This is a genomic window from Streptomyces sp. NPDC048612, from assembly GCF_043199295.1.
In the GTDB taxonomy this organism is placed as follows: domain Bacteria; phylum Actinomycetota; class Actinomycetes; order Streptomycetales; family Streptomycetaceae; genus Streptomyces.
Window position 1 is genome coordinate 56,888 of record NZ_JBICVV010000004.1, and the last position, 111,856, is coordinate 168,743.

Annotated in this window: 103 protein-coding genes and 1 pseudogene (2 of these 104 cut by a window edge); 46 read left to right on the forward strand and 58 right to left on the reverse strand. The window is 71.6% G+C overall.

Going from position 1 to position 111,856, the window contains the following annotated elements:
* Positions 1–597: the 3' portion of a helix-turn-helix domain-containing protein gene (locus tag ACGFN2_RS08935; RefSeq protein ID WP_393358685.1), read on the forward strand. 279 nt of this gene lie to the left of the window's left edge; the window shows 597 of its 876 coding nt (coding positions 280–876); the start codon falls outside the window, past its left edge; its stop codon occupies positions 595–597.
* 65 nt (positions 598–662) lie between these two features.
* Here the strand turns inward: ACGFN2_RS08935 and ACGFN2_RS08940 are convergent, their stop codons facing one another.
* The 6 genes from ACGFN2_RS08940 to ACGFN2_RS08965 are packed head-to-tail and all read right to left on the reverse strand — an operon-like array spanning position 663 to position 6,319.
* Entirely contained in the window at positions 663–1,208 is a 546-nt protein-coding gene (locus ACGFN2_RS08940; protein ID WP_393358687.1) for a flavin reductase family protein, read from the reverse strand.
* 5 nt (positions 1,209–1,213) lie between these two features.
* Positions 1,214–2,398, reverse strand: a complete 1,185-nt coding sequence (locus ACGFN2_RS08945) for an acyl-CoA dehydrogenase family protein (RefSeq protein WP_393358689.1) — start codon at positions 2,396–2,398, stop codon at positions 1,214–1,216.
* Positions 2,399–2,413: 15 nt separating this feature from the next.
* On the reverse strand, positions 2,414–3,574 hold the full coding sequence (locus ACGFN2_RS08950) for an acyl-CoA dehydrogenase family protein (RefSeq protein ID WP_393358691.1): 1,161 nt from the start codon (positions 3,572–3,574) through the stop codon (positions 2,414–2,416).
* On the reverse strand, positions 3,571–3,834 hold the full coding sequence (locus ACGFN2_RS08955) for an acyl carrier protein (protein WP_393358693.1): 264 nt from the start codon (positions 3,832–3,834) through the stop codon (positions 3,571–3,573). The genes ACGFN2_RS08950 and ACGFN2_RS08955 overlap by 4 nt, the downstream gene beginning before the upstream one ends.
* Positions 3,831–5,534: an amino acid adenylation domain-containing protein gene (locus ACGFN2_RS08960; RefSeq protein ID WP_393358695.1), complete on the reverse strand. Its 1,704-nt coding sequence runs from the start codon at positions 5,532–5,534 to the stop codon at positions 3,831–3,833. The genes ACGFN2_RS08955 and ACGFN2_RS08960 overlap by 4 nt, the downstream gene beginning before the upstream one ends.
* Positions 5,531–6,319, reverse strand: coding sequence for an alpha/beta fold hydrolase (locus ACGFN2_RS08965; RefSeq protein WP_393358697.1), 789 nt, complete (start codon positions 6,317–6,319; stop codon positions 5,531–5,533). The genes ACGFN2_RS08960 and ACGFN2_RS08965 overlap by 4 nt, the downstream gene beginning before the upstream one ends.
* Positions 6,320–6,679: 360 nt before the next feature.
* On the opposite strand from ACGFN2_RS08965, the gene ACGFN2_RS08970 reads away from it, so the two are divergent.
* A complete protein-coding gene (locus tag ACGFN2_RS08970; protein ID WP_393358699.1) occupies positions 6,680–7,552 on the forward strand; it encodes a LysR family transcriptional regulator in 873 nt (290 codons plus the stop codon).
* A 497-nt stretch (positions 7,553–8,049) separates the two neighbouring features.
* Here the strand turns inward: ACGFN2_RS08970 and ACGFN2_RS08975 are convergent, their stop codons facing one another.
* The 4 genes from ACGFN2_RS08975 to ACGFN2_RS08990 all read right to left on the reverse strand — a co-directional run bounded on the left by ACGFN2_RS08975 (position 8,050) and on the right by ACGFN2_RS08990 (position 11,036).
* A complete protein-coding gene (locus ACGFN2_RS08975; RefSeq protein ID WP_393358701.1) occupies positions 8,050–8,316 on the reverse strand; it encodes a hypothetical protein in 267 nt (88 codons plus the stop codon).
* 20 nt (positions 8,317–8,336) lie between these two features.
* Positions 8,337–9,506 (reverse strand): hypothetical protein, encoded by a 1,170-nt coding sequence (locus ACGFN2_RS08980; protein WP_393358703.1) that lies wholly within the window; start codon positions 9,504–9,506, stop codon positions 8,337–8,339.
* 87 nt (positions 9,507–9,593) lie between these two features.
* On the reverse strand, positions 9,594–9,998 hold the full coding sequence (locus ACGFN2_RS08985; protein WP_393358705.1) for a hypothetical protein: 405 nt from the start codon (positions 9,996–9,998) through the stop codon (positions 9,594–9,596).
* 879 nt (positions 9,999–10,877) lie between these two features.
* Complete coding sequence (locus tag ACGFN2_RS08990; RefSeq protein ID WP_393358707.1) at positions 10,878–11,036, reverse strand: DUF255 domain-containing protein; 159 nt, start codon at positions 11,034–11,036, stop codon at positions 10,878–10,880.
* Between the two features lie 146 nt (positions 11,037–11,182).
* On the opposite strand from ACGFN2_RS08990, the gene ACGFN2_RS08995 reads away from it, so the two are divergent.
* Positions 11,183–14,464, forward strand: coding sequence for a tetratricopeptide repeat protein (locus ACGFN2_RS08995; protein ID WP_393358709.1), 3,282 nt, complete (start codon positions 11,183–11,185; stop codon positions 14,462–14,464).
* A 649-nt stretch (positions 14,465–15,113) separates the two neighbouring features.
* Here ACGFN2_RS08995 and ACGFN2_RS09000 read toward each other — a convergent pair.
* Both ACGFN2_RS09000 and mca read right to left on the reverse strand, forming a co-directional pair.
* Positions 15,114–15,362, reverse strand: coding sequence for a hypothetical protein (locus tag ACGFN2_RS09000; RefSeq protein WP_362609596.1), 249 nt, complete (start codon positions 15,360–15,362; stop codon positions 15,114–15,116).
* Between the two features lie 4 nt (positions 15,363–15,366).
* Positions 15,367–16,239 carry a mycothiol conjugate amidase Mca gene (mca, locus tag ACGFN2_RS09005; RefSeq protein WP_393358711.1) on the reverse strand — a complete coding sequence of 291 codons (873 nt, stop codon included), beginning with the start codon at positions 16,237–16,239 and terminating at the stop codon, positions 15,367–15,369.
* 132 nt (positions 16,240–16,371) lie between these two features.
* Between mca and ACGFN2_RS09010 the strand changes: the two genes are divergently transcribed.
* Positions 16,372–16,776: a DUF4307 domain-containing protein gene (locus tag ACGFN2_RS09010; protein ID WP_362609600.1), complete on the forward strand. Its 405-nt coding sequence runs from the start codon at positions 16,372–16,374 to the stop codon at positions 16,774–16,776.
* Between the two features lie 306 nt (positions 16,777–17,082).
* The gene (gene greA, locus ACGFN2_RS09015; RefSeq protein ID WP_362609601.1) at positions 17,083–17,580 is read left to right on the forward strand and encodes a transcription elongation factor GreA; all 498 of its coding nucleotides are present in this window, start codon (positions 17,083–17,085) and stop codon (positions 17,578–17,580) included.
* A gap of 136 nt (positions 17,581–17,716) precedes the next feature.
* Here the strand turns inward: greA and ACGFN2_RS09020 are convergent, their stop codons facing one another.
* The 3 genes from ACGFN2_RS09020 to ilvA all read right to left on the reverse strand — a co-directional run bounded on the left by ACGFN2_RS09020 (position 17,717) and on the right by ilvA (position 21,220).
* Positions 17,717–18,595 carry an ABC transporter permease gene (locus ACGFN2_RS09020; protein WP_362609604.1) on the reverse strand — a complete coding sequence of 293 codons (879 nt, stop codon included), beginning with the start codon at positions 18,593–18,595 and terminating at the stop codon, positions 17,717–17,719.
* Positions 18,592–19,680 carry an ATP-binding cassette domain-containing protein gene (locus ACGFN2_RS09025; protein ID WP_362609607.1) on the reverse strand — a complete coding sequence of 363 codons (1,089 nt, stop codon included), beginning with the start codon at positions 19,678–19,680 and terminating at the stop codon, positions 18,592–18,594. Before ACGFN2_RS09025 ends, ACGFN2_RS09020 begins: the two co-directional genes overlap by 4 nt.
* 274 nt (positions 19,681–19,954) lie before the next feature.
* The gene (gene ilvA / locus ACGFN2_RS09030) at positions 19,955–21,220 is read right to left on the reverse strand and encodes a threonine ammonia-lyase (protein ID WP_393358714.1); all 1,266 of its coding nucleotides are present in this window, start codon (positions 21,218–21,220) and stop codon (positions 19,955–19,957) included.
* Between the two features lie 194 nt (positions 21,221–21,414).
* Between ilvA and ACGFN2_RS09035 the strand changes: the two genes are divergently transcribed.
* Complete coding sequence (locus tag ACGFN2_RS09035; protein WP_362609609.1) at positions 21,415–21,915, forward strand: MarR family transcriptional regulator; 501 nt, start codon at positions 21,415–21,417, stop codon at positions 21,913–21,915.
* Positions 21,916–22,012: 97 nt separating this feature from the next.
* Here ACGFN2_RS09035 and ACGFN2_RS09040 read toward each other — a convergent pair whose 3' ends face one another.
* Positions 22,013–23,173: a cystathionine gamma-synthase gene (locus ACGFN2_RS09040; RefSeq protein WP_393358716.1), complete on the reverse strand. Its 1,161-nt coding sequence runs from the start codon at positions 23,171–23,173 to the stop codon at positions 22,013–22,015.
* A gap of 189 nt (positions 23,174–23,362) precedes the next feature.
* Between ACGFN2_RS09040 and ACGFN2_RS09045 the strand changes: the two genes are divergently transcribed.
* From ACGFN2_RS09045 to ACGFN2_RS09055, 3 genes are all read left to right on the forward strand, one after another.
* Entirely contained in the window at positions 23,363–24,523 is a 1,161-nt protein-coding gene (locus tag ACGFN2_RS09045; protein ID WP_393358718.1) for a hypothetical protein, read from the forward strand.
* Between the two features lie 141 nt (positions 24,524–24,664).
* On the forward strand, positions 24,665–25,378 hold the full coding sequence (msrA, locus tag ACGFN2_RS09050; protein ID WP_393358720.1) for a peptide-methionine (S)-S-oxide reductase MsrA: 714 nt from the start codon (positions 24,665–24,667) through the stop codon (positions 25,376–25,378).
* Positions 25,379–25,468: 90 nt separating this feature from the next.
* A complete protein-coding gene (locus ACGFN2_RS09055) occupies positions 25,469–26,572 on the forward strand; it encodes a hypothetical protein (protein WP_362609654.1) in 1,104 nt (367 codons plus the stop codon).
* Between the two features lie 204 nt (positions 26,573–26,776).
* On the opposite strand, the gene ACGFN2_RS09060 is transcribed toward ACGFN2_RS09055, so the two are convergent.
* Together ACGFN2_RS09060 and ACGFN2_RS09065 are read right to left on the reverse strand one after the other, a co-directional pair.
* Positions 26,777–27,247, reverse strand: a complete 471-nt coding sequence (locus tag ACGFN2_RS09060) for an NUDIX domain-containing protein (protein WP_362609659.1) — start codon at positions 27,245–27,247, stop codon at positions 26,777–26,779.
* A gap of 3 nt (positions 27,248–27,250) precedes the next feature.
* Positions 27,251–27,993: pseudogene (locus tag ACGFN2_RS09065) on the reverse strand (XRE family transcriptional regulator).
* Between the two features lie 858 nt (positions 27,994–28,851).
* Here ACGFN2_RS09065 and ACGFN2_RS09070 point away from each other — a divergent pair.
* A complete protein-coding gene (locus ACGFN2_RS09070) occupies positions 28,852–29,133 on the forward strand; it encodes a hypothetical protein (protein ID WP_362609655.1) in 282 nt (93 codons plus the stop codon).
* An 8-nt stretch (positions 29,134–29,141) separates the two neighbouring features.
* Here the strand turns inward: ACGFN2_RS09070 and ACGFN2_RS09075 are convergent.
* Positions 29,142–29,950 (reverse strand): IS5 family transposase gene (locus ACGFN2_RS09075; RefSeq protein WP_393359026.1). Its coding sequence is split into 2 segments (ribosomal slippage): positions 29,142–29,600 and positions 29,603–29,950, totalling 807 coding nucleotides; the frame shifts between segments, so codons are not numbered across the junction.
* Between the two features lie 7 nt (positions 29,951–29,957).
* Positions 29,958–30,179 (reverse strand): DUF5958 family protein, encoded by a 222-nt coding sequence (locus tag ACGFN2_RS09080; protein WP_393358723.1) that lies wholly within the window; start codon positions 30,177–30,179, stop codon positions 29,958–29,960.
* Between the two features lie 176 nt (positions 30,180–30,355).
* Between ACGFN2_RS09080 and ACGFN2_RS09085 the strand changes: the two genes are divergently transcribed.
* Positions 30,356–30,715, forward strand: a complete 360-nt coding sequence (locus tag ACGFN2_RS09085) for a hypothetical protein (protein WP_393358725.1) — start codon at positions 30,356–30,358, stop codon at positions 30,713–30,715.
* Positions 30,716–30,854: 139 nt separating this feature from the next.
* Here the strand turns inward: ACGFN2_RS09085 and ACGFN2_RS09090 are convergent, their stop codons facing one another.
* The gene (locus tag ACGFN2_RS09090; protein ID WP_362612584.1) at positions 30,855–31,169 is read right to left on the reverse strand and encodes a hypothetical protein; all 315 of its coding nucleotides are present in this window, start codon (positions 31,167–31,169) and stop codon (positions 30,855–30,857) included.
* A 1,337-nt stretch (positions 31,170–32,506) separates the two neighbouring features.
* Between ACGFN2_RS09090 and mgt the strand changes: the two genes are divergently transcribed.
* Positions 32,507–33,718 carry a macrolide-inactivating glycosyltransferase gene (gene mgt / locus ACGFN2_RS09095; RefSeq protein WP_393358727.1) on the forward strand — a complete coding sequence of 404 codons (1,212 nt, stop codon included), beginning with the start codon at positions 32,507–32,509 and terminating at the stop codon, positions 33,716–33,718.
* A gap of 22 nt (positions 33,719–33,740) precedes the next feature.
* Here the strand turns inward: mgt and ACGFN2_RS09100 are convergent, their stop codons facing one another.
* Positions 33,741–34,553 carry a helix-turn-helix transcriptional regulator gene (locus ACGFN2_RS09100; protein ID WP_393358729.1) on the reverse strand — a complete coding sequence of 271 codons (813 nt, stop codon included), beginning with the start codon at positions 34,551–34,553 and terminating at the stop codon, positions 33,741–33,743.
* A gap of 250 nt (positions 34,554–34,803) precedes the next feature.
* Here ACGFN2_RS09100 and ACGFN2_RS09105 point away from each other — a divergent pair, with 250 nt between their 5' ends.
* Together ACGFN2_RS09105 and ACGFN2_RS09110 are read left to right on the forward strand one after the other, a co-directional pair.
* Positions 34,804–35,541 (forward strand): SDR family oxidoreductase, encoded by a 738-nt coding sequence (locus ACGFN2_RS09105; RefSeq protein WP_362612592.1) that lies wholly within the window; start codon positions 34,804–34,806, stop codon positions 35,539–35,541.
* A 266-nt stretch (positions 35,542–35,807) separates the two neighbouring features.
* Positions 35,808–36,509 (forward strand): TetR/AcrR family transcriptional regulator, encoded by a 702-nt coding sequence (locus ACGFN2_RS09110; protein WP_393359028.1) that lies wholly within the window; start codon positions 35,808–35,810, stop codon positions 36,507–36,509.
* Between the two features lie 109 nt (positions 36,510–36,618).
* On the opposite strand, the gene ACGFN2_RS09115 is transcribed toward ACGFN2_RS09110, so the two are convergent.
* On the reverse strand, positions 36,619–38,589 hold the full coding sequence (locus ACGFN2_RS09115; RefSeq protein ID WP_393358731.1) for a sulfatase: 1,971 nt from the start codon (positions 38,587–38,589) through the stop codon (positions 36,619–36,621).
* Positions 38,590–38,745: 156 nt separating this feature from the next.
* Between ACGFN2_RS09115 and ACGFN2_RS09120 the strand changes: the two genes are divergently transcribed.
* Positions 38,746–39,648: a phosphorothioated DNA-binding restriction endonuclease gene (locus ACGFN2_RS09120; RefSeq protein WP_393358733.1), complete on the forward strand. Its 903-nt coding sequence runs from the start codon at positions 38,746–38,748 to the stop codon at positions 39,646–39,648.
* A gap of 46 nt (positions 39,649–39,694) precedes the next feature.
* Here ACGFN2_RS09120 and ACGFN2_RS09125 read toward each other — a convergent pair whose 3' ends face one another.
* Positions 39,695–40,249, reverse strand: a complete 555-nt coding sequence (locus ACGFN2_RS09125) for a hypothetical protein (protein WP_362612598.1) — start codon at positions 40,247–40,249, stop codon at positions 39,695–39,697.
* Between the two features lie 262 nt (positions 40,250–40,511).
* Between ACGFN2_RS09125 and ACGFN2_RS09130 the strand changes: the two genes are divergently transcribed.
* Together ACGFN2_RS09130 and ACGFN2_RS09135 are read left to right on the forward strand one after the other, a co-directional pair.
* Positions 40,512–41,915 carry a sensor histidine kinase gene (locus tag ACGFN2_RS09130; RefSeq protein ID WP_393358736.1) on the forward strand — a complete coding sequence of 468 codons (1,404 nt, stop codon included), beginning with the start codon at positions 40,512–40,514 and terminating at the stop codon, positions 41,913–41,915.
* Entirely contained in the window at positions 41,912–42,553 is a 642-nt protein-coding gene (locus tag ACGFN2_RS09135; RefSeq protein ID WP_362612602.1) for a response regulator transcription factor, read from the forward strand. The genes ACGFN2_RS09130 and ACGFN2_RS09135 overlap by 4 nt, the downstream gene beginning before the upstream one ends.
* 32 nt (positions 42,554–42,585) lie before the next feature.
* On the opposite strand, the gene ACGFN2_RS09140 is transcribed toward ACGFN2_RS09135, so the two are convergent.
* Positions 42,586–43,158 (reverse strand): class I SAM-dependent methyltransferase, encoded by a 573-nt coding sequence (locus tag ACGFN2_RS09140; RefSeq protein WP_362612603.1) that lies wholly within the window; start codon positions 43,156–43,158, stop codon positions 42,586–42,588.
* A 25-nt stretch (positions 43,159–43,183) separates the two neighbouring features.
* Here ACGFN2_RS09140 and ACGFN2_RS09145 point away from each other — a divergent pair, with 25 nt between their 5' ends.
* Entirely contained in the window at positions 43,184–44,026 is an 843-nt protein-coding gene (locus tag ACGFN2_RS09145) for an AraC family transcriptional regulator (RefSeq protein WP_393358739.1), read from the forward strand.
* Between the two features lie 40 nt (positions 44,027–44,066).
* On the opposite strand, the gene ACGFN2_RS09150 is transcribed toward ACGFN2_RS09145, so the two are convergent.
* From ACGFN2_RS09150 to ACGFN2_RS09160, 3 genes are all read right to left on the reverse strand, one after another.
* On the reverse strand, positions 44,067–45,296 hold the full coding sequence (locus tag ACGFN2_RS09150; RefSeq protein WP_393359030.1) for a DUF2786 domain-containing protein: 1,230 nt from the start codon (positions 45,294–45,296) through the stop codon (positions 44,067–44,069).
* 111 nt (positions 45,297–45,407) lie between these two features.
* Positions 45,408–46,673 (reverse strand): Ig-like domain-containing protein, encoded by a 1,266-nt coding sequence (locus ACGFN2_RS09155; RefSeq protein ID WP_362612609.1) that lies wholly within the window; start codon positions 46,671–46,673, stop codon positions 45,408–45,410.
* Positions 46,674–46,983: 310 nt separating this feature from the next.
* Positions 46,984–47,271, reverse strand: coding sequence for a hypothetical protein (locus ACGFN2_RS09160; protein ID WP_362612612.1), 288 nt, complete (start codon positions 47,269–47,271; stop codon positions 46,984–46,986).
* Positions 47,272–47,431: 160 nt separating this feature from the next.
* Here ACGFN2_RS09160 and ACGFN2_RS09165 point away from each other — a divergent pair, with 160 nt between their 5' ends.
* On the forward strand, positions 47,432–47,812 hold the full coding sequence (locus tag ACGFN2_RS09165; protein WP_393358742.1) for a hypothetical protein: 381 nt from the start codon (positions 47,432–47,434) through the stop codon (positions 47,810–47,812).
* Positions 47,813–47,839: 27 nt separating this feature from the next.
* Here ACGFN2_RS09165 and hutH read toward each other — a convergent pair whose 3' ends face one another.
* The 5 genes from hutH to ACGFN2_RS09190 form a co-directional block, all read right to left on the reverse strand.
* The gene (gene hutH, locus ACGFN2_RS09170; protein WP_393358744.1) at positions 47,840–49,384 is read right to left on the reverse strand and encodes a histidine ammonia-lyase; all 1,545 of its coding nucleotides are present in this window, start codon (positions 49,382–49,384) and stop codon (positions 47,840–47,842) included.
* A 107-nt stretch (positions 49,385–49,491) separates the two neighbouring features.
* On the reverse strand, positions 49,492–50,688 hold the full coding sequence (locus ACGFN2_RS09175; RefSeq protein ID WP_362612619.1) for a diguanylate cyclase domain-containing protein: 1,197 nt from the start codon (positions 50,686–50,688) through the stop codon (positions 49,492–49,494).
* Positions 50,689–50,847: 159 nt separating this feature from the next.
* The gene (locus ACGFN2_RS09180) at positions 50,848–51,654 is read right to left on the reverse strand and encodes an enoyl-CoA hydratase-related protein (protein ID WP_362612621.1); all 807 of its coding nucleotides are present in this window, start codon (positions 51,652–51,654) and stop codon (positions 50,848–50,850) included.
* 119 nt (positions 51,655–51,773) lie between these two features.
* Entirely contained in the window at positions 51,774–52,928 is a 1,155-nt protein-coding gene (locus ACGFN2_RS09185) for an adenylate/guanylate cyclase domain-containing protein (RefSeq protein ID WP_393358747.1), read from the reverse strand.
* A gap of 222 nt (positions 52,929–53,150) precedes the next feature.
* On the reverse strand, positions 53,151–54,080 hold the full coding sequence (locus ACGFN2_RS09190) for a biotin--[acetyl-CoA-carboxylase] ligase (RefSeq protein ID WP_393358749.1): 930 nt from the start codon (positions 54,078–54,080) through the stop codon (positions 53,151–53,153).
* 131 nt (positions 54,081–54,211) lie between these two features.
* On the opposite strand from ACGFN2_RS09190, the gene ACGFN2_RS09195 reads away from it, so the two are divergent.
* From ACGFN2_RS09195 to ACGFN2_RS09225, 7 genes are all read left to right on the forward strand, one after another.
* Positions 54,212–55,801: an acyl-CoA carboxylase subunit beta gene (locus tag ACGFN2_RS09195; protein WP_362612626.1), complete on the forward strand. Its 1,590-nt coding sequence runs from the start codon at positions 54,212–54,214 to the stop codon at positions 55,799–55,801.
* 48 nt (positions 55,802–55,849) lie between these two features.
* Positions 55,850–56,062: an acyl-CoA carboxylase epsilon subunit gene (locus ACGFN2_RS09200; RefSeq protein ID WP_362612628.1), complete on the forward strand. Its 213-nt coding sequence runs from the start codon at positions 55,850–55,852 to the stop codon at positions 56,060–56,062.
* Between the two features lie 128 nt (positions 56,063–56,190).
* The gene (mmpB, locus tag ACGFN2_RS09205; protein ID WP_362604327.1) at positions 56,191–56,319 is read left to right on the forward strand and encodes a morphogenic membrane protein MmpB; all 129 of its coding nucleotides are present in this window, start codon (positions 56,191–56,193) and stop codon (positions 56,317–56,319) included.
* 161 nt (positions 56,320–56,480) lie between these two features.
* On the forward strand, positions 56,481–57,965 hold the full coding sequence (locus tag ACGFN2_RS09210) for a penicillin-binding protein 2 (protein WP_362604329.1): 1,485 nt from the start codon (positions 56,481–56,483) through the stop codon (positions 57,963–57,965).
* Between the two features lie 44 nt (positions 57,966–58,009).
* Entirely contained in the window at positions 58,010–58,621 is a 612-nt protein-coding gene (locus ACGFN2_RS09215) for a nucleoside triphosphate pyrophosphatase (protein ID WP_362604331.1), read from the forward strand.
* An 88-nt stretch (positions 58,622–58,709) separates the two neighbouring features.
* Positions 58,710–59,540, forward strand: a complete 831-nt coding sequence (locus ACGFN2_RS09220) for an MOSC domain-containing protein (protein ID WP_393358753.1) — start codon at positions 58,710–58,712, stop codon at positions 59,538–59,540.
* A 51-nt stretch (positions 59,541–59,591) separates the two neighbouring features.
* Entirely contained in the window at positions 59,592–60,155 is a 564-nt protein-coding gene (locus tag ACGFN2_RS09225; protein ID WP_393358755.1) for a DJ-1/PfpI family protein, read from the forward strand.
* Between the two features lie 25 nt (positions 60,156–60,180).
* Here the strand turns inward: ACGFN2_RS09225 and ACGFN2_RS09230 are convergent, their stop codons facing one another.
* From ACGFN2_RS09230 to ACGFN2_RS09245, 4 genes are all read right to left on the reverse strand, one after another.
* A complete protein-coding gene (locus tag ACGFN2_RS09230; RefSeq protein ID WP_393358757.1) occupies positions 60,181–62,307 on the reverse strand; it encodes a PQQ-binding-like beta-propeller repeat protein in 2,127 nt (708 codons plus the stop codon).
* Positions 62,308–62,366: 59 nt separating this feature from the next.
* Positions 62,367–64,592: a protein kinase gene (locus tag ACGFN2_RS09235; protein WP_393358759.1), complete on the reverse strand. Its 2,226-nt coding sequence runs from the start codon at positions 64,590–64,592 to the stop codon at positions 62,367–62,369.
* 5 nt (positions 64,593–64,597) lie between these two features.
* Complete coding sequence (locus ACGFN2_RS09240) at positions 64,598–65,557, reverse strand: serine/threonine protein kinase (RefSeq protein ID WP_393358761.1); 960 nt, start codon at positions 65,555–65,557, stop codon at positions 64,598–64,600.
* A 249-nt stretch (positions 65,558–65,806) separates the two neighbouring features.
* Positions 65,807–66,271, reverse strand: coding sequence for a hypothetical protein (locus tag ACGFN2_RS09245; protein WP_393358763.1), 465 nt, complete (start codon positions 66,269–66,271; stop codon positions 65,807–65,809).
* A gap of 514 nt (positions 66,272–66,785) precedes the next feature.
* On the opposite strand from ACGFN2_RS09245, the gene ACGFN2_RS09250 reads away from it, so the two are divergent.
* Complete coding sequence (locus ACGFN2_RS09250) at positions 66,786–68,555, forward strand: biotin carboxylase N-terminal domain-containing protein (RefSeq protein WP_362604345.1); 1,770 nt, start codon at positions 66,786–66,788, stop codon at positions 68,553–68,555.
* 78 nt (positions 68,556–68,633) lie between these two features.
* On the opposite strand, the gene ACGFN2_RS09255 is transcribed toward ACGFN2_RS09250, so the two are convergent.
* Positions 68,634–69,818 carry an alpha/beta hydrolase gene (locus ACGFN2_RS09255; RefSeq protein ID WP_393358765.1) on the reverse strand — a complete coding sequence of 395 codons (1,185 nt, stop codon included), beginning with the start codon at positions 69,816–69,818 and terminating at the stop codon, positions 68,634–68,636.
* A gap of 350 nt (positions 69,819–70,168) precedes the next feature.
* Between ACGFN2_RS09255 and ACGFN2_RS09260 the strand changes: the two genes are divergently transcribed.
* Positions 70,169–70,804 carry a TetR/AcrR family transcriptional regulator gene (locus tag ACGFN2_RS09260; protein ID WP_393358767.1) on the forward strand — a complete coding sequence of 212 codons (636 nt, stop codon included), beginning with the start codon at positions 70,169–70,171 and terminating at the stop codon, positions 70,802–70,804.
* Between the two features lie 57 nt (positions 70,805–70,861).
* Here ACGFN2_RS09260 and ACGFN2_RS09265 read toward each other — a convergent pair whose 3' ends face one another.
* Together ACGFN2_RS09265 and ACGFN2_RS09270 are read right to left on the reverse strand one after the other, a co-directional pair.
* Positions 70,862–71,848: a DeoR/GlpR family DNA-binding transcription regulator gene (locus ACGFN2_RS09265; protein WP_362604349.1), complete on the reverse strand. Its 987-nt coding sequence runs from the start codon at positions 71,846–71,848 to the stop codon at positions 70,862–70,864.
* Between the two features lie 299 nt (positions 71,849–72,147).
* On the reverse strand, positions 72,148–73,593 hold the full coding sequence (locus tag ACGFN2_RS09270) for an NAD(P)H-quinone dehydrogenase (protein ID WP_362604351.1): 1,446 nt from the start codon (positions 73,591–73,593) through the stop codon (positions 72,148–72,150).
* A 139-nt stretch (positions 73,594–73,732) separates the two neighbouring features.
* On the opposite strand from ACGFN2_RS09270, the gene ACGFN2_RS09275 reads away from it, so the two are divergent.
* The 3 genes from ACGFN2_RS09275 to ACGFN2_RS09285 all read left to right on the forward strand — a co-directional run bounded on the left by ACGFN2_RS09275 (position 73,733) and on the right by ACGFN2_RS09285 (position 77,105).
* A complete protein-coding gene (locus ACGFN2_RS09275) occupies positions 73,733–74,170 on the forward strand; it encodes a gamma-glutamylcyclotransferase (RefSeq protein WP_362604353.1) in 438 nt (145 codons plus the stop codon).
* Between the two features lie 147 nt (positions 74,171–74,317).
* A complete protein-coding gene (locus tag ACGFN2_RS09280; protein WP_362604355.1) occupies positions 74,318–75,139 on the forward strand; it encodes a purine-nucleoside phosphorylase in 822 nt (273 codons plus the stop codon).
* Between the two features lie 289 nt (positions 75,140–75,428).
* Positions 75,429–77,105, forward strand: coding sequence for a phospho-sugar mutase (locus ACGFN2_RS09285; RefSeq protein WP_393358770.1), 1,677 nt, complete (start codon positions 75,429–75,431; stop codon positions 77,103–77,105).
* A gap of 303 nt (positions 77,106–77,408) precedes the next feature.
* Here ACGFN2_RS09285 and ACGFN2_RS09290 read toward each other — a convergent pair whose 3' ends face one another.
* The gene (locus ACGFN2_RS09290; RefSeq protein WP_393358772.1) at positions 77,409–78,029 is read right to left on the reverse strand and encodes a PH domain-containing protein; all 621 of its coding nucleotides are present in this window, start codon (positions 78,027–78,029) and stop codon (positions 77,409–77,411) included.
* A gap of 212 nt (positions 78,030–78,241) precedes the next feature.
* Between ACGFN2_RS09290 and deoC the strand changes: the two genes are divergently transcribed.
* From deoC to ACGFN2_RS09305, 3 genes are read left to right on the forward strand one after another with little or no spacing between them, the layout of a single operon-like run.
* Positions 78,242–79,237 (forward strand): deoxyribose-phosphate aldolase, encoded by a 996-nt coding sequence (deoC, locus tag ACGFN2_RS09295; protein WP_393359032.1) that lies wholly within the window; start codon positions 78,242–78,244, stop codon positions 79,235–79,237.
* A gap of 7 nt (positions 79,238–79,244) precedes the next feature.
* Positions 79,245–80,675, forward strand: a complete 1,431-nt coding sequence (locus ACGFN2_RS09300; RefSeq protein WP_393358774.1) for an aldehyde dehydrogenase family protein — start codon at positions 79,245–79,247, stop codon at positions 80,673–80,675.
* Positions 80,668–81,537 (forward strand): aldehyde dehydrogenase family protein, encoded by an 870-nt coding sequence (locus tag ACGFN2_RS09305; protein WP_393358776.1) that lies wholly within the window; start codon positions 80,668–80,670, stop codon positions 81,535–81,537. The genes ACGFN2_RS09300 and ACGFN2_RS09305 overlap by 8 nt, the downstream gene beginning before the upstream one ends.
* A 149-nt stretch (positions 81,538–81,686) precedes the next feature.
* On the opposite strand, the gene ACGFN2_RS09310 is transcribed toward ACGFN2_RS09305, so the two are convergent.
* Positions 81,687–82,088 carry a hypothetical protein gene (locus ACGFN2_RS09310; RefSeq protein WP_362604365.1) on the reverse strand — a complete coding sequence of 134 codons (402 nt, stop codon included), beginning with the start codon at positions 82,086–82,088 and terminating at the stop codon, positions 81,687–81,689.
* Between the two features lie 166 nt (positions 82,089–82,254).
* On the opposite strand from ACGFN2_RS09310, the gene ACGFN2_RS09315 reads away from it, so the two are divergent.
* On the forward strand, positions 82,255–82,938 hold the full coding sequence (locus ACGFN2_RS09315) for an ATP-binding protein (protein ID WP_393358778.1): 684 nt from the start codon (positions 82,255–82,257) through the stop codon (positions 82,936–82,938).
* A 248-nt stretch (positions 82,939–83,186) separates the two neighbouring features.
* Here ACGFN2_RS09315 and ACGFN2_RS09320 read toward each other — a convergent pair whose 3' ends face one another.
* Positions 83,187–83,984, reverse strand: a complete 798-nt coding sequence (locus tag ACGFN2_RS09320) for a SigE family RNA polymerase sigma factor (protein WP_393358780.1) — start codon at positions 83,982–83,984, stop codon at positions 83,187–83,189.
* Positions 83,985–84,209: 225 nt separating this feature from the next.
* Between ACGFN2_RS09320 and afsQ1 the strand changes: the two genes are divergently transcribed.
* The 5 genes from afsQ1 (at position 84,210) to ACGFN2_RS09345 (ending at position 88,160) form a co-directional block, all read left to right on the forward strand.
* Positions 84,210–84,887: a two-component system response regulator AfsQ1 gene (afsQ1, locus tag ACGFN2_RS09325; RefSeq protein WP_026169550.1), complete on the forward strand. Its 678-nt coding sequence runs from the start codon at positions 84,210–84,212 to the stop codon at positions 84,885–84,887.
* Positions 84,884–86,668: a HAMP domain-containing sensor histidine kinase gene (locus ACGFN2_RS09330; RefSeq protein WP_362604369.1), complete on the forward strand. Its 1,785-nt coding sequence runs from the start codon at positions 84,884–84,886 to the stop codon at positions 86,666–86,668. The genes afsQ1 and ACGFN2_RS09330 overlap by 4 nt, the downstream gene beginning before the upstream one ends.
* Entirely contained in the window at positions 86,665–87,291 is a 627-nt protein-coding gene (locus tag ACGFN2_RS09335; protein WP_362604371.1) for a hypothetical protein, read from the forward strand. Before ACGFN2_RS09330 ends, ACGFN2_RS09335 begins: the two co-directional genes overlap by 4 nt.
* 104 nt (positions 87,292–87,395) lie before the next feature.
* The gene (locus ACGFN2_RS09340; RefSeq protein WP_393359034.1) at positions 87,396–87,911 is read left to right on the forward strand and encodes a VanZ family protein; all 516 of its coding nucleotides are present in this window, start codon (positions 87,396–87,398) and stop codon (positions 87,909–87,911) included.
* Positions 87,912–87,956: 45 nt separating this feature from the next.
* Positions 87,957–88,160, forward strand: a complete 204-nt coding sequence (locus ACGFN2_RS09345; protein ID WP_362604373.1) for a PspC domain-containing protein — start codon at positions 87,957–87,959, stop codon at positions 88,158–88,160.
* Between the two features lie 150 nt (positions 88,161–88,310).
* Here ACGFN2_RS09345 and ACGFN2_RS09350 read toward each other — a convergent pair whose 3' ends face one another.
* Together ACGFN2_RS09350 and ACGFN2_RS09355 are read right to left on the reverse strand one after the other, a co-directional pair.
* A complete protein-coding gene (locus ACGFN2_RS09350) occupies positions 88,311–88,586 on the reverse strand; it encodes a hypothetical protein (protein WP_393358783.1) in 276 nt (91 codons plus the stop codon).
* Between the two features lie 142 nt (positions 88,587–88,728).
* Positions 88,729–89,889: an adenosine deaminase gene (locus tag ACGFN2_RS09355; protein WP_393358785.1), complete on the reverse strand. Its 1,161-nt coding sequence runs from the start codon at positions 89,887–89,889 to the stop codon at positions 88,729–88,731.
* A 103-nt stretch (positions 89,890–89,992) separates the two neighbouring features.
* On the opposite strand from ACGFN2_RS09355, the gene ACGFN2_RS09360 reads away from it, so the two are divergent.
* Positions 89,993–90,808 (forward strand): alpha/beta hydrolase, encoded by an 816-nt coding sequence (locus tag ACGFN2_RS09360; RefSeq protein WP_393358787.1) that lies wholly within the window; start codon positions 89,993–89,995, stop codon positions 90,806–90,808.
* Between the two features lie 116 nt (positions 90,809–90,924).
* Here ACGFN2_RS09360 and ACGFN2_RS09365 read toward each other — a convergent pair whose 3' ends face one another.
* A complete protein-coding gene (locus ACGFN2_RS09365) occupies positions 90,925–91,968 on the reverse strand; it encodes a LysR substrate-binding domain-containing protein (RefSeq protein ID WP_393358789.1) in 1,044 nt (347 codons plus the stop codon).
* Between the two features lie 35 nt (positions 91,969–92,003).
* On the opposite strand from ACGFN2_RS09365, the gene ACGFN2_RS09370 reads away from it, so the two are divergent.
* Positions 92,004–93,320 (forward strand): MFS transporter, encoded by a 1,317-nt coding sequence (locus ACGFN2_RS09370; protein WP_362604383.1) that lies wholly within the window; start codon positions 92,004–92,006, stop codon positions 93,318–93,320.
* Positions 93,321–93,425: 105 nt separating this feature from the next.
* Here ACGFN2_RS09370 and ACGFN2_RS09375 read toward each other — a convergent pair whose 3' ends face one another.
* Positions 93,426–94,148 carry an SDR family oxidoreductase gene (locus ACGFN2_RS09375; protein WP_362604385.1) on the reverse strand — a complete coding sequence of 241 codons (723 nt, stop codon included), beginning with the start codon at positions 94,146–94,148 and terminating at the stop codon, positions 93,426–93,428.
* Between the two features lie 139 nt (positions 94,149–94,287).
* Between ACGFN2_RS09375 and ACGFN2_RS09380 the strand changes: the two genes are divergently transcribed.
* Positions 94,288–95,184, forward strand: coding sequence for a helix-turn-helix domain-containing protein (locus ACGFN2_RS09380; protein WP_393358791.1), 897 nt, complete (start codon positions 94,288–94,290; stop codon positions 95,182–95,184).
* Between the two features lie 163 nt (positions 95,185–95,347).
* Here ACGFN2_RS09380 and ACGFN2_RS09385 read toward each other — a convergent pair whose 3' ends face one another.
* Both ACGFN2_RS09385 and ACGFN2_RS09390 read right to left on the reverse strand, forming a co-directional pair.
* Positions 95,348–96,625, reverse strand: a complete 1,278-nt coding sequence (locus ACGFN2_RS09385; RefSeq protein ID WP_393358793.1) for a thymidine phosphorylase — start codon at positions 96,623–96,625, stop codon at positions 95,348–95,350.
* A gap of 369 nt (positions 96,626–96,994) precedes the next feature.
* The gene (locus ACGFN2_RS09390; RefSeq protein WP_393358795.1) at positions 96,995–97,414 is read right to left on the reverse strand and encodes a cytidine deaminase; all 420 of its coding nucleotides are present in this window, start codon (positions 97,412–97,414) and stop codon (positions 96,995–96,997) included.
* A gap of 175 nt (positions 97,415–97,589) precedes the next feature.
* Between ACGFN2_RS09390 and ACGFN2_RS09395 the strand changes: the two genes are divergently transcribed.
* The gene (locus ACGFN2_RS09395) at positions 97,590–98,810 is read left to right on the forward strand and encodes an RNA-guided endonuclease InsQ/TnpB family protein (RefSeq protein ID WP_393358797.1); all 1,221 of its coding nucleotides are present in this window, start codon (positions 97,590–97,592) and stop codon (positions 98,808–98,810) included.
* A gap of 34 nt (positions 98,811–98,844) precedes the next feature.
* Here ACGFN2_RS09395 and ACGFN2_RS09400 read toward each other — a convergent pair whose 3' ends face one another.
* The 9 genes from ACGFN2_RS09400 to ACGFN2_RS09440 all read right to left on the reverse strand — a co-directional run bounded on the left by ACGFN2_RS09400 (position 98,845) and on the right by ACGFN2_RS09440 (position 110,571).
* On the reverse strand, positions 98,845–100,125 hold the full coding sequence (locus tag ACGFN2_RS09400; RefSeq protein WP_393358799.1) for an ABC transporter permease: 1,281 nt from the start codon (positions 100,123–100,125) through the stop codon (positions 98,845–98,847).
* On the reverse strand, positions 100,122–101,285 hold the full coding sequence (locus ACGFN2_RS09405) for an ABC transporter permease (RefSeq protein WP_393358801.1): 1,164 nt from the start codon (positions 101,283–101,285) through the stop codon (positions 100,122–100,124). The genes ACGFN2_RS09400 and ACGFN2_RS09405 overlap by 4 nt, the downstream gene beginning before the upstream one ends.
* Positions 101,282–102,838 carry an ABC transporter ATP-binding protein gene (locus ACGFN2_RS09410; protein ID WP_393358803.1) on the reverse strand — a complete coding sequence of 519 codons (1,557 nt, stop codon included), beginning with the start codon at positions 102,836–102,838 and terminating at the stop codon, positions 101,282–101,284. The genes ACGFN2_RS09405 and ACGFN2_RS09410 overlap by 4 nt, the downstream gene beginning before the upstream one ends.
* A gap of 219 nt (positions 102,839–103,057) precedes the next feature.
* Entirely contained in the window at positions 103,058–104,089 is a 1,032-nt protein-coding gene (locus ACGFN2_RS09415) for a BMP family protein (RefSeq protein ID WP_393358805.1), read from the reverse strand.
* Between the two features lie 278 nt (positions 104,090–104,367).
* On the reverse strand, positions 104,368–105,627 hold the full coding sequence (locus ACGFN2_RS09420; RefSeq protein ID WP_393359036.1) for an amidohydrolase: 1,260 nt from the start codon (positions 105,625–105,627) through the stop codon (positions 104,368–104,370).
* Between the two features lie 151 nt (positions 105,628–105,778).
* A complete protein-coding gene (locus ACGFN2_RS09425) occupies positions 105,779–106,990 on the reverse strand; it encodes a hypothetical protein (RefSeq protein ID WP_362604399.1) in 1,212 nt (403 codons plus the stop codon).
* 26 nt (positions 106,991–107,016) lie between these two features.
* A complete protein-coding gene (locus ACGFN2_RS09430; protein ID WP_362604401.1) occupies positions 107,017–107,943 on the reverse strand; it encodes an N-acetylneuraminate synthase family protein in 927 nt (308 codons plus the stop codon).
* A gap of 55 nt (positions 107,944–107,998) precedes the next feature.
* Positions 107,999–109,219, reverse strand: a complete 1,221-nt coding sequence (locus ACGFN2_RS09435; RefSeq protein ID WP_393358808.1) for a cytidylyltransferase domain-containing protein — start codon at positions 109,217–109,219, stop codon at positions 107,999–108,001.
* A 32-nt stretch (positions 109,220–109,251) separates the two neighbouring features.
* Positions 109,252–110,571: a DUF6716 putative glycosyltransferase gene (locus tag ACGFN2_RS09440; RefSeq protein ID WP_362604405.1), complete on the reverse strand. Its 1,320-nt coding sequence runs from the start codon at positions 110,569–110,571 to the stop codon at positions 109,252–109,254.
* Positions 110,572–110,758: 187 nt separating this feature from the next.
* Between ACGFN2_RS09440 and ACGFN2_RS09445 the strand changes: the two genes are divergently transcribed.
* Complete coding sequence (locus tag ACGFN2_RS09445) at positions 110,759–111,736, forward strand: glycosyltransferase family 2 protein (protein WP_362604407.1); 978 nt, start codon at positions 110,759–110,761, stop codon at positions 111,734–111,736.
* A protein-coding gene (locus tag ACGFN2_RS09450; RefSeq protein WP_393358810.1) for an alpha-2,8-polysialyltransferase family protein crosses the window boundary here: on the forward strand, positions 111,736–111,856 show its beginning. It continues 1,235 nt past the right edge of the window; only the first 121 of its 1,356 coding nucleotides appear in the window; it begins with the start codon at positions 111,736–111,738; its stop codon lies off the right edge, out of view. The genes ACGFN2_RS09445 and ACGFN2_RS09450 overlap by 1 nt, the downstream gene beginning before the upstream one ends.

Consider the following 111,856-nt stretch of genomic DNA (forward strand, 5'->3'; position numbering starts at 1 on the left):
GACAGCGCGCACGTCCTGTCGTTCGTCGACGATCCGGCACCGGGCGGGGGGTCGCCGGGGTGGGTCTCGCGCAACCTGCTGTCGCTGGTCGAGTCGGTCTCGCCGAACCCGGCCACGGTCATCGACCCGCACTGGGACCTGCTCGCCTGGAACGCCGGTTACGCGGCCCTGTTGACCGACCCCGCGCGGCTGCCTCCCAAACAGCGCAACCTTCCGTGGCTGGTGTTCCGTTGGGCGCCGGCCCGTGCCCTGATCGCCAACTGGGAGTCCGAGGCCCGCTCCCTGCTGGGACAGTTCCACGCGCACGCGGCCCACCACCCCGAGGACCGGCGGTACGCCGAGATCGTCGCCGAGGTCACCAAGGACCCGGACGCGGCCAACTGGTACGGCCGGCGCGAGACGGCGGCCTACCAGCCCGCGGTACGCCACTTCAGGCACCCCGAGGTGGGGGAACTGCGGCTGCGCTACGTGAAGTTGGCCGCCTTGGACGAGCCCGGTCATCACTTCCTGTGCTATCTGCCCGACGACCGGGACGCCGAGGCGGCCGTGCGCAGGCTCACCGAGGGCGTGGACTCCCCACGCCCGCCGGCTCCCTGACCATGTACGGCCCGCGCACCGCGGGGTTCCGACGCCAGGAGACGGACCGGCCGGGCTCCGTCCGCTCAGTCGGGCCAGGCCACGTAGCGGCGCCTGCCGTACAGCAGCGGCCCCGGGCCGGGCTCCTCGGAGGCGTCGGTCCACACCACCTCGCCGATGACGATGGTGTGGTCCCCGGCCGGGTGCAACCTGTCCACGCGGCAGCGGGCCAGTGTGTGGGAGTCCTCCCGCAGCAGGGGCACCCCGCTGTCGGGGGCCGCCTCCCACGGCACCGACGAGAAGCGTTCCGCCGTGCGGCCGGCGAACGCCTCGGCGGCCCGGCGGCCCTGGCCGTGCAGGAGGTTGACCACGAATTCGCCGCGCTCGACCAGCACCGGCAGCGTGCGGCCCGTGTTCGAGACGCAGACCAGCAGCAGTGGCGGGTCCAGGGAGAGCGAGCACAGAGCGGTGCAGGTGAAGCCGTAGGGGTTCCCCCGTTCGTCGGCAGTGGTGATCACGGCCACGGCACCGGCGTGCGATCCCATCAGCGCGCGGAACGCCTCGGGGCCGATCCTCTCTTCCTCGCGCGCGGGCGACCGGGCCGGTCGCATCGTGGACGGGGTCGAGGTCACCGGCGTCACCAGGAGAAGGTGCGCGCGTCGCGCAGGTTGACCCCGACCGCGGCCTTGCCGAGGTATTCCAGACAGTCGTGCGGCTTGGCGGGCATCACCGACGAGAACGACGCCTCACGGATCAGCCGCTCCAGCGGGGCCCTGCCGCTGACCGCCGCCGAGCCGCACACCCGCACCGCGTCCCGTCCCAGCTCGGGTCCCACCTCGCTGACGACGTACTTCGCGGCGTGCACCATGGCGTTGGCCTCCACACTGCCGCGCTCGCTGTCGATGAGGTCGCCGGCCTCGTGCACCAGCGCGCGGGCCGCCCGCAGCCGGGCCGACATCCGCCCCAGATCGTGCTGGATGACGGGGTCCTCGGCGCGCCGCGGCGAGGAGGTGACGTGGTCCACGGTGAAGCGGTAGATGGCCTCGGCGATGCCCAGGTAGGCGCCGGTGTACCCGGCGGTCATCCAGTGTGGTTCGCGGACGAGCTTGAACAGCGACATGCCCTCGACGCTGAGGTAGAGGCGGGAGCGGGGGACGGTCACCGCGTCCAGCGTCATCCCGGCGGTGCTGGTGCCGTTCATCGCGGCCATGCGGTGGACCTGGCCGAAGCTGACGCCCGGGTCGTCGGCGGCGACGACGAAGTGCGAGACCTCGCTGCTCTCACCGCCCTCGGCGCGGGCCGCCACGACGTAGTAGTCGGCGGCCCCGGCGAGCGAGACGAAGGACTTCTCGCCGTTCAGGACGTAGTGCTCGCGGTCCTCGCTGAGCCGGTAGGTGGTGCGCATGCCGCGCAGCTTGGCGCCGTTGCCGGCCTCCGAGACGGCGGAGGCGAACATCCTGTGGTGGCTGACGACCTCTTCGAAGACCCAGGAGCGGAAGGCCTCCGCGGCCGGGGGCAGCGGCGTCCCCGCGGTTTCGGCGAGGGCGCCGATGACCACGTTGTGCATGTTGAAGCCCAGGGCCGCGGCACCGTTGCGGATGCCCAGCTGCTCCAGGACGCGTGTGTAGGTGCCGAAGCCGAGGCCGGCGCCGCCGGCCTCGCGGGGGATGAGCAGGCCGAGCAGGCCGGCCTCGCGCACGATGCGGTACGCCTCGTGGCCGTTCGAGCGGCCGGCGTCGACCTCTGCGGCCAGCGGCGCGAGGGTCTCGCCGGTCTCCATGGCGAGTTTGAGGAGATCGTCCACGTGTGTTGTCAGCGTCATCGGTGTCCTTCGGGGTCAGTTCTCGACCGGGAGGCCGAACTGGCGGGCCACGCCCACGCGCAGCAGGTCGTTGGTGCCCGCGTAGGTCAGCGCGGCCATCGGGCTGTGCAGGTCGGCCGGGAGGCCGGAGTCGGCGATGAAGGCCCTCACTCCGGAGAGCGCGGTGGCGTGCTCGGTGAACCGGACGTAGTCCTCGGATACCGAGATCTTGGTGAGGGCCGCCTCGGCCGCCAGCTGCCGGGCGGGTGTGCCGGCGTCCAGGCGGGCGGCCAGCGCGTACACCTGCACCCGGGAGCGGTGCAGCGCGAGCGCCATCTCGCTGACGCGGGAGGCGACCTGGTGACTGGCTCCCATACGGCGGCCAAAGTGCTCGCGCTCGCCGGCCCACGCCACGATGCGGCGCAGGGTGCGGCGCATCGGGCCGAGGGCGTAGCCGAGCAGCACGGCGCGCTCCCAGGCGGTGGTGGAGGCCATCAGGGCCAGCCCCGAGCCCTCCTCGCCGATCAGCGAGCCGGCCGGCAGCCGTGCGGCCTTGAAGACCAACTCCCCCATGGGAACTTGGGGCAGGGCGGTCTTGGCGAACGGCTCACTGCGGGTGACTCCCGGCAGGTCGAGCGGGAACAGGAAGGCGGAGAGGGCGAAGGGGTGGCGGCCCTCGGCGGTGCGGGCGAAGACGATCGCGTGGTCGGCGACCGGCGCGGCGGTGATGAATGTCTTGGCGCCGTCCAGCACATGGCCGTCGCCCTCCCGCCGGGCGCGGGTCTCCATCGACAGTGGGTCGCTTCCGCCGCCGCGCTCGGTCAGGGCGTGGCACAGCAGCGCCCGCCCGTCCTGAATGTGCGCGATCGCCTCCCAGTCGGGCTCGGGCAGTGCGCCACGGAGCGGGAACTCCATGCCGAACACCTGGGACGCCAGGGCGTAGCACACGCCCGGGTCGATGCCGGCCAGCCCGATGCCCTCGATCATGGCCAGGGAGCGGGTCACCGGTCCGGGGCGCGCACCGCCGTCCTCGGCCAGCCGCAGCACGCCGAGGTCGGCCATCGCCTCCCACTGCGTGCGGAAGTCCTTCTCCCGTAGCTGTTCGACGAGCGGCTCGGCCTGCTCCCGACAGGCGTCGACGAGCGCCTCGGTCTCCTGGTCGCCGCTGCGCAGCAGGCGGTCGACGGGCGAGGTCACTTCGCGGCTCCGGTGGGGAGGCTCTCGATGAGCGTCCACAGTGCCTTGGGGGTGCGGAAGTTGGCGGCCACGACCTCGCCGTCGGGCAGGGCGAGGCCGTGTTCCTTGTCCAGCGCGCTGACGATCTCCATGATCGCCAGCGAGTCGAGCAGGCCCATCTCCAGCAGTGGGGTGTCGGCGGTCAGCTGCTGCGGGTCCTCACCGCGCCCCCAGGTGATCTTGCTGCTGATCAGGGTGCAGAGGTCTTCGACGCTGTTCACGCGGATATCTCCTCGGTGTCAGTGGTCCGGTCGGTGGTCCGACCGGCGCGCTGGTCGATGGTCTGGTCGGTGTGCGGCAGGTCCGGCGCCTGGGTGCTCAGCGCGAGACGGTCAACCTTGCCGCGGGCGGTGAGCGGCAGCGCGGCCACGGGGATCACCCGGTCCGGGAGCATCCGCTGGGGCAGCGCCGCGCGCAGCTCGGTCAGCAGTGTCCTGGCCGTGAGGGCCGCTCCTCTGCTCTGGACGTACGCCCAGATCTCGCCGCGGTGGGCGCCCTCCTTGGCAACGACCGCGGCGGTCGCGACCTGGGGCAGGTCCAGGACGGCGCTTTCCACGTCGAGCAGGTCGATGCGGTGACCACGCCGCTTGACCTGGGAGTCCCGCCGCCCCCGCAGCAGCACGCGGCCCTGGTCGTCGATGCGGCCCAGATCCCCGGTGGCGTAGGCACGGCGCACCGTGCCGTCGCGGAAGGGAACGGTGCGGGTGGGGTCACGCAGTTCGCCCTGCTGCAGATAGCCCTGGAAGACGGTGGGCCCGGCGACGTGGATCTCGCCCTCGCCGTCGGTCGGCCGGCCGTCCTCGTCCAGCACCTCGACCACGTCGCCCGCGATGGCGCGGCCGACGCTCAGCTCCTGGCCGGCCCGCCAGTCGGGGGGCACCCGCAGATACGTGCACACATTGGTCTCAGTGGGCCCGTAGAGGTTGTAGAAGGGTATCCGCTCCCCCATCAAACCCAGGTACTTCTCCAGGAGTTGGGGGACGAACGGCTCGCCGGCGAAGGCGGCCACGCGCAGGGAGGGCGGCAGGCCCTCCTCGGCTGTTCCGCCCCGCTGGAGCATCCCGTGATAGAGGGAGGGCACGGCGTAGAAGGCGGTGATCCGGTGCTCCCGCAGCCAGCCGGCCACATCGCGCGGGAAGGCGCGCAGTAGGTCCGGCATCAGGACCGCACAGGCACCGGCCGAGGCGGTGCTGAACAGGTCGAAGGTGGTGAGGTCGAAGGTGAGGGACGCCTGCGAGCCCACCCGGTCGGTCTCACGGAGCCCCAGCTCCGCCGCTGCCCACAACGCGAAGTGGGCGACGTTGGCGTGCGAGAGCAGGACTCCCTTGGGCCAGCCGGTGCTGCCGGAGGTGAACAGGATGTAGCCGCCCCGGTCCGCCGGCGCGGGCAGCGGAGCCGGGCGGTCCGCCCCGCCCCTCGGGCGGAGCCAGTTGAGCCCGTGGTCGAGGGTGCCCTCCGTGGTCTCGGCCCCTTCGGCAGCCTCGGCGGCGGCGCTTCGGGCGGCGGGCAGGCTGCGGTCCGGGGTCAGGAGCACCGAGAGCCCGGCGGCGCGGACCATCCGTGCCGTGCGGGCCGGGGGGTCCGCGGGATCGAGGGGGGCCACCACCGCCCCGGCCCGCAGCGCGGCGTAGATGGCCAGTACGGCAGCGGCTGACTTGGGGGCGTACACGCCGACCCGATCGCCCGGGACCACCCCCGCCGCGGTGAGCTGCCCGGCCAGCGTCTCGACGCCGCGCTCGACTGCGGCGTAGGTCCAGCTCTCGCCCGCGGCGGCCAGGGCCGGCCGTTCGGGGTGCAGCGCGGCGGCCCGGGCCAGGAGGCCGTCCAGCCTGACGTCGTCCGCGGAGCCCGGGAACCGTCCGCCCTCCGGGGCGGTGAGGGGGCCTGGGGGGTGCGGGCGCAGGGGTTCCACCGGGCTCATACGTGTGCCTCCGGGGCGCGGTGGCCGGGCACGAACGCGGTGAGGAAGGAACTGATGGCCGCCACGACGCGCTCCGGGTCGTCAGCCATGTGCTGGTAGTGGCCGCCGCCTTCGATCACCTCGCGCCGGACCGGTCCGGACAGCGCCCGCTCGGCGGCATCGAGCTGCCCGAGCGTGCCGTACTCGTCCCGGCTGCCCTGGATCAGCAGAACGGGCGCGGTGACGTCGAGGTCGCCCTCGATAGTCCAGGTACGGAACGCGGGTGACAGCCAGACATCGCTCCACCCGTCCACGACCGTCCTCGGGTCGGCGTGCATCATCGCCACCCGCTTGGCGAACGACCCGCCGGCGTCGAAGGATTCGCGGGCTGCCCGGACGCCCCGCAGGGTGGACTCCTCGCAGTACAGGTGCGGGCCGAGCGCGACCACCGCCTCGACCGGCCGGACGGAGGCGTACAGCAGGGACATCGAGCCGCCGTCACTGTGCCCGACGAGCACGGGCCGTTCCACTCCGAGCAGGTCCAGGAGCTCGGGCAGCTTCTCCTGCCCCTCCTCGTGCATGTAGCGGGGGGTGCGGGGCAGCTTCGCCGGCCCGGAGAAACCGTTGCCGTGGCGGGAGAAGAGCAGCGCGCGACGCCCGGTCCGCGCGGCGAGGAGGCGGGGAAACCGGTTCCAGGTGGCGATGGCACCGGTGCCGCCGTGCACAAAGACCAGCGGAGCCGCCTCCGGATCACCGTCGAGGAAGGTGTACTCGATGGGGCCGTTCCGCGTCTCGACTTCGGGCACGTCAATACCTCTCATAAACTCAATGACCAGTAAAAAAATTGGTATTTCACGCCAGGCCACAACACCCAGGGCCAGGCCGGAATTCCGGCGGCGAATACGGTGAGAACGAAGCCCGGCTCCTGCCGATCAGCCCCGGGCGGGCAGACGGGCCGCCCTGTGCGGAATCAGCCCATCAAGAACATGTGAAGCGAGCATGGCGAGCTCGGCACTTTCAACCCCCGTTGTGGGCAAGCGAGTTACGACGTCCTCCCGCCGGCACTGCGAGCCGCGGGCACACCCGGCGGGCGGCACTCCTCGAGCCTATGCAGGGTGATCTGGATCAGGGAAATAGCTTTCCCGTCTCGCCTATGCTCTGGCCGTATGAATGTCGATCTTCGTCATCTCCGCAACTTCCTTGCCGTGGCGGAGGCACGCAGTTTCACCGCCGCCAGCAAACGGCTTCACCTCGCTCAGCCGACACTCACCCGCAGCATCCGCGCCTTGGAGGAGTCCCTCGGCGTGCGCCTCTTCGACCGCACCACCCGCCGTATCGCACTCACCCCCAAGGGCAGCCGCCTGCGCGAGTCGCTCATGCCGATCATTCGGCAACTCGACTCGACCCTCGCCGACATCCGTGGGGGCCAGGCCCTGCGCATCGGATTCGCCTGGGGGCTGCCCGAGCTCCTCTCGACGCTCGCCGTCCGCTTCGGCAAGGAGAACGCCTCGGAGGTGGAGCTGGTGCGCCGGGACACCGCGATGGCCGGGCTGGACACCGGAGACGTCGATGTCGCGCTTCTGCGCGGCGAGATACAGGCCAGGGGCGTGCGCTGCGTACAGCTGTATGAGGAGGAACGCATCGCCGCGGTGCCCACGGCCTCGCCGCTGGCCCGGCGGCCGGAGGTGCGGTGGGCGGAGTTAGCGCGGTGGCCGCTGGTGGTGAACGTCGTGAGCGGCACGACCTTCCCCTGGATGTGGCCCGACGGCACCCGTCCGGAAGTCGGCGCCGAGTGCCGGAACTTCGACGAGTGGCTGGAGAAGGTCGCGGCCGGGACCGGGTTCGGAACCGCCCCCGCCTCGGCCGCGCGTCGCTACACCCACCCGGGTGTCCGCCTCGTCCCGCTGCGGGATGCCCCACTGGTCCGCACCCACCTGGCCTTCCCCGTGCACGGCACCCACCCACTGGCCTCCCACCTCGCGGACGCGGCCTGGCACGCCTTCCGCGAGGTGAACACCCCGGCGGGGAAGCCCGGGTGACCAGAGGGTGACCAACTCCCTGACGCGGCCCTGGCGCCCGGGTCAGGAGGCGACGGGCACGGCCTGTGGTGCCCCCTCCCCCGCCACTGCGGCGCACAGGGCGATGTCACCCCTGTCCGTTACGGTCGAGGTATCGCGCCGCAGGTCGCGGATGCCGCACGCACGGGCCTCTCCGTCCTTGCGTGCGGCATCACTCCTGAGTGGGGCCGGCGGGCTGAAGCGGAATCGTCGCACGATCCGGACCACCCAGCCCAGCCCGCCAGGCCGGACACAGATACAAAACATTCGCATCCAGCACCCGGCCAATGCACTGAGAAATCAGCTCCGGCACATACGACGGGCGCGAGTGATCTTGACATGCGGGGCAAGTCACCGGCCTCGCAGCCTCGGGGGAGCTTGCCCTGCCTTGACTGTTCACGGCTCGGGGCCGGTGACGCGCCGACAAGGCACGCCACCGGTTGCGTTCAGGGATCAGTAAGCGAACAAGAAGGGGGCCATCACGGCCCCAAGACCTTGGCGACCACCGCAGCGGCGACAATCATCGCCATCGCCAGGATGGCCAGCCGCAAGCGCTCCTTACGCCATGCCAAGATCGACACGGCCGCAGAAAGAGTGAAGGTGAGGGTGAGCGCGGAGAGTCCTGGATTTCGCCATCCTCCTTCCCACACGAAAGCAACGATGAAGAATACCGCCACCGCAGAAAGGGCGACAGCCAGGCGACTGAGTTTCGACCGCTTTCCCACATTTGATCGCTCAACGCTCACCGACGTCCTCCCTTTCCGGATCACACCACAGCATTATCATAGCTCTTCCCGGGAACGGGAAACTTCTTGACCTTTGCCTCCATGCCGGCCGATTCTCGACCACACTCCGCATAGCCCGCCTTGGAGACCATCATGGCAACATCAATCGCCTTGACGATTTTCTCATACTTCTCGACGGCCTGGAGAGCGTTTTTCGCCACCAGAGCCCATGCCGCCGCAGTTCCGATCAATCCGACTCCAGTCTCTGCGGCAGCCAGCCCCGCCATGAATTCAATGAATGACTCGATCGCCAAATCGGAGATAAACATCAGACCGGCCTTCACCGACTCCGCCATCCCGTAGGCAAGATTCGCGACCGCAGCATAGTTCGCCTTCAGAGAATCAAATGAATCCGCGGCCGAGTCCAGAAGGTTGGCAATCTCTTCAAAATAGACGCACGCCGCGTCTGCCGCATTACCCGTCCAGGTGATCGATATCGAACCGGTTCCGTGGCTGATGTTCGCGGCCACCAAACGACAGAACTCGCCTAAGTTTCCCCACAGTCCGGCACATTTCAAATACCCCTCCCAATCTCCGCCAACGAGGCTGGCGAGTTCACCGAAGGGGTCGAAATCGAAGAACAGCTTGCACCCTTCGGTGACAATAGCCGTCGGACTGAGCATGTCGAGCGCCGTGCCGAAGGTCTTGAAAGCTGCATTGAACTGAAATTCTTCCGCGTGCCCCTCTGCCCAATTCTGAGCCTTCCCGATGGCATCGAAAAAACTGGGATCCGCCTCAAGTGGCTTCAGCTTGCCCCGCGCATCATTGGCATCCCGAAAATCCCCGGCACTCGCGGGAGCGTGATCACCATCCGGATTCCCGCGCTTTGATGCGGGATAAGTAGAATCCATTTTGACAGCTTGCTCATGATCCGTGGCCTGATAGTACTTGGCTGACTTCTTGAGTTCCTCGGCCGAAGCCTCCAAGAGCCCCCCGACCTTGCGCAGAAACCCTTTGACCTCGCGAACGCGTTCCGTATGATTCCCGTAGGCATCCTCCCACCATTGACCGATCAGGCCTTCCTCTACATCGAAGCCATCCTCGTTCGCCTTGTTGTCGATATACCCGACACCTTCCTGCATGTCTTCCGCTGCTCGGCCGATCAGCTTGGCGAATCCCGCGATGTCCGCAGGGTGTACGCTGAAACTCACGTCTTCCCTTCCCCCGATTCTTCTCGCGGTGATGCCGCGATGTGTGGGCGTGCATGGAAATGCGTCACCAAGACGCATCCCTCATTGTTAATACAGTGACCAAGTACTTCCGTCGTGACGCCCCTTGGCGCCGCGTCCGGCGGCATCACGCTTTTCCCGCTCAGATTCTTCGATCTCGCGACGCTCTCCTTCCAGGAATCGCTCACCATCGGCCGCGAGCCGCTCCCGATCCATTTCGGAGAGCGAATCCCATTCCTGCTTGGAAGCCTGAAGTTTGTCGATCATGTGATTCGCATAGACGGGAATACTGACCGCGTCGCGCACACCGACCCGGCCGGAGAGAATCTCGTCCGCCATTTCTTTCAGAACGTCTCCCGCTCCCCCCTTGGCAAGCTGTTCCAGGCTCTTGCGCATGATGCTTGCTGCGGCTGGGTCTCTGGTTATCTCCAGAAACTCTGAATCATCCACTCGCCTTGCTTGATCGTCAGCCATGGAACCTCCCGTAAAGATTTGAATGATGCAGAGAATCCCGTGGGCACAACCTAGACAGCGACTCTTCAGGAAATTCTCGAGTCTGCAGGCCAGGCAAACACTCCGACTCGGAACTGCTTTCATGCCTCACCGGCACGAAATTCCCCATCATCCCCCGATAACGTATCGATACATCACCCGAGCCGTGGAGTGCGATCGAGTGAAATTCCCCGCACTCTAGCGCACATCACCGGCTACGCCCCGTTCTGTCGCGCGCTCAAGGGCACAATCGCGCCAAACTTTGACCGGCGCCGATATCTCAGCCATATTTCTGGAATCGATAATGGCGGCGAGATCGTGATAGTGACGATTTGCCGTCATCCGAGCCAAGCCACGCAGGGACTCGACATGAGCCGCCTGGCGTGGGGCCCCTCAGCCCTGCGCCTGTCGGCCACTGCAGCAGCAGCCGCGCCTCGCCCGAAATCGCGTGATGCGGGCTGTGCGGCCGTTCCAGGTCGTACGGGAGGCAGGTAAGGCGTTCCAGGGCGGCGCCGCGTTTGCCCTGGGCAAGGGGAGTTGGCCCATGGTGCGGCGGATTTCCAGGGGGGGGTGGGAAGGATCGTTGGAATGGCGCCCGATGTAGAGGAGGCGGGTGCGGAATTCCTTGAGGGCCTAGGTGACCTCGTCGAGTTGTTCCAGGCACCGGGCGGCCTCGGAGTGGAACCGGAGGGCCTGGCGGGTGGCCGGTGGGGCGGCTTCCTTGGCGAAATCCTCAGCCGGCAGGTGGAGTTCGGGGGGCGCGGCGGTACTGGCGGTCGTCCATGAGGATGGTGGCGTACTGCTTGCGGAGAGTGCGGCCCCCCCGGGGAGTTCCGGCCAGGCCTGAGTTGCCTGGTTGCTTCAGCTACTGCTGCCAGTGGCAGTAGCTGAAGCCGACGCTGAGACCCCGCGTCGTCGGGCCTCCTCGAAGGCGGTGGTGGACCAGGGCCACCAGTCGACGGGGTTGTCGGCGTGCTGGAGCAGATATGGGGAAGTCTCATGAGCCAGGCGGTTCGGCATGGGGCCATCCTCTCCCAAGGGGGGCCGGTGAGCCGGGAGCGGAGGGAGTTGTCCACAGCCCTGCCGGAATCCGTGCGGACGCGGAACACTGTGCGTGCGGGGGCGATCACCGCTGGAGACTGCTGGAACTGCTGGAGGGGGATGGCATGCCGGGCTCACTGGCTGTGCTGCGCGAAGGCCACCGGGCGGAAGCGGAAGCGCTGTTGACCAGGACGGTCGAGGAGGAGGTCCGGCGCTCGGGCGGGCGGCTCGACGGGGAGACGCTGCTCGGCAGGGCCCGCTCGGCGCTGGAGGAGCTGGCGGGCAGCGCCGCCGAGGAGTACGCCGCGTATGTGCGGGCCCTGGACGAGGCGGATGCCGGCCGGCCCTCGCTGGGCAGGCGGCTGTCCCGCAAGGAGCTGGGGACACCCGCAGTGGCGACGGCCGCGGCGGCGGTGGCGGCCTTCGGCACGGACCTGGTGTACGGCACGGGCGCGGGCGCGGCGCTGGGGGTCGGGGCCGTCGTGGTGGTGGCGGGCGCGGCGGCCACGGTCCTGAAGCTGACCGCGGGCCACTTGCCGGCGGCGCATCAGGCGGCGGGGCGGCGCGCCCAGCCGGGTGGCGCCCAGCAGCTGCGGCTGGAGTGGCTGACGGCGCTGGAGGTGCGGGGCATCCGGCCGTTCCTGGATCAGCAGCGGATGCTGACGGCGGCGGCCCGCGGTGGCGGCACGACATCGAAGCCGGCCACCTCGACGACCGCCCGCGGGCCGCAGTTGCGCGGCGCGGACCGCAGCGCGGCGGCCCGCCAGCGGTCCGTTCTGGAGCAGTCGTTCGCCCAACTCCCGCAGCCGGAAAGCCCGTTCGCCGGGCGCCGGGCCGAGCTGACGCAGATCGCGCAGTGGGTGCACGCGGCCCGTGCGAGCACGGAGACCAAGCCGACCGTGGTGGTGCTGCACGGTGAGCCGGGGTCGGGCCGGACGGCGCTGGCGGTGCGGGCCGCCCATCAGCTGCGCGATCAGTTCCGTGGCGCGTGCGTGGTGGATCTGCGCAGTGACACCCCCGGTGAGGTGCCGCTGCCGACCCGGGACGCGCTGCTGCATCTGCTCAACCGTCTGGGCGCGCCGCGCGAGCAGCTGCTGTTCCGTGAGCGGCCGTCCCAGGAGCAGCACGTCAAGCGGCTCACCGAGCTGTACCACCACCATCTGACCGGTCTGCCGGTGACGGTGCTGCTGGATGACGCCGCGGACGCGGAACAGGTGCGCACGCTGGTTCCGGAGCGCTCCGACAGCCTGGTGCTGGTCACCTCCCGTACGCCGCTGGAGCTGCCCGGGGACCTCCAGGCATGGGTGCTCCAACTGCCGGTGGGAGCGCTGGACGCGGCGGGCACCGAAGAGCTCCTGCGGGCCGCCGCCGAGAGCGGCAAGGAGGCCCCGGACGCCACGGGCCCGTACGACGCCCGGGCGGTCGACACGATCAACGGGCTGTGCGCGGGGCTGCCGCTGGCGCTGCGGGTGGCGGGCTCCTCGCTCGGCACCCGCACCGCCGCGGAGCTGGCCACGGACCTGGCGGCCCACGAGCGGCCAACGCCGGTGGAGCGCGCGCTGTGGCTGCGCTACTCGGATCAGCCGGAGGCCGCCCGGCAGTTGCTGCGCCGGCTGGCGCTGGTGGGCCGGGCCAGTCTGGGGGCGGCGGCCTCGGCGGCCCTGCTGGGCGTGGACCAGGCCGAGGCGGAGCGGCAGCTGAGGACGCTGGCCCGCGCCGGGCTGATCGAGCATGTCCGCGGCGAGCGCTACCGTCTGCACGCCCTGGTGCACAGCTTCGCGCACGACCGGCTGGTGGACGAGGAGGAGCCGGCTGAGCGCGGCGCGGCCCAGGAGCGGCTGATCCGCGGCTATGCGGAGCTGGCCGACTCGGTCATCAGGCTGGTCGACGGCCGGACGTCCACCCGCGCCGACCGCTTCGGCTCGCACGGCTTCACCTCCCTGGACGCGGCCCTCCAGTGGCTGGACGACGAGACCAGCTTCATCACGTCCGCGCTGCGCCATGCTGATCACGGCGTGGACCAGGCGGCGGTCTCGCATCTGCTGGGCGCGCTGGCCGACTACTGCCTGCTGCGCGGCGATCTTTACCGGCTGGGCGAGCTGAGCGAGCTGACCCGGGCGGCCGGGCAGGGGCTGCTGGTCCGCTCGGTGCAGTGGCGCACGGGTGTGGCGGCCCGCCAGCTCGGCGAGCTGGACCAGGCGCGGACGACCCTGTCGTCGGTGGTCGACCTGTATTTCGAGGCGCAGCATCCGGCGGGCGCCGCACGGGCGTTGCGCGATCTGGGCATCACCCTCCAGCAGCAGGGCAACCTCACCGAGGCCTCGGCCAAGCTCCGGGAGGCGCTGGAGCTGCAGTCCGGCGCGGACATGCACGGCGACCGGGCCTGGACGCTGCACGCCCTGGCGGCGGTGGAGCGGGACCGTGCGCAGATCGCCGAGGCCGTCGCCCTGCTGCGCGAGGCGCTGGAGCTTCATGAGGAGAGCGAGAGCGTGCACGGTCAGGCCTGGGCACACTTCCAGCTCGGCCAGGTGCATCTGCGCCGGGGCGATGTGCCGGCCGCGGAGAGTTCCCTGCAGGCGGCGCTGGAGCTCTACGGCCGTACGCACGACGAGCGCGGTGAGGCCTGGGCGATGACGCAGCTGGCGCGCGCCCGCCTGGTGGACGGCGATCCGGGCCCCGCGGTGGACCAGCTGCGGCAGGCGCTTCCGCTGCACCACCAGCACGAGGACGCCCGCGGTGAGGCCTGGACGATGTACTACCTGGGCCAGGCGCTGGAGGAGCGCGGCGAACGCGATGCGGCGCTGCGGCAGCTGGAGCGGTCACGGACGATGTTCAGCCGGATGCAGGACGGCTACGGCCTCGCCTGTGCCCGGCACCATTCGGGCCGGGTCACCCGCGATCTGCGGGCCGAGCAGACCGGCTCGCTGCGCAACAGCGGCTTCGCCCGGCAGCTGCTGCAGGACGCCCGTAAGGACTTCCAGCGGATCGGGGTGCCGCACGGCGAGGCGTGGTCCTGCCTGGAGTTGCTGATCATCGATGCCGGGAACGGCCGGTCGGCGCAGGCGCTGGAGCTGGCCGACGAGGCGGCGCGGCTCTTCGCCGGCTACGGCGACCGGCGCGGCGAGGACTGGGCGCGGTTCCTGCGCTGCACGCTGCTGCCGCTCGCCTCACCGGGCGGTTCCGTGGTGGGCACGGCCGTCGCCCAGGAGGAGCTGGCGCAGCTGATCCGGGAGAAGCACGCCACCCGTGACTCCAAGCTGGAGGACTGCACGGAGGCGTTCGCGCTGCTGCTGGACCGCGGGGTGGAGCCCGAGTCGGGGTGGCAGGCCTGGCGGCTGGGCACGGTGCCCAACCGCCATGCGCGCGAGGTCATGGGAGTGCCGATCGCCCCGGCCGGCGCGGAATGACGGCGGGGCGGGGCAAGCCGAGGGACGGCCCGGTGATGCACCGGGGCGTCACAGCCCAGGCGCACAGCATCGCCGGGCACACAGCACCGCCGGGCGCACGTCACCGCCGGGACCACGCGACACGGCTGGGAGCCACGCGATACGGCTGGGGGGGGCAACACGCCGCCTCCGGACCGTGTCCGCGTACCGCCGATACCGCCCGACGGCACTCGGACCCGCCCCAACGGCACTCAGGCCACCCGACGGCACCCGGGAACCGCCCCGACGCCGCTCAGGCGCGGCACGGACGGAGGCGGCGCCACCCGACAGCCCGCAGACCCGGCTCGCCGGCCGCTCGGACCGGCGAGCCGCCGGGCCGGTCGGCCGGCCGTGTCCATCGGCCGGCCCGCGACCCCCCCCCCCGGTCAGGGGGGCCCCCCCCAACGCACCGGGCCCCCCCGCCCCCCCCCCCCCGCCGGCCCGGGCGGCCCCCCCCCCCCGGGGGGGGGGGCGGCGGCCCCCCCCCCCCGCCCGCCCCTCGACCGCCACCCGGTCTCTGGGCGACCACCCGATCCTCACGGGGCCACCCGGTCCGCACGGGGCCGCCCGGTCCGCACGGAGCGGCCGGCCCCCTGGGCCGAGCGGTCGCGGCGGGCCGGCGGACCCGCCCTCAGCTGGTCTTCGGTTCGGCCGCAGGCGCGGCGGAGGCGGTGGTGCCTGCCTCGCCGCCCTCCGGCTGCTCTTCGAAGTCCACCTTCTTCATGTGCTTGTTCATGGACTTCATCAGCAGCCACACGGCGCCGCCGATGACCGCGAAGACGATGAAGCCGAGGACGCCGGGGGTCACCTTGTCCTTGTCGAAGCTGTCGGCAAGGGTGACGAAGTGCGTCAGGGCGAGGGTGCTGGTCGCGCTCATCATGGGGTCAATTGTTGCGGATGCCCGCGAAGAGGTCGTCCTCGGGGAGGGAAGTGTCCACGAGCGACTTCGCCAGCTCGTACTCCTCCGTCGGCCAGACCTCCCGCTGGAGGTCCATCGGCACCCGGAACCACCCGCCGTCGGGGTCGATCTGGGTGGCGTGGGCGATCAGCGCCTTGTCGCGGATCTCGAAGAAGTCGGCGCACGGGACATAGGTGGTCAGCGTGCGCTCACGCTGCTCGAACTGCTTCCAGCGCTCCAGCCACTCGCCGTAGGGCGAATCCATCCCGCGCTCCAGCAGCGCCTCGTGCAGCGCGACCGTGCGGGGGCGGTTGAAGCCCTGGTTGTAGTAGAGCTTCTGGGGCTGCCAGGGCTCACCGGCCTCCGGGTACTTCTCCGGGTCGCCGGCCGCCTCGAAGGCCACCATCGTGATCTTGTGGGTCATGATGTGGTCCGGGTGCGGATAGCCGCCGTTCTCGTCGTAGGTCGTGATGACCTGCGGCTTGAACGTCCGGATCAGCCGGACGAGCGGCTCGGCCGCCGCCTCGAGGTCCTGGAGTGCGAAGCAGCCCTCGGGCAGCGGCGGCGGCGGGTCGCCCTCGGGCAGCCCGGAGTCGACGAAGCCCAGCCACTCCTGCTTGACGCCCAGGATCTCCCGGGCCTCGTCCATTTCCTTCTTCCGCACCTCGTGGATGTTCTCCTCGATGTACGGGTCACCCTGGAGCTTGGGGTTGAGGATGGACCCTCGCTCACCGCCTGTGCAGGTGGCGACCAGCACGTCCACCCCCTCGGACACGTACTTGGCCATGGTGGCCGCACCCTTGCTCGACTCGTCGTCGGGGTGGGCGTGAACCGCCATCAAACGCAGCTGCTCAGTCAAGACTCGATCCTCAGTGAAGGGCCGGAGAAGATGCCTCCTATAGTGACCGAAGCAAGGGGGCGCTGTATTCCCAGGGGCGGGGCCCCCTTGGGGGTTCATGGCTGAAGGCCCCCGTATCCAGGAGGATTGATCATGACCGCGGTGCGCGACGGGCTCCCCGACGGACGCTACGGCCGCTCCGCGGATGAGCGCGCGGACCGCAAGCTCAAGATCATCGGCGCGGTGCTGGGCGTCGCGCTGCTGGGCGTGGTCGGCTGGTCCGGCATCTCGTACATCGCGGGGCAGGACCTCAGCGGCCGCGTGATCGCCTGGGACGCGGTCTCCGACCACGCCGTCAAGGTCCATCTTGAGGTCGTGAAGGACGCCGACACCAAGGGCGTGTGCACGCTCCGGTCCCAGGCCGAGGACGGCTCCGAGGTCGGCCGCAAGGACATCACCGTCGACCAGCGCTCCGGCCAGGTGGACACCGAGGTCACGGTGCGGACGACGAAGCGGGCGACCAATGCCGTGCTGGTCGGCTGTACGGCGTCCGGCTGAGCCCGCCACCGCCGCACTCCCCGCCCCACGGGCCACCGCACGCCCCCGTACCCCGTCGGCCGACCGGCCCGCCAGGCCGCCTCAGCCGCACCGCCCGCCCCACCCGTCACGCTCTGGCCCCAACCGGCACGGGGCGTGTCGTGACCGCGTCTGATCAGGGATGATGCCCTGCTGTGCGGTCGCTGTGAATTTCCTCTTCCCCGTTTTGTGCCGGAATTGTTAGGCTCGTGGTTTCGCCCACCTGTGAAGGCGCAAACCTTCCTGGTAGGGCGTTTGATTTATCCCCAGTACCGACGAGGAGCACCTGTGACCCAGACCAGCGAGAACGTCACCTGGCTGACCCAGGAGGCGTATGACCAGCTCAAGGCCGAGCTGGAGCACCTGTCTGGTCCCGCACGCGCCGAGATCACGCAGAAGATCGCGGCGGCTCGCGAGGAAGGTGACCTGAAGGAGAACGCCGGGTACCACGCGGCCAAGGAAGAGCAGGGCAAGCAGGAGGCCCGCGTCCGCCAGCTGACCCAGCTGCTGCAGAGCGCGAAGGTCGGCGAGGCCCCGGCCGCCAACGGCGTGGTCGCTCCCGGCATGGTCGTCACCATCGCGTTCGACGGGGACCCGGACGACACGCTTGAGTTCCTGCTGGCCTCGCGGGAGTACGCGAGCTCGGACATCGAGACCTACTCCCCGCAGTCGCCGCTGGGCACCGGCGTGAACGGCAAGAAGATCGGCGCCGACGCGGAGTACGAGCTCCCCAACGGCAAGAAGGCGACCGTCCGGATTCTGGACGCCAAGCCGTACAGCGGCTGAGCGCGGGACACCCGAGACGAGGCAGCGGCCCGGAGCGTGACGCTCCGGGCCGCTTCTTCGTGTCGTGACCGACGGCCGTCCGACCGCCCGGGACCGCCGAGCCCCGACTGCCGGGCCCCCGCAGCCCCGGCTCCCCTCAGGCCGTGGCCGACCGGTACTTCCGGACGGCCAGCGTCCGGAAGGCCAGGATGATGATCACGGACCAGATCACCGAGGCGATCACCGGATGCTCCATCGGCCAGGCCCCGGTCACCGACTTCGGCACCCCGGCGATGGTGTTGCCGAACAACTCCCGGGCGGCGGCCACCGTCGCGCTGAACGGGTTCCACTCCGCCACGTGCTGCAGAAACGCGGGCATGCCGTTGACCGGGACGAACGCGTTCGAGATGAAGGTCAGCGGGAAGAGCCAGATCAGCCCGCCCGAAGTGGCCGCCTCGGGCGTCCGCACCGACAGGCCGATGAGCGCGCCGATCCAGGAGAAGGCGTAGCCGAGCAGGAGCAGCAGCGCGAAGCCGGCCAGCACCTCGATGAGGTTCTCGTGGGTGCGCCAGCCGATCAGCAGGGCGACCACCGCCAGCACCACCAGCGTCAGCGCGGTCTGTACGAGGTCGGCGAGGGTCCGGCCGGTGAGCACCGCGCCACGGGACATCGGCAGCGACCGGAACCGGTCGATGAGGCCCTTGTGCATGTCGTCGGCGATGCCGGCGCCGGCCCCCGCCGTGGCGAAGGTGACCGTCTGCGCGAAGATCCCGGCCATCAGGAACTCGCGATAGGCCTGGGCGTCGCCCACCGGGGCGCCGGGGATGTTGATGGAGCCGCCGAAGACGTAGGTGAACAGCACCACGAACATGATCGGCTGGATGAGCCCGAAGATCACCACTTCGGGGATGCGCAGCATCCGGATCAGATTGCGCTTGGCGACCACCAGGGAGTCGCGTACGGACCGGCTGAGGGCGCCGCGCGTCTGCGGGGTCCGGACGGGGGCGCCGCCGGCCGTTTCGGTCGCCGTGGTCACTTCACGCCCTCCTTGTCGGCCGTCGCGTCCGGGTCCGCGGCATCGGCCGCCGTACCGTCCTTCCTGCGCTTCTTCTGCTTCCCGACGGTGCCGCCGCTCGTCCCGGCGTCCGCCGCGTCACCGTCCGCGCCGTTGCCGTCCGCGGTCTCGGCGGCGTGGCCGGTCAGCGAGATGAACACGTCGTCGAGGGTCGGGCGGCGCAGCCCGATGTCGTCGATCTCCACCCCGCGCAGGTCCAGTTCGCGGATGACCTCGGCGAGCAGCTTGGCGCCGCCCGTCACCGGGACCGTGAGCTTGCGGGTGTGCGGTTCGACGGTGCTCTCGCCCTTGCCGAAGCCGCGCAGGACCTCGTCGGCGACGGTGAGGTGCTCGGCGGCGTGCACGACGACCTCGACGCGTTCGCCGCCGGTGCGCGCCTTGAGCTGGTCGGAGGTGCCGCGGGCGATGACCTTGCCGTGGTCGACGACGCAGATGTCGTGGGCGAGGCGGTCGGCCTCCTCCAGGTACTGCGTGGTGAGCAGCAGGGTGGTGCCGCCGGCGACCAGCTCCTGGATGACGTCCCACAGTCCCTGGCGGTTACGGGGGTCCAGTCCGGTGGTCGGCTCGTCCATGAACATCACGGGCGGGCTGACGACCAGCGCGGCCGCGAGGTCGAGCCTGCGGCGCATGCCGCCGGAGTAGGTCTTGGCGGTGCGGTCGGCGGCGTCGCCGAGGTGGAAGCGTTCCAGCAGTTCACCGGCTCGCCGCTTGGCGTCGCGTCCGCTCATCTGGTAGAGCTGCCCGACCATCATCAGGTTCTCGCGGCCGGTCAAGTACTCGTCGACGGCGGCGAACTGGCCGGACAGGCCTATGGAACGCCGTACTTCGTCGGGGCGGGCGAGGACGTCGATCCCGGCGACCAGCGCCTTGCCCCGGTCCGGCTGGAGCAGGGTCGTCAGGACCCGTACGGCGGTGGTCTTGCCTGCACCGTTGGGGCCGAGCATTCCGAGGACGGTTCCTTCAGGGACGTCGAGGTCGACGCCGTCCAGTGCCCTCACGTCGCCGAAGGTCTTGACCAGGCCTTCGGCGTAAATGGCGCCTGGCATAGGAGTACTCCCATGGCTTGGGTCAGTTCCAGGTCGAATATTACGGTTGGCGGCCTATGCCTGCTCTATGGGCATTCGTCCGCAACGGAACGCCATGACGCACCGGCACCCCGCAGCCGCGAGACTACGGCCGCACGCGATACATCGCGATGCGTTTTTCTCGGATCACCGCGCACCGGCGGCGGGAACAGACGTTCGCCGACGTGTGTGGGGCGCCACGGTATACCCGTGACGCCCCCTGGCCCCATCCCCGTGCAGCAACGGCCCCGGCGGCTCACTCCGCGACGGCGTACCCCGCCTCGCGCAGCGCCGCCCGCAGCTCGTCGCAGTGCGCCGGCCCCTTGGTCTCCAGCTGCAGCTCCACCTCGACCTCGGTCAGACCGAGCCGCGGGTCCGTGCGCACATGGCCCACGTCGAGGACGTTCGCATCGGCCACCGACAGCACGCCCAGCAGCGTCGCCAGCGCCCCCGGCCGGTCCGTCAGCCGCAGGCGGAGCGAGAGGTAGCGCCCGCCCGCGGCCATCCCGTGCCGCAGGATGCGCTGCAGCAGCAACGGGTCGACGTTGCCGCCGGACAGGACCGCGACCACCGGCCCCTCGAAGGACTCCGGGTCGGCGAGCAGCGCCGCCACCGGGCTCGCCCCGGCCGGTTCCACCACCAGCTTCGCCCGCTCCAGGCACAGCAGCAGCGCACTGGAGAGCTGGTCCTCGGTGACCGTACGGACCTCGTCCACCAGCTCCTCGACCATCCCGAAGGTCACCTCGCCGGGCCGCCCGACCTTGATGCCGTCCGCCATCGTCGACAGCCCCTCGACCGCCACCGGACGCCCGGCCGCCAGCGACGGCGGGTAGCAGGCCGCGCCCGCCGCCTGCACCCCGACGACCCGCACGTCCGGCCGCAGCGCCTTCACCGCGAGCGCGATCCCGGCCACCAGCCCGCCGCCACCGACCCCGACGACGACGGTCCGTACCTCCGGGCACTGTTCGAGGATCTCCAGCCCGACCGTGCCCTGTCCGGCGATGATGTCGAGGTGGTCGAAGGGGTGGATGAAGACCGCGCCGGTCTCGCGCGCGTGCTCCTGGGCGGCGGCCAGCGTCTCGTCCACGACATGGCCCTGGAGCCGCACCTCCGCCCCGTATTCACGGGTCGCGGCGACCTTCGGCAACGGGGCGCCGACCGGCATGAACACCGTCGAGCGCACCCCCAGCAGGGACGCCGCCAGCGCCACCCCCTGTGCGTGGTTGCCCGCGCTCGCGGCCACCACACCGGCCGCCCGCTCCTGCGCCGAGAGCCCGGCGATCCGTACGTAGGCGCCGCGGATCTTGAAGGAGCCGGTGCGCTGGAGGTTCTCGCACTTGAGGTGCACGGGGGCGCCGACGAGCCCGGACAGATAGCGGCTGCCCTCCATCGCGGTGGCCCGCGAGACCCCGGAGAGCATCTTGTGCGCCGCCCGGATGTCCTCGACCGTGACCGCCGGCCCCTCGGCGGAGCGCGCGGACGCGGCGGTTCCGCGGGACGCGGGCGACATCTGGTCGGCCATGCCGCCAGTCTCGCAGTTCGTCCGCCGACGGGCCTTTTCTGCCCGCATGCTGATCACGCGGCGGTCCGGCCGCGCCCCGCGCACGGCCGGGTTGCGGCCGTTACCGGAATGCACAGCACAGGTACGCTCCGCGCCGGGTCCGCGTACGCTGTCCTCCCATCCATACGCACATCCATCGAAGCGAGCTCCCGGCCATGCCCACCTCTTCGGACATGACGACCCACACCGACCCCGCTCTCCTCGACGCGCTGCAGCACCAAGTGGCCGTCTTCGCCCGCCGCGCAGAACAGAGCCGGCTCGGCGGCGTGGGGCAGGCGCGCAACTCCATGGACCGCGCCGCGTATCTGCTGCTCAACCGCCTGGACCAGGAAGGCCCGATGGGCGTCAAGGCCCTGGCCGCCGGGATGGGCATCGACTCCTCGACGGTCACCCGGCAGGTCGCCCCGCTGGTCGACTCCGGCCTGGTCAGCCGCGCCACCCACCCGGAGGACGGCCGTGCCGTGGTGCTCCAGCTGTCCGAGCGCGGGCGCGCCCGTCTGGACGAGGTGCGCACCTCGCGCCGTGCGCTGATGGCCCTGGTGACGGAGCAGTGGTCCGAGGAGGAGCGCGTCGCCTTCACCGCCCTCCTGACCCGCTTCAACGCCTCCCTCTGCGACATCACCGCGTCCTTGACGCCGGCGGCCCCGGCGTCCTGACACCGGGTGGGGCGCCCGGCCGCGCCGCGCGGAGCGTCCGCACCGGCTCACCACCCCCCGGGTGGAGGGGTGGTGAGGCCGGCCGGCGACCGTCCCGTCAGCCCAGCGCCTGCGCGAGGTCGGCCAGCAGGTCGTCGACGGACTCGATGCCGACCGAGAGGCGCACGAGGTCGGCGGGGACCTCCAGCAGCGACCCGGCCGTCGAGGCGTGCGTCATCCGCCCCGGGTGCTCGATCAGCGACTCGACGCCGCCCAGCGACTCACCGAGGGTGAACAGCTTGGCGCGGTTGCAGACCTCCACCGCTTCCTGCTCGCCGCCCGCGACCCGGAACGACACCATGCCGCCGTAGGACCGCATCTGCTTGGTGGCCACGTCGTGGCCCGGGTGCTCGGCCAGCCCCGGGTAGTACACCTGGGTCACCTTGTGGTGGCCGCTCAGCAGCTCCGCAATGCGCTCCGCGTTGGCGCTGTGCCGGTCCATGCGGACGGCGAGCGTCTTGATGCCGCGCATCACCAGCCAGGCGTCGAACGGCCCGGCGACCGCGCCCATCGCGTTCTGGTGGTAGGCGAGTTCCTCGCCGAGGGTGTCGTCGTTGACGACCAGGGCGCCGCCGACCACGTCCGAGTGCCCGCCCATGTACTTGGTCGTGGAGTAGACCACCACGTCGGCGCCGTGGGCCAGCGGCTGCTGGAGGTAGGGGCTGGCGAAGGTGTTGTCGACGACGAGCTTGACCCCGGCATCCCGGGCGACCGCGGCGAGCGCCGAGATGTCGCTGATGCCGAGCAGCGGGTTGCTGGGCGTCTCCACCCAGATCGCCTTCGTACGGGGCCGCAGCGCGGCGCGTACGGCCTCCGGGTCGGAGGTGTCGGCCACCGACCACTCCACGCCCCAGCGCTCGACCACCTTGGAGATGAGACGGAACGTGCCGCCGTAGGCGTCATTGGGGATGACGACATGGTCGCCGGGGGTCAGCAGGGTGCGCAGCAGGCAGTCCTCGGCGGCGAGGCCGGAGGCGAAGGCGAGGCCGCGGCGGCCGCCGTCCAGAGCTGCGAGGTTCTCCTCCAGGGCGGTACGGGTCGGGTTGGCGCTGCGGCTGTACTCGTAGCCGCCGCGCAGCCCGCCCACACCGTCCTGCTTGTACGTGGATACCTGGTAGATGGGAGGTACCACCGCGCCGGTCGCCTCGTCCGGCTCCTGACCTGCGTGGATGGCAAGGGTTTCGAAATGCTGGTGGCGCTCTTCGCGCTGTTCGCTCATGCCTGCCGAGGGTAGTCGTCCGCGCAACCGAACTTTCCGGAACTTTCTGGTTGGCTGGATAGTGGATACATACGAGGACCCGCGCAGCGGTTCCCGCCGCACACCGCCCGCCGACCCCGCCGACCGCTTCTCCGCCCCGCTCCGCCCCCGGGCAGCCGTTACAAGAATTTCAGGTACAGGACACCTCGCATGGATGCTCTGCTGGTTCTCTTCGCCGCGCTCGCGCTCGGCGGCCTCGTCTTCCTGCCCTGGATGCGGCGCCGACGGGCCGTGCAGCACACCCGGCAGGGCCTGGTGGTGGCCGCCGACCCGATGGCCGGCTACGGATTCGTCCCGCTGGAGGAGCTGGACGTCCGCCTGCCCGGCCCGGATCAGGAACTGGCCGACGCGCTCGCCGAGATGCGCCGGACGCACGACTGGCGCCCGGCCGCCGAGCTGCTGAAGTCCACCGGCGACGACTGGGAGCGCCGCTGGCAGCGGGTGCAGACGCTGGCCGGCGCCGCCGCCTTCGAGCTGGCCGCGGAGGAGGCCTCGGAGGAGCAGCGGCGCGGCGCGGGCCCCGGGTACGGCGACGGCGGGCGGACCGGCGGGATCTGGCTGCGCACCTGGCGCTCGGAGGCGCCCAAGGACCCCGGCGGCGCCCAGACGCACGCCCAGTTCCTCGTCGTCCAGGCCCTGCGCGACCCGGGCTCCCAGGACTTCCGCATGATCCTGGAAGAGGCCCGTACGGTCTGCCGGGAGGCGGCGCTGCTGGCCCCCGGCAGCCCGGTCCCGTACATCATCGAGCTGGCGGTCGCCCGCGGTCTGCACGACCGCGCCGCCGACTACGAGGAGCTCTGGTCCAAGGTCGCCCAGCGCGCCCCGCAGCACATGGGAGCCCACCTCGCCGCGCTCCCCTACTGGTCGCAGAAGTGGCACGGCTCCCGTGAGCAGGCCGAGGCCTTCGCCGAGCGCGCCGCGGCCGCCGCCCCCAAGGGCACCCTGCTCCCGGCCCTCCCCCTCTTCGCGGTCTACGAGCACCTCCCCGAGGCCAACATGGTCCGCAGCCTCTACCAGAGCGCGGTCGTCGAGCGCGCCATAGAGGGCGCCCACTTCGCGCTCCGCGAGGCGCCCGCCGACCACCCCATGGCGCCGCACGTCCGCCATCTCCTGGTCTGGTTCCTGGTACGCGCCGAGCGCTACGCCGAGGCCATGGAACAGCTCCGCCTCGTCGACGGCCACGTGGGCGCCGTCCCCTGGTCCTACGGCCGCAGCCCCGCCGCCGAGTACGCCGCCTACCGCGCCCTGGCCGTCGCCGGGTGGGAACAGCTCGGCGGCACCGCCACAGGCTTCCCGCCACCCGCAAGCTGACCTCCTGGCCGGAATGCCTGCCCACCTCCCGGCGTTCCCGTCAGTGCACACCTCGATCTCAACGCACACGCGTCCCTTGGCACCACACGTCGCTTGTCACCACACCCCCGGTCCGCCCGCCCTCCCAGGAGACTGATCCACATGCTGTTCTCCCGCTTCAAGAACCACCTCCCCACCCCGGAGGAGGCGCTCGAAGGCCGCCCCGAGCGGGCTTTCGCCGTCCCCGGCCGGCACACCGTCCTCGGCAACCCGCTGCTCGGCCCGTACCCGGACGGCCTGGAGACCGCCGACTTCGGCCTGGGCTGCTTCTGGGGCGCCGAGCGGAAGTTCTGGCAGACCGACGGCGTCTGGACCACCCTCGTCGGCTATCAGGGCGGCCACACCCCGAACCCCACCTACGAAGAGGTCTGCAGCGGCCACACCGGCCACACCGAGGCCGTCCGCGTCGTCTACGACCCGTCCGTCGTCCCGTACACGACGCTCCTGAAGCTCTTCTGGGAGTCCCACGACCCCACCCAGGGCTTCCGCCAGGGCAACGACGTCGGCACCCAGTACCGCTCGGCCATCTACACCCACTCCCCCGCCCAGCAACAGGCCGCCGAAGCCTCCCGCGACGCCTACCGCCCCGTCCTCCACAACGCCGGCCACCACGACATCACCACCGAAATCCTCCCCGCCACCGGCCGCCCCTTCTACCCGGCGGAGGCCTACCACCAGCAGTACCTCGACAAGAACCCGACGGGGTACTGCGGGATCGGGGGGACGGGGGTCAAGCTAAGTGACCCGTCAGAGACGAACTGGGGCCGGTCGTGCCCGACGGGCATTGCGCCTGCGCCGGAAGCCACGGAGGAGTAGCCCACGCGACGCAACCGGCCAGCCGGCCACCGGGTAACGGATGAGGCACTACGGCCTCCCGGAAGCGTCAAGATCCTTACCGTCTCTGGCATGGACGGAATCGATGTTGCCAACGGACTGGTGGGTGCCGTGCTCGGCATGATCTGCGCCGTGCTGTTCCAACAGCCGCTGCAGGACACCTGGTACCGACTGCGCAAGCGCTCCACGACCGCGATTCACGCCATGCGACGGCGGGAGGAGTCGGGGCCCGTCTGGCAGACGTTCTCGCTCGGGCCCCTGCGGACTTCCGCATTGATCGTCGAAGGCGACGGATCGTCTCCGGTGCCCCCGGCAGCCATCAACGTCCAAGTGCTCGACGAAGAGGTGGTTCTGCCACCGGATATGGCCGACTGGCGGGACGAAATCGCCGAAGAGAGCGAGCGATTGCGGGCGGAGGGACGCACGCCTCTGTGGAACGGTCCTCGCTACGCCGTAGAGTCTTTCGACATCTCCCGCACCCCTCTCGACGAGACGCCCGAAATTCACCTGAGGCTGCGCCCTACGGACTACTACACGTTCCTCGCCGCTCAGCAACTGGACCGTAGGCTCTCTGACGGCACCACGCCCCGGACCCGCTATCTGAATCCCGACGAACCACTGACAGCTCCGTCCTTTCTCCAGTGCAGCTTCGCCGTCAACGTCGCCGTGGTCACCGCCGACGACATGCTCGTCGTGAGCCAACGCAGCAACCGGGTGCGTATGGCACCGGGCGTCTGGAACTCCTCCGTCAACGAGGGCCTTTCGAGGCACATCGACTCTTCGGGCCGGAGCGCACCGGACCTGCACGCGGTGGCTCGTCGCGGAATGCGGGAGGAATTGTCCTTGGAGCCCCACGAATACTCTCTCGATTTGCTGGCCTTCGTCCTGGACATAGACAAGCGCCACTGGAGTGGTCACTTCCATGCCAGGCTGAAGGACCTCTCGAGCGCGGATCTACAAGCGCGTATCAGCCGGGGTGTCGCCGATCGCTGGGAGCACCAGACCATCGACTACGTTCCCTTCCGGCCGGCAACGGTGGTCAAATACATGCTGCGGACCAACCGCATCCACCGCTGGGCACCATTGGCGCCGTCCCTCTTCCATCTCTCCCTCGTGCACGCATACGGCCGTACGCTTGTCGAGCGGGCGGAGGCACAGGTTCTGCGCCGCCTTTAAGTTCAAGGCACCTTCCCATCCATTCCGTTGGGAGCCGCAGCAAAGACTCGCCTCACTCCGCGGAAAGCTGATCGGATCACACGGCCTGACAGATTCGCCGGGACAGCGGTCAAGCTAAGTGCCGTCGGAGGCGAACTGGGGACTGTCCTGCCCAACGGGCATCGCGCCTGCGCCGACCGACGACTGCCCCCGTTGCGAGCCGCGTCACCCCAGGTAGGGGCTCTCCCGATGCTCCAGGAAGTGCCGGATACGGAGCTGCTGCGTGTGGTGCATCGGGAGATCGCCGATCTCATCGGGGTGGATGAACCGCAGCTCCGTGGACTCGTCCGAGATGGCAAGCTGCCCTCCGACGAGACGAGCGGTGAAGCACACGTTGAACTGCCGCCGTACCTCCCCGTCCGTGTAGGCGATCACGTGACGGGGATCGGTGTACGTGCCCACCAGCCCCGTGATCTCCACATCCAGCCCGGTCTCTTCCTTGACCTCCCGGACCGCGGTGCCCGGAAGGGAGTCGGTCATCTCCATGCCGCCGCCGGGCAGGGCCCAGAGGTCGTTGTCCCGGCGTCGCTGGAGCAGAATGCGGCCCTCGTCGTCGGTCACCACAGCTGAAGCGGCAACGACGAGGCTGTTGGGCTCGGGGGCATCGGGATCGTCGTAATACTCGGTGCGCGACAGGGTTCACTCCTCGGGTACGGGCTTCGCCGTCGTCCAAACCGCGTCGAAGCTCTGGGCGTAGGTGTCGAAGATGCCACCATCCCCGTTGCGACGAAGGTGCCATACCGGTGCCCCATAGGCGTTCACGCCCCAGACATGGGCATTGGCCAGGAGCTGATCGTCCGCCCGGTAGATGGAGTTGTACAGCGTGGTTCCGTGGGTCCGGATCTCGACTCCGGGTACCCCGAGGAGCGGCCGGTAGTGCATGAGAGCGAGCTGGCAACGCGATTCGATGCCGTGCCCGAACCGTTCCTCCTCACCGCGCTGCCGCACGTTTTCGCTCTCCGCATCACCCAACGCGATGCGGACGGAGCACCCTTTGGCGGCCCGCTCACGGAGCAGATCGTTCAGGCGGGGAAACCCCTCGTGCAGGAAGACGGCCGCGTAGACGAGTACGTCGATTTTCTCGCGGGCCTCCGCCAACATGTCCGTGAACGTGGATACGGGAACGTCCGCCCGCTGGTCGTACAACGCGACCAGCTCAGAGCTGACAGCGCGGGCAGAGCGTGCTTGCCTGAGCGCCGGCCAAAGTGCATGCACGTCTTCTCCTAACGTCTCGGCCGCCAGCAGGGCCGTCGCCCGTCGCGGGGTCCGGCCCAAGTTGACCCACCGCTCAACGGACTTGGGGTCCACCTGGGCCCTGGCTGCGAGGGTGGCATGGTCCACCCTCCGGCTGCCATGGCGGCTCGAAGCCTCTCGTTCGGCATCCGCAGTCTCTCCCTGGAAGTTGGGACGTTGCTAGGGACGTTCTACCTCCTCTGGGACGTCCCAAAATGGGTTTTGGGCGAGGTTCCTACGTCCTGGGCGTCGCCGTGATCCTCCTTGCATGAGCGACAAGAAAGCACCTGCGGTGGGCACTTTGACGCTGGACACCAGGAGCGGCCGAGTCGGTCGGGTCATGGACGTCATGTGGTCGCACGTGCAACTGCGTCCGCCCCAAGGCGGGATCGAATGGGACGCACGTCCGGAGGATCTACGTGCACTCGGCTCCTGTGACGATCTGAGCTCACGAGTAGCAGAACTCAACGCTCAAAGCAGGAGCGGGCTGTGACCAGGTCCGTCTTCCGCTATCTCAGATGGACTATGGGACCGGAGACCGCTCCGGAAGCCCCCGAGATGGTGCACGAGTTGGAGTGCATGTCCTGCGACGCCGCAGCAGACCCCTCGGAAGAGTTCGAGACGGCACGCAACTGGGCCTTCTCGCATATCGGCCAGCATCCCTCGCACCGCGGGTACCGCGAGACCGTCACACGGTTCTGGCGCATGACGCCAACGGATGGTGAGTGCCTGTGAGACAGCGATTATTCAGCGTTCTGATCGTGGCCTTCTGGGCGGCGATAGTCGTGCCGCTTGTCGTCATCAGCACCCCTGACAACGGCTGACCCAAGACATGTGAGACCGGACCACCCCTCGCCTGGACAGCAACCGGGGTGGTCCGGTCCGGAGCCCTCGCGGACCCCAGTGCCGATGGTACTGGGGCCGCTGTCATGCCCGTGACCGGTGGGCGGGTGGCCCAGGTGCTCAACTACTGCTTCTGGGAGTGAGGTTCTGTGCAGCACGATCCGATGGACCCGGACTTCGACGACGAGGCTCTGGAACCGGACGGCTGGATGTGGGTACGTGGGGTGGACTACGTGGCCGGCTGGCGGAGCGCGGTGGACGCTGCGACGGAGCTGAAGGGGGCCATGGATGAGGCAGGCATCGACACAACCAAGGTCACGTCGACGGCATCGACAACAACTGATGGCTCGGGAATACTCCGGCTGTCGCTTCCTGTGGAGGCTGCGCTAGCTCTGGCCAGTGCAGCGCGAGAAGAAGCGCTCAGGTGGCGCAAGGCTGGTGCTTAGACGTCGTTTTATTTGGTGAGGCGGCGGTGGCAGATGAGGGCTGCGGCTATGCCGACGAAGGCGAGGAAGTGGTCGGCTTTGCGCTCGTAGCGGCGGTGGAGTCGGCGGCAGCCGGCGAGCCAGGAAACGGTCCGCTCGACGACCCAACGGTGGCGGCCGAGCCGCTGCGAGGACTCGATGCCCTTGCGGGCGATGCGGTGCCGGATGCCACGCTTGCAGAGCCATCGGCGCAGGTGGTCGTAGTCGTAGCCCTTGTCGGCATGCAGCTTCGCCGGTCGCCGACGGCGCAGGCCACGGCGGGAACGGATGGGCGGAATGCCGCGGACGAGCGGCTCAAGACCCTGGCTATCGTGCATGTTCGCGCCGGAGATTCCCAAGGACAGCGGCAGTCCGTTCCGGTCCGTGACCAGGTGGATTTTCGATCCCAGCTTGCCGCGGTCGGTCGGATTCGGTCCCGTCAAAGGCCCCCTTTTGCCGCCCTGACGCTGACGGAGTCGATCGCGCATCGCGACCAGTCCAGCTCGCCTCTGACCCCGAGCTCATCGAGGACGACACGGTGGAGCCGGGCCCAGACCCGGTCTCGGCTCCACTGGGCAAAACGCCGGTAGACCGTCTGCCAGCACGGACCGAACACAGGAGGCAACTGCCTCCAGGTACAGCCCGACGTAGCGACGAACACGATCGCCGCCAGCGCCTCACGGTCACCCGCTCGGCGCCGGCCTCCGCCCTGCGGACGCTTCACTTCCGTCGGCGGCACCACCCGCCGGAACAAGACCCACAACTCATCCGGCACCAACCGCTCAACCAGATCCGCCATGCACTGCTCAACGACCATCAACACCATAAGAAACGCGGCGCATCCCGGAGCGCGCGAGGGCTTCCTCGGCGTCCTGCTGTGTGGCACGTGCCTGTAGGCAGAACAGCGTCAGCTCCCGCAGCACCAGACGCTGCTCGTCCTCCGCAAGACCTGCGAACCATGCAACGCCTTGCGGAATGGGGCGCATCCCCTGGGCAAGTTCATTGATAATGAGCTCACGTTCATGCATGTGCCTTGCCCTCCCGGCGAGACGGGCTTGATGCCTTGCTGACGCGATTCAACCAAGACCTTCCCGCGGAGCACGCACAACGTTGCAAGCAACCGAAGTCACCAGCATTACCTCGACAGGAACCAACGGGGCTGCGGGATCAGGAGATAGGACGACCTGGTGGGGGTGACCTACGGATGACTGAGCGACCGTCCCTTCCTGCCGGCGTCACGGCGATCATCGAAGCACTTCTTCGGCCGGGGGTGGAAGGCCGGGAGGAGTTGCTTCGCCAGCTTCCGCACACCACGGTGGGAAGGCGCTGTGGCTGTGGCTGCGCGACGGTGGATCTCGTGGTCGACCGTTCAGCCGCTCTTCCCGCCTCCGTGGGCAACGAGGTGGTGGCCTCAGCCTCGTTCCCCGTCGATGGCGGGATACCGGCAGCGGGAGTGCTCCTGTTCGCCACCGACGGCTACCTCTCGTGCCTTGAGGTCTACTCGGCCCTGGACATCCTCATCACCACGTGGCCGGACCCGCGCATCCTCGATGTGGACAGGTGACGGGTGCTGGAGGGCCGGAGGCGGGCAGGAGTTGCAGCGGGAGCGGCTTCCCGTGGCTGACTCGCGTGCCGTGAAGGACGCGTTGAACCGCCGCCGTATTTCCCGTCGGTCCTCATGCGACCCCGGGCAGCCCAGCACGTCACACCTGGCGGGACCACTCGTCGAGCTCGATCTTGATTTGGTGGTTGTGCTCGACGTGCCATACGACCACCCCCACCACTTCGGCTCCTACCTTGGGCAGTTCCAAGCCCGCCGGCATGCGCGTGATCTCGGCAAGCCCTCTGATGCTGGGCACCCCGTCGATGCGAAGGAAGACCCCAAAGGGCTGACGGCCAATAACGCGCCCACTGACGTGTGAGCCCACGGGCAGCGCGGCGACCGTGGCGTCCCAGCTCCGGAGCACTTCCCCGGCCTCCGGCACCTCCGAGGCAGCAGGCCAACTGAACTCAGACATACGCCGATCCTGCCATCGGTCAGAAACAGGCCGGAGGCTTCAGAGCAGGATTCACCAGGCTCGGCGGGCATACCCCTGACTTGCTGGAGCGGACTCCGGGGAACCCGATTCCTTGTGGTTCAACGGGTTCTTCGGGAACGCATCGGAAACAGCAGCGCCTCGTTGCTGACTACCGTCCAGGCGGTTAGCGAAAACAGCATGGGCTGACGTCGGCGGGTGAGCGGGCGCAGCGTGATGGCACCGCTGCGCCTCACGCACCGGTGTTCTCGGTGACGCAGACATACGAAGGAGGCTGCGCCCCGCCGTCGTTCGGAAAGTCCAGGACGCCGGGGTAGGTCATTCTGGTGCCCGGGTAGGACTCCGCGCAGGGCTGAGGAGTGTCCGAGAAGACGGACGTTCCGTCCGCATGGATTGCCTGTCCGTCTGAGCCGACCAAGTAGGCACCACACTGATAACCCGCTGCGTTCATCAGAAGGGTGGCGTCCTTCCCTACGCCGTCGCTGCTGCCCGCCCATGCGAGGCAGTAGCTGGCACCGGGGTCCCCGCCTGTAGCCGGCTGCGAGATGATGTGAATGGCCTGGAGAGGCGCGGGGCCGCGACACAGCCCCTCAATGTCCGCTACATGCCAAGGGGCGCCGGCGACACAGATCCCTTCCTTCGGCTTGCAGCCGGCCGGACCGCCGGGCGTCTTGTACGTCACCCGGAGGCATGGCGGAGAAGCGCTCACCGAGCGGGACGGCGCCGCAGTCAACGAAGGGGAAGACGGGGCACTGGCGTTTCCATGTCCGGGGCCCGTGGCGCTGGCTGTTGTTCGCGGGAGCACCTTCCCGTCTGCACTACGGCTCGGGCCCGTCGGCCTGTGCAGGAACAGAGCCAGCCCGACACCGATGACGGCAGCAGCCACTCCCCCGGCCAGCGTCGCCTTCCAAGGAAATCGTGGGCGCTGAGGAGCTGTCGTGTCAGGAATGACGGGGATGTTCTCCAAGGTGTCCCCATTGTGAAACGCGAGCACGTCATCCGGATGCGGCGGCTTCTGCGGCGGCTGTGGCGTACTCACAATCCCCCCTGATTGCTGTGCGTGACGGCCACGGTAGGACGTCTGAGTCACAGACGGGGTGGACTAGCTGGAAGTGCAACCTTGTCGTGATTCATCCATATGGAGGCCTCGCTCCGTGGCGGGATGCCACAGGTGCAACCGGCGCCACCAAACGTGCAGGCGCGTCTCCCGCCGGCATCGCAATTCCGGTGGGCCCAAGTCGCCTCTAGCGGGCCAAGGTGCTCTACCGCTCGACGAACTTGGATTGCACGATACGTATCGTCTCGTCTACCGTGGAGCCATGACGACCCCGGAGTACACCCAGCGCGCCCATATCGCCATGTTCTCCATCGCTGCTCATGGGCATGTGAACCCGAGTCTTGAGGTGATCCGCGAGCTTGTTGCGCGTGGGCATCGGGTTACCTATGCGATTCCCCGGATTTTTGCGGAGAAGGTGGCCGAGACCGGTGCCGAGCCGGTGTTGTACCGGACGACGTTGCCGTCGCCGGATGATGACCCGTCAGCGTGGGGGACGACGCTCCTCGACAACGTGGAACCGTTCCTGGATGACGCGATCCAGGTGTTGCCGCAGCTCAGCGAGGCTTATCGGGGGGATGAGCCGGATCTTGCGCTGCATGACATCACCTCGTATCCGGCGCGTGTCCTTGCTCATCGGTGGGGGGTTCCGGCGGTTTCCCTGTCGCCGAACCTCGTGGCGTGGGAGGGGTATGAGGAGGAGGTCGCCGAGCCGATGTGGGCGGAGGCCCGGGCGACCGAGCGGGGGAGGGCGTACTACGCGAAGTTCGCCGACTGGCTTGTGGAGAACGGGGTTTCGGAGCATCCCGATCCGTTCGTCGGGCGTCCCCGCCGGTCCGTCGTGTTGATCCCCAGGGCGTTGCAGCCGAACGCCGGGCGGGTGGACGAGAAGGTGCACTCGTTTGTCGGCGCCTGCCAGGGGGACCGTGCCGCGCAGGGCGACTGGGAGCGGCCGGCGGGTGCCGAGCGGGTGCTGCTGGTCTCGCTCGGCTCGTCGTTCACCAAGCAGCCAGGTTTCTACCGCGAGTGCGTGGCGGCGTTCGGCGGGCTGCCGGGCTGGCACGTCGTGCTCCAGGTGGGCAAGCACGTCACGGCCGGGGATCTCGGGGAGATTCCGGAGAACGTCGAAGTGCGCGACTGGGTACCGCAGTTGGCGATTCTGAAGAAGGCCGACGCCTTCATCACGCACGCCGGTGCGGGCGGCAGTCAGGAGGGGCTGGCCACCGCCACGCCCATGGTGGCCGTTCCGCAGGCCGCCGACCAGTTCGGCAACGCGGACGTGCTCCAGGGGCTCGGGGTGGCCCGGCACGTTCCGATGGACCAGGCGGACGCCGCCACCCTTCGTGCGGCGGTGCTGGCGCTCGTCGAGGACCCGGACGTGGCGCACCGCCTCGCGGCCATTCAGCGGGAGATGGCCACCGAGGGCGGCACCCGGCGGGCGGCCGACCTCATCGAGGCCGAACTCCCGGCCGGGTGACGGGAGCGGGAGTCCCTCGGGGTCACTTGGAGGGGGCCGGTTCCGTGCTGTCCTCGGCGTAGACCACCAGGGTCTGTTCCGGTTGTCCGGCCAGGTGGAAGGCGGTGTAGGTGTAGGTGACCGGGTCGCGTCCCGGGGGGCGCAGGCGTTTGCGGCCGCTGTGGCGGGCCTGGACGTCGTGCTGGGGCCACCATGCGCGTGCTTCCGGGCTGTGTGCGGTCAGCTCGTCGATGAGGCGGGTGTGGCGGGGGTCGGTGGGGTGGCGTCCGGCCTGGGCCCGGAGGCGGGCGAGCAGGCCGCGGGCTTCGGGTTCCCAGTCGACGACGACCTCCCGGGCCAGTGGTTCGAGGAATACCCAGCGGACGAAGTTGGGCGGGCGCCGCGGCTCGTCGCCGATGAGGCGGGGGAAGAGGGCTGCGGCCGCCTGGTTGTGGCTGAGGACGTCGTAGGTGCCGCCGATGATGTACGCGGGGTGGGGCTGGAGCAGCAGGGGCACGGCGGCGGCCTCGGGGGTGAGCGGCTCGTGGTCCTCGGGTTCGTCCGTCGGCGGGTGGCCGGCGAGACGGAGGAGATGGGCGCGCTCGTGGCGGTCGAGGCGCAGTACCGCGGCCAGGGAGGTCAGAACCTGCTCGGAGGGGCGGATCTGGCGCCCCTGCTCCAGGTACGTGTACCAGGTGGCGCTGATGCCGGCCAGGAGCGCCAGTTCCTCCCGGCGCAGTCCCGGCGTGCGGCGGCGCGCGGTCCGCGGGAGGCCGACCTGGTCCGGGGTGAGGCGTTCCCGTCGGCTGCGCAGGAACGCGCCCAGCTGTCGGCGTTGGTCCGGTCGCAGTGGCATGGCACCTTCAGTTCCAGAATAAGTGGATTCTGGATACCAGGCTAAGACCGGCGGAGACTCGTGCCCCAGTGGAGGCGGTGAGCGTGCCGAGGGCCCGGGCGGGCGGTGCGCCGGCGTCCGGCCGACCGGCCGACTGCCGTCCGGGACCCGCCGTCAGGTGGTGCGCCGCGGCCTTCGACGGCCGTTCGCACACCTCGCGGCGCCGGGCCGCCGCCTCCTGCCCCGCTGTGGAGAACGAAGGGAATTCCTGATGTCCGGAATGGCAGGCAAGGTCGTGGCGATCACGGGCGCCAGCAGCGGTATCGGGGAGGCGACCGCGTTGCTGCTCGCCGAGCGTGGGGCGCGGCTCGTGCTCGGTGCGCGCCGGAGTGAGCGGCTGGCGGAGCTGGTGGCGCGGATCGAGGAGGCGGGTGGGGTGGCCGTGCAGCGGCGTACGGATGTGACCCGGCGGGACGATCTGCGTGCGCTGGTCGCGCTGGCGGGTGAGCGCTTCGGGCGGCTCGATGTGCTGGTCGGCAACGCGGGGGCCGGGACGATCTCGCCGCTTGATGATCTGCGGGTCGAGGAGTGGGACCAGATGGTCGAGGTGAACGTGAAGGGCGTTCTGCACGGGATCGCCGCTGCGCTGCCGGTGTTCCGGGCGCAGGGCACCGGGCATTTCGTCACCGTCGCCTCCACGGCCGCCTTTCGCGTCGTGCCGTCCATGGCGGTGTACGCCGGGACCAAGGTCGCGGTCCGGGCGATCTGTGAGGGCCTGCGTCAGGAGGCCGGGGATTCCCTGCGGGTGACCACCGTCTCGCCCGGGATGACGGACACCGGATTCGCCGAGGCGTCGAGCAACTCCCGGGTCAGGGCGGAGATCACGAGGATGCGGGACGAGATCGCGATGCCGCCCGACGCGATCGCGCGCGCCATCGCGTTCGCCGTCGAGCAGCCGGACGGGGTGGATGTGAGCGAGGTGGTGGTGCGGCCCACGGCTCAGAGGTGAGGGACGGGGGCTGAGGGGTGGACGTCGGCACGACGGCGTCGCGCACGGTCAGCTCCCCCTGCGGTCAAGGTCGTTGGCGAGAGGAGGGTAGCGACCGGGACCCGGACCCGGCCTCCGTGCTCCTCGGCAGGCGGGCGTCCGGCAGGCGGGTCCCGGCGTCCCGTTCGGCTCGTCTCCGGTGCGCGGGGCGGGGGTGATTGGATGGCCGCCAGGAGTGAGGAGAGGTTGCCGTGCCCCGTACAGGCTCGTCCGGACGCAGTGCCGGTGTGGACCCCGAGCGGCTCTGGTCGCGGGCGGAGCGCCCGCGGCGGGGGCGGCCGCCGGCGCACAGCCGTGCCGAGATCACCGAGGCGGCCGTCGCCCTCGCCGACGCCGAGGGGCTCGGGGCGGTCACCATGCGCGCGGTCGCGGGCCGGGTCGGGGCCGGAACGATGTCGCTCTACAGCTATGTCCCCAACAAGGAGACGCTGCTGGAGCTGATGATCGACCAGGTGAGCGGCGATCACCGGCTGCCGGCGGAGCCGTCCGGCGACTGGCGGGCCGACCTGCGGCAGTTCGCCCAGGAGCAGCGCGTGATCATGCGGCGCCATCCGTGGCTGCCCGGCGCGCTCTCGGCCCGGCAGACGTTCGGCCCGAACGCGCTCGCCGCCCTGGAGTACGCGCTCGCCGTCCTCGCGCCCGTCGACCTGGAGGCCGCGGCCCGGCTGGAGACCTTCAGCCTGCTCACCGGGTTCGTGTCCAGCCATGTCTCCTATGAACTCGCCCAGGAACGGGCGGTCGAGGCCGGTGCCCGCGCCTCCGGCGAGCTGTTGGAGGCGCAGGACCGCTACCTCCGGTCCGTCGCCGCCGAGGGCCGGTATCCCCATCTCGCGCGGGCGCTGGCGGTGCCGAGCCATGACTCGGCACCGCAGGCCGTGTTCGACCGCCTTCTCGACCGGATGATCGACGGGCTGACGGCGGGGGTCTGACCGCCCGTACGGCACGGCTCCCGCCGGTCCGTACGGCACGGCTCTCGCCGGTCGGTACGGCACCGCTTTCCCCGGCCCGTACGGTCTCCCCCACCGGCCGCCCGGCCCGTCAATGTGACGGCCCGGACGGCTTCGAGGCGCCCGGCCGGGGCCCGTAGGCGGTGAGGAAGCGGTCGCGGAAGGTGTCCATGCGCCAGACCGGGGTCTTCGGGCCGGGCTTCAGACCCTTCTGCCAGCCCCAGCCGGAGATGCGGTCGAGCACGGCGGGGTCGTGGGCGACGAGCGCGACCGGTACGTCCCGGCTCGCGTGCTCGCCGGTGACGGTGGGGACGGGCTGGTGGTCGCCGAGGAAGACGAGCACGGTGTTCTTGTTGCCGTACTTCTCCATGTACGAGATGAGGCTGTGCAGCGAGTACTGGATGGCGCGGCGGTACTCGGTGCGCACCTTCGCCGGGTCCTTCCACACCTCCTTGGGGTCCTTACCGGCCTTCTTGATGCCGTGGTAGACGGAGCCGTCGCCGAGTTCGTCCCAGCCGATCATCTTGGGGATGGGCGCCCAGGGGTTGTGGCTGGAGACGAGGATGATCTCCGACATCAGCGGCTTGTCGTGCCGCTTGCCGTGCTCCAGGCGTTCAAAGGCCGACAGGCTGTACTGGTCGGGCACCCGTGACCAGCTGAACTGCGGGCCCTTGTAGCCGAGATGGTGGGTGTCGTAGACGTGGTCGAGGCCGTAGAACCTGCCCTCGGGCCAGGAGCGGGTGACGCCCGGCATGATGCCGGCCGTCCGCCAGGCGCCGGAGCGCTTGAAGGCGTCGGTGAGGGGCATGCGGTCGCTGGAGGTGACGGTGCGGTAGCGCTGCTGGTTGCTGATCCACAGGCCGGACAGGAAGGTGGAGTGGGCCAGCCAGCTGCCGCCGCCCGCCGTGGGCGAAGTGAGCCAGCCGCTGCGCGAGTCGAACCCGGCCTTCCGCAGCCGCTTGGTCCCGTCCTTGAGCACCGAGTCGACCTGCGAGGCCATCGCCGGGTCCTCGATCGCGCTGCGGCCGTAGCTCTCGATGAAGGTGAAGAGGACGTCCTTGCCGCGCAGCCCGGTCAGCAGCTGGTCGGGCGGGGTGTCGCGGAAGGCGTCGACGCGCGCCTGCTTGGCGAACACCCGCTGGTCGGTCAGGCTCGCCCGCAGCCGCTGGGCGCTGTCCTGGAAGAGGTCGGCCGTGTTGGTGGAGGCGACCGGGACGCCGGCGAGCTGCACGCCGAGCGCCGCGCAGGTGATCCAGACGGTGCCGAGCACGAGGGTGGTACGGGTCGCCACGGCGCTGTGCCGGACCATCAGGCGGCTGAGCCGGACGACCGCCAGCGTCATGAAGGCGAGCAGGGCGAGCACGAGGACCACGACACCGATCACGGCACCGAGCGCGCCCGCCTGGCCTATCGAGTCCCTGAGGAACGACTCGGCGTCCTCGAACAGGACCCAGTCGAGGACCGGGTCGAAGGGGCGGGCGAGCACCGAGTAGAAGCCCATGTCCAGGCAGTTCAGCAGGGTCCGCAGGCCGAGGACCACGCCGGCGGCCACCGCCGCCACCCGCCGCGCCCTCGGCGGCAGGAGCAGCAGCAGGGCCGCACCGAAGATCCCCTCCACGGGGATGCGCAGGAACTCACCGGGGGTGAGGCGGCCGAGCTGGTTCGGCAGCAGGAGCGCGGCGAGCACCAGGACGGCGGCCAGCACGGTGACCGTCCGGCCCATCGCCCGGGCGAGGGCCGGGTGCCGGTCCCGCCGGCGGTCACCCGCCACGGCGGCCTCCGTGTCCTCTTCCTCGGCTCCGGCCACGGCCTCGTTCGCGGCTTCGTTCGCAGCCGCGTCCTCGTCCGGGGTCTCGTCCGGGGTCTCGTCCGGGGTCACGTCCGGGGTCACGGTCTCGTCCGCGGCCTCGTCCGGGGTCACGGCCCCGTCCGGAGCTGGGACTTGAGGCGAGTCATCAGCATCGGTGGCGGCGTCGGTGGCGGCATCGGTGGCAGCGTCGGCGTCGGGTTCGGTGGGCTTCTGCGTGTGCGGCGGCTGGCTGAGGCGCGTGTCGTGCGGCAACCCGAAGGTCCTTCCGTGCGGGGCCCGGTGGTGGCAGGACGGACCGGAACCGGGGATTCAGGCCGCCGTTATCTGTACGTCCGGCCCACAGCCGCCGTTCAATCATCGAGGTCCCGCTTCGGCCCGGGTGCACGGCCCGCCCTACAGTCGCCTGTCATGGAGTGGATCGAGCGGGTGGGAAACCTGCGTCAGTGGACGCACAACGGGACACGCGCACCGCACAAACCCCTCTTGCTGCTCTACGCGCTGGGGCGGTTCCAGCGGCGGCCCGACGACGCGATGCGCTACTCGGACATCGAGCGTGATCTGCACGAACTGCTGCAGGACTACGGCCCGGCGCACCGGACGTCGCCCGCCTACCCCTTCCACCATCTCGTCAGTGACGGCGTCTGGGAGGTACGCACCGATACCGGGGAGACCAGTCCGGGTACCGGGGTGCGGGTGCTGCGGGAGAGCGGTGCGCGGGGGCAGCTGGTCCCGGGCCTGCGGGCGGCGCTGTCCACGGAACCGGCGCTGCTCGGGCGGCTCGCACAGCTGCTGCTGGACAGCCACTTCCCGCCCTCGATCCACCCGGACATCACGGCAGCCGTCGGACTCGACCTGGAACCGGCGGAGGCGGCACCCCGCGCCGCCGGACCGGCGCCCGGGCGGCGGCGCGCCGCCGAGCTGCGCCGTCAGGTGCTGGTGGCCTACGAGTACCGCTGCGCCTTCTGCGGGTTCGACGGGTCGATCGGGCGGGTGCCGGTCGGGCTGGAGGCCGCCCATGTCCAGTGGTGGGCCTTCCAGGGGCCGGACGACCTGGCCAACTGTCTGTGCCTGTGCTCGCTGCATCACAAGCTGTTCGACCGGGGTGTGCTCGGCCTGGACGCCGGGCGGCGGATCGCGGTGTCCCGGGAGTTCGTGGGCCACGGCACCGCGGCCCGTACGCAGGTGCTCGCCCTCACCGGGCGGCCGCTGACCGGGCCCCAGAGCGGATGTGCCCGGGTCGCCCCCAAGCACATCCGCTGGCATACGGCGCAGGTGTTCCGCGGCGAGGCGCGGGTGGCCGGGCCGGCCTGACCGGACCGGGCGGACCCGGACCGGCGGCGCCGCTGCCCCGCGGCCCTCAGACCGTGGCCGGCCGCTCCCCCGCGGGGGCCGGTTCCACGGACGCACGGCGGATGCGGCGGCGCTTGGCGACCAGTACCGCGGTGCGGGTGAGGACCATGGCAAGTGACATGAAGACAAAGGCGTTCGCGTAGACGTCCGGGCCGCTCAGTTCGTTCTCGATGCTGAAACGGATCAGGCCCTCGGCGAACCAGTGCTCGGCACCGTAGGCGAAAAGGACCCGGGCACTGGAGAGGACGATCCAGACGAGGGCGTAGCCGAATCCGCCGGTGGTGTAGATCTGCCCGTCGGCGCCGCGGTGGGCGGGGAGCAGGGCGCCCGCGACCAGTCCGCAGATCACTCCCACGCCGACCCCGATGAGCTGGAAGGACGGGGCGTTTCCCGAGGTCGGGAAGGAATGCACGAAGAGCGCGATGATGACGGCGACCGCGAGTACGGAACGCAGCATCCGCATATTCGTGACCCGGCGGCGGCCCAGGTCGGTCGCCAGGATGAGGGTGAGAATGCTGGCGCTGGCGATCAGCGCGAGAGCGAACTGACTGAGGTTGTTCATGGAATTCCGGGGCCTTTCCGCAATGCCGCGAGGTCTTCTGCTCCAGCGGATTCCGGGATATTCGTGCATCGCTCCGGACCGCCGTCAACGACGTTATGGCGGGGCCTTGTTGCCGGGGTACGACCGGCCGGTGGATTCGCTGTCCACCGGCCGGTGGACACCACGGCGGACGGGGTGCGGCAGGGTGATAGGACTGGGGCGCGGCGGCACGGGGCGCCCGCGCCCCGGTGCGGGGCCGTTCGGATGCGGGGAGAGGGACACGGTGACGCGTGAGGCGCGGCGCGCGCCCGAGACACGGATGCGCTGGTTCGGGCTGTGGGACAGCTACTTCGTGATCTGCTATCTGGTCACCACGGGGCTGGTGTTCACCTCCGCCGTGCCGCAGACCGGGCGGCTGATCGCGATCGGGGCGCTGACCGTGATCGTGCCCTGGTACGCGGGGGTCGGGCGGCCGTTGATGCTCCGTGAGGGGCGCGACCGGCGGAACTCCGGCTTCGCGGCAGGGCTGTTCGCGCTGTTCGGCATCGCCACCGCGGTCGATCTGACCAGCGCGTTCGCCCTGTTCGCGATCGTGCCGATGCTGATGATGAGCCTGGACACCCGGCCGGCCGTCGTGGCGGGCGTGCTCGGAAACCTCGTCCCCGTGACGCTGCTGTGGCTGCGGGGCGGCGCCACGGCCCCGCTCGTGCTGTTCGTGCTGCCGGCGTCGCTGCTCGGGATCGCGCTGTCCGTGCTCCTCGGGCTGTGGATCAAGAGGGTGGTACGGCAGAACAAGGAGCACGCCGAACTCATCGAGGAGCTGCGGCAGAACCGCGCGCAGGTGGCCCGGCTGTCGCACCAGGCCGGCATCGCCGCCGAGCGCGAGCGGCTCGCGCGGGAGATCCACGACACCCTGGCGCAGAGCCTGACCGGCATCATCAGCCTGGTGCAGGCCGCCGACGCGGAGGTGGCGGACGCCCCCGCCGCCGCCCGCAAGCACCTCGCGCTGGTCGGGCGGATGGCCGAGGAGAGCCTGGCGGAGGCCCGTGCCTTTGTCGCCGACCGGACGCCCGCCCCGCTGCGGGAGAGTTCCCTGGCGCAGGCGCTGCGCCGGCAGGCGGACGGGCTGGCCGCGCAGACCGGGCTGCTGGCGCGGTTCGCCGTCGAGGGGGACGAGCGTCCGCTGCCGATGGCGGTCAGCGTCGTTCTGCTGCGGGCCGCGCAGGAGGCCGGCACCAATGTGCGCAAGCACGCCGGTGCCCGTGCGGTGGATCTGGTGCTGCGGTACGGCGCGGGGCAGGTCGGGATCGTCGTCACCGATGACGGCGACGGGTTCGACACGACGGCGGCGGGGACGGGGACGCCGGGCGGTGCGGCGCACGGCGGCCGGGACGAGGCCCCCGGCCGGGACGGGCCCGGCGGCGGTGCCGAGGACAGTGGGTTCGGGCTGCGCGGGATGGCGGCCCGGGTGGCGGAGATCGGTGGGGCGATGCGGGTGGTGAGCACACCGGGAGCGGGCACCACGGTCGAGGTGAAGGTGCCCCTGGACGGATCGGCGGAACGGCCGGCCGGGCCGCCGGCGCCGCGGCCCGGAGCGTCGGAACACCGGACGGCGGCGACAGCGGCGACAGCCACGGGCACATTCACGGGCACAGCCCCGGCGAGGGATGAGGAGCGTTGCGGGTGACGGGCGTTGAGGACACGGCGGCGGTACGGGTGCTGCTCGCGGACGACCATCCCGTCGTCCGCGAGGGCCTGTGCGCCATGCTCGAATCCGACCCGGGCATCGCGGTCGTCGGGCAGGCGGGCTCCGGCGAGGAGGCCGTGACCCTCGCGGAACGGCTCACACCGGATCTGGTGCTGCTCGATCTGCGGATGGGCGGGATGGACGGGGTGGCCGCCACCGGGCACATCCTGCGGCGGTCGCCGCGCACCCGGGTCGTCATCGTCACCACCTACGAGGACGACGCCGACATCCTGCGCGCCGTGGAGGCGGGCGCGGCGGGCTATCTGCTCAAGGGCAGTTCCCGGGCGGAGCTGATCGACGCGGTGCACGGTGCGGCGCGCGGGGCCACCGTGCTGACCCCTTCGCTGGCGCCCAAGCTGTTCCGGGCGCGGGCGGTGGAGGCGCCGCTGCTGTCGGTCCGGGAGTGCGAGGTGCTGCGGCTGGTCAGCCAGGGGCTCACCAACGCCGAGATCGGCCGGGAGCTGTTCATCGGTGAGGCCACGGTCAAGACGCATCTCCTGCGGGCGTTCAAGAAGCTGGAGGTGTCGGACCGGACCGCGGCCGTGATCACGGCGCTGGAGCGCGGTCTGCTGGCGTAGGACGTATCCGCGAAGTCCCGTCCCCCGCCCGCTCAGGGACGCACGGCACGGAAGCGGAAGTAGTCCTTCCGGAGGCTGATGCCGGGGGTGTGGAAGCCGGCCGCGCGCAGCCGGTCCGGGAGGGTCTCGGGCGGCACCGGGACGTAGGTGTCCTTCAGGTGGATGAGGCGGAAGCCCCAGCTCGCCCGGCCGTCGCAGCCCGCGAAGACACCGCCCGGCCGCAGTACCCGGAACGCCTCGGCGAACAGCTCGTCCTGCTGCCGGGGCGACGGCACATGATGCAGCATCGTGAAGCAGACGACGGTGTCGAAACCGCCGTCCGGCAAGGGCATCGCACAGCCGTCGCCGTGCACGACCGCGACCCGGTCGCCGTACTCCGCGCGCAGCCGCTCCGCCGACCCGCCGTCGACCTCCAGGACGCTCAGCCGGCTGCCGTCCCGGCCCGCCAGCACCCGCGTGGTGGCGCCGTAGCCGGGCCCGATCTCCAGGGTCTCGGCGCCCAGTTGTACGTCGTCGAGCGCCCAGGGCAGCAGGTCCGTGGCGACCGCGCGGGCCCACATCCGGGAGTTGCACAACCACTGGTGATAGCGATTCATGGAGGTCATGCGGCGAGCGTAGGGAGCGGCCGCGGTGACCACCACGCGACAGGGGGACATGTTGTATCGCGGAACGGACAGCGGGCAGCGGCCGGACGGCGGGGCGGAGCCGGACGGGCGGGAGGGGGAGGTCGCGCCGCCGGGGCCGCCCGCCGGGGCGGCGGTCGTCGTCGGGAGCTTCGCGATGAGCCGGGGGCAGTGGTTCGCCCGCCATCGCCATGAGCACCATCAACTGGCCTGGGCACGGCGGGGAGTTCTGGCCGTACGGGCCACCGGCACCACCTGGGTGCTGCCGCCGGCCATGGCGCTGTGGATTCCGGCCGGCACGGCGCACGCCACCGGCGCCCCGGGCCAGGCGCTGTTCCGGAGCCTGTACTTCCTGCCGGACCGCTGCCCGGTGACCTGGTCGGCGCCCACCGTCGTGGGCGTCTCACCGCTGCTGCGCGAGCTGATCTCGTATCTATCGGACAGCGCGCTGGACCCGGCGCCGCGCGAACGGGCCGAGGCGGTGGTCCTCGACCAGCTGCGGCCGGTGTCGGTGGCCACGGTCCAGGCGCCGATGCCGCACGACCCCCGGGCGCGCCGGGTCGCGGAGGCGCTGCGCGCCGACCCCTCGGACGGGCGGACGCTGGCGGAGTGGGGTCCCCGGGTGGGCGCGAGCGGCCGGACGCTGGCGCGGGCGTTCGTGGCGGACACCGGGATGCCGTACGGGCAGTGGCGCACCCGCGTCCGGCTGCAGGCGGCGATGCCGCTGCTGGCGGGCGGCGCCACGGTGGCGGCGGTGGCGGCGCGGGTGGGCTATGCCTCCCCGAGCGCCTTCGTCGCGGCCTTCCGGCGGGCGGTCGGGGTGCCACCGGGGGCGTACTTCGCGCCCTGAGCGCGCAGGGCGCGCGGCGTTCCGGCCGTCGTCCGCGCGCTCACCCCTCCCCCAGCCGGGCCCGGTCGGCCGCCGCTCTGCCCTGGTGCCAGCCGTCGGCGTCGCGGATGCCGCGGAGGCGGACCGGGGCGGTGTCCGGGAAGAGGGCGCCGGTGGTGTGCTCGACGGCGCGGGCGCGGGCGGCGAGGACCGGGAGGAGGCCGGGGGCCGTGGGGGCGGACTCGGCGGTGGCGGCGGCCGTGGCGGTGGCGGTGGCCGCCGCGAGCCGGTCGCGGATGCGGTCGGCGTAGGCGACGAGGAAGGTCTGCCGGAAGTCCCGGGTGCGGCGGGAGCGGCCGCGGGTGACGGGGACGCCGCCCTGCTCCTTGAGCGTGTGGTGGCGGGCGTCGCCCGCGCGGCTCATCGCGGTGGTGGCCTGGAGCAGCAGCGAGGTGTAGAGCATTTCGGCCGCCTCCAGGTCGGGGGCGAAGCCGACGAGGGTGGAGAAGCCGACGTCGGCGGCCCAGACGGCCTGGCAGCGGTTGGCGGCCGCGACCGCGTCGAGCAGCAGCGCCTTGGCCTGTTCGTAGGGGCCCTCGATGCCGATCCGGACCGCCGACGGGCCGTCGGTCCCGCCCTCGGGGCCGTCGAGCAGCGCCTCGTCGATGCTGTGCCGGGCCATCAGCTCCTGCGCCTTGGCGGACAGCGCCTCGGCCTCCTCGGCGTAGTCGGTCGCCTCGGCCTTGGCGAGCAGACCGCGGATTCGCCCGAGGGCACGTGTCGCGGCGGCGTCCGCCGGGCCGCTCCGGCCGCCGGGCGCCGGCAGGGCGGGCAGCGGGGTGATGCGGGGCAGCCGGGCGAGCAGCCGCAGCGCCGCCAGCACGTCGTAGGCAGTCTCGAAGCGGGTGGCGCGGCGGCGCCCGGCCAGGGCGTCGAGGTAGCCGGTGTCGGCGGGCCACCAGACCTCGGCGCCGAGCTGCCGCAGCTGCTCGGACCAGCGCGGGTCCGGAGCGGGGCGGCGGGCCGGCGGCCGGGCCGCCTCGGCCGCGACGGCGTCGACGACCAGCGCCACGAGGGCGGCGCCGGAGGCCTCCCGCCGGACGATCCGCACCAGGTCGGCGGGGTGCCAGCCGCCCGCCCAGCACTGCCGTACGCCCGCCACGGCGGCCTCGACCACCGCCGTGCTCACCGCCGCCCAGCCGGCCTCGGCCGCGGCCAGCATCGAGGCGCCCGCCTCCAGGGCGTCCTCGGCCCGCTCGCCGTCCGGCGCGTAACGGACGCTGCCGAGCACCTGCCCGACCAGTTCACCGGCCGACGGCGACGGTCCGCCGCGCCCTTTTCCTCCGCGCTCAGTCACGCGCTCACTGTACGGAGCGCCGGCCGGCCCCGTTCCGGCCGGCCGTCACCGCACCGCGCTGCCGGCCACCCACTGCGACCAGTCCATGTTCCAGCCGTTCAGGCCGTTGTCCGGCTTGACGCTCTGGTCCGGGGAGTTGATGACGTCGACCACGTCACCGGTCTGCGAGTGGTCGAAGAACCAGGCGCCGTCCGTCTTGGCGTCCTTGGCACCCTTGGCGTCCTCCAGGCCGATGCAGCCGTGGCTGGTGTTGTTCTTGCCGAAGATGCCCTTGCCCCAGTAGTTGCCGTGGATGAAGGTGCCGGAACTCGTCAGGCGCATGGCGTGCGGCACGTCGGGGATGTCGTACTCGCCCTTGCCGTTGTGCTTCTTGAAGCCGACCGTCGAGCCGTTCATCCGGGTCTGCTTGAACCGCTCGGAGATGACCATCTTGCCGTTGTAGGTGGCGTTCTCGTCGCTGCCGGCGGAGATCGGGATGGTCTTCACGGTCCGGCCGTCCCGCACCACGGTCATCTCGTGCGCCTTGGTGTCGACGGTGCTGATCTGCGCATGGCCGACCCGGAAGCTGACGGTCTTGTTCTGGATGCCCTTGACGCCCGGCGAGGCCTCGACGCCGTCCAGGCCGAGCTCCATGGTGACCTCGGAGTTCGCCTTCCAGTAGTCCTGCGGGCGGAAGTCCAGCCGCTTGTCGTTGAACCAGTGGCCGACGACCTGCTGGCCGCTGCTCGACGAGACGGTGATCGCGGACTCGACCTCGGCCTTGTTCTCGACCGGCTTGTCGAAGTTGATCGATACCGGCATGCCCACCCCGACGGTCGAGCCGTCCTCGGGCGTGAAGTTCCCGATGAAGCTGTTCGCCGGGGCGACGGTGGTGAAACTGGAGTTCTCCACCGCCGTGCGGCCCCGGGAGTCCTCCGCGTGCGCGGTGACCTTGTACTTCGTCGAGCGACTCAGGGGCTGGTCCGGCTTCCAGGAACTGCCGTCGCCGGAGAGCGTGCCCTCGACGGTCTTCTTGGTCTCGACCGAGGTCATGGTGACGTCGGTGAGCGTTCCGTCGCTGACCGTGACGCGCGCGTCACTGTTGAGGCCGGCGTCGGTGGCGCCGTCCTCCGGGAGGATCGTGATCCGGGCGTCGGAGGCGTCCTTGGCGGCCGCCTCGTCCACCTGCCGGCTGTTCTCGTGCCGGTCGGCGCCGGCGCCGTCATCACCTCGGTCAGCCGCGACACTGCCGCCACACGCCGACAGCGTGAGTACGCCCCCGAGCAGCGCGGCGCTGGCTATAAGGCCCTTCCGGCGCTTGCTGTCCGTCATCACACGTATCTCCATTGCTACCGATTTCGCACGCTTCCCGCACGATTCCCCGAGTGAGCAGCCAACTGAACGCCGGCTCATCTGGACGCTGGTATTCCGACCGACGCCATAGGAACGCCTTTTCCGTTTCGCCCGTTCCATGCCTCCACGAAGTGTGGGGAAGGCCACTTATGCCATGGGAACGGGCAAATGGTGATCACTCGGCACCGGCGCCCGGCGGCCCGGCCCGACTGCCCGGCGCCCCGGCAACGCACGCGGCCCCCGTACGGCGCGGAGCCGTACGGGGGCCGTGACCCCTCAGGAATGCCGGTCAGCCCTCCCCGTCGGCGTCGTCCGCGAGATCCCACTCCGCCGCGTCCCACTCGGCGTCCGGGTCGTAGTCGGTCAGCTCCTCGCTGCTCCAGGAGGCCTGTGCGAGTTCGGCGCCCGGCACCTTGGTGACGAGGTCGAACGGGTCGATCAGATGGGCCAGCGCCTCCGCCGGGTCCTCCCGGACCGTCTCCAGCGACTGTCTGCGCTCCTCGTCGGGCAGCGCGGGGTCCCCTTCGATGTGGCCGACGGCGGCGCCGGTCAGCCGGGCGGCGTCGGTGACCTCCATGATCAATTCCACATGAAGGCGCACAAAACGTGATGTCTCACCATTGCTCATAGCACGGAGGTTAGGCATGGACGGGTCCCGACTTCCCCGCGACCCGCGGCGGTCATTAACATCTGCGGTCAACGGCCAATTCGCCGCACCCACAAGGGGGATCGCTTCCGTGCCCGCACGACGACCACTGCTGACCGCCGCGGCCGCGGGATCGGTGCTGTTCGCCCTGTGGTTCGTGCCCTCCGCCAACGCCACAGCGGGTGCTGACGGTGCGTCGGGCCCGGCACTGCGGATGGCGTCCGCACCGGCCGGACCGGACCCGGACGGTCGTACGGCTGTCGGGGTGCGGGACACCGGCGGCGGGTCGGCGGCGGCCACCTCGCACACCGGCACAGCGGACGCCGGCGGACACCCCGGCGCCCCGCACTTCCTCGCCGACACCGGCAGCCCGGACACCACGCCGTATGTGATCGCCGGCGCCGCCTGTCTCGCGTTCGGCGCCGGCCTGGTCAGCTACTCCGTCCGCCGCACCCGCGACGAGACCTGCTGACGGACCCCGGACGGCGCCCGGCCGCCGTCAGTCCAGCGCGCCGGTGACCGGCTCCACGGCCGCCACCAGCTTCCCGCTCCGCACGAACGCGTACGCGCTCTCCAGGTCCGGTGCCAGGAAGCGGTCCCCGCCCGGCCCCTGGATGCCGGCCTCGCGCACCGCGTCCAGTACGGCGCGGGTGGCGGGCGCCGGCGTCAGGCCCTCACGCATCTCGACGGCCCGGGTCGCCGCATACAGCTCGACGGCGATGATCCGGGCCAGGTTGTCGACCGCGGTACGCAGCTTGCGCGCCGCCGACCAGCCCATCGAGACATGGTCCTCCTGCATCGCGGAGGACGGGATGGAGTCCACCGACGCCGGAGCGGCCAGCCGCTTCAGCTCGCTGACCAGCGCGGCCTGGGTGTACTGCGCGATCATCAGCCCGGAGTCGACACCCGGGTCACCGGCCAGGAAGGCGGGCAGCCCGTGCGAACGGTTCTTGTCCAGCAGCCGGTCCGTGCGGCGCTCCGCGATGGAACCGAGGTCGGCCGCGGCGATGGCCAGGAAGTCCAGGACGTAGGCGACCGGCGCACCGTGGAAGTTGCCGTTGGACTCGACCCGGCCGTCCGGCAGCACCACCGGGTTGTCGACCGCGGCGGCCAGTTCCCGCTCCGCGACGCGCCGGGCGTGGTCGAGGGTGTCCCGGCCGGCGCCGGCCACCTGCGGGGCGCAGCGGACCGAGTAGGCGTCCTGGACGCGCGGGGCGTCGTCCTGGTGGTGGCCGGTGAGTTCCGAACCCGCCAGCACCTTGGCCATGTTGGCGGCCGAGGCGGCCTGCCCGGGGTGCGGGCGGATGGCGTGCAGCTCGGGCGCGAGGACCTTGTCCGTGCCGAGCAGCGCCTCCAGGGAGAGCGCGGCGGTGATGTCCGCCGAGGTGAACAGCCGGGCGAGGTCGGCGCAGGCCATCACGAGCATGCCGAGCATGCCGTCGGTGCCGTTGAGGAGCGCCAGGCCCTCCTTCTCGCGCAGTTCGACGGGCTCGATGCCGTGCGCGGCCAGCAGCTCGGCGGCCGGGCGGACCACCCCGTCGGGGCCCTCCGCGTCGCCCTCCCCCATCAGCGCCAGGGCGCAGTGCGAGAGCGGCGCGAGGTCGCCGGAACAGCCGAGCGAGCCGTATTCGTGGACGACGGGGGTGATGCCGGCGTTGAGCAGGGCGGCCATCGTCTCGACGACGAGCGGACGGACGCCGGTGTGCCCGGAGGCCAGCGTCTTGAGGCGCAGGAACATCAGCGCGCGGACGACCTCCCGCTCGACCCGCGGGCCCATCCCGGCCGCGTGGGAACGCACGATGTTGCGCTGGAGCTGGACCCGCAGCTCGGGGCTGATGTGGCGGACGGCGAGGGCACCGAAGCCGGTGGAGACGCCGTAGACGGGGTCGGGCTTGGCGGCGAGTTCGTCGATGAAGGCGCGGGAGGCGGCGACGGCCGCGAGGGCTTCCCCGGACAGCTCGATCCGGGCCGCGCCGCGAGCCACCGCGATGACGTCCTGTGCGGTCGTGCCGGACGTCCCCAGCACCACAGTGTGCATATCCATATTCAGGAACCCTAGAGACTGAATCGCCGGATGTCACCACCGGATTTCGCGATCACCCCTTACCCGGGAGTCCGCCGCCGGCCGGTGTAGCGCACGGGCAGACCGCCTCACCTCCGGAAGCGCCGGCGCTCCGGCCCCGACCGCCGGTCCGGGGCGTCCGCGAGCCGGACGACCGGGTCGTCCTTGCCGCCGTGCCGCCCGGCGATCACCGGCTCACCCGACCGCGCCGCCTTGGCCTTGTACTGTGCGGCGTCCGCGAGCCGGAACAGCCGGCGGGCGCTGCGCACCGGCCCGATCGGATCACCGGTCGAGGCGACCCCGACCGCGACCCCCTCACCGAGGTCCAGCTCCCCCGCCCGGTCGCACAGTTCACCGGCCACCTTGACCACCTCGTCGGCCGGCGGCCCCACCGCCAGCAGACAGAACTCGTCCCCGCCGAGCCGGGCGGCGAGGGTGCCCGGCAGCATCGCACCGCACAGCGACAGCACCGAGCCGAAGCGCTCCAGCAGCCGGTCGCCGACCGCGTGGCCGCGCGAGTCGTTCACCCGCTTCAGCCCGTTCAGGTCACACACCACCAGGCTGACCACCACCTCGTCCCGGCGGTGCAGCTCCAGCGCCTCGTCCAGCCGCATGTCGACGGCCCGGCGGTTGGCCAGACCGGTCAGGGAGTCCGTGAAGGCCAGCCGGCGGGCCTCCGCCAGCCGCTCGGTCTGCGCGATCCCGGCGGCGGTCACCGCGGCGAGCACGCTCGCGAAGTCGGCGTCCGCCCGGCCGAACACCGGCTCCCCCGTCCGGCGCGCGACATACAGCTCACCCCAGGCCCGCCCGTGCAGCACGATCGGCGCCACCACACAGCAGCCCCGGCCGCGGCGGCGCAGCGCGGCCATCCGCTGGCGGTTGCCGCCACCGCCGCCGGCCGGGCCCTCGTCCAGCGGCCCGGTCACCGGACCGCCGAACGGCCCCTCGGCGGTCTCCACCCAGGCGCTGGGCTCACCGCCGCCCGCCCACTGCTCGTGCAGGAAGCCGACGATCTCCGGGAACTCATGGACGGGGTAGCTCTCGTCGTCCGGGAACTCCTCCTCGCCCTCGGCGAGTTCACCCGTGTTGACCAGCACCCGCAGCTTTCCCAGCTCGCGCTCCCATTTCGAGATCGCCGCGAAGGAGCCGTTCAGGGCCTGACGCACGCCCAGCGCCGCGGCATGCGCCGATTCGCGCGGTGTGTGCGCGGCCGCCATCGCCTGCGCCAGCTCCACCACGGCCCGCAGCCGCGTATCGCCCTCGCCCGTCACCGGAGGCCCTCGCATTCCGTCACCGTGAGCACGCTCTGTATTACAGCGTAGGAATGTTTAACCCCTTTCGCCCCTTTCCGTGCGCGATCGACACCCGGGCGTTATGCGCGTCGCTCCTGGTCGGACCGGAAGGGAGGAGGCCCGAGCGGGGGCCTTACGGAGAGTGATCGCTTTTCACTCGCCGGGCCACTCCGGGTCCCGCTTCTCGTTGAAGGCCGCCACGCCCTCCGCCCGGTCCCCGGAGAAGGCCACGCTGCGCCAGGCACCGTCCTCCACCTCCAGGCCCGCCCGCAGGTCCAGCCCGTGCCCCAGCCGCAGGGCGCGCTTGGCGGCCCGCAGGCCGACCGGCGAGTTGCGGGCGATCCGGGCCGCCAGCTCCAGCGCCTCGGCCCGGTCCTGCCCGTCCGCCGCCAGCTGGTCGACCAGGCCCAGCTCCACGGCCTCCGGCGCCGGCACCCGCCGCGCGGTGAACACCAGCTCGGCCGCCCGCGCCGCACCCACCCGGCGCGGCAGCAGCTGCGTGCCCCCGCCGCCCGGAATGACGCCCACGGACACCTCCGGCAGGCCGACCACGGCCGTCCCGTCCGCGACGATCAGATCGCAGGCCAGCGCCAGCTCGAAGCCGCCGCCGAGCGCGAAGCCGTGCACGGCGGCGATCGTCGGCACCGGCAGCTCCAGTACACCCGTGTAGGCGGCGCGGGTGTGCGGGCGCTGGCGCATCAGGTCGGCGTCCGTGAAGGAGTTGCGCTCCTTGAGGTCGGCGCCCACACAGAACGCCCGCTCGTGGGTGGAGCTGAGGACCACCGCCCGGACGGAGCGGTCCGCGGCCAGCTCGGCACAGGCCTGCGCCAGGCTGTCGGCCATGGCCGTGGAGACGGCGTTCATGGCCTTGGGGCGGTCCATGACCAGCTCCGCCACGAAGCCGTGCCGCTCGACGGCGACCCAGCCGTCCGCACCGAACCGTTGCCGTTGCCGTTGCATACAGCCCTCCCTGTTAACGGTCGTTGACCTGACGGGGGGATCATGTCAGCTGGCGGCCCGGAGGAACAGGACGGGCTTTCCGCCTGTGGACAACCGGGCGGGACGCGACGGCGCCCGGGTCAGTCGCGGCGGTTCAGCAGCCAGGGCTCGACGACGCCCAGGCCGCGCACCGGGCGCTGCCACATCGGCTGGAGCCCGAAACGGTAGGTGGGGGGCGGGGCGCCGGTGCCCTCCTCGGCCGCCTTCTCGGCCGCCGCGGCGTCGGCCTCGGAGACCGGGGCGTCCCCGATCCGGCCCAGCTCCTCGGCGAACGCCTGGTCCACCAGCACGGTGTCCTTCGGCGCTATCGACGTGAGACGGCTGGCGAGGTTGACGGTCGTGCCGAACACATCGCCCATCCGGGTCGTGACCGTGCCGAACGCGATGCCGACCCGCAGCTCCGGCATCGTCTCGTCGTGGGCCATCGTCTCGATCAGCCGCAGCCCGATCTCGGCGGCGATACCGGCGTCGTCGGCGGCGAAGAGGACCTCGTCGCCGAGGGTCTTGATGAGCCGCCCGCCGTGCGCGGCCACCAGGTCGGAGCAGGTGGTCTCGAACGCCTCCACCAGCTCGCCCAGTTCCTCGTCCTCCAGACGGCGGGTCAGCCGGGTGAAGCCCACCAGGTCGGCGAAGCCGACGGCGAGGCGGCGGTCGACCATCTCGGCGTCGTCCTGGGCCCGCACGACGCGGCCGGTGGCGGCGGCCAGCTGGCGCCGCCAGACGTAGACGAGGAACTCCTCCAGTTCGGGGAGCAGCAGCTCGACCAGCGGATAGGTGATCTCGGTCCGGGTCAGGCCGGAGTCCTGGGGCTCGGTGAGGCCCTCCAGGAAGGAGTCGATCTGCCAGTCGGCCAGTCGGGCGGTGGTCTGGCCGGTGGACCGGGCGACCTGGATGGCCATGGCCTCGCTGAGCAGCCCGGCCTCGACCAGGCCGGCGAGGCGGCGCAGGGCCAGCACATCGGCCTCGGTCAGCGCCTTGACCTGGCCGATGTCGGCGAAGCCCATGGCGCGCCAGAAACGGGCCGCGAGGTCCATGGAGACACCGGCGCCGCGGGCCGCCTGGAACGGCGTGTAGCGGCGGTCGGCGCCCAGGATGAGCTGTTCGAGGCGGACGGCGATGTTGTTCTCGTCGTTCTCGTCGCCGGCCCCCGGGGGGTCGCCGACGGGGACGTCGTCCACCGCGCCGCCCTCGGTGTCCCTCTCGCGCGAGGCGGCGCCCGAGTCGTCGGCGGTCACCGGCCGCTCCCTGTCCGATCCCTGCGCACTGCCCTTCCGATCACTGCTCGCCGGTGGCCCGCTCCCTGGCGGACCGCCTCAACGATACGGCAGGTGTGCTCTGGCTCACTCTCACATGTCGGCTCTGACCAAGGAAGAGGCGGGGAGGCGTCGGCGCGGCGGGCGCCGTGGTAGAGGGGCTGGTCCGGGCGCCGGCACCGGGTGCGCGCCCCCCGTCCGGCCTCACGGTTCCGGGGAGTCATCGCCCTCGGGCCGCCGGGGCGCCGCGGGGCGCAGATGGACGATGTCGCCCGCGCCCACCGGCTGCTGCACGCCGTCCGCGGTGGCCAGGACCAGGCGGCCGTCGGCGTCGATGGCCACCGCCTCGCCGGTGAGCGCGGTGTCGCCGGGGAGTTCGGCCCGTACCGAGCGGCCCAGGGTGGCGCAGCCGGCGGCGTAGGCCTCCTGGAGGCGGCTGGCGCCGGGGTCGCCGTCGGCGGACTGCCAGGCGGCGTACCACTCCTCCAGCGAGCGGAGGACGGCGCGCAGCAGCGGGTCGCGGTCGGTGCTGCGGGCGCCCGCCAGGGCCAGGGAGCCGGCGGTGGGCACGGGGAGTTCGCCGGCGGTGAGGGAGACGTTCAGGCCGATGCCGACGACGACGCCGGGGCCGGCCCGTTCGGCGAGGATGCCGCCCACCTTGCGTTCGGCCGTGGTGCCTTCCGGCCCCGCGGCGTCCTCGGGGAGGGTGACCAGGATGTCGTTGGGCCACTTGAGGGCCGTGTCGACGCCGGCGGTCCGGGAGAGCGCGGTGGCGGTGGCGACTCCGGTGAGCAGCGGCAGCCAGCCCCAGCGCTCCACGGGGACGTGGGGCGTGAGGTAGACGGAGAAGAAGAGGCCGGAGCGCGGGGGCGCCGACCAGGCCCGGTCCAGGCGGCCGCGGCCGGCGGACTGTTCCTCGGCCACCAGGACGGCGCCCTCGGCCGCGCCCTCGGCCGCGCGGGCCGCCAGGTCGGTGTTGGTGGAGCCGGTGGCCGGGACGACGTCCAGGGAGGTCCAGAGCGCGCCGGGGCGCACCAGGGCGCGCCGCAGCGCCGTGGCGTTCAGCGGGGGGCGGCCCAGATCGCTCCAGCGGCCGGCGTCTTTGTCCCGGTTTTCCGGTGGTTGAGGCGTCATGGGACCAGCCTAGGTGTGGTCAACGACGCAGTGCCGCTGAGCAGTCCCGCGGATACGCTACGAATCGGTAGCCAAACCCGTACCACCCTCAGTACGAGCACCAGTCCAGGACGAGCAGGAGCCGCATCCCGATGTCCGAGCCGGAAGCAAACATCCACACCACCGCGGGCAAACTGGCGGATCTGCAGCGGCGGGTCGAAGAGGCCACGCACGCCGGTTCCGCCCGTGCCGTGGAAAAGCAGCACGCGAAAGGCAAGTTGACGGCGCGTGAGCGCATCGACCTGCTGCTGGACGAGGGCTCGTTCGTCGAGCTGGACGAGTTCGCGCGGCACCGGTCGACGAATTTCGGGCTGGAGCAGAACCGCCCCTACGGCGACGGCGTGGTGTCCGGCTACGGCACGGTCGACGGCCGTCCGGTGGCCGTCTTCTCCCAGGACTTCACGGTCTTCGGCGGGGCGCTGGGCGAGGTCTTCGGCGAGAAGATCGTCAAGGTGATGGACTTCGCCCTCAAGACCGGCTGCCCGGTCATCGGCATCAACGACTCCGGCGGCGCGCGCATCCAGGAGGGCGTGGTCTCGCTGGGCATGTACGGCGAGATCTTCCGCCGCAACACCCACGCCTCCGGCGTGATCCCGCAGATCAGCCTGGTCGTCGGCCCGTGTGCGGGCGGCGCGGTCTACTCCCCCGCCATCACCGACTTCACGGTCATGGTCGACCAGACCTCGCACATGTTCATCACCGGGCCCGACGTCATCAAGACCGTCACCGGTGAGGACGTCGGCTTCGAGGAGCTGGGCGGCGCCCGGACGCACAACACCACCTCGGGCGTGGCGCACCACATGGCGGGTGACGAGAAGGACGCCATCGAGTACGTCAAGGGGCTGCTGTCCTACCTGCCGTCCAACAACCTCTCGGAGCCGCCCGCCTTCCCCGAGGAGGCGGACCTGGAGACCTCGGACGTCGACCGTGAGCTGGACGTCCTGATCCCGGATTCGGCCAATCAGCCGTACGACATGCGCACCGCGATCGAGCATGTCCTGGACGACCACGAATTCCTGGAGACCCAGCCGCTGTTCGCGCCGAACATCCTGACCGGCTTCGGGCGGGTCGAGGGCCATGCGGTCGGTGTGGTCGCCAACCAGCCGATGCAGTTCGCGGGCATCCTGGACATCAAGGCCTCGGAGAAGGCCGCCCGGTTCGTGCGGACCTGCGACGCGTTCAACGTCCCGGTGCTCACCTTCGTGGACGTGCCCGGCTTCCTGCCCGGCACCGACCAGGAGTGGGACGGCATCATCCGGCGCGGCGCCAAGCTGATCTACGCGTACGCGGAGGCCACGGTCCCGCTGATCACGGTCATCACGCGCAAGGCGTTCGGCGGCGCGTACGACGTCATGGGCTCCAAGCACCTGGGCGCGGACCTCAACCTGGCCTGGCCGACCGCGCAGATCGCCGTGATGGGCGCGCAGGGCGCGGTCAACATCCTGCACCGCCGCACGCTGGCCGCGATCGAGGACCCGGCGGCGCAGGACGCGCGGCGCCAAGAGCTGATCCAGGAGTACGAGGACACCCTGCTCAACCCGTACGTCGCGGCCGAGCGCGGCTATGTCGACGCGGTGATCACGCCGTCCGAGACGCGCCGGCACATCGTCCGCGGGCTGCGCACGCTGCGCAACAAGCGCGAGTCGCTGCCGCCGAAGAAGCACGGCAACATCCCGCTCTGACCGGCAACCAGCAGCAACGAGCGGAACCGGCGAAGGGAGCCGATCTCCATGATCAAGGTCGTACGGGGCAATCCCACCCCTGAGGAGCTGGCCGCCGCCGTGGCGGTGGTACAGGCCCGCGCGGCGGCCGCCGCCGCGGTCCCGCCCGGCGAGGCGGACCGCGGCACCGAGTGGTCGGACCCCGCGTCCACCGTTCCGGCGCGGTCGCGGATGCCGCATCCGGGGCCGCGGGCCTGGCGGACGAGTTACTGGCCGCACTGACCGGCTGACACCGGGTGGCCGCCGGGGCCGCCAGGTCGGTGCATGATGCACTGACTAGTCCTTTGCACCGTGGCGCCTGAGTACGCGTACTCAGGCGCCACGGCCGTTCCCGGGCCCAGGATCGGTACATGCTGTGGTCAGATCCGCCCGATGAACCTCCTGAGGAGCTGCGCGACGTGCAGGCGAAGCTCCGCCGGATGGGCGTGGTACTGGCCGTGGCCGCGGTGGTGCTGATGGTCCTGCTCTCGGGGCGATAGCCGCTCCCGCACACCGGAAGATCATCGTTCCCGTACGCGGAGAGGCGACGCTCACAGTCCCCGCCCGCAACCGTGTCCCCCGAAATCGCTTCTTCCTCTTTTGAGAGCGCAATTCGGGCGTCCGGCCGCCCGGGCGGAAGCCGGACGGGAGTGGGAGAGCGATGAACAGGCCGCTGAGGCATATAGCCGTGTTCTGCGGGGTGCTGGTGCTGGCCCTGCTGGCCCGCGTGACATGGGTCCAGTTCGTCCAGGGCGAGAAGCTCGCCAACGACCCGAACAACCGGCGCGTCAAGATCGAGGCGTTCTCCTACCCGCGCGGCAACATCATCGTCGGCGGCAAGCCGGTCACCGGCTCGGCGGCGACACCCGGTGACTTCAAGTACAAGCGGACGTACAAGAACGGCCCGATGTACGCGCCGGTCACCGGCTTCGCCTCCCAGGCGCAGGGGACGACGTTCCTGGAGGGCATCTACAACAAGGTGCTCAGCGGCAAGGACGACCGGCTCGCCCTCAAGAACGCCAAGGACATCCTCACCGGCGAGAAGCCGCGCGGCGGCGACGTGATCACCACCATCGACCCCGCGGCGCAGAAGGCCGCTTACAAGGGCCTGACCGACCTCGACGCCAAGGGCGCGGTGGTCGCGCTCGACCCGCGCGACGGCCGGGTGCTCGCGCTCGCCTCCACCCCCTCCTACGACCCCTCGCTCTTCACCGGCATCTCCAACGCCGAGGGCAAGAAGTTCAAGGCGCTGGACGACGACAAGTCCAAGCCGCTGAGCAACCGGGCGCTGCGCGAGACCTACGCCCCCGGCTCCACCTTCAAGATCCTCACCGCGGCGGCGGCCCTGGAGCACGGCGTGGTCAGCGACATCAACGCCTCGTCGGGGGCGCCCGCCCCCTACCAGCTGCCGCAGAGCACCACGAAGGTCGGGAACGACGTCGCGGGCGCGCCCTGCGACAAGGCCTCGCTGAAGACCGGCATGCAGTGGTCGTGCAACAACGTCTTCCTCGACGCCGCGCTGAAGGTCGGCAAGGACAAGATGCGCGAGACCGCCGAGAAGTTCGGCTTCAACGAGAACGTCTACGACGAGGACCTCGGCGACCTGCTGGCCACCAAGAGCCTCTACCCGGACAAGCTCGACAAGCCGCAGACCGCGCTGACCGGTATGGGCCAGGGCAGCCTGACCAGCACGCCGATGCAGATGGCGATGGTGGCCGCCGGCCTCGCCAACGACGGCAAGGTGATGATGCCGCACCTGGTCGACGAGGTGCGCGGCTCCGACCTGTCGACGATCGAGAAGACCAAGCCCAAGATGATGTCCCAGGCCGTCTCCGCCGGCACCGCGAAGAAGGTGCAGGAGATGATGGAGTACACCGTCGACGAGGGCACCGCCGACAAGGCCGCGATCGACGGGGTGACCGTCGGCGGCAAGACCGGCACCGCCCAGCACGGCGCGAACGTCCACGACGAGCGCCCCTACGCCTGGTTCGTCTCCTACGCCAAGCAGAGCGACGGCAGCTCCCCGGTGGCGGTCGCCGTCTTCGTCGACCCCAAGGACATGAACATTCCCCGCGAGGAGATCGCCGGCGGCAAGCTGGGCGGGCCGATCGCGAAGTCGGTCATGGAGGCGGTGCTCAAGAAGTAGTCCGGGCGGCGCCCCGGCGCCCGGGGCTCCGTACGATGGCGGGCATGACCGAAGAGCCCCGCCCCCGCCGTCTCGTCCTCGCCTCCCAGTCCCCCGCCCGGCTGGGCCTGCTCCGGCAGGCCGGACTGGCCCCCGAGGTCATCGTCAGCGGCGTCGACGAGGAGGCGCTCACCGCGGACACCCCCGGTGAGCTGGCCCGGGTGCTGGCCGAGGCGAAGGCCGAGGTGGTCGCCGCCCGCCCGGAGGCCGCCGGTGCCCTGGTCGTCGGCTGCGACTCGGTGCTGGAGCTGGACGGGCGGGCGCTCGGCAAGCCCGCCGACGCCGAGGACGCCACCGCCCGCTGGAAGTCCATGCGCGGCCGCTCCGGCGTCCTGCAGACCGGCCACTGCGTCATCGACACCGCGACCGGCCGCCGGGTGTCCGCCACCGCCTCGACCACGGTCCGCTTCGGCGAGCCGGCCGACGAGGAGATCGCCGCCTACGTCGCCAGCGGCGAACCGCTGTTCGTCGCGGGCGCCTTCACCCTCGACGGCCGCTCCGCCCCCTTCATCGACGGCATCGACGGCGACCCCGGCAACGTCATCGGGCTCTCCCTGCCGCTGCTGCGCCGGCTGCTCGCCGATCTGGACGTCGCGATCACCGAGCTGTGGACCTGAGCGGCGGCGCCGTACGGCACACGGCGGAAAGCGGCCACCGGCGGTAAAAGGCCGGAACGCGCGGACGTCCGCCGCCTACGCTGCCCGTATGGCAACAGTCGTCGAGCTGATCAGCTACCCCGTCAAGGGCTGCGCCGGTGTCCCGGCGGCCGAGGCGGAACTCACCCCGGCCGGCCTCGCCCACGACCGCACCTTCCTGGTCGTCGGCCCCGGCGGCGTCTTCCGCAGCCAGCGCACGGACCCCCGGCTGGCGGTGATCCGCCCGGAGGTCGGCGCCGACGGCACCCACCTCACCCTGCACGCGCCGGACCGGGACCCGTTCCGCCTGGACGTCGACCTCGGCACCGGCTCGCCGGCCCGGTCCGAGGTCGAGATGTTCGGCACGCCGTACCGCGCCGTGGACCAGGGGGACGGGGTGGCCGGGTGGCTGTCCGGGGCGCTGGGCGCGGAGAGCCGGCTGGTGCGGGTACCGCCGGAGCACGACCGGGTCACCGACGGCCTCACCCCCGGCACCTCCGGCTTCGCCGACAGCAGCGCCGTGCACGTCCTCTCGCTGGCCTCCTTCGACGACCTCAACCACCGGATCGCCGCGGCCGGCCGCGCACCGGTCCCGATGGCGCGGTTCCGGCCCAACTTCGTGGTGGACGGCTGGGACACCCCGCAGACCGAGGACCGGGCCCGGCGGGTCACGGTCGGCGGCGGCGCGCTGGGGTTCACCAAACTCGCCGTCCGCTGCGCGGTCACCCTCGTCGACCAGCGGACCGGCGGCAAGGCCGGGCCCGAGCCGCTGCGCACGCTCGCCGCCTACCGCCGGGTGCCCGAGGGCGGGGTGGCGTTCGGCTCGAAGTTCTCGGTGCTGGCCACCGGAAAGGTGTCGGTGGGCGACGCATTCGAAGTCACCGAGTGGGGAACCGATTGATCCGGAACGCGTCGATCGCCCCGATCGGCACCGTCATGAGGAGCCCGCGCCATGCCGAAGATCCTGATCATCGCCGGTGACGCCACCGAGGACCTGGAGTTCTTCTACCCCTACCAGCGGCTCCTGGAGGAGGGGTACGAACCCCGCGTCGCGGCCCTCTCCCGCAAGAAGCTGCGGTTCGTCGTCCATGACTTCGTCGACGACTTCGACACCTACGTGGAGCGCGAGGGCCACTCCTGGCCCGCCGACCTCGCCCTGTCCGAGGTCGATCCGGCCGAGTACGCGGCACTGGTGCTCCCCGGCGGCCGGGCTCCCGAGTACCTCCGCAACGACGCCGGCTTCCGCCGCGTCGTCACCCACTTCTTCGACGCCGACAAGCCCGTCGCCCACATCTGCCACGCGGCCCTCTCGCTGGCCCCCCTGGGCGTCCTCAAGGGCCGCCGCACCGCCGCCTACCCCGCCTGCGCACCGGACGTCGAACTGGCCGGCGGCACCTTCGTCGACGGCGCCGCGGTGGTCGACGGCAAGCTCGTCTCGGCCCGCGCCTGGCCCGACCACCCCGACTGGATGCGCGCCTTCCTGGAGGTGCTGCGCGAGCACGCGCCGGTGAAGTAGGGGACGGACGGCGGCGGGCGGGGCGTCAGAACACCGGGAGGGCGTAGAGCGAGTCGTCGTTCATGGCGAACACGCGGTTGCCGTCGGCCGCCAGGGCCTGGCGGCCGCCCTCCCCCACGGTGTACGTCGCGACCTGCCGGCCGCTCTCCGGGTTCACCGCGCTGACCCCGCCGTCCGCTTCGTCACCCGCGATCATCCACAGGCCGTGCCCGTGGAGGATCATTGGGGTGTAGATGTTGGTCCTGCCACTGAGCCCGGACGCATAATGGCCGTCGCTGGGACGCCACTTGGCAGCGTATGCGGGCTCGCCGGGATAGCCCTCGTGCACGGTATACAGGGCGTCCGCCGTGGCGGTCACCGGGCCCCACTCCGCGTAGGGCGGTTTGCCCTTCAGGTGGATCGGCAGGGTGCGCCTGCGGACCGTCCACACCTCCTTGCCGTCGATGATCCGCCGGGCCGTCATCGACTTGCCGTGGAGGTAGACGGTACTGCCGTGACAGGACGGGCGGATGATGGTGTCGGACTGGCCGCGCAGCTCCCAGGCCCGGCGGCCGTCCGCGGTGTACACGACGAGGACATTGCCGTCGTAGGTGCCCAGAACGAGCCGGCCATGGGCGATGACCCCCGGCAGATTCGCCTTGCGGAAGGGCTTGTCGAGGGGCACGGTCCAGCGGACCTTCGCGTCGGAACGGCCGACGGCGCGCAGCCGGTCGTCCTTCGTCAGCACGTAGACGGCCGTGTCGTCGGCAGCCAGCACCGCCTCGGCGCCGACCGCGGCGGTCCACCGCGGCTCCCCCGTGGTGGGGACGAAGGTGCGCAGCGTCCCCTTGGCGTCAACAGCCACGAGCAAACGGTCCGAGAGGGACACGTAGCGGCCGTTGGCCTTGATGTCAGGGGCGGCCCAACGCCGTTCGCCGTCCACGACGTTGTGGGCGGCGATCCCGCCGCCACGGACACCGAAGACGACAACGTCCCGGACGGGCAGGGGGGCCGGGGTGTTGTGGGCGAGGTCGTGCACCGCCCACAGCTCCTTCAGGGACTCGCCGACGACGAAGTCCCCGTCGTCCGCGTTGAGCAGGTGCGCGGTGGGCGTCCTGGCGGCGGGCGGGTAGGCGAAGAGGTCGACCTTCTTCTTGGGCGGCTTCGGGGGCCGCGGCCACCAGGCGGCGGCCGCCCCGCCGCCCGCGGTGAGCACCACTCCGCCCGCGGCGAGGCCGGTGAGCAGCCGGCGGCGGGAGACCTGCCCGGAGGGCGTCGCTCCGTCGACCGCGGTGGTCAGCGCGTGGAGGCCGCTCTCCCGCTCCTTGATCGCCTGGCTCACCGGGCCGCGCCGCCAGGCCCGTTCGGCGCCGCGCGGTGGCGCGAAGGCCGCGGCGATCTGCGCGGGCGTGGGGCGCACGGCCGGGTCCTTGGCCAGGAGGGGGAGGACGAGCGGGCGCAGCTCCTCCGGGACGCCGGTCAGGTCGGGCTCTTCGTGCACCACCTTGTACTGGAGGGCGGCGATGTGGCTGCCGTCGAAGGCCCGCCGCCCACTGGCCGCGTGGACCAGGACGGCGCCCAGGGAGAAGACGTCGGCGGGGGCCGCGACCCGGCGGCCCAGGACCTGTTCGGGGGCGCCGTAGCCGGGGGTGACCGGGACCTGTCCGGTGGTGGTCAGGGTCAGGCCGTGCTCGGGACGGGCGATGCCGAAGTCGATGACGCGCGGGCCGTCCGAGGTCAGGACGATGTTCGGCGGTTTGAGGTCGCGGTGGATCAGGCCGGTGGCATGGATGTCGGCGAGAGTGTGCGCGAGCGACGCGGCGAGGGCGCGTACGGCGGGCTCGTCGAAGGGGCCGTACGTCTCCACGGCCTCGTCGAGGGGCGGACCGGCCAGGAACTCGGTGGCGATCCACGGGCGTCCGGCCTCGGTGTCCGTGCCCAGCACCCGGGCCACGCCCTTGCTGGTCACGGCGGTCGCCGCCTGCGCCTCCCGGACGAAGCGGCGGGCGAGGTTCTCCTCGCCGGTGAGTTCGGGCCGCAGGACCTTGACCGCGGCGACGGTACCTCCGGCGTCCTGGCCGACATAGACCTTGCCCATGCCGCCCTCACCGAGCACGCCGAGCAGGCGGTACGGACCGAGGCGGATCGGGTCGCCGGTGCCGAGCGGTTTCATGACGGTGTCCTTCACACGAGTGCGTGGCCGGTGCGGGCTTGGGGGCAGGGGCGGCGGGTTCAGTGGAGCGGGAAGCCCGCGAGGAAGTCGCGCCCGGAGGCGATGACCATCCGGCTCTTCTCATGGGCGAGGAACTTCGTTCCGGTGGTCTTGTACAGCTGCTCGGTGGTGTGCGAGGCGAGACCGACGGCCCGGAGGTACTCGCCGGTGAAGCTGTACGAGTAGGCGTACGCGGAGCCGATCACGGGGCGGACGAGGTGGTCCGCCGACCTGCCCTCCTCGCTCTTCTCCGTCCACCGCGGCTTCCCGCCGCCGGGGTCGAACGCGACCACGCCGAGGTCCTCCTCCACCGCGTACAGCACACCGTCCTTGAGGGCCGGCGGTCCGTACGTCTTCCCGGGGCGGGTGCCGGAGGTGTCCCACACCTGGCCGCCGTCGCTCAGCCGCAGCGCCCGCAACGGGCCGTAGCCCAGGTAGAGATGCTTGTCATCGGTCGTGAGCGGGTCCCGTACGAGCCGCCGGTCGGCGCCCTTCCACGGCTTGTCCCAGGTGACCTTCCCGGTGCGGAGGTCGCGGGCGACGATCCGGACCGAGGCGTCGTTCATCTGCTGGAGGGTCACCAGGAGGCGGCCGGTGACCTTGGCGGTCAGGACGTGGTTCTCGTTGCTCTCGGCGGCGTGGAACGGAAGGGGGTCGCTCCACTTCCGGCTCCCGTTGGTGAGGTCGAGCGCCACCACGGACCAACGGACCTGGCGTTCGTACTTCTTGGGCATGCCCTGGGAGACCGCCAGACAGGCCGTGTCGCCGGCGACGGCCAGCAATCGGCTGGTGAGGCCGTAGTCGTGATCGTCCGACACCGGGGCGAGACGGCGGCCCTCCTTGCCCGTCGTCAGGTCGACACGGGCGAGGTACCACGAGCCGGGCTCCCCTGCTCCGGCCCTCACGATCCGGTAGACGTGGGTGCCGTCCGAGGCGGCCTGCCAGCTGGCGTCCCAGGACAGTTTGAATGTCCACCGGGTCTCCCCGGTCCGCGCGTCCACCCCGCGCGCCTCGGCACCGGACACCATGACGACCTGGTCGCCGGCCACCATCGGCACGTCGGGGTTCTGGTCGTCGTCGGGGCCGCTGATCTGCTTCTGCCACACCGAGTCCAGCTTTTTCTTCTTCAGCGCGCTGACGCTCGGCCCCGGCTCCGGCTCGGTGTACCCGGGCCCGGTGGCGGACCCCGGCGCCGACCGGTCCCGCCCCAGCCAGGCCCACACCCCCGCCCCGGCGCCCGCGACGCCGAGCACCGAGCCGGCGCCCGCCAGCAGCAGCCCCCGGCGGGACAGCCCGCGGGCGGCCGGGGCCTCGGCGGACGGCACGGTCGCCGGCTCGTCGGGCGGTGCGGGCAGCCGCTGCGGCACGACCTGCCAGACCTCGCCGGCCCGCCGTCCGATCTCGGCGAGCACCGCGTCCGGCAGATGGTCGGCGAACTCCCCGCCACCGTCGTGGAGTCCGGCGGCCAGCTCGGCGGTGGACGGGCGCCCGGCCGGGTCCTTGGCCAGCGCGCGGGACAGCACCGGGACGAGGGCGGCCGGGACGCCGCCGAGGTCGGGCTCGCTGTAGCGCACCCGGTAGAGGAGGTCGGCGGGCCGGCCGTCGCCGAACGGGCCGTGGCCGGTGGCGGCGAAGACCAGGACCCCGGCGAGCGCGAAGACGTCCCCGGCCGGGGTGTGCTCCTGCCCGGTGGCCTGCTCCGGCGACATGAACGCCGGGGTGCCGACCGCGGCACCCGTGTGGGTCAGCCGGGCGTCCCCGAGGGCGCGGGCGATACCGAAGTCGATGACCTTCGGGCCGTGCGCCGTGACCATGATGTTCGACGGCTTGAGGTCACGGTGCACGACGTCCGAGTGGTGGAGCTGGCCGAGCGCCGCGCACAGCGCCGCCCCCAGGGCACGCACCGAGGCCTCGGGCAGCGGACCGGCCGCCCCCACCGCCTCGTCGAGGGGCGGCCCGAGCACGTACTCGGTGGCCATCCAGGGGGTTTCGGCGAGCGGGTCGGCGTCGACGACCTGGGCGCCGTACCGGCCGCCGATCACCCGGGCGGCATCCGCCTCCAGCCGGAACCGGGTGCGGAACTCGGTGGTGGTGGCGATCCGGGCGTGCATCGTCTTGAGCGCCACGGTCCGGCCGCCCGGGGAGCGGGCCAGGAAGACGGTGCCCATACCGCCGCTGCCCAGCCGGGCGATGAGGCGGTACGGGCCCAGGCCGGGCGGGTCGTCATGGGCGAGCGGGAAAGGCATGGCGGTCAGTCCTGTGGGGCGGGCGGAACCGGGAGGTCGGCGGCGAGCAGCCCCGCCGACTGGCGGGCGAGGGCCGCGATGATCCGGCCGGGCAGCCAGCCGGGGGCGAGCAGCGCGGCGGCCCGGCCGGCCGGGCCGCCGTCGGCGTCGGGCAGCGTGGCGGAGTGCGGCGGCCCGGAGGCCGGGGCGGGCGGGCCGTCCGCCGTGAGGAGGTCGAGCAGTTCGGCGGGGCGCGGGCGGGCCGCCGGTTCCCGGGACAGGCAGGCCGTGACGACGGACCGCAGGGCGGCCGGCAGCTCGTCCCGCTCCGGCACGGTGTGCCCGGTCGCGGCGTAGGCGAGCGTCGCGCCGAGCGCGTAGACGTCGCCCGCCGGATGCGGCCTGCCGCCGGTGGCCTGCTCCGGCGGCAGGCTTCCGGACTCCAGGCCCGGCAGCCCGGAGCGCGGGGTGCCGTCCCCGGCGGCGGCCCGTACCGACCCGAAGCAGGTCAGCCGGGGCCCGTCGGCCGCCAGCAGCACCGCGGCGGGCGACACCCCGGCATGGGCCAGGCCCTGCCCGTGCCCGATCACCAGGGTCTCGACGAGGGCCGCGCCCAGGGCCCGTACGGTGCGCTCGGGCAGCGGGCCGCCGTGCACGGTGAGCGCGGCGGGCAGCGGCAGCACCGGCGCGTACGGGCGGGCGTGCCAGGGGTCGTCACCGGCGGCGGCGACCTCGGCGGCCGGTGACGACCAGGGGCCGAGCAGATAGCGCGAGTCCGCCGCCTCGGCCAGGAACCGGCCGGAGTCCGCGCCCGGCAGCGGCACGCCGATCAGGACCGTCCGGTCGCCGTCCGCGCTCCGCCCGATGAACCGCCGCTCCGGCACGGGTATGCCGGACGGCTCGTCATCCAGCTCCCGCAACACCGTGTAGGGCCCGATCGCGCTCCCGCGCGCACGGCCCTGCGCACCCGCAGCCGATGCAGGCATGCCCCGTCCCCCGTCCTCCGACATCGCGCGAAGAGCCTACCCGGGCGTGTCGCAGAGCCCCCGGGGGCGTCGACTCGCCCCGGGGCGCGGGGAGTTCGGGCCCGCTCGGAGGGGTCCGGACCACGGCCGCCGGACGGAGGCGGCGGGGGCGGGCATGAAGCCGGTGGACGTGCATCGGCCGGACGTGGCTCGGACGGACGTGCATCGTGCGGATGCGGCTCAGGCGGACATGGAGCGACCGGACGTGCGTCAGGCGGACGTCGGGGCCACCGGCGGTGCGCCGTTCGGGGGATTTTCCGCGTTTCCATGCGCATCCCCCGTAAGGCCCTCGCCGTACGCCATCAGTGTCAGCACCAGCAGCCCCAGCACGGCCATCATCGCGACGAAGGCGACCCAGCCGACCAGCCCGACGGCGAAGGCGCCGAGCATCCCGTGGACCACCGCGCAGCTGATGAGGGCGATCCGGGTGAAGCCGCCGGGGGCGCGGTCGCGCAGGGCGCTGCGGAGCAGGACGCCGGCGCAGAACAGCAGGTAGAGGCCGAAGACGATGCCGCCGATCCAGGAGCCGGTGGACATCGCGCGGGGCTGCAGGCCGGCCAGCGACATCTGCTGCCGGTCGACGACGATGCTCAGAATCCAGTTGAGCAGCACGATCCCGAACGCCTCCAGGACCAGTACCACCGCCGCTGCCAGGGCCACCGGCCGTCGTGCCACCCTCACCCCGTCCACCCACTTCCGCCGTTCGCCCTGCCCGGTGCGCCATGCGGGCGCCTGTTGCCGCCGTGACCCCTGTTACCCATGGGTACGGGTAGGCATCGGGCACGCTACTGGGGGTCCCCCCTGCCCGTGAAGGGGTCGGCGGAGGGCAATAGCCGGGCAGGGGTGGTGCGCGGGTGGGTGCGGCCGACCGCGGACGGCGGGGCCGGCGGCGCGCCGACGGACGGAGCCGACCGCAAAGATTCCTTCGCCCATTCGTAGGGACTCCACAAAGAATTGACGATCCGCTGGACGACCGAAGTCCGAGACCTAGGCCACACCGGGTCCTGAGCCGGAGCCCGTAAATCCGGGCCTACCCTGGGACACCAGGGGACTTCGCTCCCTCACTGGCGTCCCGGGCACACTCCGTGTGGGCAAGCTCACCCCAGGGAACGGGTCGGCACGCGGTGTCGCCAGTCCCTAAAATCGCGGCATCCAATAGATGCGGCGAAGCGCCAAGGAAGGACCCATCGTGCGCAAGGTGCTCATCGCCAACCGTGGCGAAATCGCTGTTCGCGTTGCCCGTGCATGCCGGGACGCGGGGATCGGCAGCGTAGCCGTCTACGCCGACCCCGACCGGGACGCGCTGCACGTACGCGCGGCAGACGAGGCGTACGCCTTGGGCGGTGACACTCCTGCCAGCAGTTACCTGGACATCGCCAAGGTCCTGGCGGCCGCCGCCGATTCGGGCGCGGACGCCATCCACCCCGGGTACGGCTTCCTGTCGGAGAACGCCGAGTTCGCGCAGGCCGTCCTGGACGCCGGGCTGACCTGGATCGGCCCGCCCCCGCAGGCCATCCGCGACCTCGGCGACAAGGTCGCCGCGCGGCACATCGCCCAGCGCGCCGGTGCGCCGCTGGTCGCCGGCACGCCCGACCCGGTATCCGGCTCGGAGGAGGTCGTGGCCTTCGCCAAGGAGCACGGCCTGCCCATCGCGATCAAGGCGGCTTTCGGCGGCGGCGGCCGCGGCCTGAAGGTGGCCCGGACGCTCGAAGAGGTTCCGGAGCTGTACGACTCCGCGGTGCGCGAGGCGGTCGCCGCCTTCGGCCGCGGCGAGTGCTTCGTCGAGCGCTACCTGGACCGCCCCCGGCACGTGGAGACCCAGTGCCTGGCCGACAAGCACGGCAACGTGGTCGTCGTCTCGACCCGTGACTGCTCGCTCCAGCGCCGCCACCAGAAGCTGGTGGAGGAGGCCCCGGCCCCGTTCCTGACGGCCGAGCAGAACGCCGAGCTGTACCGCGCGTCCAAGGCCATCCTCAAGGAGGCCGGCTACGAGGGCGCGGGCACCTGCGAGTTCCTCGTCGGGCAGGACGGCACGATCTCCTTCCTGGAGGTCAACACCCGCCTCCAGGTCGAGCACCCGGTCACCGAGGAGGTCACCGGCCTCGACCTGGTCCGTGAGATGTTCCGGATCGCCGACGGCGAGAAGCTCGGCTACGACGACCCGGAGGTCCGCGGCCACTCCTTCGAGTTCCGGATCAACGGCGAGGACCCGGGCCGCAACTTCCTCCCGGCGCCCGGCACGGTCACCCGCTTCGACGGGCCGGCCGGTCCCGGTGTCCGCCTGGACGCGGGCGTGGAGTCCGGCAGCGTCATCGGCCCGGCCTGGGACTCCCTGCTGGCCAAGCTGGTCGTCACCGGCGCCACGCGTCAGCAGGCCCTCCAGCGCGCAGCGCGGGCGCTGGCGGAGTTCACCGTCGAGGGCATGGCCACCGCCATCCCGTTCCACCGCACGGTGGTCCAGGACCCGGCGTTCGCCCCCGAACTCACCGGCTCCGCCGACCCGTTCACGGTCCACACCCGCTGGATCGAGACCGAGTTCGTCAACGAGATCCCCCCGTTCGCCGCCCCCGGCGCGGACGAGGCCGAGGCCGACACCCGCGAGACGGTCGTCGTCGAGGTCGGCGGCAAGCGCCTGGAGGTCTCGCTGCCGTCCTCGCTGGGCATGCCGCTGGCCCGGGCCGCGGTCGCCGGCGGTGCCAAGCCGAAGCGGAAGGCCGCCAAGAAGTCCGGCGGCGCCGCCTCCGGCGACGCGCTCGCCTCCCCGATGCAGGGCACCATCGTCAAGGTCGCCGTCGAGGAGGGCCAGCAGGTCACCGAGGGCGAGCTGGTCGTCGTCCTGGAGGCGATGAAGATGGAGCAGCCGCTCAACGCCCACCGCTCGGGCACCATCAAGGGCCTGACCGCCGAGGTCGGCGCGGCCCTCACCTCCGGCGCGGTGATCTGCGAGATCAAGGACTGACCCGAGGGCATCCCGCCCGACGGACGAGGGGCTCCCGGCGTGTGACCGCCGGGAGCCCCTCGCGTCGTTCCAGGTCTCCTACGAGTTCCCCACCACGTCCTCCGGGAAGCTCAGCGACCTGCCCATCCACTCCAGCGCGGCGGGCAGTTCGCGGCGCCAGGTGGCGAAGTTGTGGCTGCCGTGCGGGAGGACGACGGAGTCCGCCGTCATCGGCGGTTTGACGGCGGCGAGGAAGTCCCGGGCCGCCGGGTAGTTCTTCTCGCCGGTGCGGCTGGTGCCCACCAGGACGTTCACCCGGGGCGCGGGCAGCTGCCGCAGCCGCCACATCAGGTCGTACTCCTGGCGGCGGCGCACCCGGTCGCGGCCCTCGCCGAAGAGGTTGCCGGTCGTGGCGTCGTTGCTGACCTTGTAGTCGGGCGACAGGGCGGCCGCCGCGGTGTACGTACGGTCGTGCCGCATGGCGAGCTGGAGGGCGCAGCTGCCGCCCGAGGAGTAGCCCAGCAGGCCCCAGCCGCCGGGGTCGTGGCCGACGCGGTAGTGCGACCGGAGCGCCTCCGGCACATCGCGGGCGAAGAAGGTCTCGGCCTGCGGCCCGCCCGGCACATCGACGCACTGGGTGTCGCGGGGCGGGGCGATGGTGGGCCGCAGCATCACGATGACCGTCGGCTGCATCCTGCCGGCCCGGATCAGCCGCCCGGCGGTCTGCGGCAGCCGCAGATGCTGGCCCAGCAGGAAGGTGCCGCCGGGGTAGCCGCTGAGCGCGACGACGACCGGGAACCGCTGGCGGGCGAACTGGGGCTGGAAGTACTGCGGCGGCAGATAGACGTACGCCGGGTTCACCGCCCGGGTCCGCTTCCCGACGATCCGTACGGTCTCGACCTTGCCGTGCTGCTCCGGCGCCCCCTTCGGCAGCCCGTGCACCTTGTCCAGGCCCTCCGGCCCCGAGGGCTGGACGAGCCCCTTCGACGGGTCGCCGACGGGACCGGCCGCCCCCTGGCCGCCCCATTTGCCGACGGCGGCCGGGGCGTCGTCGTACAGGCCGAGCAGTTCGTGCCAGGACCCGTAGAACTGGAAGTTGGCGTTCACCACGAGGCCGAGCGCCGCCACGACGGCCAGCTGGGTCGCGACGATCGAGCCGAGCCGCCCCAGCAGCGCCCGCGGCCCGCGCCCGGCGAACCGCGGCCAGAGCCAGAGCGTGAGGCCCACACAGACCACGGCGACCGCGATCATGGCGTACAACAGCGGCCGGCTGGTCAGTCCCATGACGTTCTTCCCCAGATGTCCCGCGCCGCGCCCCCGTTCCCGGCGGTCCGGCACGGCGTCCTCCCGGGTCTCCGGAACACCCCGGAAGACCTCATTGCGCCTGGTTTGATGGCCCTTGGAGGCGCGGCGTTGCGGGTCCGGCACGGTGTTCGGCCGCGCGACCGCCGGGGGACGCCGGGACTTCACCCCCGGTCCGCCGGACGGCCACCGGGCGGGCGCGGCCGGACCGCCCCGACCGTTCGGAGGCACCATCCGTCAAGCCTTGTCCACAGCACCCGGGCAGCCGCCGAGGACGCGATGGCATGCTGGAGCCACCGGGCCGCGACCGGCCGGGGCGAGGGAGGACGGCGATGGCGACCGAGACGGCTGGGCAGCGGCAGACGACGGACCCGGCGGCGACCGCACCGGCGCGGGCGCAGGACGTACGCCCCATGCGGGCCGATGCCCGCCGCAATTACGAACGGCTGCTGACCGAGGCCCGTACGGCCTTCACCGAGCACGGCACGGACACCTCGCTGGAGGACATCGCGCGCCGCGCCGGAGTCGGCATCGGCACGCTCTACCGGCACTTCCCCAACCGGACCGCCCTGATGGGCGCGGTCTTCCAGGGAGAGGTGGACGCCCTGCTCACCCAGGCCAGGGAGCTGGCCGACGCCCCGCAGCCGTGCGCCGCCCTGGTCGAATGGCTGCGCGCGATCATCACCCACGCCACCACCTACCGCGGGCTGTCGCGGGCGCTGATGACGGCCTCGGCGGACGACAGCTCGGGGATGGCGCGGTGCAGCGTGCCGATGCGGGAGGCCGGCGAGGCGCTGCTCACCCGCGCCCAGCGGGCCGGGGCGGTGCGCTCCGACGTGAGCATCGGCGATCTGATGCAACTGACCAACGGCATCGCGCTGGCCGCCGAGGAATCCCCGGACGACCCCCAGCTCGCCGACCGGCTACTGACACTCACCCTGCGCGGGCTGAAGGGGGAGAGCTGCTAGCGACAGCCCGCGCCGCCGGGACGGCGCGCCCCTGTGGCGCGCCCCCGACCGGTGTGCTCAGCGGCGCCGTGGCGCCAGGTCGGCGACCCGGCCGCCGGCGGCCTCGCTGAGGGACGGGGCCGAGCGGAGCTGTGGCCCGCCGGCTCCGGTGCCCGGCGCATGGCTGCGCCGCTGGCCCGGGAGCGGGACGTCCCGCCGGGGCCCTCTGCGGTCCCCCGGCCCACCGTCCCTGCCCGGCTGCCCCGGCCCGTGCCCCAGGCCCGAGCCGTTGGCCACGGCGATCTGGACGCCCTGATCGGCCAGCGCCTGGAGTTCCGTGGCGGCGCGGTCGTCATGGCCCGGCGGCTCGTCCGTGACCAGCCGTGTGATCACGTCCGTGGGCACGGTCTGGAACATCGTGTCGGAGCCGAGCTTGGTGTGGTCGGCGAGCACCACCACCTCCCCCGCCGCCTGCACCAGCGCCCGGTCGACGCTGGCGGAGAGCATGTTGGAGGTGGACAGGCCGCGCTCGGCGGTCAGACCGCTGCCCGAGAGGAAGGCACGCGACACCCGCAGCCCCTGGAGCGACTGTTCGGCACCGCTGCCGACCAGCGCGTAGTTGGAGCCGCGCAGGGTGCCGCCGGTCATCACGACCTCGACGCGGTTGGCATGGGCCAACGCCTGGGCGACCAGGAGGGAGTTGGTGACGACGGTCAGGCCGGGGACGCGGGCGAGCCGGCGGGCCAGCTCCTGGGTGGTCGTCCCGGCCCCGACGACGATGGCCTCGCCCTCTTCGACGAAGCCGGCCGCGAGATCGGCGATGGCCGTCTTCTCCGCGGTCGCTAGATGGGACTTCTGCGGGAATCCTGATTCGCGGGTGAAGCCTCCCGGCAGGACCGCACCGCCGTGCCGGCGGTCGAGCAGTCCTTCTGCCTCCAGCGCCCGCACGTCCCGCCGTACGGTTACTTCGGAGGTCTGGACGACGCGGGCGAGCTCCCGGAGCGATACGGCTCCATTGGCGCGCACCATTTCAAGGATCAATTGGCGACGTTCTGCAGCGAACACGAAACTGACAGTAACGCCAACGACCGTCTGTTTTCAGCAGGTTGCACCAATTAACGGAAGTTGTTCACAGCGCGGAGCGTGACGTGGTATGCGGTGTGCATATGTCGTGCGGATGTCGAACTGCCGGGCGGAACCGTGCCGCGTGACACCTGGTCAGTCGCCCTCCCGGCGCCCGCGGCGGCGGGTCCCCGGAGCGCACCGGCCCCCCGGCCGACGCAGGGACGTTTCATCCGCAGTGCGCACGGGGGGCACAAACATGTGAATCGGCTGCCGCCGTCCGGGGTACGCCCCGGGGCCGGTTACTCGCTCCCGGCCTTGCGGGTGTGCAGCTGGCGGGCGACCTCGGCGATCGAGCCGGACAGCGACGGGTAGACCGTGAAGGCGCTGGCGATCTGCTCGACGGTCAGGTTGTTGTCGACCGCGATCGAGATGGGGTGGATCAGCTCACTGGCGCGCGGGGAGACGACCACACCGCCGACGATGATGCCGGTGCCGGGGCGGCAGAACAGCTTCACGAAACCGTCGCGGATGCCCTGCATCTTGGCGCGCGGGTTGCGCAGCAGCGGGAGCTTCACGACCCGGGCGTCGATCCGGCCGCTGTCGACGTCGGCCTGGGAGTAACCGACGGTGGCGATCTCCGGGTCGGTGAAGACGTTCGCGGAGACCGTCTTGAGGTTCAGCGGGGTGACCGCGTCACCGAGGAAGTGGTACATCGCGATCCGGCCCTGCATCGCGGCGACGGACGCCAGCGCGAAGATGCCGGTGCAGTCGCCGGCCGCGTAGACGCCCTGGGCGCTGGTGCGGGAGACCTTGTCGGTCCAGATGTGGCCGGAGTCCTTGAGCTTGACGCCGGCCGCTTCCAGCCCGATGCCCTCGGTGTTGGGGATGGAGCCGACCGCCATCAGGCAGTGCGTGCCGGAGATGGTGCGGCCGTCGGCCAGGGTGACCTCGACGCGGTCGCCGACCCGTTTGGCGGACTGAGCCCGGGAGCGCGACATGACGTTCATGCCGCGGCGGCGGAAGACGTCCTCCAGGACGGCGGCGGCGTCCGGGTCCTCGCCCGGCAGCACGCGGTCGCGGGAGGAGACGAGGGTGACGCGGGAGCCGAGCGCCTGGTAGGCACCGGCGAACTCGGCACCGGTGACACCGGAACCCACCACGATCAGCTCTTCGGGCAGCTCGTCGAGGTCGTAGACCTGGGTCCAGTTCAGGATGCGCTCGCCGTCCGGGAGCGCGTCCGGGATCTCGCGGGGGTGCGCGCCGGTGGCGATCAGCACCGCGTCCGCGATCAGCCCCTCCGTGGTGCCGTCGGCGGCGGTGACCGTCACCTTGCGGGAGCCGTCCGGGGCCTGGCCCGGCTCCAGCCGCCCGCGGCCGCGCATGACCCGGCCGCCGGCGCGGGTCACGGAGGCGGTGATGTCATGCGACTGGGCGAGCGCGAGGCGCTTGACGCGGCGGTTGACCTTGCCGAGGTCGACGCCGACGACCCGGGCGGGCCGGTCCACGTGCGGCGTGTCGTCCTCGACGATGATGCCCAGCTCCTCGTACGAGGAGTCGAAGGTCGTCATCACCTCGGCGGTGGCGATCAGAGTCTTCGACGGCACGCAGTCGGTCAGCACCGACGCCCCGCCCAGACCGTCGCAGTCGACGACGGTCACCTCCGCGCCGAGAGAAGCCGCCACCAGGGCCGCTTCGTAGCCGCCGGGTCCACCACCGATGATCACGATCCGAGTCACGTACTCCATTGTCCCGCACGCCCGTACGTCGCTCTCGCCCGGGGGCGTACTCCGTCCCCGGGCGGCAACCGGGGCGCGCCCCACCGGGTCTTCCGTCCGGCCCCCGGCGCCACGAGCCCGGCGGGCAACCTCCCGTACCCTCGGAACCATGTCGCTCTACGCCGCGTACGCCGGCAACCTCGACGCGCGGCTGATGTCCCGCCGCGCACCGCACTCGCCGCTGCGCGGCACCGGCTGGCTCAACGGCTGGCGGCTCACCTTCGGGGGCGAGCAGATGGGCTGGGAGGGCGCGCTGGCGACGGTCGTCGAATCGCCGCGCTCCCAGCTCTTCGTCGCGCTCTACGACATCGCGCCCATGGACGAGGAGTCCATGGACCGGTGGGAGGGCGTGGGCATGGACATCTACCGCCGGATGCGGGTGCGGGTGCACACCCTCGACGGCGACGAGGCGGCGTGGATCTACGTCCTCAACGGCTACGAGGGCGGCCTGCCGTCGGCCCGCTATCTGGGCGAGATCGCGGACGCCGCGGAGTCGGCGGGCGCACCGCACGACTATGTGATGGAGCTGCGCAAGCGGCCCTGCTGACGGGCGGCGCCGCGGCGGGCAGGCCGCCGTACGGGTGCCGCGACGCGCCCGGGCACATGCATTTGGCAGATGCCACAACGCTCCGTACCGAGAGCCGTGAGCAGCGACATCTACGCGCGTAGGGCATTACCGGCTACCCTCGTCCGCGTGAACGCATCTGTTACTCCGGACATCGCGCGCGACCCCCAGGGTGCCGCCGCCGACGCCGCCGCCCGTCTGCGCGAGCTGACCGGCGCCGAGACCCATGACGTCGCCCTGGTGATGGGCTCCGGCTGGGCTCCGGCCGCCGAGGCCCTGGGCGCGCCCGAGCACGAATTCCCCGTCACCGAGCTGCCCGGCTTCCCGGCGCCGGCCGTCGCCGGGCACGGCGGCACGATCCGCTCGTACCAGGTCGGTGCGAAGCGGGCGCTGGTCTTCCTGGGCCGCACCCACTACTACGAGGGCCGCGGGGTCGCCGCCGTCGCGCACGGTGTCCGCACCGCCGTGGCGGCCGGCTGCAAGACCGTGGTGCTCACCAACGGCTGCGGCGGCCTGCGTGAGGGCATGCGCCCCGGCCAGCCGGTCCTCATCAGCGACCACCTCAACCTGACCGCCACCTCCCCGATCGCCGGCGCGCACTTCGTCGACCTGACGGACCTGTACTCGCCGCGGCTGCGCGCGCTGTGCAAGGAGGTCGACCCGAGCCTGGAGGAGGGCGTCTACGCCCAGCTCCCCGGCCCGCACTACGAGACCCCGGCCGAGATCAAGATGCTCCGGACCCTGGGCGCCGACCTGGTCGGCATGTCCACCGTCCTGGAGGCCATCGCGGCGCGCGAGGCCGGCGCCGAGGTGCTCGGCCTGTCGCTGGTGACGAACCTCGCCGCCGGCATGACGGGCGAACCGCTCAACCACGAAGAGGTGCTCCAGGCCGGCCGCGACTCCGCGACCCGGATGGGCAGCCTGCTCGCCCAGGTGCTCGGCAAGCTCTGAGGCACCGCGGCGCCACCGCGCCGCGCCCGGACGACGACGGCCGACGGCCACGGCGGGTGCACCCCACCCGCCGGGCCGGCCGCCGTCACCGCCGCACCCGCCCCGCCGTCCGCCCGCCGGACCGCCCCGCCGCGCGGCGCGGCCCTCCGCGTGCGCTGCCATCCAGTGGCATTGGCCGGTTCCGCGGCTCCCCGTACCCGGATACCGGGTATGCGTGACGAGCCGAGAGGGCCCCGTCCCCGCTGTCCTCAGCGCGCGCCCCACCCGCATCCACCGTCAGGAGCATCACGTGGCTACCGATCCCGCGGAGCTGATCAACCGGGCCCAGGCATGGCTGGCCGAGGACCCCGACCCGGAGACCCGGGAGGAGCTGTCCAAGCTCCTCGCCGCCGAGGCCACCGAGGAACTGGGCGCCCGGTTCGCCGGCACCCTCCAGTTCGGCACCGCCGGGCTGCGCGGTGAGCTGGGCGCGGGCCCGATGCGGATGAACCGTTCCGTGGTCATCCGGGCGGCGGCCGGACTCGCCGCGTACCTCAAGGCGCAGGGTGACGGTTCCGGCCTGGTGGTCATCGGCTACGACGCGCGCCACAAGAGCGCCGATTTCGCGCGCGACACGGCGGCCGTGATGACCGGCGCGGGCCTGCGCGCCGCGCTGCTGCCGCGTCCGCTGCCCACCCCGGTCCTGGCCTTCGCGATAAGGCACCTGGGCGCGGTGGCCGGTGTCGAGGTCACCGCCAGCCACAACCCGCCCCGCGACAACGGCTACAAGGTCTACCTGGGCGACGGCTCCCAGATCGTGCCGCCCGCGGACGGCGAGATCGCCGCCGAGATCGCCGCGGTCCGCTCGCTGGCCGACGTCCCGCGCCCGGAGAGCGGCTGGGAGACCCTCGACGAGACGGTGCTGAGCGCCTATCTGGCGCGTACGGACGCCGTACTGACACCGGGCTCCCCCCGGGACACCGCGGTCGTCTACACGCCGATGCACGGCGTCGGCCGGGACACCCTCGTCGCCGCCTTCGAGCGGGCCGGCTTCCCCGCCCCGGTGGTCGTCGCGGAACAGGCCGAGCCGGACCCCGACTTCCCGACGGTCGCCTTCCCCAACCCGGAGGAGCCGGGCGCGATGGACCTCGCGTTCGCCACCGCCCGGAACACCGCCGGCGCCGACATCGTGATCGCCAACGACCCCGACGCGGACCGCTGCGCCGTCGCCGTCCCCGCCCCCGGCACGCCGGACGGCTGGCGGATGCTGCGCGGCGACGAGGTCGGCGCGCTGCTCGCCGCCCACCTGGTGCGCAAGGGCGCGTCCGGCACCTTCGCGACGACCATCGTCTCCTCCCAGCTGCTGTCCCGTATCGCGGCCGCCGCCTCGCTCCCGTACGAGGAGACGCTGACCGGCTTCAAGTGGCTGGCCCGGGTGGACGGTCTGCGGTACGCCTTCGAGGAGGCGCTCGGCTACTGCGTCGACCCGCGGGGCGTCCGGGACAAGGACGGCATCACCGCCGCCCTGCTGATCACCGAACTGGCCGCGGAGCTCAAGCAGTCCGGCCGCACCCTCACCGACCTGCTCGACGACCTCGCCCTGGAGCACGGGCTGCACGCCACCGACCAGCTCTCGGTCCGCGTCGAGGACCTGTCGCTGATCGCCGACGCCATGGGCAGGCTGCGCGCCCAGCCGCCGGCCGCGCTGGCCGGCCTGAGCGTGACCCGGGCCGACGATCTGACGCAGGGCACGGAGACGCTGCCGCCGACCGACGGGCTGCGCTATTACCTGTCCGGTTCGCCGGAGGCCGGGATCGAGGCCGCCCGCGTGGTGGTCCGCCCCAGCGGCACCGAGCCCAAGCTCAAGTGCTACCTGGAGGTCGTGGTCCCGGTGGCCTCGCCCGACGCCCTGCCCGAGGCCCGCACGAAGGCCGCTGCGGCACTCGCGTCGATCAAGCGGGATCTGTCGGAGGCGGCGGGGATCTGAGCCGGCTGGTCGGAGGCGGCGGGGATCTCGGAGACGGCCGGGTTGCTTCCGCCCCTGCTCCTTCCCGCGCAGCCACTGCCGCTTCCGCCTCTGCTCCTGCCCGCCCTCCCTCCCCTCCCTACCCGCCCACCCCCCGAAGGGGGGTGGGCGGCGGGGAAACAACAACACCGGGGTGGGCGGCGGGGAAACAACCCTGGGGACACGACCTTGCTCGGACGCCCCCGGGGACACGCCCCTGCAGGGCCAACCCCCAGGCGCGCTCAACTCCCCCGGCCCCCACTACGGGCCGCGGCCCGGGAACAGCTACACCGCCAGCATCACAGCCAGCCCCACCGCGCCCACCACCACCGGCGCGATGACCGCGTACGCCCAGCGCACCACCGGCTCGCCCTGGGCGCTCTCGCGGTGGGTGGCGCGCTCCTTGATCTCGCGCAGCTCGTCGAGGGTCTGGTCCGCCATGGCGCGCGGCACCGGCCCGGCGTCGGCGTTCAGGCCGAAGCGGGGCCGCGGCGCGGAGCCCGCCGCCTGGCGGCTGACCTTCTTGCGCTGCCGCAGCGAGACCGGGATCGCCCACATCTGGTACTTGCCGCCGCTGGTGAACACCTCGGTGGAGAACGTCGCCCGCAGCTCCTCCACCGCGCCCCACGGCAGCGTGATCGTACGGAACGGGTTGCGCACCGTCAGCCGGTCCTCGCCGGCCCGCACCAGCGGCCGCAGGGTGTAGGCGGTGACCAGCGGCACCCCGAGGAGCAGCGCGAACAGCGCGGTGAGCTTGGTGTGCACGGCGCCCCGCAGCAGTGCGTCGCCGCCCAGCCAGAGTCCGAGCAGGAGGAGCAGCGCGCCGCCGAGGAGGGCCGCGGGCGACCGGTAGCTGCGCTCCGCGTACTGCTGCTGAGGCGGGGTGGTCCGTTCCTGGCTCGTCATGAGGGCGATTCTGCCTGACCGTCCGGATGCCGGACATTGCGTTACGGCATCATTCGGGCACGCGCCGCAAGCCCGTCCGTACCCGGTGGAGGCCCTGCGCCACGCCCGCTACCGGGCGCGTTGCCGGAACCGGCCCCGCCCGCCCGGCCGGATTCGGTCGGCTGAAGGGGATGACATGGTGCTACGCGCGTAGATATGCTCCCCTCGTGACCATGCCCATCACTGTTCCCGCATACGGCAAGGAAGCCGCGGGGCGTCTGGCGTCAATGGCGGACGTGACCGCCGACGACGGTGCGCTGCGCCGCTTCCTCCACGGCCTCCCCGGCGTCGACGCGGTCGGCCTCGAAGCCCGCGCCGCCGGCCTCGGCACCCGCTCGATCAAGACGACGGCGAAGACGTACGCCATCGACCTCGCGATCTCGATGATCGACCTGACGACCCTCGAAGGCGCGGACACCCCGGGCAAGGTCCGGGCGCTGTGCGCCAAGGGCGTCCACCCCGACCCCACGGACCGCACCAGCCCCAAGGTCGCGGCGATCTGCGTCTACCCGGACATGGTCGCGACGGCCAAGGAGGCGCTCGGCGACTCCGGTATCCACGTCGCGTCCGTCGCCACCGCCTTCCCGGCCGGCCGCGCCGCGCTGCCGGTCAAGCTCGCCGACACCCGGGACGCGGTCGCGGCCGGCGCCGACGAGATCGACATGGTGATCGACCGGGGCGCCTTCCTCTCCGGCCGCTACATGGACGTCTTCGAGGAGATCAAGGCCGTCAAGGAGGCGTGCGCCCGCCCCGATGGCAGCGCCGCGCATCTCAAGGTCATCTTCGAGACCGGTGAGCTCCAGACGTACGACAACGTCCGCCGGGTCTCCTGGCTGGCGATGCTCGCGGGCGCCGACTTCATCAAGACCTCCACCGGCAAGGTCGCCGTCAACGCCACCCCGCCGGTCACCCTCCTGATGCTGGAGGCGGTCCGTGACTTCCACGCCACGACCGGCGTCCAGGTCGGTGTGAAGCCGGCCGGCGGTATCCGTACCACCAAGGACGCGATCAAGTACCTGGTGATGGTCAACGAGACGCTCGGCGAGCCCTGGCTGACCGCCGACTGGTTCCGCTTCGGCGCCTCCAGCCTCCTGAACGACCTGCTGATGCAGCGCCAGAAGCTCAGCACCGGCCGCTACTCCGGCCCCGACTACGTCACGGTGGACTGAGGCTCCCATGACCTTCGATTACGCACCCGCCCCCGAGTCCCGCGCCGTCGTCGACCTGGCGCCGTCCTACGGACTGTTCGTCGACGGCGAGTTCGCCCCGGCCTCTGACGGCAAGGTCTTCAAGACCGTCTCGCCGTCGTCCGAGGAGGTCCTCTCCGAGGTCGCGCAGGCCACCGCCGACGACGTCGACCGGGCCGTGCAGGCCGCCCGCAAGGCGTTCGAGAAGTGGTCCGCGCTGCCCGGCGCCGAGCGCGCCAAGTACCTCTTCCGGATCGCCCGGATCATCCAGGAGCGCTCACGCGAGCTGGCCGTCCTGGAGTCGCTGGACAACGGCAAGCCGATCCGCGAGTCCCGGGACGCCGACCTGCCGCTGGTCGCCGCGCACTTCTTCTACTACGCAGGCTGGGCCGACAAGCTCGACCACGCGGGCTACGGCCCGAACCCGCGCCCGCTGGGCGTCGCCGGCCAGGTCATCCCCTGGAACTTCCCCCTCCTCATGCTCGCGTGGAAGATCGCCCCGGCGCTGGCGACCGGCAACACCGTCGTCCTCAAGCCCGCCGAGACGACCCCGCTGTCCGCCCTGTTCTTCGCGGACATCTGCCGCCAGGCGGGCCTGCCCAAGGGCGTCGTCAACATCCTCACCGGCGACGGCTCCACCGGCGCCGCGCTGGTCGCCCACCCCGACGTCGACAAGGTCGCCTTCACCGGCTCCACCGAGGTCGGCAAGGCCATCGCCCGTACGGTCGCCGGCACCGACAAGAAGGTCACCCTGGAGCTGGGTGGCAAGGCCGCGAACATCGTCTTCGACGACGCCCCGCTCGACCAGGCCGTCGAGGGCATCGTCAACGGCATCTTCTTCAACCAGGGCCACGTCTGCTGCGCGGGCTCGCGCCTGCTGGTCCAGGAGTCGGTGCAGGACGAGCTGCTCGACGCGCTCAAGCGCCGGATGCAGACCCTGCGGGTGGGCGACCCGCTCGACAAGAACACCGACATCGGCGCGATCAACTCCGCCGAGCAGCTGGCCCGGATCACCGAGCTGGCCGACGCGGGCGAGGCCGAGGGCGCCGAGCGCTGGGCCCCCTCCTGCGAACTCCCCTCCGCCGGCTACTGGTTCGCCCCGACGCTGTTCACCGGCGTCACCCAGGCGCACCGCATCGCCCGCGAGGAGATCTTCGGCCCGGTGCTGTCCGTGCTGACCTTCCGCACCCCCGCGGAGGCCGTGGAGAAGGCCAACAACACCCCCTACGGCCTCTCCGCCGGCATCTGGACGGAGAAGGGCTCGCGGAGCCTGTGGATGGCGAACAAGCTCCGCGCGGGCGTCATCTGGTCCAACACGTTCAACAAGTTCGACCCGGCCTCGCCGTTCGGCGGCTACCAGGAGTCGGGCTACGGCCGCGAGGGCGGCCGGCACGGTCTGGAGGCGTACCTCAATGTCTGAGCTGACTGGCCGACTCGCCGTCTTCAAGACCTACAAGCTGTACGTCGGGGGGAAGTTCCCCCGGTCCGAGAGCGGACGGGTGTACGAGGTGACCGACTCCAAGGGCACGTGGCTCGCCAACGCCCCGCTGGCCTCCCGCAAGGACGCCCGGGACGCGGTGGTCGCCGCCCGCAAGGCCTTCGGCGGCTGGTCCGGCGCCACGGCCTACAACCGCGGCCAGATCCTCTACCGCGTCGCCGAGATGCTGGAGGGCCGCCGCGACCAGTTCACCGCCGAGGTCGCCGCGGCCGAGGGCCTGTCGAAGGCGAAGGCCGCCGCCCAGGTGGACGCCGCGATCGACCGCTGGGTCTGGTACGCGGGCTGGTCCGACAAGGTCGCCCAGATCGCCGGCGGCGCCAACCCGGTGGCCGGCCCGTACTTCAACCTCTCCGCCCCCGAACCGACCGGCGTGGTCGCGGTCCTGGCCCCCCAGGACTCCTCGTTCCTGGGCCTGGTCTCGGTGATCGCCCCGGCGATCGTCACCGGCAACACGGTGGTCGTGGCGGCCGCCGAGAACGCCCCGCTGCCCGCCCTCTCCCTGGCCGAGGTGCTCGCCACCTCCGACCTCCCGGGCGGCGTCGTCAACATCCTCTCCGGCCGCACCGCGGAACTCGCCGCGCCGCTCGCCGCCCACCAGGACGTCAACGCCCTCGACCTCGCGGGCGCTGACCCCGCCCTGACCAAGGACCTGGAGACCGCGGCGGCCGACAACCTCAAGCGCGTCCTCCGCCCCACCCCGCAGGCGTGGACCGCCGACCCCGGCACCACCCGTCTCCTGGCCTTCCTGGAGACGAAGACGGTCTGGCACCCGATGGGGGTCTAGGTCTGACACCCGCGGGCCGGTGGAGTCCGCGGAACGACAGTGCGGGGCCCCTCCTTCCCAGGCGGGGCCCCGCACTTCGTTTGCGTACCGCAGCACTTGCTTACCGCAGCAGGGGAGATGACCGCGTACCGCCCCCGCCGCGTCCGTCGTCAGCCCGGCAGCACCCGTGTCACCTGGCCCACCAGGGGCAGGTCCTTGAGCGCGGCGCCGTTCGAGAGGGCGCCGGTCAGGAGGGTGGTGCCCACCGGCTTGAAGTCGGCGATCTGGGTGCTCACGGCGTTGGCGAGCGGGTCGACGGAGGTGTTGGCCAGCGGGTCCAGCTTCAGGTTCTTGACCGGGCCGAGGCCGCCGGCCGCGGAGTGCAGCAGGGCGCCGGTCAGGCCCGAGGCGGCGGCGCCGGTGTCGGTGGTGAGGTCGGAGGCGGCCGGTGCCGCGCTCGCCGTCGCCGCACCGCCCGCCGCGAGCGCGGCACCAGCCGCGGAGATCACCAGTCCGGCCCGCAGCAAGGTGCGCGGGACACGGCTGGGCTTGGGACGCGCGTGGGAGGGCATGTGCCACCTGCCTGTGGTTCGAAGGGGCCGAAGTGCTGTGCGAGCCAACGGATTCGGGTCATCGAGGTAATCGATTGACTGCGTAGCGTAGTTGAGGGCGCGGGGGCCGATCCACCTCGCGCGCCAGGGGTACCCCACACGGCGCAATACGCGACAATGGGTGCCCGTGAGCTCCCACACCGCCAACCGGCCGCCCTCCGCCAAGCTCCCGACTCCGCTCGGGCAGGGAGGTGCCCCCACCCGAGTCGTCCTGCTGACCGGCCCGTCGGGCTCCGGCAAGACGTCGCTGGCCGCGCACAGCGGCCTCCCCGTCCTGAACCTCGACGACTTCTACAAGGAGGGGACGGACCCGACCCTGCCGCAACTGCCCGACGGCGGCGGCGCCGACTGGGACGCGCCGCTCTCCTGGGACGCCGGCGCCGCCCTCGCGGCCATCGCGGCGCTGTGCCGTACGGGGCGTGCCGACGTTCCGGTGTACGACATCGCGACCAGCGCCCGGACCGGTGCGTCGGGGCTGGACCTCGGCGGCGCCCGGCTGTTCATCGCGGAGGGGATCTTCGCGGCCGAGGTCATCGAGGACTGCCGGGCCGCGGGGCTGCTGGCCGACGCGCTGTGTCTGCGCGGGCGCCCCACCACCACCTTCCGCCGGCGGCTGGCGCGGGATCTGCGGGAGGGCCGCAAGTCCGCCCCGTATCTCGTCCGCCGCGGGCTGCGGCTGCTGCGCGACGAGCGGTCGGTGGTCGCCCGGCACACCGCCCTGGGCGCGCACCCCTGCGCCGGGCCGGAGGCGCTGGCCCGTATAGCGGCGGCGGGGACACCGGACACGGTGGGCACGGCCGTACGGTCCTGACCGGCCCGCGCCCGCGGCGTCCATGTCGGCGTCGGCGCACAAGCCGCGCACGGTCCGCGCACAAACGGAGAAGCGGGTTCGGACAGACCCCCCGGCCGTCCGAACCCGCCTTATCTCCCCTGCACTCCCCCGTGCTTCCCCCGTATCCCCTGATACGTCCGGCCTCCGCGGATCGCTCTGCTTCGGCCGGTTCCCCCGTATCCCCCTCGGGCGTTCCCCCCTGGTCCCCCCTCGGGCTCCCCCGGTCCTCAGGCCACCAGCTCGCCGAAGGACTCCTCCTCGTCACGGCCGAAGCTGAGGACCTCGTCCTCGCGCAGCCGGCGCAGCGCGCGCCAGATGCTCGACTTCACCGTGCCGACACTGATGTTGAGAATGTCCGCGATCTCCGGGTCCGTACGGCCCTCGTAGTAGCGCAGCACCAGCATCGTGCGCTGCGTCTCGGGCAGCCGGACCAGCGCCTGCCACAGCACGGCGCGCAGCTCGGTGCCGCGCATCGCGTCCACGTCGCCGGCCGTCTCGGGCAGTTCCTCGGTCGGGTACTCGTTGAGCTTGCGCCGGCGCCAGGCGCTGATGTGCAGATTGGTCATGGTGCGGCGCAGATAGCCGCCGAGCGCCGCCTTGTCACTGATCCGGTCCCACGCCCGGTAGGTCGAGAACAGCGCGCTCTGCAGCAGGTCCTCGGCCTCGTAGCGGTCGCCGGTCAGGTGGTAGGCGGTGGCGTACAGGGAGGCGCGGCGCTCCTGGACGTAGGCGGTGAAGGCCGCTTCGGCCTCGGCCGCCTCCGACGCGGAACGCCGTTCCCCCGTGGCCTCCCCGTACTCCGCTCCCCCGGTATTTCCCCCGTTTTCTCCCCCGTGGGCGGCCTTGCCCCCGTGCCCCGGGCCGATCTCCACCGTCGTGGCGTCGATGGCCACCTTGAAAGGCGGCCGCTGACGCACGACGGTGCGGGTGCACCCCCGTGCTCCACCGGACTTCTCGCCGGACCGGATGACGTCGTGGAGCCGCGTGATAACTGCGCTGGAAGTGGTCCCGTGCAGTGTGTTCATCTCGCGCCCCCCGTCGTAGAGCCAGCTCGTTCGGTGTGTCCCGGTTGTTGATCTCTCCCGGTGCCCAAAAGACTGCCAACCCAGTTTCATCGCGTTGTCCGCCGACTGTCACAGGCCTGTCACAGGGCTCGGTGCGGCGCGTCGCGGGGTGCGGGGCGCGCGGGCCTTGTGTACGTGGGCGCCACTGGTCGATCTCCCGGCGTCCCATGGGCCAGAATGGCTGACGTGCCTTTCCTGTTGCTGATCGAGGACGACGACGCCATCCGCACGGCCCTCGAACTCTCGCTGTCGCGCCAGGGTCACCGTGTGGTGACCGCGGCGACGGGCGAGGACGGCCTGAAGCTGCTGCGTGAGCAGCGCCCGGACCTGATCGTGCTGGATGTGATGCTGCCGGGCATCGACGGTTTCGAGGTGTGCCGGCGGATCAGGCGTACGGACCAGCTGCCCATCATCCTGCTCACCGCGCGTAACGACGACATCGACGTCGTGGTGGGCCTGGAGTCCGGCGCCGACGACTATGTCGTCAAACCGGTCCAGGGGCGGGTGCTGGACGCCCGTATCCGGGCCGTGCTGCGCCGCGGCGAACGGGAGTCCAGCGACTCGGCGACGTTCGGCTCGCTGGTGATCGACCGGTCGGCGATGACGGTCACCAAGAACGGCGAGGATCTGCAACTGACGCCGACCGAGCTGCGGTTGCTGCTGGAGCTGAGCCGCCGGCCCGGTCAGGCGCTGTCCCGGCAGCAGCTGCTGCGGCTGGTGTGGGAGCACGACTACCTGGGCGATTCGCGCCTGGTGGACGCGTGTGTGCAGCGGCTGCGGGCGAAGGTGGAGGACGTGCCGTCCTCGCCGACCCTGATCCGTACGGTCCGCGGTGTCGGCTACCGGCTGGACTCGCCGCAGTGAGGGAAGGGCCCGCGGACGGCGGTGTGACGGAGGAGAGCGTGGGTGGCGAGGCCGGGGACAGCGCCCGGCCCGGGGCGGGCCGGCGGTTACTGCGGGGACTGCGCCGGGCGTCGGGCCTGCTGCGCTGGACGAGCCTGCGGCTGCGGCTGGTCGTGGTCTTCGCGCTGGTGGCGCTGACCGCGGCGGTCTCGGCGTCGGGCATCGCGTACTGGCTCAACCGCAACACCGTCCTGGAGCGCACCCAGAACGCCGTCCTCAAGGACTTCCGCAAGGCGCTGGAGGACAGCACGCGGTCGCTGCCGCTGCGTCCGCGGTGTGCCGAACTCCAGGACGCGGCGCGGCAGATGGCGGCCGGGCCGCAGAACTACGCGGTGCTGCTGATCGGCGTCGACCGCGAGGGCAAGGACTGCGCGGCGACCACGAACAAGGACCTGCTGACGCTGGACGGCGTGCCGCAGTCGCTGCGCACCGCGGTCGACGAGGTGCGCCCGGTCGACGAGTCCAACCGCTATCCGCACCATCTGTACTGGCAGCGCAGGGAGGTCGGGGACGCCCCCTACCTCGTCGCCGGGGCGAAGGTGATCGGCGGCGGGCCCACCGGCTACATGATGAAGTCGCTGGCCACCGAGCGGCAGGACCTCAACTCGCTGGCCTGGTCGCTGGGGATCGCGACCGCGCTCGCGCTGGTCGGCTCGGCGCTGCTGGCGCAGGCCGCCGCGACGACCGTGCTGCGTCCCGTACAGCGGCTGGGCTATGCGGCGCGGCAGCTGGGCGAGGGGCGGCTGGACACCCGGCTGCGGGTGACCGGCACGGACGAACTGGCCGATCTGTCCCGGACGTTCAACCGCACCGCGGAGCGTCTGGAGCAGCGGGTCGAGGAGCTGAGCGGGCGCGAGGCGGCGTCCCGGCGGTTCGTCGCCGACATGTCGCACGAGCTGCGGACGCCGCTGACCGCGATCACCGCGGTCTCCGAGGTGCTGGAGGAGGAGGCGGACTCCCTCGACCCGATGATCGCGCCGGCCGTGCAGCTGGTGGTCAGCGAGACCCGGCGGCTGAACGACCTCGTGGAGAACCTGATGGAGGTCACCCGCTTCGACGCGGGGACGGCCCGGCTGGTACTGGACGATGTCGATGTCGCGGACCAGGTCACGGCCTGCGTCGACGCGCGGGCCTGGCTGGACGCGGTCGAGCTGGACGCGGACCGCGGCATCGTGGCCCGTCTGGACCCGCGGCGGCTCGATGTCATCCTGGCGAACCTGATCGGCAACGCCCTCAAGCACGGCGGCTCCCCGGTGCGGGTGTCGGTGCGCACCGAGGAGGCGGCCGGTGACGGTGCGGGCGGCCGGACCGGCAGCACGGCCGTCACCGGCGGCCCGGCCGTGCCCGAGGCGTCCGGCGGACCGGAGGCCCCCGCGGAGCACCCGGGGCCGGAGCGGCCCGAGGAGGCGGCGGACACGGAGCGGCCCGGGGGCGGCACGCTGGTGATCCGGGTACGGGATCACGGCCCCGGCATCCCGGAAGAAGTCCTTCCGCATGTCTTCGACCGCTTCTACAAGGCGAGCGCGTCCCGGCCGCGGTCGGAGGGCAGCGGTCTGGGCCTGTCGATCGCGCTGGAGAACGCCCATATCCACGGCGGGGAGATCACGGCGGCCAACCTCCCCGAGGGCGGCGCGGTCTTCACCCTGCGGCTGCCGATGGACGCAGCGCCGCTCACGGACGGCGACCGCAGCGACGGCGGCCCGGCCCGCGCGGCCGGCGAGGGCACGGAGGACGAGCGATGACGCCGGTCAGGCGGACGGGGCGGCGCACCGCCGCCGTGGCGGCGCTCGCGCTCGCCGCAGCGGGCTGCGGAATCCGGGGCACGTCGGTCCCGGTCGACGCGGGCGGCGCGCCCTCGCGGGTCAGCTGCCGGGCCCCGGCGGGCGAGCCGGCCCCGAACGCGCCCGGCAGGACCCAGGCCACCGTCTATCTGGTGTGCGGCTCGGCGCTGGCCCAGGTGGAGCGGGCGGTGGCGCTGCCCAAGGGCACGGCGGCCACCGACCCACGGCTGCCGACCGCGCGTGCGCTGCTCAAGGAGCTCCAGCGGCAGCCGTCGACCGACGAGGACCGGGCCGGCTTCAGCAGCGCGCTGCCCCGGGACCTGAAGGTCACGGCGCCGCGCGCGGACGACCCCTCGGACGCGCTGCGGCTGAACATCCGGCCGGACGATCTGCCGTCGTTCGCGCTGGCCCAGCTGGTGTGCACCTACGGCGCGAGCCCGGCGCTGGGCCGGACGCATGCGGCGGTGCTGGGCGGACCGGGCGACGACACCGCGCACCGCTACGACTGCTCCGACGATGTGCTGGCCAATCCGGACATAGCGGAGAACGCCGGGTGGGGTGACCCGTTGTCCGAAGAGGGCTGATACGACGGCCGAGACGGGCACCGTCAGGCGGAACCACAGCCCCCGCCTGTCGCGTCCTGGGCTGTGTGCAGCGTCATGGCCCCGGCACCACCGCCGTTCCCCGTATGCGCGTCACCGGACTTCTCCTCCTCGTGGCGCACCTGTCGACCGTCGGCTGGCTGACGCTGCGTCCGCGCACCGTGCCCTGGGTGTCCGCCACGAATCTCCAGCCGCTGGCGACGATCCGGGCCGAGCTGGCACACGGGCCGTCATGGGAGGCCGTGCAGCATCTGGGCGCTTCGGTGCTGCTGCTGGCGCCGCTGGGGGTGCTGCTGCCGCTCTCGGCGGGCCGGCTGAACGTTTCGCCGCTGGTGTCCCTGACCCGCACGGTGTTCGCCGGGTCGATGATCGCGCTGGCCATCGAGCTGTTGCAGTCAGGGGTGCCCGGCCGGGTCCCGGACATCGACTCGGTGCTGCTCGGCTCCCTGGGAGTGGCCCTGGCGCATCTGGCGGTGGTCCCCGCGGCCCGGCGCCGGCTGCGTCGCCGGTACGGACATCTCAGGGACGTGACCCCGAGGTTCCCCAGGGTTGAACTGGCCCCGCAGGCTGATGCTCTCGTCGGTGGCCGGACCTACCGTTGAGGCATCGGGGCAAACGCCCCACCGAGTCGCAAAGGAGCCGCCATCATGGCCGCCGCACTGGTCCGCCCCCGCAACAACCGAATGATCGCCGGAGTGTGCGCGGGCCTGGCCCGTCGCTTCGGAATGACGCCGACGACCATGCGTGTGATCTTCGTGCTGTCCTGCCTGCTGCCCGGCCCGCAGTTCCTGGTCTACCTGGCGCTGTGGATATTCCTCCCCTCGGAGGAGAGGGCCGCCACCGCCTGGTGACCGCCCCGCGCCGGCGCCCGGCGCAGATGCCGGACCGGCCCCGCGCCGCCCGGGCTCCCGCATGACGATGCCCCGGCCGTACGCACGAGGCGTTCGGCCGGGGCACGGCGCAGGACGCGTCCCTGTCGGGGGACGAGCCGGAGAGCGCGATCAGCCGCCCAGGGGGAGGTTCTTGGTGACGGCGCCGGTCGGCAGGCCGCCGAGCAGCTTGTTGCCGTGCGAGTTGAGCTTGGTCTTGACGTCGTTGCCGGCCGGCTTGGCCTTGGTGAGGCCGGAGACGGTCTTGGTGGCGTCCTTCACCGGCAGGCTCTTCAGCACCCCGGTGGTGTCCAGCGACGGGGCGGCGCTGGCGACGCCCGCTGCGGTGACAACGAAAGCGGCACCGAGCGCGACGGTACCGAGTGTCTTGATGGTTCCCTGCTTCATCGAATTTCGTCCTCGTGATGGGGGCTTGACCGGCAAATCAACCTACTGAGGCGGCAACCGGCGCCGCAAACAGCCACGACGAAAGAAAAAACGGCCGGTGGACATTCCACCGGCCGTTGCGCTATAGGCTCACTCTTGCCCCTTACGCAGGGTCAGAAGTGCTGTTCGCAGGGGGCGTCGTGACCGCCGGGCGGAACAGCCATTCGGCCCGCAGTTCCGCGTAACCGGGCTTGATGACGTCATTGATCATGGCCAGACGTTCATCGAAAGGAATGAACGCTGATTTCATCGCATTGACTGTAAACCACTGCATGTCATCGAGCGTGTATCGAAATGTCTTGACCAGGTGCTCGAATTCCTCGGACATGCTCGTGTGGCTCATCAGCCGGTTGTCGGTGTTGACCGTGAGCCGGAATTGCAGGCGGCGCAGCAGACCGATGGGGTGCTCGGCGTAGGAAGGGGCGGCGCCGGTCTGGAGGTTGGAGGTCGGGCACATCTCCAGCGGGATGCGCTTGTCCCGTACGTACGAGGCGAGCCGGCCGAGCGTGACCGAGCCGTCGTCGGCGACCTCGATGTCGTCGATGATCCGGACGCCGTGGCCGAGGCGGTCGGCGCCGCACCACTGGAGGGCCTGCCAGATCGACGGCAGGCCGAAGGCCTCGCCGGCGTGGATGGTGAAGTGGTTGTTCTCCCGCTTGAGGTACTCGAAGGCGTCGAGGTGGCGGGTGGGCGGGTAGCCGGCTTCGGCGCCCGCGATGTCGAAGCCGACGACGCCGGTGTCCCGGTAGCGGTTGGCGAGTTCGGCGATCTCCAGGGCGCGGGCGGCGTGCCGCATGGCGGTCAGCAGCGCGCCGACGCGGATGCGCCGGCCCTGCTCGCGGGCCCGCCGCTCGCCCTCGCGGAAGCCCTCGTTCACCGCCTCGACGACCTCTTCGAGGGTCAGCCCCTTCTCCAGGTGCTGCTCGGGCGCGTACCTGACCTCGGCGTAGACCACACCGTCGGCGGCCAGGTCCTCGGCGCACTCGGCGGCCACCCGGACCAGGGCTTCGCGGGTCTGCATGACGGCGCAGGTGTGGGCGAAGGTCTCCAGGTAGCGCTCCAGCGAGCCGGAGTCGGCGGCCTCCCGGAACCAGATCCCGAGCTTGTCCGGGTCGGTTTCGGGCAGTCCCTCGTAGCCGTTCTCGCGGGCCAGTTCGACGACGGTGGCCGGGCGCAGGCCGCCGTCGAGGTGGTCGTGGAGCAGCACCTTGGGAGCGCGGCGGATCTGTTCACTGGTCGGCAGGGTGGTGGTCTCGCTCGTCATCTCGGCACTCTAGCCCCTACGCGCGTAGATCTCATCGAACGATACGTAACAGTGACCCGTCCACGGGGTGGCGGGCACGCCTCCTTCTGCCATCGTTCTGGTCATGGCTCAGCAAGCGCTGCCGGTGCGTGAGGCCCGGCTGGGAAAACCGCTGGGAACGGCCGGCAAGGAAGGGGCGCGCGAAGCGCTCCGGCGGAGGGTCGGCGGGCGAGGCGGCGGCCGGGAGGTGAGCGGGGTCGCGCTTTTACTGCCCGGCGGCGGACCGACCGGCATACGGCGCCCGTCGCCGGTGGCCGCACTGGCGGTGCGCCCGCTGGCGGCCCGGCTGGCGAAGGCGGGACGGCCTGAGGGGCTGACGGCCCACGTCGTGCGCTACCGGTGCAGCGGCTGGAACGGGACCGCGGCCCATCCGGCGCGGGACGCGGACTGGGCGCTGGAGGAGGTGGTCCGCCGCTACGGCGACGTCCCGGTCTGCCTCGTCGGTACGGGCATGGGCGCCCGCGCCGCGCTGCACGCCGCGGGCCATCCGGCCGTCAACTCCGTGCTGGCGCTCGCCCCTTGGCTGCCCGACCCGCACCCGGACGGCGAGCAGCCCGATCCGGTGAAACAGCTCATCGGCCGGCAGGTGCTGCTCGTCCACGGCACCAACGACGAGCGCACCGACCCCGACCTGTCCTACCGCTACGCCGAGCGTGCCAAGAAGGTCAACCGCGACATCTGCCGCTTCGAGGTGCACTCCGACGGTCACTCGCTGCATCAGCACCGTGCCGAAGTGCTGGCCCTGGCGGCCGACTTCATGCTCGGCTCGCTGTTCGCCCGGGACTACGCCCGCCCGGTGAAGGACGCCCTGGCCGCGCCGCCGCCCCTGGGCCTGCGGATGCCCCTGGCGGCGGGCTTCGGGGCGTCGCTGCGGCACTGAGCGTTCGCGGGCCCCCGGCCGGCGCGCCCGTCCACCCGGCGGCGCGCCGGGCGGGGGCTCACTGCGGTACCTCCCGTTCGCCCTGAGCACCCCCGCCACCCAGGCCCCAAGCCCCGTCACCTGGGCAGCAACCGCCCCCGCCGGCTCAGCAGGAACCTCTTGAAGGCGGCCACCGGTGGGGTGTCGGGGTGGCCGTCGAGCCAGGCGACGCCGATCTCGCGGACCGCGCGGGGCGCCGTCACGGTCAGCTCGGCGACGCCGGGGCGGGGCACGGCCGGCGGCGGCAGCAGCGCCACGCCCAGCCCGGCCGCGACCAGTCCGCGCAGCGTCTCGGCCTCCTCCCCCTCGAACGCGACCTTCGGGGTGAAGCCCGCCTCGGCACACAGCGCATCGGTGATCCGGCGCAGCCCGTAGCCCGGTTCCAGGGTCACGAACAGCTCGCCCGCGGCCTCCGCGAGCCGGATGCGCTTGCGGGCCGCCAGCGGATGATCGTCCGGGACGACCAGCCGCAGCTTCTGCTCGTCGAGCCGGCGGGCGACCAGGTCCGGGTAGTCGGGCACCGGCGAGGTCAGACACAGATCCAGGTCGCCGACGCGCAGCCGCTCGATCATCGCCTCGCCGTAGTTCTGGACGAGCTGGAAGCGGACGCGCGGGTGGTCGGCGCGGAAGCTGCGGATCAGGCCGGGCACGGTCTCCGACCCGAGGGTGTGCAGAAAGCCGAACGCCACCTTCCCGGCCGCGGGATCGACATCGGCCCGTACGGACTCCGTCGCCCGCTCCAGGTCCGTCAACGCCCGCTCGGTGGAGGCGAGAAAGGCGCGGCCCGCCGGGGTGAGCGAGAGGGTGCGGCCGTGCCGGGCGAAGAGGGCGACGCCGAGGTCCTCCTCCAGCCGCACGAGGGCCCGGCTGAGCGTCGGTTGCGGCATGCCCAGCTCCTGCGCGGCGCGGGTGACGTGTTCGTGCCGGGCGACGGCGGTGAACTGGGCGAGCCGCGGCGCGAGAAGCACCGCCCACGAGTCGGCGCCGAGTTCGGCCACCTCACCGGTGTCCGCCCCGGGCCGGACCGAACCGGCAGTGTCTTTTCTGTTGCGACCTTGCAACAGAGGCCCTTGCGACCTGGGATCATGTGCCACAGCATCGATTATGCCGTTTCCATGCATTGGACGCATGAAACACAGAGGCCTACTTTCGAAACATGCCTCCCGCTGATACCGGGGCGTCCGTCACCGAACGTGCGGCCGCCTCTCCCCAGTCGTCCCCCGACTCCTCCACCACCGCCGCGCCCGACCCCGAAGCGGGCAAGCTGCGGCCGGGCGGCCCCGGCTACCGCCGGATGAGCTTCGCGCTCTTCGCCGCCGGAGTGGCCACCTTCGCCCTCCTCTACTCCACCCAGGCGCTGCTGCCCGCGATCTCCGCCGACCTCGGGGTGAGCCCGGACCAGGCGAGCTGGACCGTGTCCGCGGCGACCTTCGGCCTGGCGCTCGGGGTGATCCCGCTGAGCGCGGTCTCCGAGCGCTTCGGCCGGCGCACCCTGATGATGTGGTCCCTCTCGGTGGCCACGCTGATCGCGATGCTGGTGCCGTTCGCCCCGTCGCTCGGTGCGCTGATCGCGCTGCGCGGCGTCCAGGGTGTCGCGCTGGCCGGGCTGCCGGCCTCGGCGATGGCGTTCCTGGCCGAGGAGGTACGCGCCAGGGCGCTGGTGGCGGCCATCGGACTGTTCGTGGCGGGCAACAGCATCGGCGGGATGTCCGGCCGCATCGTGACCGGCTGGGTCGCCCAGGCCTGGGGCTGGCGGGCGGCGCTCGCCGCGGTGGGCGTGCTGGCCGTGGTGTGCGCGGTGACCTTCCGGGTGCTGGTCCCCAAGGCCCGGCACTTCGTGTCCCGTTCGGTGGGTCCGCGGGCGCTGGCCCGTACGCTCGGCAGCCATCTCGCCGACCCCCTGCTGCGCCGTCTCTACGCCATCGGCGGGCTGTTCATGACGGTCTTCGGCGCGGTCTACACGGTCATCGGCTACCGCCTGGTCTCCGAGCCGTTCAACCTCCCGCAGGGCATCGTCGGTTCGATCTTCGTGGTCTACCTGGTCGGTACGGTCTCCTCGGCCGCGGCCGGAAAGCTGGTCGCCCGGGTGGGCCGCCGCGGCGCCCTGTATCTGGCCGTCTCCACGACCTCCACGGGCCTGCTGCTCTCCCTCTCCGACTCCGTCCACACGGTGCTGGCGGGCCTCGTCCTGATCACCGCGGGCTTCTTCGCGGGCCACGCCGTCGCCTCGTCCTCGGTGAGCCGCACCGCCAAGACGGCGCGCGCCCAGGCCTCGGCCCTGTACCAGTGCGCGTACTACCTCGGCAGCAGCCTGGGCGGCGCGCTGGGCGCCGCCGCCTTCCACGCCGTCGGCTGGGAGGGCACCGTCCTCCTCGGCCTCGTCGCGATGCTCGGCGCCGCCTCGATCACCCTCTACGCCACCCGCAAGGCCGTGGCCGAACGCCGCCTCCTCCACCTGGAGAAGGCCGCGTAACCCCGCAGTCCGAAGGGCCCGCCCTGCCACCTGTCCTGGTGGGGCGGGCCCTTCGTCCTTCTCCGCCGGCCGCCGGGACCGGCCGTCCCCGCGACGCGGTGCCGGTCAGCCTTCCTGGCCGGTGGCGGCGAGCACGATCTCGCGGATGGTGACGTTCTGCGGCTGGCCGTAGGCGTAGGCGATGGCCTCGGCCACGGACCGGACGTCAAGGGCGCCGCCGGCGGACTTCTTCCACTCCTCGTAGTCCTGCTTGATCTGCTCGTCGCTGGTGTGGGAGAGGAGTTCGGTCTCCACGGCGCCGGGGGCGATGGTCACCACGCGCACGCCGGAGGAGGCAACCTCCTCGCGCAGGTTCTCCGACATGGCGTGGACGGCGAACTTGGTGCCCACGTAGGCGGTGTGGTTCGGGAAGGTCTTGCGGCCCGCGACCGAGCTGACGTTGATGATGGTGCCGGTGCCGCGGGCGAGCATGCCGGGAAGGACGGCGCGGATGCCGTACAGCACGCCCTTGATGTTCAGGTCGATCATCCGGTCCCATTCCTCGGCGTCCTGGTCCGCGATCCGGCTCAGGAGCATCGCACCGGCGTTGTTGATGATCGCGTCGGCCGGCCCGAACCGCTCCTCGGCCTCGCGTACCGCGGCCTGGAGCGCGTCGCGGTCGGTGACGTCGACCTTGCGGCACAGGGTCTCGGGCAGATCGAGCTCCGCCAGCTTCTCCAGCCGCCTCGCGAGCAGCAGCAGCGGGTGGCCCTGGGACGACAGGAGACGGGCGGTGGCCGCGCCGATGCCGGAGCTGGCGCCGGTGATGACGATCAGGGGCTTGGACATGGTGATCCCTCTCAGGGAGGCGAACGGGGACGCATTCCAGGAGACCACCACGGGGGACCCGCCGCGCACCGGGACAGGGGGTCTGTCAGCCCCCCTTTCCGCCGGGCGGCCGCGGCACGCAGCGGCCTAGGCTGGAGGGATGAGCACGTCAGCGGGGCGTGAGCCCAACGTCGAGCTGCGCGACTTCCTGCGCTCGCGCCGGGCCCGGACGAGCCCCCACGAGGCCGGCCTGGGCCCGGACACCGGCCGCCGCCGGGTGCCGGGGTTGCGCCGTGAGGAAGTGGCACGGCTGGCCGGCATCAGCGTCGACTACTACGTCCGGCTGGAGCGCGGGCGCAGCACGAACGCCTCCGCGCAGGTCCTGGACGCCATCGCCCGCGCGCTGCGCCTGGACGCGGCCGAGCACGCCCATCTCTTCGACCTGGCCTGCCGGCGGCCGGGCCCGGCCCGCCGCCGCGCGGTGCCGCCGCAGCGCGTACGGCCCGGACTGCTCAGGCTCCTCGGCTCCCTGACCGACATCCCCGCGATGATCATGGGTCACCGGCTGGACGTACTGGCCGCCAACCCCCTCGCCAAGGCCCTGTACACCGACTTCGACGCGCTGCCGCACCGCGAACGCAACCTCGCCCGGTTCATCTTCCTCGACCCCGCCGCCCGCGACCTGCTCGCCGACTGGGACACCGCGGCCCGCGGCACGGTGTCCGTCCTGCGCCTGTACGCGGGGCGCCACCCGTACGACCCCCGCCTGACCGAGCTGATCGGCGAACTGTCCGTACACGACGAGGACTTCCGCCAGTGGTGGGCCGAGCACGACGTCCTCCAATACACCCACGGCACCAAGCACTACCGCCATCCCCTGGTCGGCGAGCTGACTCTCGACTACGAGACCCTCCCCCTGCCCGATGACCCCGACCAGGCCCTTTACCTCTACACCGCCGAGCCCGACAGCCCCTCCGAGCACGCGCTGCGCCTGCTGGGCAGCTGGGCGGCGACGGATTCCACGGCCCGGGACACCGACCGGGAGGACGCGCGGTGAGAACCGCCCGCCCCGGCGGCGGGCCACCTGCGCCCTCCCTACCCACGCATGTGCCGGTGGCCAGGGTCCGGCCTTGCCCCTGCCCGGTGGACGCTGACGAGCGGCACGAGGAGGGCGGGTGGCGGGACGCCCCGGCCCGGAGGGCTCGGGCGTCCCGGCCGCCTCAGGCGATGCGTTCCAGCACGACCGGCGTGGCCGCGAAGGCCGCGTCGCCGGGGCCGATGAGGACGCCGCCGTCGAGGGCCTCCAGGGCGTAGGGGAACTTCTCCGGGGTGTCGGTGTGCAGGGTCAGCAGGGGCTGGCCCGCGGTGACGGTGTCGCCGGGCCTGGCGTGGAGTTCGACGCCCGCGCCCGCCTGCACCGGGTCCTCCTTGCGGGCGCGGCCGGCGCCCAGGCGCCAGGCGGCGAGACCCACGGCGTAGGCGTCCAGCGTGGTGAGGGTGCCGGAGGAGGCGGCGGTGACGACATGCTGTTCGCGGGCCACCGGGAGGGCCGCGTCGGGGTCGCCGCCCTGGGCGCTGATCATGCGGCGCCAGTGGTCCATGGCTGAGCCGTCGGCCAGCGCCTTGGCCGGGTCGGCGTCCTTGAGACCCGCCGCGTCGAGCATCTCGCGGGCGAGGGCGAGGGTCAGCTCGACGACGTCCCGCGGGCCGCCGCCGGCCAGCACCTCGACGGATTCCCGGACTTCGAGGGCGTTGCCTGCGGTCAGGCCCAGCGGGGTGGCCATGTCGGTCAGCAGCGCGACCGTCCGCACCCCGTGGTCGGTACCCAACTCGACCATGGTGGAGGCCAGTTCGCGGGCGTTGTCGAGGTCCTTCATGAAGGCGCCGGAGCCGACCTTGACGTCCAGGACGAGGGAGCCGGTGCCCTCGGCGATCTTCTTGGACATGATCGAGGAGGCGATGAGCGGGATCGACTCGACGGTGCCGGTGACGTCGCGGAGCGCGTAGAGCTTCTTGTCGGCGGGGGCGAGACCGTCGCCGGCGGCACAGATGACGGAGCCGACGTCGCGCAGCACGTTCAGCATCTCGTCGTTGGAGAGCGCCGCGCGCCAGCCCGGGATGGCCTCCAGCTTGTCGAGGGTGCCGCCGGTGTGGCCCAGGCCCCGGCCGGAGAGCTGCGGCACAGCCGCCCCGCAGGCGGCGACCAGCGGGGCGAGCGGCAGCGTGATCTTGTCACCGACGCCGCCGGTGGAGTGCTTGTCGGCGGTGGGACGCGGCAGCGACGAGAAGTCCATGCGCTCACCGGAGGCGATCATCGCGGCCGTCCAGCGGGCGATCTCCGTGCGGTTCATGCCGTTGAGGAAGATCGCCATCGCCAGGGACGACATCTGCTCGTGAGCGACCTCGCCGCGGGTGTAGGCGTCGATGACCCAGTCGATCTGATCGGGGGTCAGCTCACCGCGGTCGCGCTTGGTGCGGATGACGGAGATGGCGTCCATGGACGGTTCCTTTCGAACGGGTAGGTACGTTCTACACGCATAGATGCCGGGGTGGCCAGGGACGGCCCCGGAGGGCCGGACGCGGTGGGCTTCCTCGATGAGTTCGGCGGCGGAGTCGAGTTGCACCCTGACGACGGCGTGTCAGCGCCGGCGATGTCCGATGGTTCGAGCCGGAAGAAATCGATGCGCTCCCGATGGCCCCGCATCCGAAAGCGCGTGAACGACTGGCGCGACGGCAATATGCCTGCTGCACGGTAGACGGCCGCCGCGCACGGAAGTCGCCTTCGATCGCCTCACCGGACGCGTTCAGTGTTTCCCGAAGGCCGTCAACGCTGGAGGAGGCGGATCTTCCTGGCCGCGCCCGCCCCCTCACCCCCTCAAATGCCCCGCCCCGAACGCGTCCGGCAGCAGCTCCGACAGGGGACGGATGCCCGCCGCCGTGTCGCAGAGGAGGTTCGGGCCGCCGTGTTCCCACAGGAGTTGGCGGCAGCGGCCGCACGGGACGAGGAGGTCGCCCGCCCCATCCACGCAGGTGAAAGCGGTCAGGCGGGGCGGGGGGCCGCTGGTGTCGGTGCGGTCCGTGAACAGGGCCGAAACCAGGGCGCATTCGGCGCACAGGGACAGTCCGTAGGAGGCGTTCTCGACGTTGCAGCCGGTGAGGGTGCGGCCGTCGTCCACGAGGGCGGCGGCGCCTACGGGGTAGCCGGAGTACGGGGCGTAGGCCCGGGACATCGCGTCCCGGGCCTGCGCGCGCAGTGCGGTCCAGTCGACCGGAACCAGTGAGGTCATCACATTCTCCTTCGTGGATTCCTCCAGCTACGGGGGAGGAAACGAAACTCCTGTGGAGCAGGGCAGTGGTAGCCATATCGCTGTCAGGGTGATACGGCGTTCACCCGCCGGGGTGCGGCAGGCGATATTGGGCTGAATGCAGCAACTGACCTATCTCCCAGCTAGGTTGGCGGCTATGGCGACAGCGGCAACTGACGGCGTCGGGCATGCCCGGCACACCTACAGGCTTCGCGTGTCGTCCACGGCCCGCACCGCGCTGCTCGCGGAGTGGGACCGTTGCCGGTGGGTGTGGAACGAGTGCGTGGCAAAGTCCAAGGCCATCCACCTCCACAACCTCAACAACCCCGAGGACACCCTCACGTGCGGCCCGGTGGTACTCAGCAAGATGCTGACGGAAGCACGTGCCCGCGCCCCATGGCTGCGGGAGGGGGCCTCGGTACCGCAGCAGCAGCTGATACGCGACTTCGGCAAGTCCCGGGCCAAGGCCCTGAAGGACATCCGGGAGCGACTGCCTATGTACCGCCGGGCCGGTATGCCCAAGTGGAAGAAGAAGGACCAGGCAGACCCGACGTTCGAGTACACCCGGCGCGGCTTTCGCCTCACCGGCGGGCGTCTGCACCTTGCAGGCGGGATCGTTCTGACTGTGGTGTGGTCCCGCGACCTGCCCGCAGAGCCATCCTCGGTGCGCGTGTACCGCGATGGCCTCGGCCACTGGTACGCGAGCTTCGTCACCCCCGCCCAGGCCCAATTGCTGCCCGAAACCGGGCACCACATCGGCATCGACTGGGGCGTGCGGGAAATCGCGACCACCACCAGCGACGACCATGACCTTCCCCACGCCGAGTACGGCAGAGAAGCCGGCAAGCGACTGGCCCGCTACCAGCGCATGATGTCCCGCCGTGAACGCCCGAAGGGGAAGGCTCAGACACGGGGCTACCGCGCTGCCAAGCGGCAGGTGGCGAAGCTGCACAAGAAGGTCGCCCGGCAGCGACAGGACACCTGCCGTAAGTGGGCCAAGAAGGTCGTCCGCGACCATGACGCCATCGCGGTTGAGGACTTTCATCCGAAGTTCCTCGCGAAGTCCCGAATGGCCCGCAAGGCGGCCGACGCCGCGATCAGCGCGACAAAGGCGGCCTTGGTCGAGATGGGCCGCAAGCACGGGCGGGACGTCCGACTCGTGCACCCGGCGCACACCACGATGGACTGTGCGCAGTGCGGAGCGAGAGCCAAGCACGCACTGCCTCTTTCCGAACGTACCTACAACTGCACCGCGTGCGGAGCCGTGTCCCCCAGGGACAAGAACTCCGCACGCGTGGTGCTGTTCCGGGCTGGTCTCGACCCGGCTGGTGCTGATCGCGTAAGACTCGTTCGCTCACTGAGTGACCAAGCGGCGTGAGCCAGGAATTCCCCTCATGCATGAGGGGAAGGGGTCAAGTGCCTTGTCCTCGGCGGTAGGGCTTGCCGTTCGCCTTCGGCGGCCGGAGCCGCTGGGAGAAGAGGGCGAGTACCAGCAGGGTGGCGATGTAGGGGCTCGCCTCGACCAGTTCGAGCGGAACGGTGTCGGCCAGGGCGTACCAGATGACCAGGACGGCGGCGGCTATGCCGGCGACCACGGCCTGGGTGCGCTTGGCGGCACGCAGCCGGAACAGGGCGAGCACCGCGAGGAGTGCGGCCAGGCCCAGCAGCAGGGCGTGGACGGTCGGGCCGCCGCTGCGCAGCTGCATGGCGTCCATGAAGCCGAACAGGCCCGCGCCCATCGCGACGCCGCCCGGCCGCCAGTTACCGAAGATCATCGTGGCGAGACCGATGTAGCCGCGGCCGCCGGTCTGGCCGTCCTGGTAGAAGTGCACCCCGATGGAGAGGAAGGCACCGCCGAGGCCGGCCAGCGCGCCGGAGACCAGCACCGCCGCGTACTTGTACGAGTAGACGTTGACGCCCAGGGTCTCGGCGGAGATCGGGGCCTCGCCGCAGGAGCGCAGCCGCAGGCCGAACGAGGAGCGCCAGAGGACGTAGAAGGTGCCGACGAACAGGCCGATGGTGAGCAGGGTCAGCCAGGAGACGTTGGTGACCGCGGCGCCGAGGATGCCGGCGACGTCGGAGACCAGGAACCAGTGGTGGCCCTCCAGGGAGTTGAGCCAGTCCGACAGGCCGGGGACGGTGAACGTCGGCATGTCGGGCATCGGCGGGGACTGCTTGTCGTTGCCGCCGGCCGCCATGGCCGCGCTGCCCTCCTGGCCGAACCACAGGGTGGCCAGGTACTGGGTGGCGCCGAGCGCCAGGATGTTGACCGCGACGCCGGAGACGATGTGGTCGACGCCGAAGGTGACGGTGGCGACGGCGTGGATGAGGCCGCCGAGCGCGCCGCCGATGACGCCGGCCGCGGCCGCCGCCCAGGGGCCGTGCTGCCAGCCTACCCAGCCGGCCGCGAACGAGCCGAGCATCATCATGCCTTCGAGGCCGATGTTGACCACGCCGGCCCGCTCGGACCACAGGCCGCCCAGACCCGCCAGGCCGATCGGCACGGCGGCGCTCAGCGCGGCGCCGAACTGGCCGGTGGAGGTGAGGTCACCGGCGCCGGTGAGGGCGCGCAGGGCGGAGACGGCGACCAGGCCGATGGCGATGATCAGCAGCACCCAGGGGTAGGTCAGCTTGCGCTTGCCGCCCCTTCCGGGGACCGCGAGCTTGGTCGCGGTCTTGAGGTCCGTACTCACGCCGACACCTCCGGCTTGTCGCTCTTGTCAGACTTGTCGGCGGTGTTCGCGAGGACGGCCAGCTCCTCGCCGACCTTGCGCTGCTGGAGGCTCAGCCCGTAGCGGCGCACGATCTCGTAGGCGATGACCACGCACAGGACGATGACGCCCTGGATGACCCCGACGATCTCCTGGGCGTAGCCCTCGAACTCCAGCCGGGAGCCGGTGCGGTCGAGGAAGGCCCACAGCAGGGCGCCGAAGGCCATGCCGATGGGGTGGTTGCGGCCGAGCAGCGCGATGGCGATGCCGGTGAAGCCGATGCCGGCCGGGAAGTCCGTGCCGTACTGGAAGGACTCGCCGAGCAGGGTGGGCATCCCGACCAGACCGGCCGCGGCGCCGGACAGCAGCATGCTGCTGATGATCATGCGCTTGACGCTGACGCCGCTGGCCTCGGCGGCCGGCTCGGAGGCGCCGACGGCGCGCAGGTCGAAGCCGAAGCGGGTGCGGTTGATGCCGAACCAGTACAGCGCGCCGGCCAGCACCGCGATCACCACGAAGCCGAGGACCGGCTTGGGGTGGGTCGGGAAGGAGAAGAAGTGGCTGGATTCCGGCAGGAACCTGGTGTGCAGGAGGTTGCCGTCCTTGACGGCGAGGCGGCCGTCCTGCAGGAAGTAGCCGATGATCGAGGCGGCGATGGCGTTCAGCATGATCGTGGTGATCACTTCGCTGACGCCGCGGGTGGTCTTCAGCAGACCCGCGATGCCCGACCAGACCGCGCCCACCAGCATCGCGATGACGAGGAGCAGGATGATCTGGAGCGCGCCGGGGAGGGCGATGGCCCCGCCGACGGCCGCGGCGGCGAAGGCCGCGAGGCGGTACTGGCCGTCGACGCCGATGTTGAAGAGGTTCATGCGGAAGCCGATGGCCACCGCCAGCGCCGAAAGGTAGTACGGCACCGCCTTGTTGATGATCCAGACCTGGCTGTCGCTGTAGTGACCGTAATCGGCCATGATCCCGTAGGCGCGGAACGGGTTCTCGCCCGACGCCAGGAAGACCAGGGACGAGATCACTATCGCGGCGACGATGGCCAGCACGGGCGCGGCGACCGCGAGGATCACCTTGTCGCGGGTGGCGCTCTTGGCGATGGCGTCCACGGTGGGGTTCTTGGTGGAGGTGCTCACTGTCCGTCGCCCTCCTGCTCACCGGCGTCGTGCGACGCGCCGTCGGCCGGCGTGCCGTCTTCCGGCGCTCCGTCCTCCGCAGCGCTGAGGTGGCCTCTGGCGGCACCGGTCATGGCGGAGCCCAACTCCTCCGGGGTGATGACGGCGGGGTCCGCGTCCGCGACCAGCCGGCCCCGGTACATCACCCGCAGGGTGTCGGACAGCCCGATCAGCTCGTCCAGGTCGGCGGAGATCAGCAGCACCGCCAGGCCCTCGCGGCGCGCCTCGCGGATCTGTTCCCAGATCTGCGCCTGCGCGCCGACGTCGACCCCGCGGGTGGGGTGGGCGGCGATCAGCAGCTTGGGGTGGTGGCTCATCTCGCGGCCGACGATCAGCTTCTGCTGGTTGCCGCCGGAGAGCGAGGACGCGGTGACCTCGATGCCGGGGGTGCGCACGTCGTACTGCTCGACGATGCGCTCGGTGTCCTTGCGGGCGCCGGGGATGTCGAGGAGCTTGCCCTTGCTGTTGGGGCGCTCGGTGACGTGACCGAGGATGCGGTTCTCCCACAGCGGGGCGTCCAGCAGCAGGCCGTGGCGGTGGCGGTCCTCGGGGATGTAGCCGATGCCGCCCTCGCGCCGGGCGCGGGTGGAGGCTCCGGACAGGTCCGTGCCGTCCAGGGTGATCGTGCCGTGGTCGGGGCGGCGGGTGCCCATGACGGCCTCGACCAGCTCGGCCTGGCCGTTGCCCTCGACGCCGGCGACGCCCAGCACCTCGCCCTTGTGGATGGTGAGGGAGATGCCGTCCAGAACGGTGCGGACCACGCCGTCGGAGTCGGTCGCGGACAGGTGCACGTCGCTGACGCGGAGCATCTCCTCGTCGGTGACGGTCGATTCGCGGGTCTCGGGGGACGGCAGTTCGCTGCCGACCATCAGCTCGGCCAGCTGCTTGGGGGTGGTCGCGGACGGTTCGACCGAGGCCACGGTGGTGCCGCGCCGGATGACGGTGATGTCGTCGGCGACCGAGAGCACCTCGCCCAGCTTGTGCGAGATGAAGATGACCGTCAGGCCCTCGGACTTGAGCTCGCGCAGGTTGTCGAAGAGCGCGTCGACCTCCTGCGGGACCAGGACGGCGGTCGGCTCGTCCAGGATGAGGGTGCGGGCGCCGCGGTAGAGGACCTTGAGGATCTCCACGCGCTGGCGGTCGGCGACCCCGAGGTCCTCGACCAGCACGTCGGGCCGGATGTTGAGCCCGTAGGCATCCGAGAGTTCTTGGATCTTCGCGCGGGCGCCGGCGCCGATGCCGTGCAGCTTCTCGGCGCCGAGGACGGTGTTCTCCAGGACGGTGAGGTTGTCGGCCAGCATGAAGTGCTGGTGCACCATGCCGATACCGCGGGCGATGGCGTCGCCCGGGGTGTGCAGGGTGACCTGCTCGCCGCCCAGCGCGATGGTGCCCTCGTCCGGCTTCTGCATGCCGTAGAGGATCTTCATCAGGGTGGACTTGCCGGCACCGTTCTCGCCGCACAGGGCGTGGACGGTGCCGCGGCGCACGGTGAGATGGATGTCGTGGTTGGCCACGACGCCGGGGAACCTTTTGGTGATTCCGCGGAGTTCTACAGCGGGGGCGTCCGGGACGGCGGGGCCGCTGCTCGTGGATGCTGCGTTGATGGCGCACTCCCCTCAGGGATGAAGGAGCGGAAAGGACGGAACGTCAGGGACCGGAAGGTCCGAGGAGGGACGTGATCCGCGCCCGCGGGGTCCGGCGCTGCGGCGCCCCGGGGCGGCGGTGGTCCCGGGCTACGGCGTCTCCTTGACCTTCACCTTGCCCTCGATGATCTTCTTCCGGGCCGCGTCGATCTGCGGCTGGATGTCCTTGATGAAGCCGCCCGAGGTCGCGAGCGAGACACCCTGGTGCTTGGTGTCGTAGGCGTGGATGCCGGTCAGCGGCTTCTTGTCCTCGACACTCTTGATCAGGTCGAAGACCGCCACATCGACGTTCTTCACGACCGAGGTGAGAATCCGGTCCTTGTAGCGGGCCAGGCCCGGCTGCTGGTACTGGTCCGAGTCCACGCCGATCGCCCAGGCGCCCTTGACCTTGCTGACCGCCTCGATGGTGCCCGCGCCCGACTGCCCGGCCGCCGTGTAGATCACGTCGGTCCCGTTGTCGAGCATGCCGTCGGCCTTGGCCTTGGCGGCGGCCGGGTCGTTGAACCCCTTGTCATTGTTGGGGTACAGGTACTGCGAGGTGACCTTGGCCTTCGGGTCGGTGTCGCGGACCCCCTGCTCGAAGCCGGCCTGGAACTTCTGGATCAGCGCGTTGTTCACGCCGCCGATGAAGCCCACCTTGTGGCTCTTGCTCTTCAGCGCGGCCGCGACGCCCGCCAGATACGAGCCCTCGTGCTCGGCGAAGACCATCGCGTCGACGTTCTTGCCCTCGGGCACGGCGTCCACGACACCGAAGGTGGTGTCGGGGAAGTCCTTGGCCACGTTCTGCACGGACTGGCTGTAGGCGAAGCCGACGCCGATGACCGGGTTGTAGCCGGCCTCGGCGAAGGAGCTGAGCCGCTGCTCGCGGTCCGCCTCGGTCTCGCCGTTCTTGGCGGTGAGCATCTTGACGTTGACGCCCAGCTTCTTGTGCGCGTTCTCCGCACCGCGGGCGGCCGCTTCGTTGAACGAGTGGTCGTCCCGGCCGCCGATGTCGAAGGCCAGCCCGACCCCCGCGTGTGTGGCGCGGTTGGCCTCGGCAAAGCTCTGACCGCACGCGGTGGCGGTGAGCGCGAGGCCCGCGGTGGCGGTGGCCGCGGCGGCAATCCTGATGACCCGACGCACGGGGCCTTCCCTTCGCTCTAAGCGCCCCCATTGGCGCTGGCTTGTCGGGAGATTAACGCGCGTAGACCTGGCGCAAAACCCTCCACTGCGTGGACGTTATCGATTCGAGGCGTAGGGCACCGGGACGTAACACGGGAGGGCGATATGCACGGCCCGTCCCGGCAAGCAGCCGGAACGGGCCGAAATACGGATCTTACGGGCGGTAACCGCGATTTGCGGCGGCCATATGAGGACGGACCGGGGCGGGGCGGCGGAGCGCCGCCCGGGGCACCCGGTGCTCAGTCCGGAAGGTCCCCGTCGAGGAGTGCCGCGCCGGTGAACAGCTCGACGCCGACCTTGATCGCCAGCTCGTCCACGTCGAAGTCGCCGCGGTGCAGGTCGCGGTGCGTTGCGTCGGCGGGCGGGTGGACGCCGAGGCGGGCCATGGCGCCGGGGACGTGTTCGAGGTACCAGGAGAAGTCCTCGCCGCCGAGGGACTGCTCGGTGTCCTCGATGGCGCCCTCGCCGCGCCGGGCGGCCATCGCGGAGTGCAGCAGCTGGACCGTGACCGGCTCGTTGACCACCGGCGGCACCCCGCGGACGTAGGTGATCTGCGGCTTCGCGCCGTGCAGCGCGGCCACCTCGTCGATCGCCGTGTGCACCAGGTCCGGGGCCTGCCGCCAGGCGTCGAGATCGAGACAGCGGACGGTGCCGGAGAGTTCGGCGTGCTGCGGGATGACGTTGCAGGCGTGGCCGGAGGCCAGCCGGCCCCAGGTGACGGCGAGGCCGGCGCGGGCGTCGACCCGGCGGGCGAGCAGCGCCGGCACGTCCAGCGCGACCCGGGACGCGGCGGTGACCAGGTCGGTCGTCAGGTGCGGGCGGGCGGTGTGGCCGCCGGGGCCGTCCAGCTCGACCTCCAGCCGGTCACAGGCCGAGGTGATCGCTCCCGTACGGAGCCCGATCCGGCCGGCGTCGACGCGCGGGTCGCAGTGCACGGCGACGATCCGGCCGACGCCGTCCAGGGCGCCGGACTCGATCGCGTCGGGGGCGCCGCCGGGCAGCACCTCCTCGGCGGGCTGGAAGAGCAGCCGCACGGGGCGCGGCAGGGCGCCGGCGCGGGCCAGGTCGGCCAGCACCAGACCGGCGCCGAGGACGACGGCGGTGTGCACGTCGTGGCCGCAGGCGTGGGCGCGGCCGGCGACCGTCGAGGCGTAGTCGACGGTCTTGGTGTCCGGGATGGGCAGGGCGTCGAGGTCGGCGCGCAGTGCCAGCAGAGGGCGGTCGGGGGCGGCCGCGACGGCCCGTCCGTCGGCGGTGGCGTCCCGGGTGCCGATGTCACAGACCAGGCCGGTGCCGGTGGCCAGTACCCGCGGGCGCAGACCGGCCCGCTCCAGCCGCTCCTTGACCGCCGCTGTGGTCCGGAACTCCTGGTTGCCCAGTTCCGGATGCCGGTGCAAGTCGCGGCGGAAGGCGCTGAGTTCGGCGCGCAGCGCCTCGGGAAGGGCGCCGGGGAGCTGGTCCCCGGCGGGGGTACGGGCGGCGCTGACCTCTCGGGACATCACGTGGTTCACCCCTGGAAGGTTACGGGCCGCCAGGGGGCAACTGTCCTTCGATCAACAAAAGTTCAGCCCGTTAGGGGAAGAGAATCTAGGCCGCTCGGCGCATGGACGGTTGATGCGACGGGTATGCAGTAGGGCTTCCCGCGCCACGTCATCCGGTGGCCATCCGCTCGGTGAACGGCAGTCGCTGCACGTCGCGGGCGGTGCCGGTGACCCCGTCGAGGAAACCCTGGGCCCGCGGCGAGGCGTTGGCGGTCAGCCACTCCGGATCGATGTCGCAGACCGCGACCTTGACCTCCGTGCCCAGCAGCGCCAGCGGCAGGGTGTGCACGACGGTGGAGGGGAAGCTGACGATCAGCCGTCCGATGGGGCCGCGCCGGGCGATCAGTTCGAGCGGCAGATCGGGCCGGACGATCTCCAGGCCGGTCTCGGCCACGAGGCGGCGCAGCTTCTCGGTGCTCTCCTTGCGGTGCGCGAAGTAGCGGGTGGCACCGTGCGTACGGGCCAGGGTGCGGACCGCTGCCAGGTAGCGGTCGGCGTCCACGACGCCGGTCTCCACCAGCGAGGTGCCGACGATGTCGGCGGCGCGGGTGAGCCGGGGCGGGCCGAAGCGGCCGCGGGTCCAGGCGAACTCGTTGGTGGTGACCTCGACGCCCGGGGGTGCCTCGACGGGCATCGAGCTGAACAGGCCGACGGTGCGGCGGCCGCCCTCGGGGGCCGGGGTGAGCCGGCGGCGGGCGGTGGCCGAGAACGGCGCGAAGACCAGGTCCCGCGCGCCGCGGCCGGTGCCGTTGCGGTGCCAGCGCACCAGCCGTTCGCCGCGGGCGAGTTGGGAGATGAACTCCATGGTGGCGGTGCCGTCGTCGACCACCACCAGGTCGCGTGCCTTGGTGAGGCTCAGCAGCAGCTGGACGTAGCGGGAGAACGGGTCGCCGATGACGACACGGCGGGCGCGGCGCAGCAGCGGGGTGAGCCCGCCGATGGTGCGCATCGGCGCGGTCGGACCGCCGCGGGCCTCCTCCCAGCGCACCGTGTGGCCCTCGTCGCGGGCGAGTTCGGCCATCCGCCGCAGCTGGCCGCGGGTCATCGGGTCGTGCGGGGAGAGCACGACGACGGTGAGCCCGGTGGCCTGGGCCGTGTGCGCCCATTCCAGGACGTTCAGCAGCTGCACCGGGCTCTCGACGAACGCGAGGGTGCCGGTGCCCCGGGCGGCCGCGCCCGGCGTACCGGAGGGTGCGGTCCGGTGGCGCTGCGTCGGCACCCCCCGGAGACGACGGGCGGGAGAACCCGTCGTCTCCGGGGGCGGAACCTCGGCGCCGGGCGTGATGGGCGCGGCGCGGGTCCCTTCAGGTGAGCTCACCATGGCTCCCGTCGGTTCGTCGGTGGTGCTCAGACGGCGGCCGGCTCGGCGGCCTCGGTCTCGGCGACGACACCGGCGACGCGGCGCAGCTTCTTCATCGGGCCGAGCTCGCTCTCGTAGACCTTCTTGACGCCGTCACCGAGGGACTCCTCGATGGTGCGGATGTCGCGGACCAGGCGGGACAGGCCGCCGGGCTCGACGGAGGCGGCCTGGTCGGAGCCCCACATGGCGCGGTCGAGGGTGATGTGGCGCTCGACGAAGGTGGCGCCGAGGGCGACCGCGGCGAGGGTGGTCTGCAGGCCGGTCTCGTGGCCGCTGTAGCCGATCGGGACGTTGGGGTACTCCTCCTGCAGGGTGTTGATCATGCGCAGGTTGAGCTCCTCGGCCTTGGCCGGGTAGGTGCTGGTGGCGTGGCAGAGCAGGATGTTCTCGCTGCCCAGGACCTCGACGGCGTGCCGGATCTGCTTCGGGGTGGACATGCCCGTGGAGAGGATGACGGTGCGGCCGGTGGCGCGCATGGCGCGCAGCAGGTCGTCGTCGGTGAGCGAGGCGGAGGCGACCTTGTAGCAGGGCACGTCGAACTTCTCCAGGAAGGCGACGGACTCGACGTCCCACGGGGAGGCGAACCAGGCGATGCCGCGCTTCTTGCAGTACTCGTCGATGGCGCGGTAGCCGTCCTCGTCGAACTCCACGCGGTGGCGGTAGTCGATGTAGGTCATCCGGCCCCAGGGGGTGTCGCGCTCGATGTCCCACTGGTCGCGCGGGGTGCAGATCTCCGGGGTCCGCTTCTGGAACTTCACCGCGTCGCAGCCGGCGTCGGCGGCGGCGTCGATCAGCGCGAACGCGTTCTCCAGGTCGCCGTTGTGGTTGATGCCGATCTCGCCGGTGACGTAGACGGGGCGGCCGGGGCCGGCCTCGCGGGAGCCGAGGGTGCGGAGGCGGGAGTTGCTGCTCATGGGGAGGGTTCCTTCGCGTTGATAAGGGGGTGTGCGGGGGTGGGGTCTGGGTGGGTTACAGGGACGGGCCCAGGAGCCAGCCGGCGATCTCTCGGATCGCTCCGCTGCCTCCGGGCGTCGCGGTGAGCGCGCGGGCCGCGCCGCGCACCACGTCGTGCGCCCCGGCGACCGCCACGGGCCAGCCGACGAGGTCGAAGCACGGGAGGTCGTTGACGTCGTTGCCGACGTAGAGCACGCGCTCGGGGTCGATGCCCGCTTCCTCGCACCACTGCTTGAGGGCGAGGTCCTTGCGGTCGATGCCGTGCAGGACGGGCACCTGGAGCTTGCGGGCCCGTGCGGCGACGACCGGGTTGGTCTCCGAGGACAGGATCAGCAGCTTCAGCTCCGCCTTGCGCAGCGCGGCGATGCCGAGGCCGTCGCCGCGGTGTACCGCGACGATCTCCCGTCCGTCGGCGTCGATCAGCACCCGGTCGTCGGTCTGGGTGCCGTCGAAGTCGAGGACGACGGCGTCGATGTCGTCGAGGGCCGGCAGGGCACCGGGGCGCTCGGCGTCCAGCAGCGGCGCCAGCGCGCGGGCGCGGGCCAGGTCGTGCGGGTCGTCGACCTCCAGCACCCGGGCCGGGTCAGTGCGGACGAGTTCGGTGCGGCCGAAGAAGCGGTGGCCGCAGGCGCGGAAGCCGGCCGCGTCCATGGCGTAGGCGGCGCCGGTCTCCAGCAGGTCCTGGGGGCGGTCCTGGCGGCGCGGCCGGAAGGACTTGTCGTGGTTGACGCCGTGGCCGCCGTCGGCGTCGTCCCCGCCGACCTCCGGCTCGGCGTCGCGCCAGACGAAGCCGTGGAAGGGGGCGACGGTCAGCGCGCTGTCGGCGCCGTCCTCGACGACCGCGGCGGCCACTCCGTCGATGTCCTCGCGGACGATGAACGGGCTGGTGCACTGGACCAGCAGCACCGCGTCGACGGCGGTGCCCTGCTCGGCCTCGTAGGCGTCCAGGGCGTGCAGCACGGCGGCCTCGCTGGTGGCGGTGTCACCGGCGATGTCCCCGGGGCGGCGGACGACCACGGCTCCGGCGCCGCGGGCGGCCGCGGCTATCCCGGCGTCGTCAGTGGAGACCACGACGTCGGTGACCAGGCGGGCGGCGCGGCATTCCCGTACCGCGCGGGCTACCAGGGGCACGCCCCCGACGGCGGCGAGGTTCTTGGCGGGCACGCCCTTCGATCCGCCGCGGGCGGGGATGACGGCCACCACGGTCGGCGGGCTGCTCTGCGGGTTCGGCGGCATGTCGGGCTCCTTCCGGGAGCTGGCCGGGGTGGTCACAGCTGCCCCCAGCGGCGGATGGCGGGGGCCACGCGCTGGACGCCGTGGCGATAGGCACCGCGGGCGGCCTCGCGGACCGTCTCGCGGGCGACCCGGCGCAGTCCGCCGGTCTCCTCGGGGGCGTCCGCGTGGCCGGCGACCGGCTCACCGTGCGGGTCCAGGCCGTGCCGGGCGAGGAGGCCGGGGAGGTAGCCGGGGGCGGTGCGGGCTGTGTAGTACGGGGTGAGCGGCGGCAGCCGGTCGGCGGTGCGCAGCGCGGTGACCCGGGCGCGGGCCGGGTCGAAGGCCTGCTCGTAGTCACCGTCGGCGGCGACGCCCTGGCGGGCGAGCCACCGGGCGTCGGGCTCGGGGCGGTGTCCGGCGTCCAGCTCGTCCCAGGAGGCCAGGCAGCCGGAGCCGAGGAAGTGGTGGTTGCCGAGGACCTCGCGGATGCCGAGGTCGGTGAGGACGGCGGTGGGGATGCCGCGGTGCAGCGACTCCAGGGCGGCGGTCGAGCTGACCGTCACCAGCAGGTCGGTGCGGTCCAGGACCTCGCCCATGTTGCCGTACACCAGGCGGCAGTTGGCGGGCAGTCCGCCGGGGGCCTTGGCGGCGAGCTTCTGGTAGGGCAGTTCCTCGATGTGGGTGGTGTGCTCGCCCGGCTTGCTGCGGAGCTTGATCAGCACCTCCCGGTCCGGGTGCCGGCGGGCGTGCTCGACGGCCCGGCGCAGCAGGTAGCCGCGGTCGGCGCGGCTCTCCGGGACGGAGGGCTGGGCGGCGAAGACCACGGTGTACGGGGTGTGCGCGCCGGTGTAGCGCGCGCCGCCGAGGAACGGCAGGGCGCATTCGACGACGCTGTCGTCGTCGGCGCCGACCCCGCGGTACACCTCGCGGAACCGGTCCGCGTCGTGCCGGGAGTTGGCGAGGACCACATCCGCGCCGTGCCGCAGCAGCAGCCCGTCGGCGAGCTTCTCGTAGACGACCCCGACATAGCCGGTGACGACGACGGGGCGGGTCTCCGCGGTGCGCCAGGCGCGGGCGAGGCCGTGCAGCATGGCCTGCACCGCTCCGCCGACGCAGGCCAGCACGACGACGTCGTAGCGCGTACGGTCGATGGACCGGACGAAGTCGACGCCCCTGATTTCGCGCAGCGAGTCCGCACGGGCGCCGACCTCGTCGAGCTGGCGGACCGTGGGAGTGGCGCGGCCGCGGAGGAGGTAGCCGTCGAGCCGGATGTCCGATTGGATTCGGTACGCTGTCAAAGCGCCCCATTTCCACCGGGTGTCCGAGTCGGCGAGTACGGCGACCCGCGGCGAAGAGTAGGTACGTGATGGCACGTCCAAGACGCTAGGAAGGCATTCCGTTGGACGGGCCAACTGGGCCGCAACAAAGGGTTAACAGCGGGTCGACGAATGGCGAACCGGCCCGATAAGCGGCCTGGTTAACCATCCCGCCATTCTTCGTTCACCTTGAGGTCCGCACCCGGTAAAGACGAATGCCGTCTGCGCACCTAGCGTCATGAGGGTGGTTAAGCTCTCCGTCATCGTGCCGTTCTACAACGTGCAGACATACGCGCCCGACACCCTGAAAAGCCTGGCGGCCAATGCGCGCGAGGATTTTGAATTCCTGCTCGTCGACGACTGTTCGCGCGACGAGACCCCGGAGATCCTCGCGCGCGCCGAACGCGAGCTGCCGGGCGCCAGAGTGCTGCGGCACGCGCAGAACGGCGGCCTGGCCACCGCCCGCAACACCGGCCTGGACGAGGCCCGCGGCGAATACGTCACCTTCCTGGACGGCGACGACTGGCTCGCCCCCGGCTATTACCCCCAACTGCTCTCCATGATGGAGGAGTTGGGGTGCGACTTCGTCCGCACCGACCATGTCCAGTGCACCAACCGCGCACGCAGCGTGCACCGGGTCCCGCACGGCCGGCGCGGGGTGGTGATGGACCCGCGCGAGGTGATCCTGCCCGCCGACCGCTCCACCTCGGTCGACTACGCGTACGCCTGGGCCGGGATGTACCACCGGCGGCTGCTGGACGAGGGGGTGCTGCATTTCCGGGACGGGCTGCGCACCGCGGAGGACCGCCCGTGGATCTGGCGGCTGCACCGCGAGGCGAAATCCATGGCGGTGGTCGGACTCCTCGGCGTTTTCTACCGGCGCGGGGTGGCCTCTTCCCTGACCCAGATCGGTGATGTGCGGCAATTGGACTTCATTCGCGCCTTCGATCAGGTGATCGAGGAAACGGCGCAGGACCGCGATGCCGCACTTCTGCTGCCGAAAGCGGTGCGCACGTATTGCGCGATCATTTCCCACCACCTCGGTTCGATCGAACGGTTCGAACCGCAGGTCGCCCGTAAATTGCGAACGATGAGTGCCGCGGCCATGAAACGCATGCCGCAGGACGTACTGAAGGAAGCCCTGGATTCGATGGATGTGCAGCGTGCGTCCCGGCTGCGGCGGCTGCGCCGTCGCCCGTCCCCGGCGGAGGTCGCCGCCTGATGTCCACCCGACCCCGTACCCAGATCTTCCTGGCGTCCACGCTCTACGGCGCGGCCACGCTCGCCGCCGCGCTGGACTCCGACTGCTTCGCCCCGGCCGGGCGCCGGCTGCTGCTGATCA

Bases quoted from the DNA above. Each gene is read 5' to 3' on its own strand.
- ACGFN2_RS09300 (WP_393358774.1), top strand. From the start codon at position 79,245: ATGACCTTCGATTACGCACCCGCCCCCGAGTCCCGCGCCGTCGTCGAC.
- ACGFN2_RS09275 (WP_362604353.1), top strand. From the start codon at position 73,733: ATGTCGCTCTACGCCGCGTACGCCGGCAACCTCGACGCGCGGCTGATG.
- ACGFN2_RS09390 (WP_393358795.1), bottom strand. From the start codon at position 97,414: ATGACCTCACTGGTTCCGGTCGACTGGACCGCACTGCGCGCGCAGGCC.
- ACGFN2_RS09260 (WP_393358767.1), top strand. From the start codon at position 70,169: ATGGCGACCGAGACGGCTGGGCAGCGGCAGACGACGGACCCGGCGGCG.
- ACGFN2_RS09155 (WP_362612609.1), bottom strand. From the start codon at position 46,673: ATGACGGACAGCAAGCGCCGGAAGGGCCTTATAGCCAGCGCCGCGCTG.
- ACGFN2_RS09085 (WP_393358725.1), top strand. From the start codon at position 30,356: ATGACTGAGCGACCGTCCCTTCCTGCCGGCGTCACGGCGATCATCGAA.
- ACGFN2_RS08970 (WP_393358699.1), top strand. From the start codon at position 6,680: ATGAATGTCGATCTTCGTCATCTCCGCAACTTCCTTGCCGTGGCGGAG.
- ACGFN2_RS08990 (WP_393358707.1), bottom strand. From the start codon at position 11,036: ATGCCGAACCGCCTGGCTCATGAGACTTCCCCATATCTGCTCCAGCAC.
- ACGFN2_RS09430 (WP_362604401.1), bottom strand. From the start codon at position 107,943: ATGAGCAGCAACTCCCGCCTCCGCACCCTCGGCTCCCGCGAGGCCGGC.
- ACGFN2_RS09240 (WP_393358761.1), bottom strand. From the start codon at position 65,557: ATGCCTGCATCGGCTGCGGGTGCGCAGGGCCGTGCGCGCGGGAGCGCG.
- ACGFN2_RS09270 (WP_362604351.1), bottom strand. From the start codon at position 73,593: ATGGAGTACGTGACTCGGATCGTGATCATCGGTGGTGGACCCGGCGGC.
- ACGFN2_RS09190 (WP_393358749.1), bottom strand. From the start codon at position 54,080: ATGACGCCTCAACCACCGGAAAACCGGGACAAAGACGCCGGCCGCTGG.
- ACGFN2_RS09040 (WP_393358716.1), bottom strand. From the start codon at position 23,173: ATGAGCGAACAGCGCGAAGAGCGCCACCAGCATTTCGAAACCCTTGCC.
- ACGFN2_RS09215 (WP_362604331.1), top strand. From the start codon at position 58,010: ATGACCGAAGAGCCCCGCCCCCGCCGTCTCGTCCTCGCCTCCCAGTCC.
- ilvA (WP_393358714.1), bottom strand. From the start codon at position 21,220: ATGGCCGACCAGATGTCGCCCGCGTCCCGCGGAACCGCCGCGTCCGCG.
- ACGFN2_RS09210 (WP_362604329.1), top strand. From the start codon at position 56,481: ATGAACAGGCCGCTGAGGCATATAGCCGTGTTCTGCGGGGTGCTGGTG.
- ACGFN2_RS09255 (WP_393358765.1), bottom strand. From the start codon at position 69,818: ATGGGACTGACCAGCCGGCCGCTGTTGTACGCCATGATCGCGGTCGCC.
- ACGFN2_RS09090 (WP_362612584.1), bottom strand. From the start codon at position 31,169: ATGTCTGAGTTCAGTTGGCCTGCTGCCTCGGAGGTGCCGGAGGCCGGG.
- ACGFN2_RS09100 (WP_393358729.1), bottom strand. From the start codon at position 34,553: ATGCCACTGCGACCGGACCAACGCCGACAGCTGGGCGCGTTCCTGCGC.
- mgt (WP_393358727.1), top strand. From the start codon at position 32,507: ATGACGACCCCGGAGTACACCCAGCGCGCCCATATCGCCATGTTCTCC.
- hutH (WP_393358744.1), bottom strand. From the start codon at position 49,384: ATGGATATGCACACTGTGGTGCTGGGGACGTCCGGCACGACCGCACAG.
- ACGFN2_RS09010 (WP_362609600.1), top strand. From the start codon at position 16,372: ATGACCGCGGTGCGCGACGGGCTCCCCGACGGACGCTACGGCCGCTCC.
- ACGFN2_RS09125 (WP_362612598.1), bottom strand. From the start codon at position 40,249: ATGAACAACCTCAGTCAGTTCGCTCTCGCGCTGATCGCCAGCGCCAGC.
- ACGFN2_RS09080 (WP_393358723.1), bottom strand. From the start codon at position 30,179: ATGCATGAACGTGAGCTCATTATCAATGAACTTGCCCAGGGGATGCGC.
- ACGFN2_RS08960 (WP_393358695.1), bottom strand. From the start codon at position 5,534: ATGAGCCCGGTGGAACCCCTGCGCCCGCACCCCCCAGGCCCCCTCACC.
- ACGFN2_RS09200 (WP_362612628.1), top strand. From the start codon at position 55,850: ATGATCAAGGTCGTACGGGGCAATCCCACCCCTGAGGAGCTGGCCGCC.
- ACGFN2_RS09225 (WP_393358755.1), top strand. From the start codon at position 59,592: ATGCCGAAGATCCTGATCATCGCCGGTGACGCCACCGAGGACCTGGAG.
- ACGFN2_RS09000 (WP_362609596.1), bottom strand. From the start codon at position 15,362: ATGATGAGCGCGACCAGCACCCTCGCCCTGACGCACTTCGTCACCCTT.
- ACGFN2_RS09380 (WP_393358791.1), top strand. From the start codon at position 94,288: ATGAGCACGTCAGCGGGGCGTGAGCCCAACGTCGAGCTGCGCGACTTC.
- ACGFN2_RS09120 (WP_393358733.1), top strand. From the start codon at position 38,746: ATGGAGTGGATCGAGCGGGTGGGAAACCTGCGTCAGTGGACGCACAAC.
- ACGFN2_RS09320 (WP_393358780.1), bottom strand. From the start codon at position 83,984: ATGAACACACTGCACGGGACCACTTCCAGCGCAGTTATCACGCGGCTC.
- ACGFN2_RS09220 (WP_393358753.1), top strand. From the start codon at position 58,710: ATGGCAACAGTCGTCGAGCTGATCAGCTACCCCGTCAAGGGCTGCGCC.
- ACGFN2_RS09290 (WP_393358772.1), bottom strand. From the start codon at position 78,029: ATGACGAGCCAGGAACGGACCACCCCGCCTCAGCAGCAGTACGCGGAG.
- ACGFN2_RS09160 (WP_362612612.1), bottom strand. From the start codon at position 47,271: ATGGAGGTCACCGACGCCGCCCGGCTGACCGGCGCCGCCGTCGGCCAC.
- ACGFN2_RS09365 (WP_393358789.1), bottom strand. From the start codon at position 91,968: ATGCATGGAAACGGCATAATCGATGCTGTGGCACATGATCCCAGGTCG.
- ACGFN2_RS09230 (WP_393358757.1), bottom strand. From the start codon at position 62,307: ATGAAACCGCTCGGCACCGGCGACCCGATCCGCCTCGGTCCGTACCGC.
- mmpB (WP_362604327.1), top strand. From the start codon at position 56,191: ATGCTGTGGTCAGATCCGCCCGATGAACCTCCTGAGGAGCTGCGCGAC.
- ACGFN2_RS09335 (WP_362604371.1), top strand. From the start codon at position 86,665: ATGACGCCGGTCAGGCGGACGGGGCGGCGCACCGCCGCCGTGGCGGCG.
- ACGFN2_RS09055 (WP_362609654.1), top strand. From the start codon at position 25,469: ATGGACGGAATCGATGTTGCCAACGGACTGGTGGGTGCCGTGCTCGGC.
- ACGFN2_RS09235 (WP_393358759.1), bottom strand. From the start codon at position 64,592: ATGCCTTTCCCGCTCGCCCATGACGACCCGCCCGGCCTGGGCCCGTAC.
- ACGFN2_RS08995 (WP_393358709.1), top strand. From the start codon at position 11,183: ATGCCGGGCTCACTGGCTGTGCTGCGCGAAGGCCACCGGGCGGAAGCG.
- ACGFN2_RS09175 (WP_362612619.1), bottom strand. From the start codon at position 50,688: ATGCGAGGGCCTCCGGTGACGGGCGAGGGCGATACGCGGCTGCGGGCC.
- ACGFN2_RS09305 (WP_393358776.1), top strand. From the start codon at position 80,668: ATGTCTGAGCTGACTGGCCGACTCGCCGTCTTCAAGACCTACAAGCTG.
- deoC (WP_393359032.1), top strand. From the start codon at position 78,242: ATGCCCATCACTGTTCCCGCATACGGCAAGGAAGCCGCGGGGCGTCTG.
- ACGFN2_RS09105 (WP_362612592.1), top strand. From the start codon at position 34,804: ATGTCCGGAATGGCAGGCAAGGTCGTGGCGATCACGGGCGCCAGCAGC.
- ACGFN2_RS09180 (WP_362612621.1), bottom strand. From the start codon at position 51,654: ATGCAACGGCAACGGCAACGGTTCGGTGCGGACGGCTGGGTCGCCGTC.
- ACGFN2_RS09435 (WP_393358808.1), bottom strand. From the start codon at position 109,219: ATGCCGCCGAACCCGCAGAGCAGCCCGCCGACCGTGGTGGCCGTCATC.
- ACGFN2_RS09360 (WP_393358787.1), top strand. From the start codon at position 89,993: ATGGCTCAGCAAGCGCTGCCGGTGCGTGAGGCCCGGCTGGGAAAACCG.
- ACGFN2_RS09310 (WP_362604365.1), bottom strand. From the start codon at position 82,088: ATGCCCTCCCACGCGCGTCCCAAGCCCAGCCGTGTCCCGCGCACCTTG.
- ACGFN2_RS09340 (WP_393359034.1), top strand. From the start codon at position 87,396: ATGCGCGTCACCGGACTTCTCCTCCTCGTGGCGCACCTGTCGACCGTC.
- ACGFN2_RS09025 (WP_362609607.1), bottom strand. From the start codon at position 19,680: ATGCCAGGCGCCATTTACGCCGAAGGCCTGGTCAAGACCTTCGGCGAC.
- ACGFN2_RS09345 (WP_362604373.1), top strand. From the start codon at position 87,957: ATGGCCGCCGCACTGGTCCGCCCCCGCAACAACCGAATGATCGCCGGA.
- ACGFN2_RS09370 (WP_362604383.1), top strand. From the start codon at position 92,004: ATGCCTCCCGCTGATACCGGGGCGTCCGTCACCGAACGTGCGGCCGCC.
- ACGFN2_RS09425 (WP_362604399.1), bottom strand. From the start codon at position 106,990: ATGGTGAGCTCACCTGAAGGGACCCGCGCCGCGCCCATCACGCCCGGC.
- ACGFN2_RS09350 (WP_393358783.1), bottom strand. From the start codon at position 88,586: ATGAAGCAGGGAACCATCAAGACACTCGGTACCGTCGCGCTCGGTGCC.
- msrA (WP_393358720.1), top strand. From the start codon at position 24,665: ATGCTGTTCTCCCGCTTCAAGAACCACCTCCCCACCCCGGAGGAGGCG.
- ACGFN2_RS09355 (WP_393358785.1), bottom strand. From the start codon at position 89,889: ATGACGAGCGAGACCACCACCCTGCCGACCAGTGAACAGATCCGCCGC.
- ACGFN2_RS09375 (WP_362604385.1), bottom strand. From the start codon at position 94,148: ATGTCCAAGCCCCTGATCGTCATCACCGGCGCCAGCTCCGGCATCGGC.
- ACGFN2_RS09045 (WP_393358718.1), top strand. From the start codon at position 23,363: ATGGATGCTCTGCTGGTTCTCTTCGCCGCGCTCGCGCTCGGCGGCCTC.
- ACGFN2_RS09385 (WP_393358793.1), bottom strand. From the start codon at position 96,625: ATGGACGCCATCTCCGTCATCCGCACCAAGCGCGACCGCGGTGAGCTG.
- ACGFN2_RS09395 (WP_393358797.1), top strand. From the start codon at position 97,590: ATGGCGACAGCGGCAACTGACGGCGTCGGGCATGCCCGGCACACCTAC.
- ACGFN2_RS08945 (WP_393358689.1), bottom strand. From the start codon at position 2,398: ATGACGCTGACAACACACGTGGACGATCTCCTCAAACTCGCCATGGAG.
- ACGFN2_RS09140 (WP_362612603.1), bottom strand. From the start codon at position 43,158: ATGACCTCCATGAATCGCTATCACCAGTGGTTGTGCAACTCCCGGATG.
- ACGFN2_RS08985 (WP_393358705.1), bottom strand. From the start codon at position 9,998: ATGGCTGACGATCAAGCAAGGCGAGTGGATGATTCAGAGTTTCTGGAG.
- ACGFN2_RS09195 (WP_362612626.1), top strand. From the start codon at position 54,212: ATGTCCGAGCCGGAAGCAAACATCCACACCACCGCGGGCAAACTGGCG.
- ACGFN2_RS09420 (WP_393359036.1), bottom strand. From the start codon at position 105,627: ATGTCCCGAGAGGTCAGCGCCGCCCGTACCCCCGCCGGGGACCAGCTC.
- ACGFN2_RS09035 (WP_362609609.1), top strand. From the start codon at position 21,415: ATGCCCACCTCTTCGGACATGACGACCCACACCGACCCCGCTCTCCTC.
- ACGFN2_RS09070 (WP_362609655.1), top strand. From the start codon at position 28,852: ATGGACCCGGACTTCGACGACGAGGCTCTGGAACCGGACGGCTGGATG.